Raw genomic sequence first — 115,343 nt, 5'->3', positions numbered from 1 at the left:
ATCTCCTGGTCGCGTCGAGCGCCCATGCGTCAGGCTCCTCGATGCCGTGGGAACAGCCACTCGAAAAGATCCTGCAGTCTGTCGAGGGACCGGTCTCCAAGATCATTGCCGTCATCATCATCATCGTCACCGGCCTGACGCTGGCCTTCGGCGACAGTTCGGGCGGCTTCAGGCGGCTCATCCAGATCGTTTTTGGCCTTTCGATCGCCTTTGCGGCGTCGAGTTTCTTCCTGTCGTTCTTCTCGTTCGGCGGCGGAGCGTTGATCTGATGACAACCGCTTTCGAACAACTCGACGCGGTGCCGGGCTGGACGGTGCCCGTCCACCAGGCGCTGACGGAGCAGATCCTGCTCGGCGGCGCGCCGCGCGGAATCGCCATCCTGAATGGCACGCTGGCGGGCGCCGTCGGCCTTGGGCTGCGGCTGTGGCTGGCCGGTCTCCTCATCTGGGCGATCGGACATCTCACGGCAGTATGGGCCGCCAGGCGCGATCCGCTGTTTTTCGAGGTTGGACGCCGGCACCTGCGTCTACCTGGGCATCTGTCGGTTTGAGGGCGCGGTTATGATGAGCCTTGCCGAATACCGCCGGACCGCTGCCCGCCTTGCCGACTACCTGCCTTGGGCAGCACTCGTGGCGCCGGGCGTCGTGCTCAACAAGGATGGAAGTTTTCAGCGCACCGCGCGGTTTCGCGGCCCCGATCTCGACTCCGCCGTCGCGGCAGAGCTGGTTGCGGTGGCGTCGCGCATCAACAATGCCTTTCGTCGCCTCGGCTCGGGCTGGAGCATCTTCATCGAAGCGCAGCGGCACGAAGCCGCCTCCTATCCCGAGAGCCAGTTCCCCAATGCGGCTTCCGGCCTGCTCGATGCCGAGCGCAAAGCCGACTTCGACGAGGCGGGGGTTCATTTCGTATCGAGCTACTTTCTCACATTCCTGTCCCTGCCGCCGCCCGAAGACACCACGCGCGCCGAGGGTTGGCTCTATGAGGGTCGCGACCAGTCGGGCGCGGATCCGGGCGAGATCGTGCGCGCCTTTGTCGACCGGACAGAGCGCGTGCTGTCCCTGCTCGACGGGTTCATGCCGGAATGCCACTGGCTCGATGATGGCGAAACGCTGACCTACCTGCATTCGACGATCTCGACCAAACGCCATAAGGTGCGCGTCCCCGAGACGCCGGTCTATCTCGATGCGCTGCTGGCCGACGAGCCGCTCGCCGGCGGGCTCGAACCGCGGCTTGGCGACAAGCATCTTCGCGTGCTCTCGATTGTCGGCTTCCCGACCGCCACGACGCCCGGCCTGCTTGATGACCTCAATCGGCTGGCCTTCCCCTACCGCTGGTCGACCCGCGCCATCCTGCTCGACAAGGTCGACGCAGTCCGCCTGTTGACCAGGATACGGCGGCAATGGTTTGCCAAGCGCAAGAGCATCGCCGCGATCCTCAAGGAGGTGATGACCAACGAAGCTTCAGCCCTCCTCGACACCGACGCCGCCAATAAGGCGGCCGACGCCGACACCGCGTTGCAGGAGCTCGGCGCCGACATGGCGGGTATGGCCTATGTCACCGCGACCGTCGCCATATGGGATTGTGACCCGCGCGTCGCCGACGAGAAATTGCGGCTTGTCGAGAAGGTCATCCAGGGCCGCGACTTCACGGCGATTGCTGAGACCGTCAATGCCGTCGACGCCTGGCTCGGTTCCTTGCCCGGACACGCCTACGCCAATGTCCGCCAGCCTCCCATCTCAACGCTCAATCTCGCCCACATGATGCCCCTGTCCGCCGTGTGGGCGGGGCCGGAACGGGACGAGCATCTGGTCAGTCCTCCCTTGCTTTACGGCAAGACCGAAGGCTCGACCCCGTTCCGGTTGGTCCTTCATGTCGGCGATGTCGGTCATACGCTCGTCGTCGGCCCCACTGGCGCCGGCAAGTCGGTGCTGCTCGCGCTGATGGCGCTGCAGTTCTGCCGCTACCGCAACGCTCAGATCTTCGCCTTCGACTTCGGCGGCTCTATCCGCGCCGCGGCGCTCGCCATGGGCGGCGACTGGCACGATCTCGGAGGGCGCCTCACCGAAGGCATGGACGCCTCCGTTTCGCTGCAGCCGCTCGCCCGGGTTCATGACACATACGAGCGCGCCTGGGCGGCTGACTGGATCGTCGCGATCCTGACGCGCGACGGCGTCCCAATCACCCCGGACGCAAAGGAGCATATCTGGGCGGCGCTGACGTCGCTTGCCTCGGCTCCCGTCGAGGAGCGCACCATCACCGGGCTCAGCGTGCTTTTGCAGGCCAATGACCTGAAGCAGGCATTGCGCCCGTACTGTGTCGGAGGCGCGCACGGCCGATTGCTCGACGCCGAGGCCGAACACCTCGGCCAGGCATCCGTGCAGGCTTTCGAGATCGAAGGGCTGGTGGGCACACAAGCCGCGCCGGCTGTCCTGTCCTATCTGTTTCATCGCGTCAGTGACCGGCTCGATGGGCGTCCAACGCTGCTCATCATCGACGAAGGCTGGCTTGCCCTCGATGACGAGGGGTTTGCTGGACAGTTGCGCGAGTGGCTGAAGACGCTGCGCAAGAAGAACGCCAGCGTCGTCTTCGCCACCCAGTCACTTGCCGATATCGACAATTCGACTGTTGCGCCGGCAATCATCGAAAGCTGTCCAACCCGGCTGCTGTTGCCCAACGAACGCGCGGTTGAGCCGCAAATTACCGCCATCTATCGCCGCTTCGGCCTGAACGACCGCCAGATCGAAATCCTGGCACGAGCGACACCCAAGCGCGATTACTACTGCCAGTCCCGTCGCGGCAACCGTCTCTTCGAACTCGGCCTGTCCGAGGTCGGCCTCGCGCTCTGCGCCGCGTCCTCGAAGAGCGATCAGGCCCTGATCGGCAGCATCATCGCCGAGCATGGCCGCCACGGCTTCCTGGCGGCCTGGCTGCGTGCCCGCGACGTCGGCTGGGCCGCCGATCTCATTCCCAACCTCACCCTTCCCGAACCTGAAAAGGATCCTCAACCATGACTGTTCGTCAAAGCCGCCCGCGCGCCCTTTTTCTGGTCGCGGGGATGCTCGCCGCGCCGCTCGCGATCTCGCCGATGATGACGGCGCCAGCGCATGCCTTCATCGTGTTTGATCCATCGAACTATTCCCAGAATGTTCTGACGGCCGCGCGTTCGCTGCAGCAGATCACAAACCAGATCACCTCGCTTCAGAACCAGGCCCAGATGCTGATCAACCAGGCGCGCAACCTGGCGAGCCTGCCTTTGTCCTCGCTCCAGCAACTGCAACAGTCGGTGCAACGCACGCAACAGCTTCTCGGGCAAGCGCAGAACATCGCCTTCGACGTCGAGCAGGTCGACAAGGCCTTTCAGCAGCAATACGGCGGCGTCTCGCTCTCCGCGTCCGACCGAGAGCTCGTCACGGAGGCGCGCTCGCGCTGGCAAAACACGGTAGGCGGCCTTCAGGACGCCATGCGCGTCCAGGCGGGCGTCGTCGGAAACATCGAGACCGGCCGCGCGCAGATGTCGGCGCTGGTCGGTGCCAGCCAATCGGCGACCGGAGCGCTGCAGGCGACGCAAGCTGGCAATCAGCTTCTTGCGCTCCAGGGCCAGCAGCTCGCGGACCTGACCGCTGTGGTCGCCGCCAACGGCCGCGCCCAGGCTCTGGCTGAGGCCGAACGTGCTGCCGCGGTCGATCAGGGCCGCGAGCAACGCCGCCGCTTCCTGGCGCCAGGCTCTGGCTACCAGGCCGGCTCGGTCCAGATGTTCAACCGCGGAGGTCGATGACGATGGACGGCAAAACCCTCGCTCGCGCGGTGGGTGTCATCTTTGTTGCGGCCGCAATCGCGGCGGCCGCGCTCGGTATGAGCCGGAAGGAGAACAAGCCGGCGGGCGAGGGCGCGCATACAACCGCAGGCTTGATGCCGAACCCGCTTCGCGATGGCCTGCGCCGCTGCCAGGCCCTTGGCGAGGCTGCTCTGCGTGACGATGGATGTGCGCAACTGTGGACCGAGCAGCGCGATCGCTTCCTCGGTCTCAAAGAGCCATCTGGGCGTCCGATAGGCGAGCCGGACGCTTCGCAGTCGCCAGGTGCTGCCACGCGCGGGGGCCAATAGACATGGGCAATACGGGTGTCATCGACCAATTCCTGTCCACCTTCACCCGCTACATCGACAGCGGCTTTGGCCTGCTCGGCGGCGAGGTCGCTTTCGTCGCGACCACGCTGATCGTCATCGACATCACGCTTGCCGCGCTCTTCTGGAGCTGGGGCGCTGACGACGACATCCTTGCTCGGCTTATCAAGAAGACGCTCTTTGTCGGTGTCTTCGCCTACCTAATCTCCAACTGGAACGGTCTCGCTCAAATCGTGTTCGAGAGTTTCTCCGGTCTTGGTCTCAAGGCGAGTGGAACCGGTTTTTCGGCACAGGACCTGCTGCACCCCGGCAAGGTGGCGCAAACCGGCCTCGATGCGGGGCGACCATTGCTTGAGGCGATCTCCGGTTTGATGGGCTACGTCTCCTTCTTTGAAAACTTCATCCAGATCGCTTGCCTGCTCTTTGCCTGGGCGCTCGTCCTGCTCGCCTTCTTCATCCTGGCGGTGCAGCTCTTTGTGACGCTGATCGAGTTCAAGCTGGCGACGCTGGCCGGCTTTGTGCTGATCCCCTTCGGGCTCTTCGGCAAGACGGCCTTCATGGCCGAACGGGTGCTCGGCAACGTCATCTCGTCCGGCATCAAGGTTCTGGTGCTTGCCGTCGTCATCGGCATAGGATCGACGCTCTTCGGCGAATTCACCCAAGGCTTCGGCGGCGAGAGCCCCACCATCGACCAGGCCATGGCGATCGTGCTCGCGGCGCTATCGCTGCTTGGCCTCGGCATCTTCGGTCCCGGCATCGCCAACGGCCTCGTCGCTGGTGGACCGCAGCTTGGCGCCGGTGCGGCCGTCGGCACTGGCCTTGCCGCGGGCGGCATGGCGGTTGCGGGCTATGGCGTAGCCGGCATGGCGGCGCGAGGTGTCACAGCGGCCGCCTCGGGCGCGATGTCAACCGCGCGTGGCGCCACGTCACTCGCTGGCGGCGCCTCGGCCGCTTATAGGCATGGCGCTGCCGGCCAGGCTGGCGCGGCAGGCATCGCCTCGGGCTTGGGCGGCATTGCGCGCGCTGGCGCTTCGGCGGCAGCCTCGCCCCTCAAGCGCGCCGCCGCAAACACCGGTCAATCGCTGAAGTCCAGCTTCGCCTCCAGCGCCAGTTCGGCCGCTGAAATCGCCGGTGGTTCGATCGGAGGTGCTGCGGTGTCAACCGCGGCTCCTCCCTCCGGCGCGGGCAATCCGTCCGGCACTCAAGGACAGCCGGAATGGGCCAGACGTCTGCAGCGCTCTCAGCGCCTCGCTCACGGCGCCCAGACCGCCGCCCACGCGGTACGCGCCGGCGACAGCCATGGCGGCGGAGCTTCGATCTCTTTTTCTGAAGGCAAATGACGAAATGAACATCTTCAGGCGACCCGCCGTCCACTACGGCAAGACCCCTCGACCGGAAACCCCCTATCAAAAGGCGCAGCAGATCTGGGACGAGCGCATCGGCTCTGCCCGCGTGCAGGCACGCAACTGGCGCGCCATGGCTTTCGGGTCGCTCATCCTGTCGGCAGGCCTCGCAACATCACTGGTCTGGCAATTGGGCCGCGGTACCGTCGTGCCCTGGATCGTGCAGGTCGATACTTTAGGCCAGGCGCAAGCGATCGCGCCCGCGATCGCCGACTATAAGCCGACCGATCCTCAAATAGAGTGGCATCTCGCCCGCTTTGTCGAACAGGTGCGCTCCATCCCCGCAGATCCGATCATTCTGCGCCAAGACTGGCTGCGCGCCTATGATTGGACCACCGACCAGGGCGCAGCGGCGCTCAACGACTATGCTCGCGCCAGCGACCCTTTCTCCAGGGTCGGCAAGCAGCAGGTCGCGGTCGAGATTTCTTCGGTTATCCGGGCCTCGCCGGGCTCCTTTCGTGTCGCCTGGATCGAGCGCCACTATGAAAACGGCCAGCTTTCCAGCGCCGAGCGCTGGACAGCAATCCTGACAATCGTGACGCAGATGCCGAACGACGCCGAACGCCTTCGCGCGAACCCCCTCGGAATCTACGTCAACGCCATCAACTGGTCGCGGGAGATGAGCCAATGAGCCCGACATCGCGGCTTGCTGCCGGCACGATTTTCTCAAGATACTTGCTGTCGGCCATGCTGGTCTCGGGGACGACGCTGCTGGCGAGCTGCGCAACGCCTTTGAAGAAGCCGCCGCAGATCAGCTATGATACCTATGTTCCGCCCTTGCCGCCGGCGCCCGCCGCCGCGATTGACCAAAGGCCGAAACCCCTCCGCGTTCCATCCGGCTGGGCTCCCGCGCACGGCGGCGCCATCGGCGAAACGCCGGCCGCGCGTGTCGAGAACGCAAACGCTGCGGCGCGTGTGGAGCCGCGCCGGGACGGTTACTACAATGCCATTCAGATCTACCCGTGGAGCGAAGGAGCGCTTTATCAGGTCTACGCCGCGCCTGGCCAGATAACGGATATCGCACTCGAGCCGGGCGAGAGCCTGACCGGCGACGGTCCGATCGCCGCCGGTGATACCGCGCGCTGGATCATCGGCGACACCGAAAGCGGGTCCGGCATGGCCCGGCGCGTCCACGTCCTGGTGAAACCCTCCCGGGCGGACATCACAACCAACCTCATCATCGCCACGGACCGGCGCAGCTATATGCTTGAGTTGCGTGCAGGCGCGAAGCCATACATGCCCGCCGTTGCGTGGTCCTATCCGGCTGTGAAAGTGGGGCCCCTACAGACCGTCGCCACGACGCCGGTCATACCGGACGTTACAATGCGCAACTATCGCTACGGCTTTACAGGAGACAGCCCACCATGGAAGCCGGTTAGTGTCTACGACGACGGCCGAAGGGTCTATGTCGAGTTTCCGCGCGGCATCGTGCAAGGCGAGATGCCACCCATTTTCGTCATCGGTCCGGACGGCGAGGCTGAAATCACCAACAGCCGCGTCTATCAAAACGTCCTGATCGTCGACCGTCTTTTTGGTGCGGCCGAACTGCGTCTTGGCGCCGGCAAGCGGCAGCAGACGGTAAGGATCGTCCGCACCGACGGAGGAAGAACCGATGGGTTTTGGCGCAGGCTAGGCGACAGCGCCGCGTCGAAGGTGCCGAACTCGACGCAGAGGGGAGCGATCCAGCCATGAGCGAGAAGGATATGGCCGTCGAACCCATGCGCCTTCGCGCCGACCCGCCGCGCGTGACACGTCTGTCGCGCAAGATGCTCGCAGGCATCGGCTTCGTAGCCTCGCTCGCTATCGGGGGCGCGCTGATTTACGCTTTGCGGGACGCGAATACGATCAAGCAGGGCGAAGAGCTCTACCCCACCTCCAATCGGCCGTCCGCTGACGGACTGGCACGCCTGCCGCGCGACTATTCCGGCCCGATTCTTGGGCCGCCGCTGCCTGGTGATCTCGGCCGGCCGATCCTCGATGCCCAAAACAAGGGACAGGCCGTCGTGCCTCCCTCGATCGCAAGCCTGGCGATCGACGAAGCCGAGCAACGCCGGCGGGCTGAGGAGGAGGCCGCGAGAACCTCGCGCGTCTTCTTCCAGACAGGGCAAGGAGACGCCAGGACCGCCGAAGCGTCCCCCCCTGCCGTTAACGACCTTGCCAGTCGGGTCGGTCAGCCGACTGCACCGGATCGCCAGCTCTCCTTCCTGTCCGCCGCCGCAGACCGGCGTACCGTGGCCCCGGATCACGTCACGCCTCCCGCGTCACCTTACGTGCTTCAGGCCGGTGCCGTGATCCCGGCCGCGCTCATTACGGGTATCCGGTCGGACCTGCCCGGCCAGATCAGCGCTCAAGTAACCGAAAACGTCTATGACAGTCCCACCGGCCGCTCGCTGCTCATCCCGCAAGGCACTCGCATTATCGGGCAGTATGATAACGGAATTGGCTCGGGGCAGCGTCGCGTGCTGCTGGTCTGGAACAGGCTGATCTTTCCCAACGGACGCTCCATCGTTTTGGACCGGCAGCCTGGCACGGATGCTCAGGGCTATGCCGGCCTGGAGGACGAAGTCGACTATCACTGGGGCGAGTTGTTCAAGGCCGCAGCGTTGTCGACCGTTCTGAGCGTCGGCGCGCAGGCCGGTTCTTCCGACCAGGACAGCGATATCGTGCGTGCTCTGCGCAGCGGCGCTTCTGACAGCGTCAGCCAGGTAGGCGAACAGGTCGTTCAGCGGCAGTTCGCTATCGCCCCGACGCTCACGATCCGACCTGGGTTTCCTGTCCGCGTCCTCGTTACCCGAGATCTTGCGCTCGAACCATATGGAAGTTGACATGACCAAGTTGAAGCTCGCCACGATCGCCGACGACAAACCGGTGAAGATCACGGTGGAGCTGTCAGCGACCCTGCCGCCAACCTCACTTTGCCGTGTTCCGAGACGGTCGAATACTCGCCCCCTGAGGTCGATGGTGAGCGACACCGTTTCCTATCAGACGATTGCCGGCGTAAACCGGATCGCAAAGAGTTCGACGGCTCGCGCCACCTCCAGGGACACAGCGCGCAAGGGCCTGGGTTGCCTACCGGATAGCCGCTGGACGTCGCCTGTTACAATGTCGACGCCGAGGGCTTGCAAATACGCATGAAGGCTTCGGCCGGAAATACCGGCACGGTGGCGGCGGATAAGGTCACGATCGGTTGGTCATTAGAATTGGGCTTGCTCTCGATACAGGGGACAGCAATGATCATCGTTTACTCCGCTGGGCCATCGAAGGCTTAAAAGCCGACTGTCCATGCCGTCGGCAGGAGATTGTCATGAAGAAGCTTACTTCTCGTGAGGATACATCCGACATCCTGTCAAACAAGGGCAAGCTACTGCCCGATCTTGAGGCGCTCTACAAAGACATTCACGCTCATCCGGAACTGTCGATGCAGGAGACACGAACAGCGGGCATTGCCGCTGACAGGCTCAATGACGCCGGTTACGAGGTAACCGCCGGGGTGGGCAAAACAGGTGTCGTGGGACTGCTCCGCAACGGCAAGGGGCCGACGGTGATGCTGCGTGCCGACATGGACGCGCTTCCAATCGCCGAGAACACCGGCCTTGCCTATTCCAGCAAGGTCACGGCCACGGACCCGGAAGGGAAAACGGTCCCGGTAGGGCATATGTGCGGTCACGACATGCACGTCGCATGGCTGGTCGGTGCGGCGACACTGTTTTCGAAGACGCGCAAAGACTGGAAGCGTACATTGATGGCCGTCTTCCAGCCCGGTGAAGAAACCGCCCAAGGTGCCCAGGCCATGATCGATGACGGCCTGCTGGAACGCTTCCCCACGCCTGATGTCGTGCTTGGCCAGTATGTCATGGTCGGTCCGTCGGGCACTGTTGCCGGCAGCGCGGGACCAATCACCTCCGCGGCGGACAAGAAGAAATAGCTACATGAAAGATGCCCTACTTAAGATATTCGACCAGAACGACAAAGAGAGGCGCCTCGAGGTGCATTTCAGACAGGCGCAGTGGGCCGGAAGCGGACTGTCCGGTACTGGGGGTAAAAGAACGGGTCCGCGTAACTGACAAACTCGGGGGGATATCTTCGCATACACCTTTGTCGAAGGGGATACCTCCCGGAGCGAAAGGCCCTGCCGGCCGAGACCAGCGGAGCGAATGTGGGGTGATGAGTAAATGTGGATCGCGAGTGGATTGCCCGCGCTAGGTGACCTTATTTTCAGCCGCCCATCATCTTGGCCATCGCGCAGAAATCCAAGTGCGACTTGTTGATCGTGGTATCGCCGCAGTCTTTCAACACAGCCTACTGTTCATCGGGTTTCATGGACTGCCTATAACGAGCATTGGCCGCTTCTGGCGCAGGTGGGTTGACAAAAAGCAGCCAGTCAAACAGTTTCCAATTTGAGGGACCAACGCGGGGATACATTGTGAAGAAGACATACCAAAAGCCGGTGCTGACCAAACGTGAACGTCTGTCGTCGATTACCGCTCAGAGCACCCCCATTTCAGGGCCGGTCCTCACCTGATTGCCTCTCTCCTAAGGTGATCGCATAAAGCCCGCCGGCCAGAGCCAGCGGGCTTTTCATTTGAGATTTGTCCGTTTCGTGGTGGCGGGTGGCCAATTGTTACCAACCGCGGCAACTATTGCGGAGACTAACCCGTTCCCGCATCTAAACTCGGCCCAGAACGCGGCCCCCGGGCTTCTTCGGCGATCACCAAAAGCGCCTCCAATGTGACTGCGATTCCGGACATCAGCGCGGAAATATCAGTGTTCCCGCCGGGCAACGCTAGTTCATTCGCCCTGCTTTGCATGCTCGCGCTCAGTTCCTTGAGTTTCATGCGCAGGTCGTCGTCCATGTTTACACTCCCGTTTCGGCCCTCAGAGGAACGCGCTGATGGAGAACCAGTTCCGGTGATTTGTGGTCGTGTGAGCTATTCAAACCCGCGTATTCCAGCAGCGAGGCTTGAGCCTGAAACAGGTCAACCAAGTGAGCGGAGGACGCCCAGACGCATAGTCCGTAGGCCGTCGCGAAGGAGATCAAAAGGGCGCTGGCGATAGGTAGACGGTGCATGGCTAGGCTGGTCCTCTTTTTTGCAGACCCGTGCACAACCACCTGCAACCCGATCGGTTCGCAATAAGAAACTTACCTTGTTAGCGTGGTTAAAGAACCGTTTCGACGACATAGACGCGTGTCTGATCGGACAGAAAGTCAAAGCCGAGACGACGCCCTGAGGAAGACCAGAGGCGTCATCAGGCTTAACGGACCAACGCAGCGATCATGTGGTGAAGTGACGTAATGAAATCCATTACGACGATGGCAGCGGCGAGAATTGTCATAATTTTTGCTGTTCATGACAGGTCTCTCTGATTGTTGACCCGCTGGAAGGCTCTCCCTTCTCGATTTCGCTGATGGCGCTCATGCGCAGGCATTGCAGTCGATGCGGTCTTCATAAGGTTCATAGTTTTCTCCACCTATGAGCGGAGATAAGCCTACGGACAGTTGGCGACACCAACCACCAGATACCTTGCCCCGGCTTTTCAGCCCTGATGTCGGCCCGCGTGTCCAAAAGCTTTCGCTGGATCCTGAGAAGAACCCGGCGGGGCAAGGCTGCGACTTTGAACGGGAAGCGAATGCGCCGAGTCTCTACTCGCCTGCCCACTCTGTGCGCCACACGCGATCGATACCTTGCACAAGCACCTCATAACCATGTGAGGCGGCTGCTTTCGCAGCCTTGATAGCGGCCAACACAGCATCGCTGTTGGAGTTCTACGGGGATTCCTTCCCGTCGTAGCGGACGTTCCAGCCATCACCTTCCTTGAAGACGTAATACCTCGCAGTCGCCATACGCGGCGCTCCCCCCGATTGCTTCAACCCGAGAGGAAAATTAGCAAGGTCTAATTTCGATGCAACCATCATTCCCAACGATGACGGCCAGGAGCTCGTTCGAACATCAGATGGCCCGTGACGCTTTTCATCCGGGGCAGGCAAGCAACGTGCGCGGAACAAATTTCGCGCATTCAAGTTAGTAGGGGTTGGTTACGGGGGACTCCGCGATGCTTCTTGCCTTGGACGACGCGAGATCGACGGCCGTGTTGGCCGGCAGAGGAACAGATGCGGAAATCTTCGGCGTGATTGATCTCACCAGTAAAACAGAAACCCGGATCGGCGTCATCAGCTTGGGGCGCGCCATCCAGTTCGTCGCCAACGCGTCCGTGCTTGGCTACGACGTTCGCGGTGCAATGGTCCTGTACGGAGAACCTAAAACGCCAAGCTTGAGGGTATGGGACTGCGAACATCTATGGACGCAATTTGGTGGCGCTCTGCTCCAGCCTACCGAGCGTTCTACAGATCTCGGCTGATTGAGTTGCCCTAGGATAACATTTTGGCATAACGAGCAAAAGAAATGGCGCTACAAACGGACACCATGCCGGTATGGACGGGTGGCCGGCTATCTTATTCTGGGAACATAGCCGTTAGATCGAAACCTCGAACCTGTGAATCCTCTCAGCTGGAAAACGCAATGGAAAGCATGTTGGGTAACTGTTGATTCAACCATTGCTGGTATTATGTTGAGGTAGGGTGGCGGCCCCGACGGTGCGGCAGGGGTGCTGGGTTGTCGGAGCCGCCCGCGCAGTCAGGTTGGATTTGGCGGCGCTGTTCCAAAGTAGGACAGCGCGGTCAATGAACCGTTAAAATCTTCCGGAACTAATTAAGCGTATGCTAATTGAATCGCGGTTTGCGAGGGCTGTGCATGCGTTTGAAGTTCGTGGCGCCCTTGATTCCCAACCTTGTTGAGAAGCCTCCGGACGGCGAAGGTTGGATTCACGAAGTCAAGTTCGACGGCTATCGATCGCAACTCGTTATCGATGACGACGGCACGCGCATCTACACGCGCAAGCGCCGCTCGTCACCATGTCCTATAGCTATCTGGATTGGGGTGAGCGACTTACGGATTTGTAAGGAGATCCATCCGGCGCGGCCTTGCCGGGCGAAGCCTTCTTATTGACGGCCCGCTGCCTGGGGGTTCGCGGGCAGCGGGCCTTTAGTTTCGGCGGGTGGAGGCCCGCCGGGCAGCAAATGTGCCGTTCGCTGCCGATGGTTATGGTCAGCTGGCGCCCCCTGACTGAGCTACTTACCGATTCGTAAGGGCGTGCCGCCCATGGAAGTCGCCGTCCTACTGCCGAGCCTTTGTTTGAACAGAGCTGAAAATCTGTTTGGAAGGTCGGGCGCCATTGATGACTTCGACGCCAGAACACAAAACCAAGCAGGGTTCAGCTCATATATGCAGCCGAAAAACAAAGTGATTTCTTGCCGCCCCAAATCGTCCAGAATCGAGGCGTTGGTCAGCTAGATCGAACACGACGGAGAGGTCGATGAGATTGTCGGTACTTGCTGTGGCGAGCGCGATTTTGTCGCTGACATTTAGTGCTCAGGCAGCGCCGCTGCCGATTGGCGCGCCGGTACACGATGGCCTGATGCAGCAGGCGCGAGTGACGTGTGCATACCTAACCCGGGACGGCTACTGCGTCCGACCGCACAGAGTGCACAAACATAGGGGATATCGGCACCGCTACCACCACCACTATCGGCGGATCTATGAGCCGCCGTACTACGGGCGCTACTATCGCCCCCGGCCGATCATCCGGGTCATTCCTAACTATCCACCGTTTTATGATGATGGCTGGGTCTATTGAGAAGGGCGGCGCAAACGTCGCGCCGTCGGGGAGCGTCGCCTCCCGGCAGCCAGCCTCACCTTTGCCCAGGTCGCCAAAACAAACCCAGCGTCGAACGCTGGTTGGAGTATTTCATGAACATTCGAATTCTTATCGCCGCAGGTGCCCTTGCGTTGGCCAGCCCACTCGCGGCACCGGCAAACGCGCAAGAGACGTTCGATTGCACCGATGGCTGCTCGGGCCATCAGGCTGGGTATGATTGGGCGCAAAGGAACGACATCACCGACGAAAGCGATTGCGACGGGAATAGCCGGTCCTTCAACGAGGGCTGCCAAGCGTACGTCGATGAGCAATCAACCGAACCAGTTCAGCGCTATCAACCCAACGACGGAAACGACGACGAAGATAGCGGCGAATGAACAGACACAACGAAAAACCCGCCGGCCCTTCGGATCCGTTGATCCAGGCGCACCGGCCGAACAGATGAAGGAGCCTGCCGGCTAGGACCGTGTGGTGAACCAATGGAGCCCCAAACCCAACTCACTTGCTGACCTTAGAAAATTGAAGGGCTTGGGAGTTAAGGTGATGACAATTTACCTGGTTGAAGAAATGCGCGAGTCGTTACCAAGTCTCAGACAATCGATGCGCCTTCACCACGAGCAGCTGCCTCGAAGTCCACTGGTCGAACGATCACCTCAGGACCTTGGCTAAAAGAATGGGTCCGCGTCACTGACGAATTTCGGGGGAATATCTTCGCATTCACCTTTGTCGGGGGGATACCTCCCGGAGAGAAGGGCCCCGCCGGCCGAAGCCAGCGGAGCGAATGTGGGGTGATGAGTAAATGTGGGTCGCGAAAGGGATTGCCCGCGCGACGTGAACTTATTTTCAGCCGCCCATCATCTTGGCCATCGCGCAGAAATCCGAGTGCGACTTGTTTATCGTGGTATCGCCGCAGTCTTTCAACACAGCTTTCTGTTCATCGGGTTTCATGGACATCCATGCGGTCTTGAAATCCGCTTCCGACCTCAACGTTTTCATGCCGGCATCGGTGAAGAACGGGGACATCTTTGCCGGATCGTCGAGTGCGGAGGTGTTGCCAGCGAGTGCTGAACCCGTCATCAATGCGAGCGCCACTGCGCCCAGGTGAGCATCTTGATATTCATCTAAATTTCCTCCTTCGGTCATTCAACACGAGTGACCTGAAAGGGGAACGTCCACTTCGGAACTGTGTTTACTGCAAGCGATGACAAAGCTATCAGACCTTTGCCGCCGCAGCTTGGCACACCGAAAATCCATTGCGTAGGATCCAAGGCGCGCGCTCAAAGCAGAACCCCGCCTGGGTCGGTGAACGCAGCAGGACGCATCAGAAGCGGGCACTCGGCTGATTGTCAGAGGTCGACTTTTGCGTTGTCGCCAACCTCTGGCTTGGCGCCAGTGACTGCCGCGAACACCATCTTTGCCGTGGCGACGACCAACCCCGGGCTATCCCACAGTTCGCCTTCGTCCGGTTTGACGGTTATCAGACGGATTTCGGGATCGTCCGCGTTCTCCCACCAGGCGCCGTCGGTCTTCTCCCACAGCTCGGTGATTTTCTGCCTGTCGTTTGTCACCGCAGCGGACCCGGAAATGGTGACGTACTTATAATGACTGCTGTCGCTCCAGGCCAAAGTGACTTTCGGGTATTTCGACAGCTGCTTGTTCTTTGCACCGTCATTGTTGACGAGGAAATAGATCGCGTTCTCATCACGTTGCACACGCGCAGAAAGCGGCCGAGCGCGATTGTACTCGCCGTCCCATGTCACGAACATGCAGATGTCGATTTGTTTGGCGAGCTCCCAGACCCGGTCCGTCGCCTCGGTGGGGGTGAGGTCTGTCTCCTGCTCTCGACGCTTGGTCATACGGTATCCTCCGCTGATTGGTGTGTTCGTACAACTCGCGTTGGGTCGCGACGTTCCCGTGGAAGTTCGCAGTCCGTCAGTAGACGGGCTGTCGAAATCAACTTGCCTGGCGTTTGGGATCGGTTTGCGCGTGATGAAGCGCCACAACGCCTGAGCGCTGATGCGACGCGTGCAGAGATCATTGAAACCTTTTGTATCCTGCGCCGTTGTCGGCCGAATGTCCCAAGCGAAATCCACTCCGAAACCAGTCAGCAATGCCAAAGCACCGGGCGCCGCTAAGCCGCGTCTGGAGAAAGTTGCGGTTGAGGTCGTGTCAGAGGCGGTGGACGAAGCTTCGCCACCACCGGAAATCGTCGAGCCCGATCCGGAGTTCACACCCCAGCAGGTCGAGGAAGCGCGCAAGAAGTATTTGCTCAAGCGTTTCTGGATCAGCGCGCGCGGATATTGGAGCCGCAACGGCGACCGGCTCGCTTGGCCGTGCACGATTGGGCTCTTGGCTCTGATCTGTATCAATGTCGGATTCCAGTACGGTATCAATGTCTGGAATCGCTCGATTTTCGATGCCATCGAGAGCCGCGACGCCCACACCGTCTATTTTCTCAGCGTGGTCTTCCTGCCGCTCGTCGCCGGAAACGCCGGCCTCGTCGTTGCGCAAGTCTTTCTTCGTATGACGATGCAGCGTCGCTGGCGCTCCTGGCTCACCACGTCGGTCATCGGCCGCTGGCTGGCCAACGGCCGCTATTATCAGCTGAACCTCGTCAGCGGCGATCATCAGAACCCTGAAGCTCGCATCGCCGAGGATTTGCGAATCGCCACGGAGTCGCCCGTCGATTTCGTCGCCGGGGTCACTTCCGCATTTCTGGCGGCCTCAACCTTTATCGTCGTGCTCTGGACGATCGGCGGTGCACTCACCCTGCCGATTGGCGGGTCGAGCGTCACGATCCCCGGCTTCCTCGTCATCACCGCGGTGATCTATGCCGCCATCACCTCCACCTCGATGGTGTTTATCGGCCGCCACTTCGTTGAGCTCTCGGAGAAGAAAAATCAGAGGGAAGCCGAATTCCGCTACACACTGACGCGCGTGCGTGAAAACGGCGAGAGCATTGCATTGCTCGGCGGCGAGGAAGAGGAGCGCAGCGGTATCGACAACACCTTTGGCCATGTCCTGAAACAATGGGCGTTGCTGACCGGCCAGCACATGCGCACCGCCTTGGTATCGCAGGGTTCGAGCCTTTTCGCGCCGGTCGTGCCGGTCCTGCTCTGCGCGCCGAAATTCCTTGAGGGCAGCATGACGCTTGGACAGGTCATGCAGGCGGCCTCGGCCTTCGCCATCGTGCAGGGCGCATTCGGGTGGCTTGTCGACAACTACCCGCGCCTCGCCGACTGGAACGCCTCCGCGCGCCGCATCGCCTCGCTGATGATGTCGCTCGACGGGCTCGAGCGTGCGGAGCAGAGCGATGCCCTTGGACGTATCAACCGCGGCGAAACCGACGGCTGCGCAATGCTGAGCCTGAAAGATCTCTCCGTGTCGCTCGACGACGGCACCGCAGTGGTCGAGGAGACCGAGGTCGCGATCGCGGCTGGCGAACGCGTGCTGGTGTCAGGCGAATCGGGGTCAGGCAAGAGCACCTTGGTGCGGGCGATCGCGGGCCTGTGGCCGTGGGGTGGCGGCAGCGTGAATTTCCATCCCGACAAGCGGATGTTCATGTTGCCGCAACGGCCTTACGTCCCCTCCGGCACGCTTCGCCGTGCCGCGGCCTATCCCGGCGCTGCCGACAACTGGACGCTGAAAGAGATCAGGGCCGCACTCGACAAGGTGGGACTAGGTCATCTGAACGACAGGATCGAGGAGGAAGCGCCCTGGGACCAGACGCTGTCTGGTGGGGAAAAGCAGCGGCTCGCATTCGCGCGACTTCTTTTGCACGCGCCAGATATTGTCGTGCTGGATGAAGCGACGGCGGCGTTGGACGAGAAGAGCCAGGATAAGATGATGGAGACCATCATCCACGAATTGCCTGATGTCACCATCATCAGCGTTGCGCATCGAGTCGAACTGGAGGCCTACCACAGCCGCAAGATCACCCTGGAGCGGCGCAAGGGGCGCGCAAAGCTTGTTAGCGATATCGATCTGATCCCGCGCAAGGGCGGGCGCAAGTTGCTTGCAAGCCTTCTTCGGCGCCGGCGTTCCAAGTAAGCCAACGCTAACGAGCCCGACGAAAGGGAGTTCGTGGCGGGTTCGTCTAGCGTAGCAGGCCTTCGTCGTCGAACGCATCCCAGCCCTTCAAATCTGGCGGGGGTCGATTGTCATCTCGCTTGCTCCTGGGACTACGAGCCTTGGCGCTACCCTTGCCAGCTCGAGTCAACGCGGCCTTGCCGGCATCGCGCCGTCTGTTGTCTGCAATTTCCCGCGCGTCGTCCTCCCGCCAGGCGCTTGGCAGGTCTCGGTGAAGGACGTCCTCGATGTGCTTCGGGTGGAAAACATGAAAGGTCACGGCCTTCGACCGCCGCGCATCTTAACCGTCCGCTTGCCGATGCTCTGCAGCCCCCCGTCTTTGAGCCACTTGTGACGTTCGCGTGCAGAAATCGTCAGAATATCCTCAACCTCGCGCGGCAGGACTGGGTGCACGTCAACGGTTTCAAGCATCTTGGCGATGTTGTCCGAGGCCGCTTCGAACTCTTCCGCATCGTCTTCGTGCGTCCGCAGTGCGATGCGTCCAGTGTCGGCCTTGACGTATTTCCTCACCGCCCACGGCAGGCGGGCGCGCACTTCACGCTCGATCCGTTTCGTGCGAACCGCGGAGCCAAGCGTCGCGGAGGGCGACAACGGCCACTCGGCAATCAATGACAGTGGAGCGCTCATGCCTCGTCCGGAACTGCGATCTTGACGAGGGAACATTGCCCAGCGATGCCAATCAGAATCACCCGCCAGTTGCTCAACATGTCGAGTTCTCGTGATGGACGAACCGGACAACCCTGTGGATATAAGATGGTAGACATCTACAGACTTTCCAGCACCCCCGCGTCTCGCGCGGGGCGCGGATACGAATTTCGGTTGGGGGCGTTCCCGCTCGGCGTCGAGGTCGCAGAATGCAGATGCACCTGACACGGTCCAACAATCACTTCTCGGGCGTGTTGCGGATCTCTTCATTGCGGACGAAATAGTCGCTGGCCGCCGCCATGACCGCCAGAAAGGCGGCGCCATATCGCGCGAAGCCGAAGGCCTCCGCAGCCGCAATTTTTGCGCCGCGCTTATGCACATTGACAAATTCAGCCGCCACGTCCCGAACTTCAGCTGCGGTCTTGCCGAACAGCGCGCGCTCATTGACTGTTGGCCGGAATGCCCGGCCGATGAGATGACCAACCAACAGCCCTCCCGCCGAGCCCGTTATCATCTTGGCTCGATCGAGATTCGTCACGGCGCGACGCTTGTCAGCAGGATACCGGCTTGAGCTTGCATCGGCGTGCCCGCCGCTGGTCGATAGCGCCGCGTTCGCTTCGACACTTCCCGCAGGAAGATTGGCGTCAGCACTCCTTCTTCCCGCATCGAAAACGGCAACGGCGCCGAGGGCTACGGCCGCCGCCGTGCCGCCATTCTCTTTGACCGCATCGGAGACGCCACCCAACACTGCGGCAACCTTCCGTTTGGCGTAGTGCGTAGAGACATCCACAAAATGCCTGGGTTGCAGCCGGCGGGTTACCTCGCTTACCGGGCCGAACAGCGCCTGCCGTTCAGCGCGGCTCTGCACCAGAATATCCCGGATCTCACTGCTGGGTTGAGCCATAACGTATCCCCTGCTTCAAGGCTGCGAGGTCTGTCCGCACCTGATTGACGGTCTCGACGGGCGTGATGGTCCACCCAATCAGCGCGCGCTTGGCGAGATAAAGGGACACCAAACCGGCCCCGATCAAAACAAGGCCGACAATTAGACAGGCGAACAACGGGCCAACCCCGAAATGGATCATCGCAAGGATGAGGAACTGGACCAGAGCGAACGCCGCCAAAACGAAAAACATGGCGGCTGCCATGCCGCATGCGCCGGACGACACGAGTGAGGTGGACTTCACTCGCATTTCCGCCTTTAGCAGGCGCAGATCGAGGCGCATCAACGAAGCAAATTGGCTTGCCGCGTCGCCTAGCACGCTCCCGAAGGGCCGGTGATCCATTTCATCGTCCATGCGAATGATCCTTTCTCAGGACCGGTCGGAGCTTCGCATCATCCGCGTCAGGACCACGCCAGCTAGGATTCCGACGCCAAAAAAGGCGGCAGGCTGACGCTGCGCGAATTTCGTGACGGAATCGAGCAACTCGCCGACGTTGCGGTCCCTGATATCGGTCGAGATACGCTCGACACCTTCAGCAGCACTGCGCACCATGCTTGCTACCTGCGGTGATTGCTTTTCGATGCCGTCTGCCGCGTCCTTCACGGAATGGGCGATGTTGGCAATGGCGTCGGCGCCCGCGGTCTTGTTGGACTCGACAGCCTCCTTGAAGGCGCCCGCGGCATCCGAGGCGACAGACCCGGCATAATCCTTGGCGTCGCTCGACACAGTGGCGGCGGCATTCTTCAGATGCGCCGCGGTCTCGGCCGCACTCGTCTTCAACTTGCCGAGAGCTTCCTTGCTGGTCGCGGCACGTTCACTGTCTGGGTTGCCCCGCCAGCCATTCTCGTTGGCGGTACCTGATTGCGAAAAGTCGTCTGTGGTTGGCGTGTTCACGATATTTCACTCCTGTTGCTAGGAGTTGAACTTCCCCACCATCAAGCGGTTCCGGCAGCCAACAAAAATCCTTCACTTGGTCGCATCCTCAGCGTGTGCGCACCGAATGCGCCCTGCATGCGCTTGCCGTCTCAAACTCCAAGGGAGGTAGCAATCCGCAGGGATAAGCATCGGCACATCCTGGCAGGCTCCGCTATAGTGATGACGCCATCTTCGCGGGCGTTCAGAGTGAACGGCAGATCAAACGTGACGGCACACCTGGAGCGGACGGTTCCGCTCTCGGTCCATTTCGGTCATTCGGGAGCGTGGCGGCAGATGACTGTTTCTGGGGCATTCTTGATTCTTTTGAGATTAAGAAAAAACTGCGCGAAAAGTAATCGAAATCGATTGACGGTTATCCGCGATGCGAAGCCTTTTGCTGCAAATGTAGTCCAGCGAACCACGTCAGCCGAACATGGAGGGGAGCCTCGCTTCCTCGACAAACTAAGCTGCCTTGCCGGTCGCCACCCTGTGCGCAATATTCTAGGGTGAGAGGGAATAGCATGCGGGAACTGCCGCGCGACATCGAAGCCGACGTCGTCTTGGCTATTGGCCACGTCCTCGACGATCATGCAAGGATGGCATCGGTCTCGGTAGGTCATGTCGTCGGCCACATACGCAAGACGAATAACACCTCGCTTGACGACGAGGCGATCGAACAACTCGTGGTGGAGATGGCTGGATCGCGAGGACTTTCCGTCATGCTGGATCGTCGACCATCCCACGCGGATCGCGACATATCGAAAAGCTGAGCGCCGCGACTCAAGACGGCGCGACACCCCTCGGTGCTGGCCATGGCCGTGCTTTTCTTATCCGAACGGAACGCTAAGCAGTTTCGAACGCTTAGTCTCTCGAAAGGGACACTTATGATGGCTGAGAGACCGAAGGCATTCGATCCGAAAGCCGAGTTTGTGCGTAAGGTCGCGCAGGAGACAGGTATTTCCGAGGGACAGGTGCGGGAATTGATTTCGATGGTCGGCTACGACCATTCCTCCCTGGTGCGCGAAGCCCGAATACTCAAGCAAAGCGAGCAATAAAACGCAAATTGCTCGGGGTCATCTTTTCAGTCGGGCAGATGCGCGAAGACCGATTGGGGTCGCCAGTCTTGCGGCGGCGGCTGAAAAGCTGCTTGGAACAAAATCAGAATTGCCACGTTTTGGACACTTGCGGGAGGATGTGTCGCTCTTCCGCGAGGGGCTTTTTTATCAGACATGGATCCATTGGGGGTGGCGCTGTGACCGTGCAGGCAGTCAAAAAGCAGTTGGACCGTCGAAGCATTTTGAACTCTCTAAAGGCCTTCCGGCGCGGTGACTTCTCCGTGCGCATCGACAACGTCTATGAAGGTCTCGATTCTGAGATCGCGGAAACCTTCAATGAGATTGTCGAACTGAACGATCAGGTGACGCGTGAATTCGAGCGGCTCAGCAGAGTCGTCGGTAAGGATGGGCGGATCGGCGAACGCGGCCGCGTCCGAAACGCCACTGGCAGCTGGGAATCCAGCGTGCGGTCCGTCAATGATCTGATCGAAGACATGGTTCAGCCGACAGCCGAAGTCGCCCGCGTCATCGGCGCCGTCGCCAAGGGCGACCTTTCGCAAACGATGATGGTCGAAATTGACGGCCGACCACTGCGTGGCGAATTTCTGCGCATCGGCAAGATCGTCAACACCATGGTTGGCCAGCTGGCGTCGTTTGCCTCCGAGGTGACGCGTGTGGCGCGCGAAGTGGGCACCGAAGGCAAGCTCGGCGGCCAGGCGCGCGTCAAAGGCGTTGCTGGAACGTGGAAGGATCTGACCGACAACGTCAACGCCATGGCGACCAATCTAACCGGTCAGGTTCGCAACATCGCGGAGGTGACAACGGCTGTCGCGTCTGGCGATCTCTCGAAGAAGATCACCGTCGACGTGAAGGGCGAGATCCTCGAACTGAAAAACACCATCAACACAATGGTCGACCAGCTCAATTCCTTCGCTTCGGAAGTGACGCGCGTGGCGCGCGAGGTCGGTACCGAGGGCAAACTCGGCGGCCAGGCGCGCGTCGAAGGCGTCGGCGGCACATGGAAGGACCTGACCGACAACGTCAATTCCATGGCCGAGAATTTGACGGGGCAGGTGCGCAATATCGCCGAGGTGACAACGGCCGTCGCCTTGGGGGACCTTTCGAAGAAGATCACGGTCGACGTGAAGGGCGAGATTCTCGAACTGAAGTCGACAATCAACACGATGGTCGACCAACTGAATTCCTTTGCCGGTGAAGTGACGCGCGTTGCGCGCGAGGTTGGAACTGAAGGCAAGCTTGGCGGCCAGGCGCAGGTGCGCGGTGTTGCGGGCACGTGGAAGGACCTCACCGACAACGTCAACTCGATGGCCGAAAACCTCACTGGACAGGTGCGGAACATTGCCGAGGTGACGACGGCGGTCGCCTCTGGCGACCTGTCGAAGAAGATCACGGTGGCGGTGAAGGGTGAAATCTTGGAGTTGAAGGACACCATCAACACGATGGTCGATCAGCTCAACTCTTTTGCCTCCGAGGTCACGCGCGTGGCGCGTGAAGTTGGAACCGAGGGCAAGCTCGGCGGCCAGGCCGAGGTGAGGGGCGTCGGCGGCACGTGGAAAGATTTGACCGACAACGTCAATCTGATGGCTGCCAATCTGACCGGTCAGGTGCGCAACATCGCCGAGGTGACGACGGCCGTGGCACGCGGCGACCTATCCAAAAAGATCACGGTCGACGTCAAGGGCGAGATCTTGGAGCTCAAGGACACCGTCAACACGATGGTCGATCAGCTGAACTCCTTCGCGTCGGAGGTCACGCGCGTGGCTCGCGAGGTCGGTTCTGAAGGCAAACTCGGCGGCCAGGCTCATGTCGAAGGCGTCGGCGGCACCTGGAAGGATCTGACCGACAACGTCAACGCCATGGCCGGCAATCTGACCGTGCAGTTGCGCGACGTGTCCAAGGTCGCGACCGCCATCGCCACCGGTGACCTGACGCAGAAGATCACGGTCGATGCCCTGGGCGAGATCCTGCAGATCAAGGATGTCATCAATACGATGGTGGATCAGCTCAATTCCTTTGCGTCGGAAGTGACGCGCGTGGCGCGTGAAGTCGGCTCCGACGGCAAGCTCGGTGGCCAGGCCCAGGTGCGCGGTGTCGCCGGCACTTGGAAAGACTTGACCGATAACGTCAACGCAATGGCCGCCAATTTGACGGGCCAGGTCCGCAACATCGCCGAAGTGACCACAGCTGTCGCGCTCGGTGATCTGTCGAAGAAGATCACCGTCGACGTCCGCGGAGAAATTCTCGAGCTCAAGGACACCATCAACACGATGGTGGACCAGCTCAATTCCTTCGCGTCCGAAGTGACACGTGTGGCGCGCGAGGTCGGCACAGAAGGCAAGCTTGGCGGTCAGGCGCAGGTGCGTGGCGTCGCCGGCACATGGAAGGATTTGACCGACAATGTGAACTCGATGGCCGAGAACCTCACCGGCCAGGTGCGAAATATCGCCGAAGTCACAACCGCGGTGGCACGCGGTGATCTCTCGAAAAAGATCACGGTCGACGTAAAAGGCGAAATCCTGGAACTCAAGTCGACCATCAACACCATGGTGGACCAGCTCAACTCCTTTGCCGGCGAGGTGACCCGTGTGGCGCGTGAGGTCGGCACCGAGGGCAAGCTCGGCGGCCAGGCGCGTGTCGAAGGCGTGGCCGGAACTTGGAAAGACCTGACTGACAACGTCAACCTCATGGCGACAAATCTGACCAATCAGGTGCGTGGCATTGCCGATGTCGTGACCGCTGTCGCGCAAGGTAACCTCAAGCGCAAGCTGACTGTCGACGCCAAGGGCGAGATTGCCTCCCTGGCCGACACGATCAACGGTATGATCGAGACGCTGGCAACCTTTGCCGACCAGGTGACGAACGTCGCCCGTGAGGTGGGCATCGAGGGTAAGCTTGGCGGACAGGCCCGCGTGCCAGGTGCGGCAGGCCTTTGGCGCGATCTTACCGATAACGTCAATCAGCTCGCCGCCAATCTGACGACCCAGGTGCGCGCCATCGCCGAAGTCTCGACGGCGGTCACCAAGGGCGATCTGACCCGCTCGATCAGCGTCGAAGCGTCGGGCGAGGTCGCAGCGCTCAAAGACAACATCAACGAAATGATTCGCAATCTGAAGGATCAGACGCTGAAGAATGCCGAGCAGGACTGGTTGAAGACCAATCTCGCGCGGTTTTCGCGCATGCTGCAGGGCGAGCGCGACCTTGCTACGGTTTCGCGGCTGATCATGTCCGAGCTCGCTCCTCTCGTAAACGCGCAATATGGTGTCTTCTACGTCACCAACCGCGACGAGGAGGAGTCCTATCTCGAGTTGGCGGCGTCCTATGGTGCCGAAAGCAAGGCCGCCATCAAACAGCGTCTCGATCTGCGCGAAGGCCTGGTCGGACAAAGCGCCGCCGACAAGCGCGCCATCATGCTGGACAACGTCCCGCCGGAATTCCTGCGCGTCACCTCGGGCCTTGGCAGCGCGTCGCCGGCCAACGTCATCATCCTCCCCGCGCTGTTTGAGGATGAAGTGAAAGCCGTCATCGAACTTGCCTCGTTCGGGGAGTTTCGCGACACCCACCAGTCGTTCCTCAACCAGCTCATGGAGTCCGTCGGCATCGTTCTCAACACGATTGCGGCGACGATGCGCACCGAGGGCCTGCTCAAGCAGTCGCAACTGCTGACCTCCGAACTGCAGGCGCGCCAGACCGAACTGACCAAGAAGCAGGAAGAGTTGCACGCGACCAACGAGGAGCTGCAGGAAAAGGCGCAGCTGCTCGAAAACGAAAAGAAACAGGTCGAGAACAAGAACCTCGAAATCGAGATGGCACGGCGCGCGTTGGAGGAGAAAGCCGAGCAGTTGGCACTGACCTCAAAGTACAAGTCAGAATTCCTGGCCAATATGAGCCACGAACTGCGTACGCCACTCAATTCGCTGCTCATTCTGTCAAACCTGCTTGCGACCAACCAGCAAGGCAATCTCAACGAGAAACAGGTTGAGTTTGCGCGCACGATCAACTCCGCAGGCACGGATCTCCTCAGCCTTATCAACGACATCCTCGATCTGTCGAAGATAGAGTCAGGCACCGTCTCCATCGACATCAATGATATGCCGGTGACGCATCTGCGCCAGCATATGGAGCGTACGTTCCGTCAGTTGGCAGCCGATAAGGGCCTTGGCTTCACCATCAAGGTGGACCCGGCTCTGCCGGAAACTGTCCGCACGGACGAGAAGCGCCTGCAGCAGATTGTCCTGAACCTGCTTTCGAACGCATTCAAATTTACCTCGGAGGGCGAGGTCAGCCTGAACTTCCGAGTTGAAAAGGCCGGCCGGCGCAACGGCTCGGCGCATCCCGCGAAGGCCTTGGCGATCGCCGTGACCGACACCGGAATTGGCATTCCAGAAGACAAGCAAAAGCTGATTTTCGAGGCCTTCCAGCAGGCTGATGGCACCACCAGCCGCAAATATGGTGGCACCGGCCTCGGCCTCTCTATCAGCCGGGAGATCGCGCGCTTGCTTGGCGGTGAACTGCGGGTTGAAAGCACACCAGGTAAGGGCTCGACATTTACCTTGGTTATCCCGTTCAACGGTCCGCGCGTTGCGACCGTGCAATCGGCCTTGCCGACGACAACGGATGCAATCGTCGCGCAGGCATCAGTTGGCAGTCCGCCATCGGCGGAGTTGATCGACGATCGCGATTCCATTTCTCCAACCGATCGGGTTGTGCTCATCGTTGAGGACGACCCGACTTTCGGTGGACTGCTACTCGGCCTCGCCCGCTCCGCCGGGCTGAAAGGCGTCTTGTCGAACGCTGGGGCGGGCACACTGGCATTGGCGCGCAAACTCGTTCCAGACGCCATCACGCTGGATTTGGGGCTATCCGACATCGATGGCTGGGTACTTTTCGATCTGTTGCGGCATGACCAGAAAACGAGAGGCATTCCGATTCACGTCATCTCGGGGGCCGAGGATACCGATGGACTTGCCCGCAACGGCGCATCCAGCATTTCGACAAAGCCTGTTTCTTCAGATGAATTGATGCAGGTGTTTCAGGACATCCATTCCAAGAAACTCCGTATCCAGCGCCGCGTTCTGGTCGCCGATTCCGATCCGGAACGCAGGCTTTCTCTCGTTGAAGCGATCCGCGATGGTGTCACCTCGGTCACGGCGGTGGGCCGCATCGCGGCAAATGCCGATGACATCGGCATGACATCCTATGATGCTGTTGTGCTCGGCTTAGGACGCTCCGCCAAGGACAACAGTCAGGCACTGGATGAGATCAGCGGTCAATTCGGTGAATCCTTGCCGCAGCTTTTGTTCTTTGCCCCTCATCCGGATGCGCTCGACCAGGTCTTGGCACTGAACCCGGCTTTCGCGAACGCGCCACGCGCGGAAAACTTCGCGCAGTTGGCGCTCCACATTTCGGCAACGCTGCCTGGTGAAGGCCGCGACGAACGCGAAGTCGCGACCGAACAAAGCGGTAAGTCCGACCTAAGCGGTGCCAAGGTTCTCATCGTGGACGACGACATCCGCAACATCTACTCACTCACCAGCGTCTTGGAGACCTATGACATTCAGGTTTTGCATGCAGAACGCGGGCGCGACGGGATTGCCCTCCTGGAACAGAGCCCGGATGTTGATGCGGCCTTGATCGATATCATGATGCCGGAAATGGACGGCTACGAGACGATGCGGCGAATTCGCGCCACGCCGACGATCGCTCACATCCCATTGATTTCGGTCACTGCCAAGGCAATGAAGGGAGATCGTCAGAAATGTCTGGACGCTGGCGCCTCTGACTACATCGCCAAACCGGTGGATCTCGATCTTCTGCTGGCATTGCTTCGTGTTTGGATCGGACGCTCTCGATCCCGCGTCGACACGCCAGACATGCTCATGGCCGTAAACTGACGGCCGGCCGATGCAAAAGCTCGCCAGAAGTAAAATGACGAAACCTGAAATCGTGCGGTTGGCCGAGGAGCCGGCGCGAAGCCGTATCCTCGCCGTGGACGATGATGAACGCAATTTGCTGGCGATCACCGAAGTGCTTGCCGCGACCGGTGATGTCATATGCGCCCAGTCCGGCGAGGAGGCCTTGCGTCACTTGTTGAAGGAGGACTTCGCCGTCATCCTACTCGATGTCCTCATGCCAGGTCTGGACGGGTATGAAACGGCTACCCTCATCCGACAGAGGGATCAATCCAAACGCACGCCGATCATCTTCCTGACGGCCATAAACAAGGAAGACGCTCATATGCTGCGCGGCTATGACGCCGGTGCGGTCGACTTTGTCTTCAAGCCTTTCGATCCGGTCATGCTGCGTTCGAAGGTTGCCGTGTTTGTTGAGCTTCACGAAAAAACACGTGAAATCCAGCGAAAAGCTGCGGTCGAACAAGGGCTGCTTGCCCAGGCGCTGCAGGCGCAGAACGAAAAGCTTCACGCTGAGCGGGCCCTTCGCAACTCGGAGGAACGGCAGGACGCCATCTTGCATTCCCTGCCAGTCTGCTTTCATGCGCGCTCAGCCGAGCCGCCCTTCGCAGCGCGCTTTGTCACCGACGGGGTTGAACGTCTGACCGGATTCACGCCCATGACGCTCACGTCGGATCCATCTTTTGGCCTTAGCCGGGTTCATCCCGAGGATCTTGGCAGATTGAAGCAGGCCTTATTGGCAGCAAAAACGACCGGCTCCTACTCCTGCGAATTCCGTTGGCAGTGCGCCAATGGCGAGTATCGCATCTTTCTCGACCAAGGTGTGATGTCGAATGGCTCGGATGGTCGCGAGCCAGAAATCCTGGGCACTTTGCTTGATGTCACCGAGCGACGAGGGCTTGAGGATCAACTGCTGCAGTCGCAGCGACTTGACGCGATCGGCAAGCTGACCGGTGGCTTGGCCCATGATTTCAACAATCTGCTCGCCGCAATCTTGAGTGGGCTGGGCTTGCTTGAACGCCGTGCGACGTTGGATGATCAGGCCCGCCAGGTTCTTGAGCTGATGCGGCGTTCGGCCAAGCAAGGCGCCGATCTCGTCACTCGAATGCTTGCCTTTTCGCGTCGTCAGACGCTAAAGCCAGAGTCCGTGCGTCTTAGTGCGCTTGGCGACACTATGAACGGGTTGGTCGCGCCGGTCCTAGGGGGCCTGATCCGCTTTGATTGGCAGATCGACGATGCGGTATGGCTAGTGCATGTCGATGCCGGGCAGCTTGAGCTTGCGCTGATGAATCTTGTTTTCAACGCACGCGATGCCATGCCATCCGGTGGAACGATCGGCGTGCATGCGCAAAATCGAACCATCGATACGACGTCTGAGGATCTGGCACCCGGCGAATATGTGGTTGTCACCGTGAAGGATACCGGCTCGGGGATCCCATCCGACATTCTGGCGAAGGTCATCGAACCTTTCTTCACGACTAAGCCGGTTGGAAAGGGAACGGGCCTGGGTCTCAGCACCGTTTATGGTTTCATGAAGCAGTCGGGCGGCTCGCTGCGGATAGAAAGTTCCCTTGGCCGCGGAACTGCAATGGAACTTTGGTTGCCACGTTCGTCTGAGCATCCATCCAGCGATGAGGCTGGGTCGAACAAGGAGGAAATCGTCACTTATGCGGGGAAAGAATACCCATCGATTCTTCTGATTGACGACAGCAGTGTGCTGCGGCAGCTGACGGCTGAATCACTTCGGCAGCGGGGCTTTTCGGTGACGTGCGCGGCCGGCGGCGCCGAGGCGCTGGCCACCATTGAGCGGGCGCCACATGATTTCGATGTAATTGTCACTGATTTTGCAATGCCCCTTGTATCCGGCGTCGAGGTCATTCGTTTCGCTCGGAACCTCCGCTCGGATTGGCCCGCGGTCATAGTGACGGGTTATGCCGACGCCGGTGCGATTGCTGATCGGCCGTCGGACGTTCCGCTGTTAAACAAGCCATTTCGCGAAATGGATCTCATCGAGGGCATCTTTCGCGCAATCGCCCAGGCAGGTTCCAAGGCAACGAAGGCAGGCTAGAGCAACCAAATCCGCCATCGACGCGGCCGATTCCATAGCAGCCCTTGGCAAGCCGGAAGGGAATATCTGACCCACATTGTGGCATTACGGGCGGTGGCTTCGTTCGGCTCCGGCAGGTCATCTGATTGGATTTTCGCGCAGCGGCACCGCCGGCCAGCATCTGAAGGGGAGTAGTGAATTTGCAACGCTAGCGGGATTGAGACCGGGCCATCCTCACGACGTTCGAATAAGCGCGGAAACGACGGCCGAGATGGAACATTAGTCGTTCCTGAATGTTCATTTCAGCGTGGGGATCGTATGGCAGGCAAGACAGCTTGGTCTGCTTATTGTTTAGGAGACGGATCGATGCACAGCATAATCTACATCGTCGGGCTTGTCGTGGTTGTTCTCGCAGTTCTGAGCTTTTTCGGCCTCAGGCGGTAATCGGCCAAGCCAATATTCGTGTGCGGCGCCAAGGAGAATTGAAACCCACCGCTGCGACACTTCGTTATCGACCTTTGGCTGGCGTGCCTCCGCAGGCCTCGCCAAAGCCAAACAGCTACCTCTGAGTCCACCGGCCATCCAGATTGCTCCGGGACGGTTCAAAGAATGTTGTTGGAAGAGGTCATCTTTCGTCGATGCCATCAACGTGCCGCGTGAACCATCGGTGGCTCACGCGGCTCCAGGAAAATCAATACCCTTCGGGACACCGCGCAACATAGACGCGCCCTTGGCGATCTCGGTAACGGCACTGGCCAGCCTCGCTGGCGTGCCCGATTACCGCGCCGGCGATGGCACCCGCGGCACCACCAACGATCGCGCCTTGCACCGGGTTCCCAGCCACGGCCGCGCCGATTGCCGCCCCACCCAATCCGCCGACTGCGGCACCCTGTTCCGTGCGTGAGCATGCAACAAGTGGAACGAGAAGGCTCAATACGAGCAGTGTTTTCTTCATGAGTTTTCTCCAGCAGCCCAAAATTGAGCCGGAGGCTAAATGCGCCGTTTGCATTTTCGATCCATCATGTCTCTAATTTAGATGATGCTAAGATGTGTTGTGGGGTATGACGTGCAAAGCCCACATCGTGGACCTCAGTTCGCTTGAAGCTTCGCCCCGCGCGTCGGCAGGTAGGGAACTCCCCTCTTGGTATACTGTTCGGGGAGGAGGGCTCTCGGAATGTGCGGGACAACATGATCGTCCACCCGCTTGCCCGCAGTGGCGATGACAAAGCCGCCCCTCACCTCGATCAGTCGATGGCTAGAAGGGCCTCAGCGCGGAAATGGCCAGGACGATAACGCAGAATGAGACCGCGATGGCGATGCTCCACGCGATGAGCCTCCTTTTCGCGCGCCGCTGTCTGTCGCCAAATGGGTTGTCCGCCATGGTTGACGAAACATCCCGTCGGAACAAATGTTCCGCAACTAATTTAGCAAGGGCTGATTGTCACTCGTCCTGCAAATGATCGCGACGCGTCAGGAGGATCGATGCCTTCGGAGCGGCCTATCGGCAAGGCGACCCGCGACGAGGTTTCTAGCGGCTATGGCCCGCCGGGGACGGCCCTCGATATCTTTCTCAATGGTGGCAAAATGTCGGTCGGCGTCATTGGTGAAAAGTTGATGAAGGCCAGTCGTCGCTCTCTCCCCCTCTCCTTGAGCTGAATTGGCGAACTCACCGTTTTCTCAGGTGCCGTTCGAAAATCGCTAACTTATGTTCGTAGCCGATTCGCACCTGCGTCTTACACCCATCGCATTTGAGCAGGCCGGACATTGAAACTCTATCGCCACGTCACGCAATTCATTGGAGAGGGCCATTGATATCCTCTGGCCGACGACAATTCTTCAAGTCGGCGATTATCAACAAGCAGAACGGACAAAGGTTCACTGGTCGGGACCTATGCTCATGAGAAACCGGTCCTTGGTCGCGGCACGTTCAACTTGTGAGCGCGCTGAAGGAACATTAGCTGTCTCTAAAGGTTTGTTCGTGCGGCAGGGCGGGCTCCCCTGCTGAAGATCGGTAACCGATCGGCCCGCGCTCCCCACCGCCAGGGGCGCGCGGGCTTTCCTTCCACATGGCCGGCGCTCAGCTCGATCGCGCGCTACGAAGACCAAGAAAAGACGAGCACGGCCCCTCGGTGCGAATGTATGAAAGCTCCGTTGCTTGCTTTGACGGATCGAAAAACTCCGTGGCGCATTAAACTTCGGCTAATGGTTGAACCAGGAAAGAACCAATGAAGAGCACGTTGCTCGTTTTGAGCCGGCTCATTCCACTCGCTGCAACCTCCCGCACCGAACAGGGTGCAGCCGTCGGGCGGCTTGGGTGGCGCAGCCATAGGCGCGGCAGACTGTTGGCCTTCTGCTTTGGCGTTGTGACCTTTGCAGCGATTAATTTCGAACTTACGACTGCGGTCTCTGCCGCGCCTGTGGAAGCGGCGACGATCGCCGATCACTTCTCATCCGTGAAGTCCATGTCTGGGGACTTTGTCCAGTCTGGCCCAAGAGCGGAGAAGACCAGCGGCAGATTTTTCCTCCAGCGTCCGGGCAAGCTGCGGTTCGACTACGGAGGCCGATCAGGGATCGGCTTAATTGCAGATGGAAAATCCGTCGTAATCTATAACAAAAAGCTCAAGACATCGCGCCTCTATTCCCTCTCGAAAATACCGCTTAAGCTGCTGCTCGAAGACCAGGTCGAGTTCTCTGGCAGTCGCCTCAAAAGCATCAAAGACGATGGTGCCCAAATCATCATTAAGCTGGGTGACAAGTCGGTTTTCGGAAATTCGAACATCACTATGGTGTTTGCCAAGACATCGTTAGATCTACGCAGATGGAGCCTCACCGACGAGAGGGGGCAAAGCACCACGGTCACTATTTTCAATGTGAAGCAGGGCGTCCGCGCTCCCCCGGGCACCTTCACTATCGATTATGCGGCAAACCGTGAGCTCAACACCACAACGAAATAATTGTCGCGATCCGACAGAGGTGCTGGAATATGGAGCGTCGTACAGTCGTTCATATCGCCACACCGTGACCAGTCCCGGGCGATCCGATCCTACATAAGGGCCCGCTCGGGGCTGTCCGATATTACCCAGAGGTAAGTCGAGTTCAAGTTTGTGGAACACCTCAAGGCCGCACGCCGGCCTGAAGCTTGATAGCCCAACAGGCCTAATTGCGAACTGGGTAGTGTACGGATAAACCAATCAGGGCGGGGAGGAACCCGAAAGCCCCACCGCAACGGCCGGTGCGGCGTCTGTCGCCCCTACGCCCACCCCGCACCGGCCGTTCCCCAACGGTAAGGTCATAGGCGGTCGAAATCGGCAAGGCCGAGACGTCTTCGCTGGCCCTCGACATACGCCAGAGCGAACGACTCTAGTTCAAATGAGCGGGTTAGTTCTTCGTCGCCATCGACCACGCGGACGAACCATTCTCCGCAGGCTTCGAGCACTTCAACGCAGGGATTGACCTTGCTGCCAGGCGTCACGCTATCCACCGCAGTCTCCTGAGAAAGCAACGGTGAATGTCGGGCATTGTATGGCTCTGAAACTTGCTGTCGCAATTAAAAAGACATACCCGCCAACCCTCGCCAGCGTCATCGCCGGGGGCGTAGGGGACTTCAGTCGCAGTTGCGCGGTTGCTAATATGCCCATAGTTTTTAGGCGATGCGGGGAACGCCTAGTTGCTCTCAACTGTATTGCGAGAAATGCTCATTTGCGAATGCGGTCGCACCGGGTATTTGAAACTACGGGAAGACGAACAGCCTCTCAGTGGCCCTTGGGAATCTTACAGCTTGGAGGGGTTCAACGGCGGTAGCCTGACGATCACCAGTTTCGGGAACATTCCAGGCGACAAGTTGGTCTATCTCCGTCCCTTGTGTCCTCAATGCAGCCAGTGGGGCAAGGTGAAGTATGCCAGCCGGAGCTGAGGCCGCAAGAAAGGCCTACGTTTTCGGCGTATTCGAGAAACCGCACTGGCGCGCCATCCTAACCACCAAGTACAGATCCGAAGCAGAGGCGCTTTGAGCGCGCAATGATCCAGGACAGCGTAAAGGCGCGGGTCGAGGAGATCTCGCCGAGGCCGAAGAATCAGGGCGTTCAGAATAGACCAAGACGAGTGGTGCATGGCAGCTGAAGCCCAAGGATTAGCAACCTCTGCCCGTGGGTAAATCGGCTTGAGCGCGAACGGGAGAAGGAGGAGGCGCCGCTGCGCGTCGACTTGCCGGCGGAGGAACGCGCTATTGACCGCTCTTGCGCGCATCGGAAGGCGCCCGAGTGGGCCAGACGATGCGCTTAAATATGCGGTGACCGATCCTTCCGTCCCATAATGGATCAATAGCCGCTGGCCCAACAATTGGACTGTCAGCAATGCCGGCTGTTGGGGCCGTGGGGCGCGCCTCGCCGCTTCACAAAATTGAGCGGCGAGGTTTTTCAAGAGGCTTGCAGGTACAACCTGACACCCTGCATGGGCGAACGGCGGATTGTTCGCGCCCGTTGGAGAAACAATCGAAAATTGCCTGCGCCAGTTGGGAGTTCTGGAGATCGGAATTGCCATTGGCGCCGTCTCCGGCGCCTAAATATTCGCTTGCGCTAATATAAAAGTGACGTAACGTCACTCCCGAGCATCTTGGGGATGCGCAACCGTGGGGAAGTACGATGAGACTGGTTATAGTTTGCGCGGTACTCGTGATCGCTGCGACTGGTGTCGCCGTTGCCAAGGACAAGAAGGTGGCGGTCAGCGACGCTACTGCCCTATGCTCTACCAAACATTCGAGCAAGAAGCCGAGGCCAGAGCTGGACTGCAACTTGACCGGAACAGCCAAATTGCCGGACGAAACAAAGCCGGACAAGCCGCGCCTCGGATACGACACCAACCCGTGGATTGTAACTGGCCTTTAGGGCCGGTTGACCTAGCTACCTGCTTGTTGATGCGTCCGGGAGGGTGGTGCCTTCCATCCTCTAGAGGGATCGGGCGTCCGATCGGCCCGCGCCCGCTACATGTTACCAGGCCCGGCGCTCACAATCGAGCAGCCAGGCCCAGGCGCCTCGATCAGTACCCGCCGTTTTCCATAACAACATGATGATGGCGATGGTGCTTCCTCGTCACGATGACGACGTCCGGGCGGTGGTGATGCCGGCGGCCGTGGTCGTAAAAGTCGCCATGCCGCCGATGATGGCGCCGGTTGCCATCCTCGTTGATGACGACCGCGGCCCCGTTGTCCTGCCAATGGCGATGGTGATGGCGATGCTGGTTCGTGGTCAGGACGATCGCATCGGCCGAGGCAATCGAAGGCACGGCAAAGCATAGCGCCAAAGCGCCCAGGATAATTGTTGATTTCACGGTGAGTACTCCAGAAGTAAGATTCAGATGCCCTTCGCCCCATCAACATGCCAACCGGGCTTTTGTTCCAGCGCTTGCAATGAAAGGCCAGGGGACCCATCGACGAGCCTTGTATCGAAGGCCCAGACCGCTTGCGGTAGTGTCAAGGTGTGAACGGTACCAAATGGCGAATATCACGCTTGGCTAAAGTAACGGAACGTCCAACGGACATTTGCGGAACCAAAGTGGTAACGTCAGACCTTCGTCGTTATTGCCCAAGACTTTAGGCCCGACGCCACCGTGTGCCCACGGGTGCTGCAAGGTGCGACCTCTATCACCTTGGCCGGTGCGTCCAGCCCTTCCATGGCCTTGTGTGGCGCCATGGTGGCGGCTGCTCTCTTGGCAGCGTTTGGCGTCACGGGCGACTGCATAGGCCGGAAGATGCGCCTTGTGGCGACGATGGCCTAGCGCTGGGTTGATCATGCTTTCGTCGGGCTCGTTGTCGCTGAAGTCTCTAAGAAGCATCTTGGCGTGTTCTGCCCAATGCTCTTCAGCCAGGTTTGTCTCGCGAACCAACTTCCTGAAAGCCTCGCGGACGATGTCGAAGGCGAATGCCGAAATGTGTCTGCCTGCATGGTCATGCGCCATTGACTGCTCGATTTCATACCAATTTGTAAGGCAGGCCCTCACGGCTGGATGGCCTACAATGGCGGCTCGGTTCCTATTGCCCCTAGAGCCTCCGAGCCGGCCGTCCGCAAACTCAGGTGCCATCGACCACACGGACGAACCATTCTCCGCAGGCTTAGATCACTTCAACGCGAGGATTGACCTTGCTGTCATGCGTAAGGCTGTCCAGTCCTGCCGAAGATCGGGCCTCCGATCGGCCCGCGCACCTCTGGCCGAGAAGCGCGGGCTTTCAATATTCCCGAAAGGGCAGAGATGGCCGCCACGAGCTACATCGTCAGCGTCTTCGACAAGCACCGCTGGCGTACCATCCTGACGACAGTGGACAAGGGCGAAGCCGAGGCGCTCAAGCAGTCGACGATCCACGACCCGATATGCCCGTGCGTCGGCCGACGCAGTTCGGGCTATCGTCGCATGGGAGCCACAATGCCACCTGCGTGGCGAGATCTGTGGCAAGCTTCTTCGCAGGAGTTCTGGGAGGACAATCATGCCAATTCGGCGAAAGGCAACTGAGGCCGGTATCTTTGATCCAGCCGAAATGGCTCTGCTGGGTCGGGTGTTCGAGCAGCTGAAGCTCGAACATCAATCGTCCGATGAGCGTGACGCAATCGGCAGGCATTGTCGATGAGGATGAGCTGGTCTCTCTATCCAGGCAACCGCTGGGTCGTTAGAGAAACAGGGCGGAACTCAAACCTAGTGGTCGAGCCCCATGAGCGCGCGGAAGCAATCCGGGATCAGTGGATCGCTAACAGCGTCCCCAAGACGATGAAAGCCGATGTCATCCTGGTCGATGAACTCACGCACAAGCTAATCGCGGACGCCAAGGCCCTCGGGATCAGGCGGGGTGAAATCGATGAAGAGGTGGATAGCCCTTACCGTACGATCCTCGACGCCATCGAGCACCCTGCTTGATTTCCCAAGTGACCCGACGCGGTTCGCATCAATTGGTCGCTGCTGTCAGGGCGCATTCCTGAGTCCGCTGCCGCGGCATTCAGGGCAGATGGCCGTCGACCCTTCACAGTCTTGGCGATGGACTGCCTGTGGGCAGCATGTGCCGTTCGAGGTCAGCCATTTCTTGCAATTGAAGACCTTGCCAGCACCGAGACATCGCCGACACTGGAACTTCCTAAAATCTGACAAATCCTACCTGCCGTCGCTTGAGCACGGCAGTAACGTGCTTGCCGAATTTTGGTTTCAGCTACTTCAGGCTCTGACCGGTGAACACGCTATTTGCGGCCCTCGGGGCCATTGTAAGGTCCAGGACCGGTGCGGTTCGATGCATGCGACTTTCGATCGGTTGGTCTGGAACATTAGGGACATCCAAGGGTTGGTGATGGCGGCAGGCGATGCTCCCTCGCGTTACCTGCCGAAGATCGGGACAGAAACCTTGATCGGCCCGCGCTCTTCACGAGAGGCGCGGGCTTTCCCAATTTATTGAAAGAGACCGCGTATGTCCCAGACCATCCAACCGCCCATATTGCCGGAGGCAAGTCCGGATCGAATGGTCAACTGCGAAGTCGCCCTGGAAACGGCATTCGCAGCCTTGGTAACCGAATCGGAGGCCCAGGGATGGACAGCGCGGGAGACCGCCGAAACCCTGCTCAAAATTGCAAGGGAACATATCCAGCTTCTGGAAGCCGGTGTCGAGGCTGAGAGCTAAGGCGAGGCCGCCACACGAGGCAATTGTTCTGCCTCGTTTTATTCCGCGGATTCATTGTTGGTGAATGGTGAAGCGCTCGGGAGGCACCGCAAGGTCCAGCCCGGCGGTGTTGGCTGCTTCTGGTACTCGGCGATTGCGGCCGTGCATTGTTCGCGCTTATCGAACGTGCTTGGCAACACCGCCATGCCGCCTCTGCGGACCGGCGATTACCAGATACCAGATCAGCGCTGCTGAAAGCCATGGGCATTTCCTCATTTCAACCGCCATAGATGCGGGCGGCCCGATCACCTTAGGCCAATGACCGGAATGAGCTAATTGTCATTGGCAAAAAGAGCGGCGATTAGGTCGCCGCAGTCAGTGAGGCCGTGATAGTCCTCCATCACGGTTGCGACCTTTGAAAGCCCTTTTCTCACTTCGTGTGAGCTAAGCGCGCCAGCGGTTCAAGTAGGTTCTACCCGTCTGGACCTTCCCGAAAGGAATAACTGGCTGAGGTTTCGAACACGGACTGCGAAGGCTGCCATGCCCGACATTCGACGGAGATTCTTGGGTGCTCGATGCGAATGATATTAAACGAATTTGCAGCCCTGCGAACCCGTGATGAAACCGCGGTTCCTGCTTGAATAAGCAATGCCGCATAGCCGTCGATAACGTAACGCCTGGCGCTCAAATCGGCGCGGTGAAGATGCTGGTGGCCAGACAATGTGATGTCGACACCGCTGCGCGAGAAGACATCCATTGCCAGATCCACGCGGCCTACGATGCCATCGTCGCTTTCCAGTCCAGCCCTTCAAAAGGATGATGCGTAACCACTATTATTTCCGGGCGGGCTCTTTTTGCCTGTGGTCGCCAGCAGCGGGCCTGCTACTTTTTTCGAGAAAACTCGAGGATCGTCGCAACGGTTTCGGGTTCTAGAGGCTCGTGCCCTGGCTCTTCATGCCAGAAGACTTGGCGAAGGTCGCGCTGATCGACCTTCTGGCCGCAGTTCGGGCAGTTGTAGAAATGGCCCTCTTCGCGGATGAGGTCGCCGCCGTGCAGCCTACCGGGAATGAGCGGCCCAAGGTCTGATAGCTTCGTCATGGCCGATCGAACCTCGCGTCTCAATAAAAGTTCCGGAACCATTTTAGCACATGCTAATTAAATCGCAGCTTTGCGAGTCCGTGCATGCGTCTGAAGTTCATAGCCCCGTTGATGCCGACGCTGGTCGAGACGCCGCCAGCGGGCGACTGGTGGATTCACGAGGTGAAATTCGACGGCTACCGATCGCAAATGATCATCGACGAGGACGGCACGCGCATCTACACCCGCAACGGCCATGACTGGACGTCGAAATATCGCGACCTGGTGAAAGAGGCCGCCAGCCTCGGCGCCGAAAGCGCCATCGTCGACGGCGAGATCATCGTGCTCAACGAAGCCGGCGTGTCCGACTTCGGCGAACTCCGCAAGGCCATCTCCAGCCGCCAGCACGACCTCTATTTCGTCGCGTTCGATCTCCTGCACCTTAACGGCCACGACTTGCGCGACATGCCGTTGGACGACCGCCGCGAGATCCTGGCCGCAATGGTCCCGGGCGGGCAGCGCATCCAGTTTAGTGAGGCCCTGCCGGGCAACGGCGCGGCGGTTTTTCACCTGGTCGAACAAGCCGGGCTTGAAGGCGTCGTTTCGAAGCGGAAGGACAGCAGATATCGTTCTGGACCATCGACCAACTGGCTGAAGGCGAAATGCTACTCGGTCTACGAATACGATCTGCTCGGCATCGAGCGTGAACCCGGCAAGCCGGCCTTTGCCTTGATGGCCGACCGGACGACCGGCCGCTATGTCGGTTCCGCCTTCATCAATTCGAGCCAGGCAATCCGCGAACGGCTCTGGAAGCGTGTCCAGGAGCACGCCGGCCCGGCGCCCAAAGGCATGAAGCGGCCGGCGACACAGTGGGTGAAACCCGGCATCATCGGCCGCGTGAAGCACTTGCGTGGCGAAGAAGATCTGCGCCACGCTTCGCTGCAGGATTTCCGGGAGGAAGACGATGGCCGTGGCTAGAAGGTCACGTGCCGGGTAGCACCCGTGACCTATCCTCCGGCATAGCGCCGCTTGGCGTGGCGCTGGACTTCACCTCTCGTCGGCTTTTCAAGATAGCGCCCGAAGATCTTTAGCTTCTCTTCATAGCCAATGCGCACCCTATCCTTGCAGCCTTCGCAATTGAAAACCCCGATCGTTCGGAGCCAAGACCCTGGCTTCACGATAGGATGCGAACAGACCGGGCATGCAAATTCCACCAGAACGTCGCGCAGTTCATCGGACAAAGGCATTTCGTCATTGCTCCTCAATCCGATGCCCGCCAGCTCCGATGAGTTGGCGGGCATCGATCTGATCGGCGATGAAGGCACTTACTCGGCGATCGATGTCCTAACCACGCACGGTCATTCGGGTTGCAGGCCTCAGACCTTTGCGCACAGCAGCCCGACCAAAGTCGTAAGACGAGGAGCTTTCAGCGGATTGGGCGTCCAGCGGGACACCGCAGTGGTGACGCCGGCCAGACAAGAGCGAAAGGCCATGATCAGCGAAGTGGAGAAGCGGGCGGCCTGAATTGACCCGCCTGCCTCTCGGCATGATCGGAATTCTGCCCCCGGCTATAACTATTTGTAAGGTTTGCGTCATGTGATCGGATGAAGATCGATCGGGACGAGTGAATTTTATTGGCAAGCCCAGAATGGAGGTTGTTGTGATGGGCGGGTCTCGAGGTGATGTGTTGACCGAGCGGTCATTCGAGGGGAGCGCTTATAGCGATTACCGATCGAGCCATCAGACCCAAGGCTACGGCACCGATTACACCAAAACCTTCTGTTCCGGCTACTATGCTGCCTTGTGGTTGCGTATCGAACGCCCCCTTGTGGAAGGCATTCTCAGGCCTCTTGGCGGGCCGGATCGCAGCTGCCTCGACTTCGCGTGCGGCACGGGGCGCGTCACAACTGTTGCAGGCCCATTGTTCGGTGAGGTCTTTGGCGTCGACGTCTCTCAATCCATGCTTGCTTGCGCGCGGGTTCCGAGCAACGTCAAGCTGGTGAAAGCCGATCTGACGGTTGCCCCCCTTTCCAGAAGATTCGACGTGGTTACAGCTTTTCGATTCTTCTTGAACGCTGAAGAGCCTCTTAGGCGGGACGCGCTCTCGGCCATTCATGAGCATTTGAACGACGGCGGGTTGCTGGTTTCGAACATCCACATGAACGCAACCTCGCCGGCGGGGCTGGTCTGTCGCTTTCTCAACCGAATTCGGGGGCGCGTCGTGCGCAGTACGTTGAGCATCCACGCATATCGCCAGATGCTTGTTTCCAACGGGTTTGTCGTCGAACGGGTCATCGGCTATGGGTTTTTGCCGCGGCCCGGCTGGCTGCTACCAGGACTTTGCGAAATGTTGATCGGGCCTGTTGAGACGATATGCAGGCGAGCTGGTGTCCCAGCACGCTTTGCTCAGAATTTCTTAGTGGTCGCCAGAAAGCGACAGTGAAGCAGGCCAAGAAGATCATCGGAATCGACTGATGGGACCGAAGACCGCTCGCGAGCTTAACGCTCGATGAGCACGCGCGGCATCGACTTCCTCGACCAATGGATCGCCAACAACGTCCCCGAAACGGCGAAGGCGGACGTCATCTCGGTCGACGAACTCACGCACAAGCTTATCGCCGACGCCAAGGCGATTGGCATCAAGCGGGGCGAGATCGACGAGGAGGTGGACAGCCTCTATCGAACGATCCTCGACGCGATTGTGCATTACGACCCTGGCCTGCCCGAATAGCCCTTGCCATCCGGATCGAGGCGAGGAATATAATCCTCTTGTTGCGGCGATTCCCTCATATGGAATTCGCTACCATGGCAAGATCGAAACCCTCCAAGCAGTTATCGCAGGCTGAAATCGAGCGCTTCCTGGTGGCAGCGGAAGCGCTGCACAAGAGCATCGTGAAGCCGTTCATATCGCCACACTGCGACCACTACCGGGCAACGCGTGTCTTGCACGAAACGCTGTTGAAAGCGGTGCGGGAAGTGACCGGTAAGGAAGTCGAGTTCATCCGCTGGTTCGGTGGCGGTTCGGCCTAGCGTTTAGCGCCACCCGCTTGAAATCGCTGCCGCATTGCGCAATTGTCGCGCTGCCCAAGGCAATGAGTACCCAATGAAGCGTATAGCGAAAAAGGCTCGCCCTTTCGTGCCGATCGAAATTCATGTCGGCACTGTCGCGGATGAGAACGGCGCTCTTGGCATCCTCTCGATACATACAACTGCAGGCTTGTTGGATATCGCGCTAGACCGAGAGGCCGCGGCATACGGTGCTAACCCCCAAGGACAAGCAGAAGGCGCTCGATACGGCCAAGGAGATCGGCGACAAGGTGCGGGTCGAGGAGATCACTCCGAAGCCGAAGAAGCGTTGGAACATTACGCGACGCAAAAAGTTAGTGAGGCGGCAGAGGTTCCAACGCCTCAGCAAGTCCCGCGATCCCTAGGGACGCCCGCCGCTGCCGTGAATGGAGCGGCGGGTTCTACACCGCCACACCATCGGCGCCCGCGTTGTGATGGACGGATTAGCGCAAACGCGCTATTTCCGCTTTGTCTTCGGCCCCGTCGCCTTCTTCGCGGCAGGCCTGGTGCCTTCGCCGGCCGGTCGCCCTTGGGCTGATGCTTGTGGGTCACAACCGTCTTGAGTTGCCCCTTGATCTTGGCGTTCTTTTTCCCGCACCGAGGCAACGCGAAATCCGCATTCAGGGCAAAAGCTCCGTCCTTCGAAAGCCCCAACGCCCTGATAAGCAGGTCGCGGCCAAACGCCGAAGAAGGTGAACGCACTGCCGCTTGTGCGCCGACAATCCTGGCAATGGCAAGTCCAACGCGCAGGGGTGCGCCTTTCACCAAAAAGCGAACCGCACCGCAAACGCAGCCACCGCTGCGCACCTCATCGATGCTCATTGCAGAGCTCGCTTTGGGGGATCACGGTTCTCGTCGGGATTGGGGAGAGGAATTTCGTCCGGCAGAAGATCCGGGTCAGGCTCTCGCACGTCGGGAGTCCAGGTCGGGGCATCTACCGGCGGTTCTTCATTTGGCTCTGGTTTGGGCGGCATGATTATTCTCCCGGTCGGTTGGTCGGACGAGGTGTTTTGCCGGCCACCGGCCGCGCATCGATTTGTCGGCAGTGAAGGGTTCTGCCCGAGGGGTAGGTGACGCTTGATCCTCGTCGTTGCCGTCCAGGCCTTTACGCTCCATCTTGGCACCAGCTCTCTCCGGTTCCCTGACAATAGCCGCGCCGAGGTTCTTGATCTTGGCCATTTCCGTGTCTCCTTTGCTGGCCAACGACCGGCCGTAGGGAATGTTCCATCTGGAGCGGAACTAGCGCTGCCGGGTGCGGTTATCGTTGATCACACGGAGGACCAAGACATGTCTGACAACGAAAACCATCGCGAAACCGGGGCGACAAAATATCCGGCAAAGACCGGCGCCGACCCTTCGGATGCGTTCTCTCAGGACGCGGCCGGAAACAAGAAGCCCAAGAATGGCGTTGGACTGACGCGCCCCGTCAATGAGGTGGACGACAAGACTCACCAGTCAGACGGGCAGAACCCATCCGACCAGGTAAGGAGTTCCAGGCCATGAACGTCGCCAATCTTCAGCTTGAAGGTCTGATGATGGCGGTCGCGTCGATCAACAATTTGCTGGTCCACAAAGGCCTGCTTTCAGTCGACGACATCGACATCGCGTTGCGGAAGTCCGAAGCCAATTTCACGGGCGATGAGCGCACCTACGAAGACATGCCGCCGGCCAATCGCGACGCCATCTGCTTTCCAATCCGTCTTCTGCAGATCGCGAACAATTCCCAAGGCGAATCCGACATTCTACCGTTTTCGGAACTCGCGAAGATGGTTGGACAAACGAAAGAGCCCTACAACGATCAAAGGTAACGGCAGCGATGGCTCGATCCGAGCGGCGGCTTACATTTCGCTGTTTTGAATAATTCCCGCTTCGCCATCCTGGATAGGCGTGCGCGGCACCGTTGACGTCTTGAGCCGAACGCCTGGTCCGCCATGGATCGTCTCGCCATCACTTAGAAAGGCAACCCCCGCCAGCTCGAGCGCGGATCGCATAGCAACCAGCATGTCGCCGGCCGGAACGCGCTTGCTCTTCTCGAAGTCCCGAACGGTTCCCTCACTGACTTGCGCTTTGGCGCCGAGCCTGGCTTGTGACCAGTCCACCAGAGCCCGCGCCGCCCGACATTGCTCGACAGTCAATTGGGTCATAAACTTCTTCTCCTCGCACGACTCTGTGCGCGTTGGCCTAGGCGCTCTTGCGCTTTGGAGAGCTCTTATTGGGCGTCGCTAATCCTTCCTGCGTGAGGCTCTTCTTGAGCACCTCGGCCAGGTTGATGACGTTCTCCTGCGGCTTGGGCGCCGCCTTTGGGGGCGCCTTGCCCCTGCGCTTCGCGTCGATCATGGCAATCAGCGCATCTTCGTAGGTGTCCTCGAATTTCGAGGGATCGAAAGTGGTCACCTTTTTGTCGATGAGCATGCCGGCGATCTCAAGCAATTCGGGATCGTATTTCGCCTTGGTCATGCTATCGAAGACACTGTCCTCGGAGACCATCTCGTTGTGGTTTCGAAGTTCGGTCATCACCATGCCCTTGCCATATGGCTCGATAACAACTTCCCGGCCGCGCTGATAGAGCACGATGCAGGACCGCGCTGCGACGCCCTTGTTCCTCATGGCATCGCGGATCACGCCGTAAGCCTCGACGGCCGCGCCGTCGGCTGGAATGGGGTAGTAGGGCTTCTCTAGATAGCGGGTGTCGATCTCGCTGATCGCCACAAACTCACCAACCTCCATATTCGAGGTGAGCTTGAGCGCCTTGATGTCGTCGGGCTCGATCTGAAGGAATTCATCCTTCTCCACCTCGAAACCCTTGACCTGGTCTTCCGTTTCGACCGGTTCCCCGGTCTTCTCATCGGCATACATGCTTTTGACCGGCAGGCCGTCCTTGCGGTTCAAAATCTTGAAGTGGATCTTCGAGGCTTCGCTGGTGGCGCCCACAATCTTGACGCCACAGGCAACCGAGCCGACCTTCAAAAGACCTTTCCAGACAGGGCGCGGCGCGACCATATCGTTCATCCTGTTTCAGAGCCAACGAGTTTCCTTTCAGATCGTTCCTTCTGCCGAGATTTTGCGGAAGCGACGAACCCAAAAAGAACGTTAGAGCCAATTGGATTGCGGATTTCCACGCTGTTGCCGCGGCGATCCTTAAACGCGCGTTGTCTCTGACAACGCAGGAGACACCGATGCCCGCCTCAACGAGGACCAACAAATCCAACGCAAAGGAAAAACAGCAACGCATACAGCGACAAGTCGACTCGGACGACCCGGGCCAAACCGAAATCGAAACCGGCTGGCGCCATGCAGGCAGGCGCGCGAAGATAGGTTTCGGTGGGCTAAAGGCCCTATCATCGGTCCAGCACGAGCAAGCAGGGCGCCCACCGTGAGGAAGGTGATCGCTGATAGCATTGCGTGTCCGCTCGGGAAGCTCGCGGTGAACACTTGCGTGAACGTGAGGAATGTCGGGCCTGGACCGATCAAAGCTCTTCTTGAGGATAGTGCTGAGCAGTTCGCCGCCGACCACCGAAACAGCCATCAAGATCGCGAGTGCCCGCTTATGGATGAGAAGGAGATAGCCCACCACTGCCAACAGCACGAATCCAAGAAACACCACGCTGCCGACGGGTGTCACATCTCGGGCGGCTTCGTGAAGCCACGGCGGTCCAATCGGATTGGCCGGATCGGCTGCGCTACGCAAAGCCGACAGGATGGCAAGATCGAAAGCGGTGGTATCGCCGTCTTCCGTCCATCAAACGTTTTAAGCCGCTGGAACCAAAATGCTCACGGGCGGTTTAACCGTGCTGGTACAAATGTCCCGCGGTACATTTCCACCCGATTGGCGTGCTCGACACACGAAGTCAAAGCAAGAAGCCGCTTGTAGGGAAAATATCATGAAATTGGCTAGGATCGCAGCGCCTTTGGCGTTGTTCTGCGCACTCGGTGTCGGGCAAGCATTCGCTGTCTGCAACATTTCCGATGCAAAGCTCGAAGAGGCCGTCCTCAAGAGCCCTGAGTTGCGCAAGCCGGAAAACAGATACCTCGTTCGTGACCTGCGTACCCTCAGGGATGCCGCGTTCGTTTTGTGGACATACGGTCTGCACGACGATTGCGAGCGGGTGCTCGCCAATATCCGTCAATTGATTACCGCGCCATCTATGGCGAAGCTGGGGGGCAACGATGAGGACCTAGCCGATGAACAGTTGGCCGCCGGCGAACCACAGCAGCATCAAGGCGGCGAAGTCCGGGGCAATCGCGATGCCCCGGACGCACGTCCTCTCATCAATCTTGACGACCTTGGACCCGGCCTGCGCGTCGACGAGATTGTCGGCTCCGAGGTTCGCAGTTCTGATGACAAGATCGTTGGCGAAGTCCGAAATGTCGTGATCGGCACCAAGGACCGGTGGGATTACGCGGTCGTTGCCTCTGGCGGGTTCTTCATAGCAGGCAAGGACAGCATCGTCGTCCCCCTCCGCTATCTGCAGGTCAACGAGGAACGGAACAGCTTCTACCTGCGCATCTCCAGCGCCGACGTCAAAGCCGTTCCGTTGATGCCGGACCAAGAATATCTGTGGCTTGCGGATGAAGCATGGCGGGCGAAGAACGATGCGATCTTCCAGAAGCTGATTCCGGCAAGTCCGCAAGGCAAGACCGACGCCAAGTAAATGATCGAGCCAAGCCGGAGCGCGGTTGGCTCGCTGATAGTCGATCCGCTCCAATGGCACCTCGGCGGCTCGCTTGTTGCCGCAGCGTGCCCGGGCATAGCCTAAGGTGCAATGCTTCAGGGTGTCGTGGTCTGCGGTCGGGCCTATGGCGGCGGCTGGTGGGACTGGCTGACGCCGTTCACCATTCTTGCGGCATCGCTGTTGCCATCGGTGCCCTCAAGTACCCGGAGGTGACGCTTGAAGTCACGACTGAGGATCGGCCTGTCGACATGATCGAGGAAGGCTACGATCTGGTAATCCGGGTCAATCCAGATCCCGACGAAAGCCTGGTCGGACGGGCGTTTCTCCGCGACCGTCTGGTTGTTGTGGCGAGCCCCGACCTTCCCCGCACGACCCGTGAGCGTGCCGCTCCTGGCGTTGCGCGCGGGGCGGGCGAACTGCGCTGGTGAATTGGGGGGATATTGATGGCTCCGAAATCTCACTATGGACGCTCTACCCATCGCGGCGGCTGCTCAGCGCGCGCGTGTCGGCGTTCTTGGGCTTTTTGAAACAGGCCTTCCCGAATGGCACGCCGGACGAACTGGCCGCGTATATTGGCAGGTGGGGACCGAAGCCGCTTTCGATGCACTGTTGTCAACAGCATCCCAGGTTCCGCCGCAGTCTTTCCATAGGAGCGGACGGTGCGGCGAACTAGAACGCTAAAAGAACCCGGATTCGTCACCCGTTTGACAAACTGCCGTCAGGCAACCGAGTAGCCGCTTTATCAGCGGCCCAACAAAAATGCCGGACTACCGATCGGCCCTTGCCCTTGCCTCAATGTTAAATGACATCAGGCTCGGCCTTTCTCTGTAAACGTCCATGCATGGCGACGTGCGTGATGGGTTGGTGAGCCGGGGCAGGGCGCTCCTGAAGCCGAATGCCCTTTGCCCAGAGCCGCAGCGCCTCCCAATGGATGCCGGCGGTCACCTTGAGTGTCAGCAGAGGATACGAGATGAATGCGCGCAGCAGACTGGCATCGCTCAGCGCCCGCCGCTTGCCCGAGAAGCTTGCGACCATCAGCGGCCCTTGGTCATCGCTGGCAGTGATGTGTATCGCGACGTTTTCGCCGGGGAGGCCGATGCGAAAGCGATAGTTCAATCCCATGGCCATGAAGGGCGAAACGTAGAAGCGCTTGTCGCAATATTGCCTGACAGTCTCGTCGTGCCCGTCGCCGACAGGAATCAGGTAGCTGTGGCGTTGCCCAAAGGTGTTGTTGACTTCATAGAGGATCGCGACGAGGGCGCCCTGCCGGTTATGGCAGAAATAGATGCTGAGCGGATTGAAAGCGTAGCCGAGCATGCGCGGCATGGAGAGCAGTCGGATTGGCCCCGCATCCGTCTCGATCCCTGCCCTCTCAAGCATATCTTCGACACAGGCTTTCAGCGATCCGCCCGAGCCATCGCCGTGATCCGCGTCAGCGAAGCCGAACAGATTAAACCGGTTGTGTGACAACAGGCGAAGCCGCTTGCTCATCGCATCGATCTCGTCGAGGTCGAGCAGAAGGAAGAACATGCGGTAGGAAAGGCGGTGCCGCCGCGGCTTCAGCCGTTGGTGCATTACTTTGCCAGCGTAGAGCGCTGATTTCAGCTCCGGCATCACGCCGCCTCGAGGTTGCGCCGCGCCACGGCGTCGATAATGTGAATGCGCGCCGACTCATTCGCGACGCTCCAGGGCCGGCGTACACCGCCAAGCGCCTCAGCCACCGCAAGCCCGGCCTGCAGGCCGTCCTCGTGGAAGCCGGCGCCGAAATAGGAGCCGCAGAACCAGGTTCTTCGACTGCCCTGCAGCGACCACAGCCTTTGCTGCGCGCGCATCGCTGCGGCGTCGAAAGCCGGATGTTCGTAGGTCTCGCGATGCAGCACCGTATTGGCCGCCGGCTCCACGACAGGATTGAGGGTGACAAAGAGCTGCTGGTCATCAGGCAACGATTGAAGCCTGTTCATCCAGTACGAAACGGAGAGCTTTCGGGCTTCACCCTGGCCCTGTGTCAAATAGTTCCAACTCGACCAGGCTCGCTTGCGCCGCGGCATCAGGCGCGCATCTGCATGCAGCACCGCCTCGTTGCGGCTGTAGCCAAAACTGCCGAGCAGCCGCGTCTCGTCGTGGCTCGGATCGTCAAGCATGCGCAGCGCCTGGTCGGCATGGGTGGCGATAACGACGTGATCGAAGCGGTGCTCTACGCCTTCGCAGTCGGTAAGCCAAGCCGCGCCCCCGCGCCTGGAGATCAAGCGCACGCCGCGCCCGGCATATGAACGGCCGGCGACGCTCCTCGCCAGTTGCTCGACATATTTGCGGCTGCCGCCATCGACTGTGCGCCAGGTTGGCCGGCCTGCCAGGTTCAGTAGGCCATGGTTTTGGCAGAACCGGATGAAGGCGGTCGCTGGATAGTTGCCGACATCAAGCGCCGGCGTCGACCATATGGCTGCCGCCATCGGGTAGAGATGATCCTCGCGGAACGCGACACCGTAGCCCTTGGCATCGAGATATTCGGCCAAGCTGATCTCGCCGATACGCGCGATATCGTGGGGGGCCTCACGATAGAAGCGCAGCAATTCCTTCAGCATTTGCCAAAAACGCAGCCTGCCGACATTAGACGGTTGTGCGAGCAGCCCGCCCAATCCGGTTCCCGAATATTCAAATCGTCCGCCGTCGAGCGAGACGGCAAATGACATGTCCGACGCCTTGGTGCGTACGCCGAGATGCGAAAACAGCGCCGTCAGGTTGGGATAGGTGACTTCGTTGTAGACGATGAAACCGGTGTCGACCTGTGTGCCGCCGGCATTGACGGTATTGCTGTGGCCGCCGAGCCGCCGGTCCGCCTCGAACAGCGAAACCCTGTGGCGCGTTGAAAGCAGCCATGCTGCGGACAGGCCGGAGATACCGCTGCCGACGATGGCGATGTCCATCGGCTTGTCCGCCTCTAAATAGCCGCCGTTCGTCATTCACGCCCTCCGATTTGCTATGGAAGGGACTGACGTCCTCCCCTAGGTTCAATTTCTACGCAGCGGTGCGGGCTGTGGATCACCGTCTGCGGCAATCGCTGCGCGGCTAGTGATCCGAAAGGGATTGCCGCGCGTAACAGGGCGTATGAATGCATCAGGACATCATTTCATTGCCGACAAAGCCTTTCTTGCTTTCGATCTCGCGGAGAGCGGATTGGCAGTGACCATGCGCGAAGACGAAGAGAGCCTGTCGGCGCCGGAAGCGGTCCGTTTGATGACGGCGGTCGCGGCGAACCGCGATCGAGCGGCCTTCGCGGGGCTGTTCGGCTTCTATGCGCCGCGGCTGAAGGCTTTTCTGAAGCGATCGGGGATGACGCCGTCCGCTGCGGAGGACGTCGCGCAAGAAACCATGCTGCTGGTCTGGAAAAAGGCATCGTATTTCGATCCCGCGCGTGCCGGGGTGTCGACCTGGATCTTCACCATCGCCCGCAACGCGCGCATCGACCGGCTTCGCCGCGAAAGCCGGTCGGCGGTCATTGCCGAAGCCTTTGATCCGTCCGATCAGCCTGATGCGCCGGTTTCGGGCGAGCAGGCGATCATCGCGGTGGAGCGCGAGGAGCGGGTGCGGGAGGCGCTCGATCTTCTGCCGCGGGAACAGGCCGATATCCTGAAAATGTCATTCTTTGGCGAGGTAGCGCAATCCGAGATCGCCGACGCGGTCGGCATCCCCCTCGGCACCGTCAAATCACGCGTGCGGCTGGCCCTGGGCCGGCTGCGCCAAATCCTGGACGACCTCAAATGATCAACCATCATCCGAGTGATGAGACGCTCTTCCGTTATGCCAACGGCTCGCTCGAATCCGGGCCGCGCATCGTCGTGGCCGTCCATGTCGGCGCCTGCACGGCTTGCGCCGAGCGCATAGTCAGTTTCGAGGCGCTGGGCGGCTCCCTTCTGCACGATATCGAGCCGGAAGACATGGAAGCTGGGGCCCTCGCTCAGGCGATGGCGATGATCGATGTCGACGAGGCCGCTCGCGGCAAGGCCGCGCCGGCCAAAAGGCTCCCGCGCGCCGATGTTGGCATCCGCCTGCCTGAGGTGCTTGATGACTGTGGCATCGGGCCATGGCGCTGGATCGGCCCGGGCGTGCGCTGGAGCCGCGTGACACTGCCCGACGACGACAGCGCCAACGTCATGCTGCTCAAGGTCGTGGCCGGCCGCAAGCTGCCGGAGCACACGCATGCGGGCTATGAATACACCCACATACTGAAAGGGTCGTTCTCGGACGCGCGCGGGCGCTATGGTCCGGGCGATCTCGACGAGGCCGATGACGACGTTCAGCATCAGCCGATCGTCGACAAGGACGGCGAATGCATCTGCATTGCCGCGCTCGAAGGCCAGATGAAGCTGAGCGGCTTCTTCGGCAGGCTGATCCAGCCTCTGTTCGGCGGCTGAGCTCCGGTGATGAGTGTCGTCTCGGCTATCGTTCTTGCGGCGGTCGCTCTTTGTGCCACCATGGCGGTGGCGTGGCTGGTCGCGACACGGACCGGCAGGTCCGGATGGATCGATGCGATCTGGTCTTTCGCCGTGGGCATCTTCGGTGCCTTCTTGGCCCTCGTCCCATTTGTTGAAGGCGACAACGATCATAGGCAATGGCTGGTCGCCCTTTTGGCGCTGGTCTGGTCGCTGCGGCTTGGCGTTCACATAGGTGGGAGGACGGTCGGCGACAGCCGCGACGATCCGCGCTATGACCAGCTGAAGCAGCAATGGGGCGCCAGTTCCTCAAGCCGGCTGTTCTGGTTCCTTCAGGTTCAGGCGGCCGCGGCTTTCCTGCTTGCAATGTCGATCATGGCTGCCGCCCACAAGCCGGCTCCGGCGCTGGGGCTTGGCGACTGGGTCGGCGTTGCGCTCTGGATGGTGGCGATTGGCGGCGAGGCACTGGCGGACAGGCAACTGAATGCTTTTCGAGGCGATCCTGCCAACAAGGGCAAGGTCTGCGATGTCGGCCTGTGGGGCCTGTCCAGGCATCCCAATTACTTCTTCGAATGGCTGGGCTGGCTGGCATACGTGGCGATCGCGATCAGCTTCCCGTCGGCCTATCCGTGGGGTTTCGCCGCACTTGCCGGCCCCCTACTGATGTACTGGCTGCTGGTCCATGTCTCCGGCATCCCGCCATTGGAGGCGCACATGCTGCGTTCGCGTGGCGAACAGTTCAGCCGTTACCAGGGACGCGTAAACGCTTTCTGGCCGGGCGTGCCGATTGCGGCAACAACCCGGGAAGGGACATGACAGTGAGCCTGATCTCATCCGCAATCCGTGCCGTCGAAAGCACACCGATTCCCGATACCGCGACACGCTTTGGTATCGGCATCCTGGTAGGAAGAACGCGCCGGACGCTGGCCAAGGCGGGGTCAGTCGATGAGAAGCAGTTTGCTTGTGCCATGGCGGGCTATTCGATCGCCGAGCACGCGCAGGCCGCAAATGAGCAGCATTATGAGCTTCCGCCCGAATTCTTCGGGCTGACGCTCGGTCCCAACCGGAAATATTCCTGCTGTCTCTATCCCAAGGGCAACGAGAGCTTGGCCGAAGCCGAGATCGCGGCGCTAGAGCAGACTGTCGAGCATGCCGGCCTCGGCGATGGCCAATCCATTCTCGAGCTTGGCTGCGGCTGGGGTTCGCTGACGCTGTACATGGCTAAGCGTTTTCCGGCCGCCCGCATCGTGGCGATGTCGAATTCGACGCCGCAGCGCCTCCATATCGAAGCGGAAGCGTTGGCGCGCGGGCTGCGCAATGTCGAGGTCATCACCGCCGACATGAACGGCTTCGAGCCGCGAGAGCGCTTCGACCGCATCGTGTCGGTCGAGATGTTCGAGCATATGTCCAACTGGCGCGACCTGCTTGCCCGCATCCGAAGCTGGCTGGAGCCCGAAGGCAGGCTATTCGTCCATGTCTTCAGCCACCGCCACAGTCCCTACCGTTTCGATCATCGCGACGACGCCGACTGGATCGCACGGCATTTCTTCACCGGCGGCATCATGCCGAGCCATGGGCTGATCGGTCATTTCCAGGACTGTTTCGCCATCGAACGCGACTGGCGTTGGAACGGCATGCACTATGCGCGCACCGCGCGGCAATGGTTGGCGCGTTTCGACGACAATTTCGAGCGCATCGGCGAGATTCTGACCGATGTCTATGGGCAGGAAGCGGCGCTTTGGCGCCGGCGCTGGCGAGTGTTCTATCTCGCGACCGAGGGCCTGTTCGGTCACGGCCAGGGCAGGGAGTGGGGCGTCAGCCACTATTTGCTGCGACCGGCCTGGTAACGTGGAAGGACTTGCACAGCTATGGCGCCGGGTCGCCGCTTACGCGGCGCATGACGACCCCCTGACCAGCGCGGCCAACTGGATTGCGCTGGTGGTTGCCTGGAACCAGCCGTTCTACCCGCTGTACCTTTGGGCCGCGGTCGGAGCCGACAAGATTGCACCGTCGTTTCTCACATTCATATCAACGCCGATATTTGTGGCTGTTCCGGCTGTCGCCAAACGGCATGCGCTGGCCGCCCGCATCCTGCTGTCGCTGACAGGCATCGCCAACGGCATCGTGAGCACCAAGGCGTTTGGCGTTGGTTCGGGCGTGGAGATTTTCCTGGTTCCGTGCGCACTGATCGGCGCTGCGTTGTTCAGACCGTCGGAGCGGGCGTTCGGACTCGTTATTGTCGCGCTCAGCGCTGTCGCCTATTCGATCCCGCTGCGCTTTTTCGGTGAGCCGCTGGCCAGCTACTCCGCCGCCGACAACAGTGCCATGGTTGGCCTAAATGCCTTGAGCGCCGCGACGCTGATCGTCTTCATCGGCTTGCTGTTGTCCGGTGCGATGCCAGCCGCGGAACAGCGTGGCGATCAGGCGCCCCGCAGGAAATAGCGGGTCAGCAGTAAGCCCACGGTGGCGGCAACCGCGCTGAGCAGCGAACCCCAGCAGATATCCGCCACGGTGATGACCGTCGCCCAGCCGCGGATCGTGGCCTGGTTGGTCAGATCGTAGGTCGCGTAGGTGAAAAAACCATAGAGCGCGCCATTCAGCGCGGCCGTTGTCCATTTGCCGCTCGAAAAAGCCGGAGACGTTGCGAAGATTACGAGACCCACAACATAGATCAGGTAGAAGGCCGCAGCAGGAACAGGGTTGAATATGTCAACCAGTATGTCCCCGACATAGCGGCGGTAAAGGCGCTGCGACATCGTCGTGAGCCACAGCGCGTCAATCGCCAGGAAAGCGATCAGAGTGGTTGTGTAAGCGACGGCATACCGCATCATGAAACCTTCCCGTTATTGTTTGATCCTCTGGCTCAATCCTTTAAGGACTGATAGACGATCAATGCCCTTTCTCGTGCCGCACCGTGGTCTACGATCGGATTGGGGTAGGTCTTGCCGAGCACGATGCCTTTGTCCTTCAGCACGGCAGCGGGAGAGTCCCATGGCCGATGAATATAGCGGTCGGGCAATGCAGAGATTTCCGGGACGTGCTGACGAACGTAGTCGCCCTGAGGGTCGAACTTTTCGCCCTGCAGCACTGGGTTGAAGATGCGAAAATAGGGGGCGGCATCAGCTCCGGATCCGGCCACCCACTGCCAGCTGGCCGGGTTGTTGGCGGCGTCCGCGTCGACCAGAGTGTCCCAAAACCACTTTTCTCCGTGACGCCAGTCGATCATGAGGTCCTTGATGAGAAAGGAAGCCGCGATCATTCGCACGCGGTTGTGCATCCAGCCCGTTTGCCACAATTCGCGCATGCCGGCATCCACGATTGGATACCCTGTCAGGCCGCGCTGCCATGTCCGAAGCGCCCGCATGTCGTCCCGCCACGACATTGCGTCAAACTCCGGCCGGAAGTTGCGCGCTGAAAGATCAGGATTATGAAACAGCAGATGATATGAAAATTCCCGCCAGCCGATCTCCGAACGAAACTTCGAAGTTCCCGAGCTTTTCGATCTGCGCAACGCGGCGAATATCTGGAATGGCGTGATCTCGCCGAAGGTCAGATGCGGGGAAAGTCGCGATGTTGACGGCTGGCCAGGATAGTCACGTTGGCGTTCATAATTGGCCAGGTCGTGCTCAATGAATTGACGAAGCCTGGCCTGGGCGCCTTCTTCGCCAGGTCTCCAAGTTTCGCGCAAGCCATACGCCCAATCGGGTTTGCTAGGCAGCAAGTCAAGCTCCATCAGGCGCAAGCCGCCAAGCTCACCCCTCCAACCATCAATCGATCCGGGGGGATCGATCGGATCGCGAACATGGACCTCGTCCGCCATCGCCTTCCAAAATGGCGTATAGACTTTGTAGAAGCCTCCGGACCCAGTCTTGAGGAGCGAAGGTTCATGCAGGAGCGCGCCATCGAAGCTGAGTGCCGTGAGCCCCTTTTCGCGCAGGGCGGCTTTCATCCTGGCATCGACCCCCGCCTCCGAGGGGTCGTAACGCCTGTTCCAGAACACGCAATTCGCGCCGCTGGCGTCGATCGCCCTGGCGACGGCGTTTTCGGTGCGTCCATGCGCCAGAAATAGATTCACTCCAGCCTTGCGAAGCAGATCGCCAAGGGCCGCGAGCGAGTGATGGAGCCACCAGCGGCTGGCCGGTCCCATGGCCCTTAGACCTTTGGTTGTCTCGTCCAGGATATAGAGCGCCACGACGGGAGCGCCGCGATCGGCTGCCGCCGCCAGCGCGGCGTTGTCACCAATGCGCAGGTCGCGCCGAAACAACACGATGGTGGGAGCTTGGGCTTGTCGGCTCATTCCGTCTCGCAGATCATTTTGCCGGGGTCCAGCGCACGTTCTTGCAAATCAAGCCTGCGCCTATGCAGCCCCGCGTGGTGAGACCCCCCTTCCTCACCGTCAACGTCATTGAATAGGTACGGTCTCGCTTGGGGTCGTAAGCCTTTCCGGCCAGCGTGCCTTGTGACGCCGGTCTCAGCGTCATGATCAGCTTGTCGCCGGCCTGTTCACCCTTGCTGGTGTCGCCGATCCACAGATTGGTCGCGCACAATTGCTGTCCACAAGGCGCGATTGAGACCTTGGCGTTGCCGTCGTCTCGCATCCATATGCCGCGGCTGTCCGAGAATGCGTCGGCTTGTGCCACCGACCCGAGAAACACGGCACAAAGGAATGCGATTGTCCCTTGCATCGCCCCAATCTCCACTAACTGGCTAGATCTGTTGATTCTACGCTGCTCGGGGACGTTTGGATCACCGGTCCCGATCGGCGGCGCCAGGGACCAAGGGCCGCCAGGGTCCTCTTTCCGGAACGGTGGAAATGTGAGGGGTTAGAAAGCAATGTTGAAATGTCGATTTCTAGAACCGTCGGCGGAAGCCTCGTTTGAACGCAACCTCGCCGATGGGCTGGCCTACCGCTTTCTCAACCGATTTCAGGGGCGAGTGGTTCGCAGTACGTTGAGCATTCACGCATATCGCCAAATGCTCGTTGGGTTTGTTGTGGAACGGGCCATCGGTTATGGGTTTTTGCCGCGACCCGGGTGGCTGCTGCCAAGGCTTTGCGAAATGTTGGTCGTACCTGTTGAGACGATATGCAGTAGAGCTGGCGTCCCAGCACGCTTTGCTCAGAATTTCTTGGTGGTCGAGAGAAAAAGATAGTGAAGCGCGCCAGGAAAGGCATCGAATCGACTAACGGAACGAAGACCGCTTGCGAGCTTAATGCTCAATGATCGCGCGAAATCAACGTCCTGGAACAATCGCTGGCCAACAACGTCCTGAGACGACGATGGCCGACGTCATCTCGGTCGACGAACTCACGCGCAAACTCATTGCCGACGCAAAGGCCCTTGGCATTAAGCGGAGCGAGAAGAGGTCAACAGCCTCTATCGGACGATCCTCGACGCGATTGTCATTACGACCCCAGCCTGACCGAATAGCCCTTGCCACCAAGTACGATCCGAGGAATATAATCCTCTCATTTCGGCGACACTCCAACGGAGATCGCCAATGTGGGACCGGCGCGGCCGAGCCAACCTTCAAAAAGCCTTTCCAGACAGCACGCGGCGCGACCGTTTCATTCATCCTGTTTCCGGTCAGGGCAAACGACAGTGCATGTAAATCGTTCCGTCGACCGGGCTGAGATCCTCAGCTGGTGCGTACTATGAAGGATCGTCGAGAATCGTCCTCACCTTTTCGGCGAGATCTTCAAGGCTGAAAGGCTTCGGTAAAAGCTGCGTTCCAGGATCGAGGATGCCGTTGTGAACGATGGCGTTGCGCGTGTAGCCCGTGGTGTAGAGGATCTTGAGCTTGGGGTTGTCCTTGCGCAAGATATCCGCCAACTGGCGTCCAGACATTTCCGGCATAACGACGTCGGTGAATAGCAGGGACAGTTGCTGCCCGGCTTCAATCATCTTGATCGCTTCGTTAGGACCAATGGCTTCGACGACCGTATAGCCAAGTTCGCGCAACGCTTCGGCTGAGACGGCGCGGACGCGATCCTCGTCTTCAACCACCATGACGATTTCGCTTGGCAGGCCGCCATCTATCGACCTTGGTTTGAGCTCGGGAGTATCCTGGTTGGTGCTGCCATAATGCCGTGGCAGATAGATCTTGATCGTCGTGCCGACGCCGGGCTCGGAGTATATTCTGACGTTGCCGCCCGATTGCCGGACAAAACCGTAAACCTGGCTGAGGCCAAGTCCGGTCCCCTTGCCAACGCCCTTGGTCGTGTAAAAGGGATCGAAGGCCTTGGCGAGAACATCCGGGGTCATGCCCGTGCCGGTATCGGTCACGGCGATTAGCACGAATTGTCCGGCCGCAATGGCGGACTCACGAGCGTATCGCTCATCGACATAGGCGTTCGACGTCTCAATGGTCAGCTTGCCGCCGTTGGGCATGGCGTCACGTGCGTTGACCGACAGGTTGAGCAAGGCGCTTTCCAGCTGACTGGGATCGGCCTTGACCTGCCAGAGGCCGGCACCGAAAGCCGTCTCCACCTTGATCGTCTCGCCGAGCGTGCGCATCAAGAGATCGGTCATCCCGCCGACCAGGCGGTTCGCGTTGATGGGCTCCGGCTTGAGCGGTTGCTGTCGCGAAAAGGCCAAGAGCCGCTGGGTAAGGGCGGCGGCACGGTGAGCCCCATCCATGGCGCCTTCGACAAATCGGCCGACGTCTGTCTCACCCTTGGTCAATTTGCGCTGAAGCAGATTGAGTCCACCGATAATGACCGCAAGCATGTTGTTGAAGTCGTGCGCAATCCCCCCCGTCAACTGGCCGACTGCCTCCATTTTTTGAACCTGCCGCAGCTGTTCCTCTGTCTTAGAACGTTCCGCCACTTCGTCGATGACGCGTTGTTCCAGCGTAGCGTTGAGTGTCTGCAGTGCGGCCTCTGCGCGCCGCCTTTCAGCCAATTCGCGTTCGCTTGACTGGAAGAGGCGGGCATTGTCGATGGCCGTTGCTGCATGGCCGGCGATGCCGAGGAGAGCACTCTCATGTTCAGGACGAAACTTGCCGGTTTCCGCGTGACCGAAGAACAAACCGCCCAGAACTTCGCCGGAGTTCGACACGACTGGCACCGCCAGATAGGAGCGAACCGGGAGATGGCCTTCCGGCATGCCCTTGCGCGGCGCGTTCTTGCCGTACCGTGGATCCTTGAGAATGTCGTCCGATCGAACGACGCCTGTCCCAAGGAAGGTCGGTTCGAACACCGCCGTCGCGCGTGGCATGGGGTAATTTTGGAAGGCCGAACGTGGAGCACCTGACAGGGCGTAGAGCATGTAGCTGCCGCCCTGGTCGTCGAGCACGTTGTAGAAGAAAGCTCCAAACTGCGCTCCGGAAAGTTCTACGCCGGCATCGGTGGTGATTTGCACGATTTTGTCGAGATCGAGTTCGGCAGCGACCGCCGCTCCGGTATCGTTCATGATCTTGAGGTGTCGCTCGGCCTTCTTGCGATCGGAAATGTCGATCACAGTGCCGATAAATCTAATGGCCTTGCTGGCTTCGAAAATGGCATGCCCGCTTGCCGCCACCCAACGCTCGATACCGTCCTCCAGGCCAATGGTTCGGTACTCGATGTTAAATCCCTCCAGACTGTCTGGAGCGATTGCCCGCCTGACCGCCTCATCTGCCCGGATGCGGTCGTCTGGATGGAGGCCGGCGATGAAGGAGCCCTCATACGAGACCTCATCGGCCGACGTAATGCCGAACAATGCGCGACATTGTGCGTCCCACCGCAAATGGTCAGCGACCGGGTCGTAGTCCCAGATGCCGATTGCAGCCGCTTGGGTAGCCAGGCTCAGGCGCTCCGCGGTCTCGGCAGCGCCCTGATCCGACCTGACCCGTTCTATATGCGCCCACGACCGCTCGGTTACTTCGGTGAGAAGTGCAAGCTCATTCTGCGTCCAGACCCGTGGCGCGCTGTCGTGGATCGCCATCAGCGCAGTCAGGCGCCCCTCTTTGACCAGAGGCATGCAGATGGTGGCAGCGATTCCAATATTCTGGAACGTTGCGGCTTCTTCTGGGGCAAGCTCGGCGCGATTGTCATTGATGATCAGCGGCAAACCCTGATGGAGCCGGAGAACGGCAAGTTCGCCAAAGTCCCGGAGACTGTAGTAGCCAACGATGCTGGAAGAGCCTTGTCGGTGCCAATCTCCGCGAATCGTAAAGTGGTCCTGGTCAGGCTCCATGTCGGCATAGGCACAGATTGCGACGCCGAGATGCTCGCCAAGCATTCTGGTCGTGATCTCAAGCACTGCGTCCGCGTCAGTACTTCTCGATGTTTCTTTCCCCAGTCCGTCGAGGAAGCGCAAGCGACCTTCATTCTGGCTCAACTCCGCTTGCGCGCGCCGCCGTTCGACTGCGGTGCGCGTTCGCTCCGCCATCTCGCGAACGAATTCGATCTCTTCCTCCGACCAGGATCGGGGTCTGTTGTGATTGAGGTAGAGCAGGGCCACAAAGCCACCGCGCTCGGTGACCGGCATGTTGATCAGCGACTGGGCGCTGATCGCCTTCAAAGCCTCTGGATTCCGGCTTGTCCGTGGATCTTTGTCCGCGTCCTCAAGGACCACAGTGATGCCACGCTTGAGATCATCGATATACGTGCCGTAGTCGCGAAAATGCAGCACCCCGGCCAAGCTCTTGATCCCGGGGGCATTCCAGTCGCGTTCGATGGAGATGGTCTCGTTCGCGAGATCGATCGTTCCATATCCCGCCCGGCTTACATCCAGTTCCCGTCCAATGATTTCGGCCGCCGCATAAGCCAGCTCGTCGGGGTCTTCGACCAGGCGCACAACGTCGCCAAGTTCGGCGAGGGCAGCGCTCCTCTTCCTCGCACGAAACGTTTCTGTGACGTCAAACCCTTCGCAGAATATTCCTGTGATGATGTTCCCGCCATCGTAGAGCGGTGCGTAGATGAACGTCAGATAGCGCGTCTCCTCCGGACTATCCGCCGAGCGGCGAAATCGCACAGGAACGCCCTGCGCTTCAAAAGTCGTGCCGCTTTTGAAGACGTCGTCCAGCCGCTCAAAAAAACCTTGTCCATCCATACTGGGAACGGCATCCCGAATGGGCTTCGAGAGCCAATCGCCGCTGTTGAAAACCTGGCGATGGGCGTCATTCACGAATTCAACGACATGGTCGCGGCCGCACATGATAATGATGAAGCCTGGTGCTTGTTCGAACAGATGGATATGACGTTCAGCAGCGAGGCGTTCGCGCTTTTCGGCCCGGAAGCGATCCGTGGTTTCCGTGCAGACGCCAAACAGGCCGCCGGTCGTCCCAGTCTCCGGCTGTGTGACCGGGTTGTAGGAGAAGGCGAAATGGGTCTCTTCCGGCGCGCCGTGCTTGTCGATCCGGATCTCAATGTCGTCCATATGGACTGACTGGCCCTGGTAAACCAGATCAAACATCGGGCCGATCGTCTCCCATGCCTCTGCCCAGACCTGTTGGCTGGGCAGGCCGAGAGCGGTCGGGTGCTTGCGGCCAAGGATAGGGATGAAGGCATCGTTGTAGAGCCAGATGCGGTCCTGGCCCCAGACGACGAACATAGGTTGCGCAGAGCCTAGAATGAGATCGACGAGTGTCTTCAGCTCTGTGGGCCATGAAGACACCGGCCCAATAGATGTAGCGCTCCAGCCAAACGAGCCGATACGCTCAGCCATTTCTCCGGCGCTGCGAAACGCGGCGCTCGCCCTGTCCTTGCTGGATGGTCCCAAGATATCCCCCGAAATATCGAACCGGACAAAACGGCGGAACTCGGTTTTGGTTGCACGGCAAGGGGCAGGGCAGCGGGCGCTGCATGAAAGCGGACGCGGTATCGACATCGCTGTTCAATTTTCGTTGAACAGCGATGTCTCCGGTGACCCAGCAGACAACGAAAGCCGCCCGCAACCGGGACCGAACATCCAAGATTACGCAAAAGCAAAGCGGGCATAGGACCCAAAGTAGACATCTATCCAGGCGCGCTGACAGGACCCGAACACGCATCCTCGCTGACAGTGCGTGTTCGTTCGATAGTCAGTCTGCGGTTTTGCCCAACGTGTCCGCTACCACAGCACCTCGCTTGCCCATGGGCAGGGGAGGGCCTGTGGTCGAGTCCACGGCTGTCTGATGCTCCATCTCGGCATTGATGGCTGCGCCAGCAATGAGAATGATGACGGAAATCCATGTCCACATCATCAAACCGACAACAGCCCCTAGCGACCCGTAGGTGGCGTTGTAGTTGGCGAAATGCTGCAGATAGAACGAGAACAGCCAAGATGCTGCGATCCATGCCACCGTCGCAATCAATGCTCCCCAACTCAGCCAGCGCCACTTGGCGCGCTCGCGGCTCGGTCCGAAGCGATAGAGCAAGGAAATTCCGGTCAGCATCGCACCGACAAGGATCGGCCACCGAGATACAGCGACAAGGGTTTCCGTCCACGCATCAAGATAGAAATAGCCCAAAAGTGCTGGAACGACGCCCACCGTGAGCAACAGCACGATGCCAATCAGCAGCGCTCCAACCGTGAACAGGATCGACATGAGGTTGAGCGTGACGAAGCTACGTTTTTCGCGTTCCTCATAGGCAATGTTCATGGCATCAAACAGTGCCTTCATACCACTGTTGGAACTCCAAAGTGCGATACCAAGCCCGACGAAAAAACCTATGCCGAGCGCCCCTGGTTTCTGCTTGGCCAAAGCTTGCAACTGGCCGCGAATGAGGTCCAACCCACCCGATGGCAGCAATCCGCCGAGATAGGCGACATGGTCGGCAACCGAAACCGGGTCGGCGACAAAGCCGTAGATCGAAATGAACGCGGCCAGCGCTGGAAACAGTGCCAACAACAGGTAGAAAGTGGCACCGGCGGCGACGAGCAGAACCCGGTCCTTGTTGAATTCCTCCCACAAGCGCCAGAAAATATCTTTCCATCCAAGCGCTGATATTTGGGACGGCCAAGCCGCGTCGCGGCCGCGGTCCCCGCCCTCCGACCGCAGAGCGGCCTTACTCTCTTCCGTAGTGGATGCCGCGCGACTGGCCGCTTCTCCATCGATCAACGAGGCCTCTTTGCCGGTTGGCTGCGGGCTTCGTCTGGCTTTCGAAGTCACTCGTTTAACCTCACTGTGTCGACCACGACTCCAGCGTGTGCGCCAGTGCATTCCTTCTCTTGACCCGTTGTTGTTGGGTTGCTGCCGATCGCTTCCACCAATTCGCCTCCTATGCCCGGGCCCGAGTCCTCTCAACGCCGTGAACGGCATAGCTGTTCCCGCTAACCCAACGCGCCGTCAAGCGGCAACGCATGCAGCCTGATAAGTCGCGTGCAACATCGGCTATCCGTTCGCTGATTTCTTCTTGGCCGCCGCTGGATTTTGACCGGTCGCTGCCGACGTCTTTGCGTCTTTGGAATGAGCCGCGATCGCCGGGCCGGCGCCGGTTGCCTTGCGCATGTCTCCACTCGTTTTTTTGTCGGCTGGCGCCTTGCGATCCAGGCCTGAGAACAACTTGCCGAAAAAGCCCATGTCATACTCCTGTTGCGCCGCTGAGATGCCGATGCGCTGATTGTGTGGATGAGCCCTGGCAACCAAGGCTCACCCAAAGGCGATAAACCTTGCTACGCCGCTTCTGCGGCGACGTTGACCGCCGACTCCGCGATCTCGGTAAGGGCGACGTCCGTCTTCTTCTCTTCGGCGAGCGTGAGGTCCAACAGCTGGACCGCCGCAGTCAATCCGAGTTCCGACGCCCAGGTGCGCAGGGTGCCGTAGCGAGAAATCTCATAGTGTTCGACTGCCTGCGCAGCGGCAAGGAGACCAGCATCCAGGGCAGGGCTGCCCTTGTACTCCTCGATAATCTCAGCGCCTTCCTCGGTAATACCCATGATGGCAGCGCAGGTCTTGGCCTGGGGCTTCATACCGAGAATCTCGAAGATTTCTTCGAGCCTCGCCACATGCTCCTGCGTTTCGCCGTGATGCTTTTCGAACGCCGCCTTCAGCTCGGGGCTCTGCGCGGCCTTAGCCATCTTCGGCAATGTCGAGAGGATTTTTTTCTCGGCGAAATAGATGTCCTTGAGCGTATCTCGGAACAGTTCGCCTAGACCCTTGGTCGTGGCCGGTTTTGTGGTCGCCATCTGGCTATCTCCTGGTTTGTTTGGCTTCTCAAATCAAGGCGCAGAGGCAACTTCGCGCTTGCTGAGTGGTTCCGCCCCAAGGAAAAAAAGCAAGTGCCGGATATTCGATGCGGTTAGGCAACCGACGCCTCGCTGGGCCATTTAGGGTGCCGGGCCAGGACAGAAGCGAGTGATGTTCGAGTATCCAATGCGCAATGCGGGCATTCTCAAACTGGGCGACGTTCCGTTGCTCTGGCGCCTTCAGCAAGCACCCTGCCTGCCGATGCCTCGGCCAAGGAACGCGAGGCACACGCCGCAACGCTGGTGACGTTGTTCAAGACACATCGGAACTTTGCTGGTGTTCATCCTGCAAGCGAAAGGTAGGTCATTGAGGATCTGGCTGCTGTTATGGCACCGGGCAACCGGTGCGCCGCAGCTTTGCAGCCTGCCTGATTGCCGCGAAGAGCCTTCCCTCATGGGAACCCTTAGCCTCCTCGCAGATTGGTGACACACCCAACCCATGAGGAGATGCAACGATGGACCACACCAATCATGTAAGGCTTGCCAGCAGTGAACTGACTCCAGAGATTCTTGACGGCGCGACCATCTATGGCGCTGACAACGAAAAGGTCGGCACCGTTTCTCATCAGCACGGCAGCCAGATTGTCATTGACGTAGGTGGCTTTCTCGGCATCGGCGCCAAGCCGGTGGCGGTTTCGGCCAACCAACTCGATTTCATGCGCGATGAAGAAGGTGATGTTCATGCCGTTACCACCTGGACCAAGGACCAGCTCGAAGACATGCCAGAGCACCAAGATTGAGATTGGCGGCCGGCATCGTCCGGCCCCTCTGCCAACAGAAAAAGCCGGGAGTCTGCATTGGAAATCGTTCGTACCCAAGTCTTGAATGCCACCGCACCGAACGGCCAAGCGATATTGCGCGTGCTGTTCTGTGGCCAGGGCAATGAATGCGTTACCGTGGACATGGCCAACGTCGAGGGGGACGAGGAAATCGTGCTGGTCCGCGCGAAGGCTATCCTTGTCCAAACCGCCACCTTTGGTCTTGCCTCGAACGACTACGACGGCACCAGCAACGGCAACTTTGACGAAGTTTCGGTGACGTCGGTTAAGGAAGCGGCGGGCGATGTGTATGTTTTCGACTATCGCGACGGCGAAACCAGTCGGAGGATTCCTCCGTCCCACATGCCGAGCTTTGACGCCGCGCGCGCCGAAGCAATTCGCTGTGCGGTCGATCTCTTGGTCGATCTGGAGCCCGGAACAGATGATTTGTCTGGTTGGCTTGTGCGGGTCTCCGACGAACAGGGCGAACTGCTCTACACGGTGGATGTACAGGAGGCTGAGGCGGCTCGTCAGGCCAGCCAATAGCAAAGCGAGCCATTGCGTCCTTCGATGGACCACAGGCACGTGATTGTGGGACACGGAGCGTATCGATCCCCCTCTGGCAAAACGAGCCGGAGACTTGGTCGGATAGCTTCACAATAAGCCTGCCGCCCTTGCCTCGGTGGCGGGTTTTTTGCTTGTCTCGGAACCTCGAAGCCTGCGGCAGGTTGAGCATGATGCAGCGTACCTTCCTGAGCGGCGCTGCCTGGTCCAGGTTTGCAACTTGATCGGTTTGGGTCTGACAGAGATCCGGACCCTTCTTCTGTTTTGGTTCCCCTTGGGCGCGCGCGCGGCGGCCAGGCCGCTCTAACCAGCAATCTTCCATTCATTTTGCCAACGGGCACGCACCGCCATCATTAGCATATCTCCACTTGCCATGCCGGTTTGGAACAGCCTTATCAGCTCGGCGGCAATCTCCTGTGCATCAGCTGTGTCGGGAAGAACGCAGAATTCAGCGCAAAGTGAGTCGAAGGCGAGCCTTAGGGTCTCAAGGTCGTTCGGGTAAAACGCCTCGTTTTGTGAGCGAATTGGTTGGTCAAGCATCAGGCGCCTCCATTACGGGCGAGAGTGCGATCGTCGCTCCCAAGCAGCGGAGCCCACAAATTGGCCGCCGACTGCCCAGCTATGGGACAGTTCGCCAAGCGTGTCATTTCACTTTGACGTACCCGAACGATTAAATTACCCGCTTGGGCGCTGGCCCTTTGGGAACTTGCCCGGTGAATTTGTTGGATTCCGCGGGTTCCTTGGCTGAAGGATAAACCGCGATCACTGCCTACAAAGTCACGTCGGTTCCTCGACGCTGAAAAGGCGTTTCGCGGATCATCGTGCACTTCGAGGGTGAGCGCACTTTCGATCGGTCGGTCTGGAACATTAGTGGCTTCCAAAGGTTGGTGATTGCGGCAGGCAATGCTCCCTCGCGTCACCTGCCGAAGATCGGGCGAGACACCTTGATCGGCCCGCGCTCTTCACGAGAGGCGCGGGCTTTCCTTTTTTATTGAAGAGATCGCGCATGTCCCAGACCATTCAACCGCCCATATTGCCGGAGGCAAGTCCGGATCGAATGGTCAACTGCGAAGTCGCCTTGGAAACGGCATTCGCAGCCTTGGTAACCGAATCGGAGGCCCAGGGATGGACAGCGCGGGAGACCGCCGAAACTCTGCTCAAAATCGCGAGCGAACATATCAAGCTTCTGGCAGCCGATGTCGAGACTAAGAGCTGAGGCGAGGTCGCCTCAGAGGAGCCGATTGCTCTGCATCGCACTACTCAGCGGATCCATTGTTGGTGAATGGGGAGGCGCTCGGGATGCACTGCAGGGTCCAGCCCGGCGGTGTTGGCTGCTTCTGGTATTCGACGATTGCGGCCGTGCATTGTTCGCGCTTGTCGAAAGTGCTTGGCAACACCACCATTCCGCCCTGCGGGCCGGCGATTACCAGATACCAGATCAGCGCTGCCGTCGAAGTCATGGCGTTTCCTTGTTCCAACCCGACGCCTTAGACGCGGGCGGCTGGTTCACCTTAGGCCAATGGCCGGGAATGAACTAATCGTCATTGAGAAAAGAGGCGGCGATCAGGTCGTCGCCGTCGATGAGGCCTTGATAGTCCGCCATCACCGTTGCGACTTTTCGAAAGGCCTTCATGTCGCCTCCGGTAATTTTCGCGTTTGCGAACTTGGTCCGGAGGTTTTCAACGCGCGTTTCCAAGGCATCGGATTTGCGAGATCTTGCATTTGCGATCTTCCGTTTCTGTTGAAAACCCGCCGCCGGGAGAGGCGACGGGCTTTGGCTGGCAAGGCTGGTCAGTCGTAGACTTTGACGATCTTGTGGGTGCTCGGATCGACCAGAACCGTCCGGTTGTCGATCACGACATAGCGGTATTTGACGTTGGGAACTTCGCGAAGTTCGACGGTGTCGGGCAGCGCCGTGCCGATGTTGAGTTCCACTCCGGGAACCTTCACCGACGCAAGCGGCTGCTTCTTCACATATTCACGAATAACCGTTTCCTGCTCCGGCTGAATAATGATGTCCTCGGCCGTCGCGATGCCGACGCCTGCGAGCAGAAGAAATGCCGCAGCTGCGGCAGAGACATGCAATTTCATAATCGTACTCCTCGTGAGATTGGCCCCGATCGACGATGTCGAAGCCCAACTGCCAACTTGGCGTGGATGCAATCGTTCCTTTGGATGGACTTCGGTCGGGGGCGAAGTTGGACCAAAGTCCGGTCGAATTCCGCAATGGTCTTGCCGGCCGCGCAGCTTGGAACGGTCACCTGTGGCAGAAGTTGTCAGCCACGGAAACGGAGAACGATTTATGGACAGGAGTGTTGGTCAAGCGCGTTGGTTGTTAGCGCCAGTTTTCGTCCTGGCCATATCTCTGCTCGTGATTGGAATATCCCTTGGCTGAACTTGGACAGCCCACATCTCAAAATCAGTGCAGCTGCGTTGCCAACGGTTTGCTCGCTGCGGCGAGCGAACCGCTTATTAACTTGAATTTAGCCAGCGACGGGTGATTGAATGTTCAACGACAAACAGACTCGCTTCATAGAGGCCGGTTTCCTCCTGGCTGTACCCATTTGCGTCGGTCTCACCGCGCTGATAGCCGTATTCGCGCTGGCCAAGATATGACGGTGTCGTTGTATCCAAGGCGGCGTTCGGCGCGAGATCGAGCCCCCGGCAGCGCAATTATGGGAACGCTAGAATGAACCGCATCCTTTTTGTGGCAGCGGACTTCCTTTCCCGGCCGCCGGGCTTCTACGTCATGATGGTCGCGATGGTGTTGTGCACCGCGTTGGTGCCGTTCGGACTGACCAATGCGGTCACCTATGCCCTTTCGGTGGCCGCCATTGTGATCACCGGTGTTGTCCTGATACAGGGCTATCGCGATACGGCCGCCATCCACGCCAAACTCGATGAGATCGTCGTTTCGCTTAGGGAGACCAGAAACGACGTTGTCGGCCTGGAGCATGCCGAGCCAGAGGAGATCCGCGAAAAGATTGCGATGCTTGAACAAGAAGCAGCGCAACGAAATGGGCGAGCCACCTGATTATCATACGGGCTAGCTGTTCGTGAGCTCTCAGCAGGCTCAAGACCCTCGTGCAACCAGATCAGCGCTCGCGGGTTCTTGGCCTAATGAAACGGCGCCTCGTTCTCCTCCCAAACTGGTCAATCCATGGACATCTCGATCACGCAAACATCGGCCGATAAAATCAAAGCAGGTAAGAGCGGCCTGCTGCTGATTTCAGACAATTACGATGCGTTCGCCGCGCGTGTTTTGGCGGCAAGGGGCGCGGCTCACACTCTCGATCTCATGTATTATCTCTGGCATGACGACCACACGGGGCGCTTGCTTTTGCACGAAGTTGTCCGCGCGGCCCAGCGAGGCGTGCGGGTCAGAATGCTGCTCGACGACGTCAATCCGCGCAAGAGCGATGCTGCCTATTTGGCCCTGAGCAACCATCCAAACATCGAACTCAAATTGTTCAACCCGAGCGGCATCAGAGCGCGGGGCCTCATGCGCGGCGCGGAAGTCCTCTTGCGGCTTTTTGCATTGACAAGGCGGATGCACAACAAGGCGTGGATTGCCGACGACAACATCGCCATTGTCGGTGGGCGCAATGTCGGCGATGCGTATTTTGACGCGGCGGAGACGAATTTCCGTGACCTCGACATGCTGCTTCTCGGTCCCGCCGTCCAGCAAACCGCACAGATCTTCCAAACTTTCTGGGTATGCCAGGACGCGAAGCCAATAGCTGAACTCGGTGCAGCCGCTCCAGGCTCGCATGCCCCTTATTTCGAGGGAAGCGAGGAGAAAACCGAGTCGACGCTTCTGAGCGGGATCAGGGACAAGGGCTCCATCGCCGAGTTCATAGCGGCGAGCAGCAACGTACATTGGGTCGAGCGCGTACGCGTGATCTCCGACCCTCCGGAAAAGGTCCGAGGCTGGAGACCGCGCGGTTGGCTGATGAAGGAGTTGCTCCCAATCATTCAATCGGCGCGCAAGCGTGTGGAAATCGTGTCCCCGTATTTTATCCCCGGCAAGAAGGGATCAAAAATCCTCGGCGACCTCGTCGACGACGGGGTGCAGGTCGCTGTGTTGACCAACTCCTTGGCCGCGACCGATGTCGCCGCGGTCCACGGGGCATACGCCAACTATCGCAAGCGCTTGCTGAGAATGGGCGTGCAGCTTTTCGAGCTCCAACCCTTTAGCCGGCAGCCCAAGATTTCCGTATTTGGATCCAAGGGTGCCAGCCTGCACACCAAAGCGTTCAGCGTCGACAACAGGATTGGTTTCGTCGGATCTTTTAACTTCGATCCGCGGTCCGTATCCCTGAATTCGGAAATGGGAGTGCTTTTTGAAGACGAGAATCTGGTCGCGGAACTGCGGCATAGGTTCAAATCGGAGATAGCGCCGGAAGCGAGCTACCGGCTCGAATTGAAGAACGAGGTTCTTCGCTGGCATGGCAGCGATGAAGGCAGACTGCAAACCTATACTCGCGAACCCGAGGCAGCATGGTTCCGCCGCATACTGGCCGCCCTGGTCAGGCACCTCCCCATCGAATCTCAGCTTTAGCCGTACGTCGGCGGATTCTGGAAATGTAGACGCTCTCTCCCAACGCAATTCAAGCGGGTTCCCATCCGCCTGAACCTTGCCGAAAGGAATAACTGGCTGAGGTTTCGAACCCGGACTGCAAAGACTGCCATGCCCGACATTCGATAGAGATCCTCGGGTGGTCGATGCGAATGATGTTAAACGAATTTGCAGCTTGTCGAACCCGCGAAGAAACCGCCGTCCCCGCTTGAACAAGCAGTGCCGCATAGCCGTCGATGAGGTAGCGCCGTGCGCTCGAACCAGCGCGGTGAAGATGCTGGTGCCCAGACAATATGACGTCTACGCCGTTGCGCGAGAAGGCATCCATTGCCAGATCGGCGCGGCCCACGATGCCGTCGTCGTTTTCCAGGTCTAGCCCTTCGAAAGGATGATGCGTGACCACTATCCGGGTAACGTCATCGGACATATGTGCGAATTTTTCCGTCGCCGCCTCGAGTTGACGGACGTTGATCCTGCCGTCCTTGATTGTCAGGGATCGTGCTGTGTTGATCCCAACCACAGCGACTTCGCTATCGGCGTAGAACGGGTCCGTGTCCGCCTCGATGTAGCGCCTGTAACGCGACAGGGGCGTCACCGCACGCGCGAAGACATTCCATAGCGGCACGTCGTGATTGCCTGGCACTACGATGCGGGGGCCAGGGAGGGAATCGAGAAAGGCGCGCGCCTGCAGGAATTCGTCTTTCCGAGCGCGCTGCGTAAGATCCCCCGACACGACGAGCAGATCAGAGTCGACTGCAAGAACCTCTGCCGTGATCGCGTCCACAAGCTGGCTCTGTGTCTTTCCGAAGTGCAAATCCGAAAGATGGACCAGGGTTCTCACTGAAGTTCTCCGCTTTCAGCTACGGTCGCCGGTTCTGGTCATTTTGGCAGGTGCAAGGACCTGCAAGGCCGCCGGTCGAATCTGAAAGTTCAGGGGCGTGTCGATACTGACGGCTTCGCCGTCCAGAGAAACCAGCATGGCGTGGCGATGCGATGTGATTTGGAGTGAACTAGCCCGATAGATTTCAAGATCTCGTGTGGAGTCGATCATGCCAAACGCGATTTTGAACGGAAGCAATGCCAGTCCAAACCAGGACTGCTGCTTGACGACGTAAACGCACAGCTCTTTTGACGACAGGCTGCGGCGGCGGCCAAGATCAGCGATGTCGTAGAAATTGTTGCCAACAAACACACAGGGCGTCCGCAGTCTTTCGCGGGTGCCCTGAGCAGCGACGTGGACAGCCTGCCACGAGGCGGATCTCAACGTTCTCATGAGAGCGGGTCCGATGGCGGCGAGCTTGCCGAACCCGCGGCGCCGCTGCTCGGCTGAACGCTTTGCAACAAAGAAGGGATAGATCCCAATCGATGAGTTGTTAAGAAAGACGCGGCCGTTGACCTCGGCGACATCGACTGCGAGAGGCTTACCTGTCGCGATTGTATCGATCGCCGCTGTGAGGTCGAGCGGCACACCCAAATCCCGGGCAAAGTGGTTTAATGTGCCGAGCGGAAGAACACCGAGCAACAGATCAGTCCCCACCAACGCCGAGGCCGCGCTGCTGAGGGTGCCGTCGCCACCGCCCACGACCAATATTGATCCACGACCGGACCTCGACTTGTTTTCGCTAACAAAGCGCCGAGCTAGCTCTCCAACCTCTCGTCCGTCCACCAATCGCACATCCGCCTCAATGCCACGTTCGGCGAACCCATCCCGTACGGCTCTCTCTATGTCGCCCTTGCGTGCCGCAGCGCCGGCATTTTTGTTGATGAGGGTCAGAACCTTCAAGTTTCCGGCCCCCGTTTGGGCCTTTCCTGGAACCATAACGCGACTGTCCAACACAGGATCGCCCAGCCAGAACCAATGCACCACCCGGCCAAGACATCCGTGGGATAGTGGACCGCGAGATAGACCCGGCTTATCCCAACGGCCACCGTCAGAAACACGGCGATCGACATGAAATACGCTTTGAGACGCAGCTCCTGATTTGCGTGTGAAAGGAGTGCGCCCACGGTCAGGAACGCGATAGCCGAAAGCATTGCATGTCCACTCGGGAAGCTTGCCGTGAATACTCGCGTGACATGAGGGATCTCCGGCCTGGGCCGGTTGAAGCTCAGCTTTAGGATTGTGCCGAGCAGTTCGCCGCCAACCACCGCCACCGCCATCCAGATGGCGAGAGCCCGCTTGTGGATGAGAAGAAGATAGACAACTCCTGCCAGCAACACGAAGCTAAGAAACACCACGCTGCCGACTGAGGTCACATCCCTGGCTGCTTCCTGAAGCCATGGCGGACCTATCGGAGAAGCCGGATCGGCCGCGCGAAGAGCCGACATAATGGCAAGGTCAAACTTGGTTGTGTCGCCCTCCAGGACTTCCTCGGCGAGCACCCCGAAGCCGAGAACGAGGCATGCGACGAGTATCCCCGCAATGAGCCTGTTCTTGACTTGCGCGGAAGCACTGCTGTTCGGCGATGGCCCTACAGAACTCCCTAGGGGCCGGCGCTCGATATCTGGGACTGGTTCGCTCAAGCGCCGGGACCTCATTGGTGAGGCACAACGGCCTCGCGAGTACGAGGTTCCCACGGCCATCGCCGCGCTGAGACCGTAAGAATCTTCAGCCGCGCTGCGCGACAGCCCCGCGGGGGATGGCCGTCACCCTCTCTTTTCCAAGAGGGAACCATTGAAAATGCTATCCGTTAAGGGGGGCACGACAGGCATGCGGGGACAACGTGGATCAAGACGACGCTTCACCAATATCATCTGGCGTGGAAGGCCTCGACTATGTCCTGCGAGGCGGATACGCAAAATTCCGTTCACATCTTGTAGAGGGCAGGCCTGGTTCAGGTAAGACCACACTTGGTCTGCAGTTTCTGATTAAAGGTGCGGCTGATGGCGAGAAATGCCTCTATATAACGCTGTCCGAGAGCAAGCGTGAACTGCACTCGGTAGCGGAACGGCATGGATTTTCTCTTGACGGGATCGAAATCCTCGAGCTGGTACCACCGGAGTTGAGCCTCGACCCATCGCAGTTACAGACTCTGGTTCATTCGTCCGATCTGGAGCTCGGTGAGACCGTGCAGTCGGCGCTCGCCGAGATCGAGCGCATGAAGCCAGATCGCGTGGTGTTCGATTCCCTGTCGGAAATTCGCCTCTTGTCGCAGGGCTCGTTACGCTATCGGCGGCAGGTCCTGGCTTTGAAAAGCTTCTTCCTGCTCAACAATGCGACCGTGCTTCTGCTTGACGATCTCACCGCTGAACATGACGATCTAAACCTGCATTCGATCAGTCATGGCGTCATCCGGATGGAACAGCTTTCGCCGATCTATGGCGGAGAGCGCCGGCGGCTGCGCATCATCAAAATGCGCGGCGTTCAAATTCGCGGCGGCTTCCACGACTTCGTCATTCGACCGGGCGGCGTGATGGTGTTTCCGCGCTTGGTTGCCTCCGAACACGAGATGGCCGAGCATGGAACGCCGGCAATCGGTAATGGATCTGTCGACACGCTTGTGGGTGGCGGGCTGGACCGCGGCACCAGCACTCTCCTGATTGGACCTTCTGGTGTCGGCAAGTCGACCATCGCATGCAGCTATTGCCATGCGGCTCTCAAGCGCGGCGAACATGTGCTGGTGCTTTTGTTTGATGAAACCAAGCGGATTTTCCTGGCGCGCGCGTCTGGCCTCGGCATGGATCTGGGGCCATTCGCCGACAATGGAAGCTTGCTGCTGGAACAGGTGGATCCTGCAGAATTGTCGCCTGGTGAATTGTCGTCGCGCATCCAGTCTGCTGTGGAGCGCTCGAATGCAAGGATCGTCGTCATCGACAGCCTGACTGGGTATCTCAATGCCATGTCGGAGGAGCAGCATCTTGTGCTGCAGATGCACGAGATCCTGACATATCTCAATCAAAAGGGCGTTGTGACGATCCTGCTGTTGGCCAATCATGGGCTGATCGGGCAAATGTCAGCCTCCGTCGACATGACTTATCTCTGCGATTCCGTAATGCTCCTGCGCTTCTTCGAAAGTGGCGGCCGTCTGAGACGGGCTATTTCCGTGGTCAAGAAACGCGTCGGGCCGCATGAGGACACCATTCGCGAATTCAAGATAAGCGCAACCGGCCTGGCCGTCGGTGAACCATTGGAGGAATTCCGGGGGATACTAACTGGCGTGCCAACCTACGAGGGTAAGCAAGGCAACCTGCTGCAAGACAAGGCATCATGATGCCTTCAGACCGCAGCGTGCTCGTATTGGCACCAGTCGGGCGCGACGCGAAGGTCGCGTCGGCAATCCTCACGGAAAACGGCATCAAGTCCCACATCTGCTCCACGCTCGACGAAGCAGTTCCGCTGTTGGACCAAGCCCAGTGCTTTTTGGTTACCGAAGAAGCCTTGATCAGCTCTGATCGAAATCAGTTTGCATCCTGGCTCAATCATCAACCGGCGTGGTCCGATTTTCCGATCGTGTTGCTGACGATGCGGGGAACGGAGATCGACAAACGCCTCGCCTTTCTGGACCGCTATCTGATCGTTCTCGAGAGACCATTCCTGGCGTCGAGCCTGGCAAATTCTGTGCGCTCGGCCCTGCGTGCCCGCGCCCGTCAGCTTGAGGTCAAGTCATACATTGAACAGAAGCAAGAGGTCGCGGACCGGCAGAAACTGCTGATCAGGGAGCTGCATCATCGCGTCAAAAATACGCTGGCGAATGTCCGAGCGATGATGGGTGCGACCGCCAAATCAAGTGGCAGCGTGGATGATTTCGTGCGCGATTTCTCCGCCAGAATAGTCTCTCTCGCCGACACGCACTCGATGCTCACCGATGACTATTGGCAGATGGCTTCGTTGCACAAGTTGCTGGAATCGGAACTGCGCCACTACGATACGACCGACAAGTCGCGTGTGACGCTCGAAGGGCCGAACGTCGCGCTGGTCGCCGATATCGCGATCCCGATCGGGATGGCCTTTCATGAACTCGCGTCCAACTCATCGAAATACGGGGCGTTGTCCCGCCCCACCGGGCGTCTCGAAGTCCGGTGGTCGGTGAGCAAGTCGCAAGACGAGCGAATGCTCAATCTGGATTGGCTTGAAAAGGGCGGGCCGAAGGTTGAGCAGCCAAGACGCCGCGGTTTCGGTACGACGTTGCTGGAGAAAGTCGTCGCTGTGCAGTGCCAAGCCGAGGTCGAGTTGAACTATCATCCTGATGGTCTGCGGTTCGCAATGGCCTTGCCACTACGCGACACGAGGCTGGTCCCGGCCTACTGACCTCTGCAATGGTGGCCTATCTGCTCCATCACTGATACTGATGATCTTTCGTTACAGCGTAGGCGTAAAATGACATCGGATACAGGCAAGCCCGAGGCAGTGGAGCAGCTGCTCGATACGCCCGACCTCGCCACCGCGCTGGAGAGCGAACAATTCAAGAAATTCCTCGATCAGGTGCCTATTGCGATCGCTGTTTCAGACCTGGTGGAAACGGAGCGCGTCGTCTACGCCAACCCTGAATTCGAAAAACTCTCTGGCCTGAAGGCTGCCAGTCTGGCACGGAAAAAGTGGACGGCGCTTGCCGGGACCGGAATCCGTGAGCAGAAGGACAAGGCGCTGGCCGAGTGCGTTGTCAATGAAACTGATTTCGTGGGTACTTTCCGCCTGGAGCGCGGCGTCGACGGACCAGCAGTCGTCGACGCCTACTCAAATTTGATAGTGGACGACGACGGAAGAACGTGTTTCCGACTGGTTGCCTTGGTGGACGTATCCTTTCACGGTGAAGACGCGCCCTCAGTCGAGGAGCGTGTTCGCGAAAAGGATACCTTGCTGCGGGAGCTGCAGCATCGGGTAAAAAACAATCTCCAAATGATCACCGCACTCATCCGGCTGGAGACCCGCAATGCGGCGGAGCCCGACCAGAAACGGTTCGAGAGGTTGGCAGGGCGCGTCGATGCTCTTGCGATACTCTACCAGGCGCTGTCGAACGACGAGCAGAACGATGAGGTCGATCTTGGCATCTATCTCAGTCAGATAGCATCCGCGGTAATGGCTTCGCATGCGGTCGAAGGCATCCGCCTGGACATGAAGGTTGATACCTATCCGGTGTCGATCAACGTTGCGATGCCGACTGGGTTGGTTGTGAATGAACTGCTGACCAATGCGCTCAAACACGGCTTCAAGGGACGAGAAGGCGGCACGATAACGCTTCACAGCGTGGTCGATGGCGACGGATGCCGTATCACTATCGCCGATGACGGAGTTGGTTTGCCGGCGGGCGAGACATGGCCGAAGCCCGGCAAGCTCGGTGCTCTCATCGCGCGCTCCTTGACCGAGAACGCCAAAGCGCAATTCGAAGTCAAATCCAGCGCCACTGAAGGGACCAGGGTCACCATCGTTTTCAAGCGATCGGCGGTGGCGAGCTGACAATGTTCTATGCTGCGGTTTGAGTGGCCTGGTCCAGGGCCTGATATCTTCTAGCGATTGAATACTTAGCAATGTCCGCAAGCGGTCGTCAGCGGAGTGGCAGCTTTCCGGCAAGTTCGTTCCAGAACCGAACCATTTGCTCCCGGCCAAACGCATAGTGGTTGTATGGGCCTCACATCTGTCGACAGGACCTAGCTAAGGTTCGAGCCGAGGTGACTGGGAGACGACTGTTTGGTTGGCTGAAAAGGTCGTTTTGTTGGTTCTGCACGACAGCGTTTCTTCTGGCTGCGAGGTCACCACCATTGCATTTGCTAGGGGGATCCTACGCAATGGATTTTCGGTGTGCCAGTCGATAGCGCGCTGCCTTGGCGCGATTGCCGCAACCATCCATCGAACACCAGCGCCGCGGTTTCGAGCGACTGTCATCGATGAAGAAGCCGCCACAATGGTCGGCCTCGCATCGCCGGATGTCGTTTCCCGGAGAAAACAGCACCAACAGGGCGGCCGCAGCCGCGGACCGGCGCAAGGGCAGGTGAATGGCCTCATTGGCGGAATCGGGACTATTCCTTCGTAAAGTTGCCAGTCCGCTCGCGGCCCCATTGCAGTCATTCCGGAACGAGGTTCCGAACGGCTGCGCGAATCTCGACGTCGCTCACCAGCCGAACCGCAACAAGCGACACGGGAATGTGCTACATATTGTGATACCTATTGTGATACAAATCGAGAGTTGCGGACAGAAAAAGTAAATAAAAACAATATTTTATGTTGCAGACCGATCCCAGCCAACTGAATCACGAGAAGGTCTTCACGTCTATTGCGCTGGTGAGCATAGACGAAAATCCGCTGGATCGTGGCGATGTGGTGAGAAGAATCTATGAAGTACGTGCTTTAGCCCGCAATCGTTTGACACGCTCGCGCACTTCGGCGAGGCGTTCCTCCTTCGCCTGAAGATCCCGCATCGCCCGTTCCAGGTAATCATAAAGCGGAAGCCAAGCCTCGCCTTGGTCACCGCGGGCAACGATGATCTCTGCAACACGGTCAAGTGCCCGCCCGATCCGGTCCACCGTAACCGGACGAGTGGTGGCTGAGTGCCCCCTCATGACATCCCTCTCTTGTAGACTTGCGAACTTGAATTTTGCGTGACGGTACTTTTCAGTTTCTGGCGGCGAGGACATATCGGCACCTGAAGTCGACCGAAAAGCGCGATTGACTCCGATTGATGCTGAAACCTCAAAATATTTTTGGCGGCGAATTTCCCTTTAAAATCAAAAGCGTAACTTTTTGACGGACCATGCGTCGGTTTTCGGCGCGGCAAAAAAGAAAAAGCCCAGCTAGATCAATGACCTAGCTGGGCCAAAAACAATTGAGTGGGAGTGACGGGGACCACGGCGATAGCGTAAGTTCGGCACATTGCGCCGTCGCTAATGTGCCTAAGCCAATGACCCGTTGCCGGCCTCGATCGCCTTTCCGCAATCTGATGGGCACCGAAACGTGGCTGTGCGTGTATGTAAAGCGTCCTCTGAGCTGTGTAGAGCCTTGGCGTACAATGGCGTGCAAAAGGCGGGGTTGGACAAGCGACGAACGGTTGCCGAAGGGCGATAGGCGAAGCCAGGAGAGACGAGGCTGTCGGTGTTGTCAGGTATGTCGTTACCGCTGGCGCTCGTGGCTGCATGCGACGGGTCGGCGAGGGCTTGGCGGCATCGGCGACCGAGATGGCGTCCTTCCCGATGCCGATGACTCTCGCTGGCTACAGGCGGCGCCATGACGCGCGGGACACGTCGGTGGCGTAGGATGGCAGCGCGGCAGAGACGCGCGCTGGTGAGCTGCCGGCTAGGATCTGCTATCCAGCGGCTCGACATTCTTGGAAGGCGTTGCGAAATACCGGCCCGTAGGCCGCATCCAGGCGCGCCTCATCGTTCGTGATGACAGATGCTGTGATGGCCGCGAACTTGTAGCTGCGCTCGATCTCCGCGAAAATCGGATTTAGAGGGTGGGGATGATTTGCTATGAGCCGAGCAGACGTATGGTCAAAGGCGCCGGTGCATGCCGCCACTTCGCTTACTGCCGTCTCTACCACCTTCGAACTCGCTTCACGCCCAAAGTCGTGGCAGTTGCTTTGCAGATGCCTTTTGAACTCCATAAAGGCGATAAGCCTCATCGATTCGAAACGATAGCCATTGCGAAAGCCTGGATGCGCCTGCTCTAGGGCCATGATGGCCACCATCCACGATAGTTTGGCTGATTGTAGTCCCAAGTTGTCAGCCGCTAGAATGATCGTGTCGTTCAGATCCAAGAGGGTCGTTCCCTCGTGTACAAGCTTGAACGCAGCTTCAATGACAGCATATGCTGCTGTAAAAGCCTTTTCGGGTTGGATGGGCTTGGATACCCACATCCTGCTTCGCGAGGGCGAAGTGCGCCGCCTGGCTAGAAACAGCAACGCGCTGAAAATCAGCACAACTGCGATCCACGGCGTCACGGCGTATAATCGCCCGGTTCGTTGTACACATGCCATAACGACAAAACGACGCCCGCCGCTTCGCTAATGCCGGAGGGCCGTGGTATTTGGCCCTGGTCATCCTTCATACCGGAATCCTCACCGACGACGCGCTATACTACTGGCGCCACAATCACCTGTGAAAGCTCTAGAGCTTAGGACTGAAGTCGGATGTTTAATGCGCAAAGGTCCAGGGGGCCGTGCCGGATTCGGGCTGTCAACACACCGGCCGGGTAGTGCCAAGGTGTGAACGGTACCAAATGGCTAATATCACGATTAGCTAAAGTAATGGAACGTCCAACGGACATTTGCGGAACTAAAGTGGTAACGTCAGACCTTCGCCGTTAGCAGCCAAGACTTTAGTCCTGACCTCACCGTCTGCCCCCCGGCGCTGCAACTGCCGGAGTGACCTCAATCACGTTGGCCGGTGCGTCCAGTCCTTCCCCAACCTTGTGTAGCGCCATGGTGGCGGCTGCTAGGTGATCTTCGGGTTGCCATTCTCTTGGCAGTGTCTGGCGTCACGAGCGACTTCATACGACGCCGGGGCGAACGACTCTATTTCGAATGCTCGGGTTAGTTCTTCATCGCCATCGACCACACGACGAACCATTCTCCCGCTTCGACCACTTCAACGCAAGGATTGACCTTGCTGTCGTGCATGACGCTATCCATCGCAAACTCCTCAGAAAGCAATGGTGAAACGTCGATTTTGTATCGCTCAGCCGAGGCCGTTCTCAATATCATGTGTGTGCGGAACATTAGCGATCTCTAAAGGTTGATCCGTGCGGCAGGTAGGTGCCCTCCATCGTCCTGCCGAGGCGCTCGAGCAGGCGATGATTCAGGACGCGTAAAGGTGCGGGTCGAGGAGATCACGCCGAAGCAGAAGAAGCGATGAAAGTGAGATAAATTTCTAGTGAAACACCTGCGTGGCGAGATCTGCGGCACGCCTCTTTGCAGGATTCCTCGGAGGACAATCATGCCAATTCGGCGAAAGGCAACTGAGGCCGGTATCTTTAAGCCAGCCGAAATGGCTCTGCTGGGTCGGGTGTTCGAGCAGCTGAAGCTCGAACATCAATCACCCGATGAGCGTGACGCAATCGCCTCCAGAATCATAGGCAACTACATGGCAGGCATTGTCGATGAGGATGAGCTGGTTTCGCTATCCAGGCAACCGCTGGGCCGTTAGAGGTCAGCCATTCTCGCAATTGAAGACCTTGTCAGCACCGAGACATCGCCGACACTGGAACTTCCTAAATTCTGACAAATCCTACCTGCCGTGGCGTTAGACCGGCAGTAACGTGCTTGCCGAATCTTAGTTTCTGCTACTTCAGGCTCTGACCGGTGAACACGCGATTTGTGGTCCTCGGGGCGATTGTAAGGTCCTAGACCGGATGCCGTTCGATGCATGCGACTTTCGATCGTTTGGTCTGGAACATTGGTGACTTCGAAGGGTGGGTGATTGCGGTTCCAGATTGGGGGGGCGGACCTTTAATTCCCCTGTTAAACGAGCATATGGCTCATGTCGCAGCCAGTCGGTCAGCGGATTTCCAACGGTCCTCCAGCCTTCTTGGCGCCGCTTCACTCTAACAGCCACAGCAGCACTAGTTGGATCCGCCCGCAGCCCCCAGTTCGTCGGCGGCTTCACTGATGCCGTGCGCGGCCGCGCGCTCGAGCCAAAGGCGAGCGGTAACCGGGTCGCGCTCCCCGCCGAGGCCTTTCAAGAGATAACGTCCAAGCATGAATTGGGCATGGCTATGCCCACGTCCGGCAGCGGCAGCGTACCATTTTTGCGCCTTTGTCTGGTCGACCGGCAGGCCGTGGCCGGCTCCGTACAGCGCGCCAATCGCAAACATCGCCCCGGCGTGACCGTTGGCGGCGGCCTGTTCAAACAGCTGCATTGCAGCCTCGGGCTCGGGCGTGCCGCCGCGCCCATTGAGTAGCATCTCGGCGAGCGCCACGCGTGCGTCGAGCACGCCGGCGTCGGCCGCCCGCGCAAACCATACGCGGGCCTGAGTTGGGTCGGCCGCCACGCCGCGTCCATCCTGGAGGAGGCGGGCATACATATATTGCGCCTCGGCGACGCCTTCGGCCGCGCGCCGCAGCCAGTGTGCCGCTTGCCCCTCGTCCTGGCGAACACCGACGCCCTTGGCGAAGCAGAGCCCAAGGTTGAATGCCGCGATGAGGTCGCCCGATGATGCGGCCGCCTCGAACCATCCGGCAACGCTTGCACCGTCGTCCGGCTCGCCGGCCCCTCCGAGGATAAGATTGGCGAGGTCGGTCTGTGCCTGCTGATTGCCGCCATTTGCGGAAGAGCGCAGCCAGCGTGCTCCTTCCTCGACATCCTCAGCCACACCATTTCCCGTCAAATAGAGCGAGGCCAAAGCGCGGGCGGCGGCTTGGTGGCCCGCTTCGGCTGCCCGCCGATACCAGTTCGCGGCTTCTGCAAAATCGGGCCGCTGTGTCTTCACATAGCGATCGCCCAGGAGATAGGCTGCCTCGATATTGCCGGCCAAGGCGGCACGCCGCATCCATGCCTCCCCGGCAGCGACATCCTGGCCGACGAGTGCACCGTCGATCAGTGCCAATCCCAACCGGAACTGGGCAGAGGGCAGGCCCTTCTCTGCAGCAGCCTGATACAGTTGAGCGGCTGCTGCCTTGTCGCATGCGACGCCGAGCCCGTGCTCGGTGAGGACCGCAAGAAGATAGGTCGCGGTCGGCAGGCCGGCGTCGGCTGCCCGCCTTACCTCTTCCGCAATCCGAACTCTGTTTTCGCGTTTGCCGCGGCGGGCGAGCGACAGGGCAAGGCCGAGACATCCTTCGGCGCAGCCGGCGGAAGCCGACTTCTCGTACCAGCGGTGTGCCGCATCGGCATCGCGCATCGATGTGGGGCCGCTGGTAAGGATATAACCGAGGATCGCCTGTCCCGTGGCCGAGCCTGCCTCGGCCGCCTTGGTGGCAAAGTCGAAAGCGGCAGCGAAGTCTGGTTTTCCCGGGGAATCAGGTTTGAACAAGTGCTCCGAGGGTCCCTTGCCGTCGGCTTCCGCCGTCACCAGCCCGGTGACGTAGAGAGCGGCGAGGAGCGCCTGCGCATCCGCACTCCCGTGGTTGGCCGCCCGCAGCAGCCATCGCGCGCCTTCCATGCGGCTCGGTGGCACACCGGCGCCTTCCAGATAGCAACGCGCGACCCGGTACTCGGCGTCGACGATCCCCGCGCGTGCCGCTTTCGCCATAAGCGGAAAGGCTTCAGCGGCCTTGCCGCTGTCAGCAAGCTGGATCGCCCGACGCAACACCGCCGCCGGGAAGGCCAGACCAGTCAGCCGATCCAGGATTGTCATCGATCCGAGCCTTTTATCCCTCCGGTACTCTATGGCTCCCGCATCGCCTCCTGGCCGATTGGGAGCATCACACCGAGAATGTACTTGAGTATCGTGCGCCGGCCGACCTTGACGTCGGCGGTCACCGGCATGCCGGGGCTGACGGCGAAACCGGCGGGCACGCCGTGGAGGGCGACCTGGTCGATGGAGATCCGCGTGCGATAGAAGGGCTCGGCGTCGGAAGGCAGCATGGCCAGGGAACTGTTCGGATCGCGCGCTTGCTCCTGTGCCGAGAAGGAATCTGGGCTGAGTGCCCGCACAGTTCCATGGGCGAGGCCGTATTGCGAATAGGGGAAGGTGTCGAACTTGATGATCACCTGGTCGCCGACATGCACAAAGCCGCTGCTCCTGCCAACGATGTTTGTCTCGATCTCGAGCGGCGCGTCGGCCGGCACCAGCGTGATAAAGCGCTCCCCTGACTGCATGACCGAGCCGACGGAGACTTTTGCCACCGATTGAACGATGGCGTCTGATTGGCTCTTCAACTCGACCAACTGGTTTCGAAGCTTTGCCTTGTTGAGAAGTTCGCGGGCGTCCGAGATCCGCGAACTCGCCTCCGACAGGCTCTGCGAGACTTCAGCGCGCCAGCCCTGAATGTAGCCGTCGCGCTCGGCGGCCACCGCTGCCTGTTGGCGTTTGGCGGCTTCCGCGGTCTGTTCGGCATTGCCCAGCGCGCGAGACATTTCCGCCCGGTTGTCCTCGGCCAGGAGCGTGTTGAGGCGGCTCCCTACCTGCCTTGCCTCGAGCTGCCTGCGCATCTGCTCGATCGAGTCGGCGACCGTGAGCCGCTGGCGGTAGCCGTCGGCATCCGATTGCGATCGCGAAATCACCGAGCTGAGTTCGTCACGCTGGCGTTCGAAATTCTCCACCTTGGCGTCGTAGACCGCCTTGCGTTGCTCGAATATCGACACCTGCAGGGTCCAACTCGGGTCGAGGCCGTTGTAGGTGAACGTCTGGCCGCTGGCCTCGGCCTTCAACCGCGCCACCTCCGCTTCAAGCGTCGAGACCTGCATGGCCAGTGCCGCTTGGTCGGCTGAGGTAAAGGTCGCATCGAGGCGGGCAAGCAATTGGCCTGCCTGGACGCGCTGTCCTTCCCGCACCTCGATCGAGCGGACAATCGCTGTCTCCAGCGGTTGCACGACGATGTTGGGGGATTGCGATACAACCAGCCCTCTGGTCGTTACGACCTGATCGACCGGTATCAGCCCCGCCAGGGCGATCAGCGCGATGACCAGGCTGGAGACGATCCAGACGATGCCGCGAGCCGCCCGCGGAATAGGCGCATTGGCGACAGCCGTCGACGGCCACTGGAACTCGAGTATGGCCGGCGTCGTCGGATCCCTCGTTTCCATCCGGTGCCATCGAGCGGGAAGGGCGGTGAGAGAGGTGCTGCTCATGGGTTACCCGACCTGATGCGAATATGAGGCGCGCGACATGATCAAACCAACCGCGGCGGGACGGCGACCGGGCGGCCGTGGCGGCCGTCGAGGTGCCGGTTCTGCTGCGACCACAATTGGCGATAGAGCGCGCATCGTTCGAGCAGGGTCGCATGCGGCGCGACGTCGAGGACCTTGCCCTGATCCATGACCAGTATGTTGTCACACTCGGTCAGCGAGGAGAGCCGGTGCGAAACGATGATCATCGTGCGCCCGCTGGCGATGCGCATGAGGTTGGCGCTGACAACCGCCTCGCTCTCCGGGTCGAGTGCGCTGGTCGCTTCGTCGAGGATGAGGATGGTCGGATCGTGGATGAGCGCGCGCGCGATCGCCAGCCGCTGCTTTTGACCGCCCGACAAATTGGGCGAACCTTCCTCGATGTAGGTGTCGTAGCCATTCGGCATCCGCTCGATGAATTCCTGAGCGCCGGCGAGATGCGCTGCGCGCATGGCGTCGGAGAGCGTCAGGCCTGGGCGCCCGGCGATGATGTTGTCGCGGATCGATCCGCGGAACAGAAAGTTGTCCTGCAGCACCACACCAAGCCCTTGGCGCAGATGACGCAGGTTGATTTCCTTGAGGTCGACGCCATCAAGCTTGAGGAAACCACTGTAGTCGCGGTTGATCCCTTGCAGGAGGCGGGCGATTGTCGATTTTCCCGACCCGCTGCGCCCAACAATGCCAAACATGCTGCCGGCGGGAATGTGGAAGCTGACCCGGTCGAGCGCCGGTGTCTTGGTGGCGATATAGCTGAAGGTCAGGTCGCTGAACACGACCTCGCCGACCAGCCTGGGTCTCAGGCCCGTGGAATTCGAACTGCTCTCCAGCGGCCGGTTGAGAACCGACGCTGCCTCGCCGATCGCCGCACCGACCTCCTCGTAGTCTTCAACCAGTCGCGCCAGGCCAACCAGCGGCTGCGCCACGCGCTGGGCGATCATCATGAAGGCGAACAAGCCGCCGACCATGTAGCCGGTGCGGTCGTTCATCGCGAGATAGGCGCCGATCAGCATGGTGCCGAGCACCATCACACGTTCGATCGGCGTGACCAGGGTCTGCGGCCAGCTTGCCAGCTGTCCGAAGGCAAGGCGCGCCTTTCCGGATTCCGCCACCCGCTCGTCCCAGAGCGCCTTGCGCTGCGGCTCGAGACCGAGCGCCTTCACCGTCTTGATGCCGACGACAGTTTCGCCCAGCGCCGCCGACTTCCAGGTCTCGGCGTCGACCACCCGCTGGTATCTGCGGCGCAGCGGCTTGAGGAAGGCGAGAATGATCAGCATGATCACCACCGCGCAGGCCAGCACGATCCAGGCGAGGGCGGCGTTGATGTAGAACATGACTGGCACCAGCACGCACAGCGTGATCATATCCAGGAATGTGCTGAGGAGTTTTCCGGTCAAGAACTCGCGAATGCGATAGACTTGGGCGAGATGATACATCGTCTCGCCGGCCGGATGACGCTCGAAATAGTCGAGCGGCAGGCGTAACAGCCGGCTGAAGACGTGCAGCTGCAGCTTGGTGTCCAGACGAGCGCCGACGACATTGATGATCAGCCGCCGGGCATGGCCAAGCAGTGTCTCGTAGGCAAAAACCACGGCGATCACCGCGGACAAGAGCACCAGCGTCGAGATGCTGTTGAACTGCAGCACCTTGTTGACCACCGTCATGACGATGAGCGGCGGCAGGATGGTAAGGACGCTCAGCGTGAACGAGGCGATGGTGATATCGCGCAGGGCATGGCTTTCGAGCCGCACCAGTTCGGCGAGCCAGCGAAGGGTGAAGGGCGCGTCCGCCGCGACATAGGATCGTGTGGCGCGCAGCAGCAGTGCCTCGCCCGTCCACACCTGCGACAGCCGCAGCTCGTCGATGGCGACTGCTTCGCCATCGTCGGGTGCATCCGCACTTTTCAGGAAGACGATGTTTCGCTCGGCGCTCGCCCCGGTGAGGAGAGCCGCGCCGCCATCGTTGAACAACAGGACGACCGGGCCGGCGTCCTGGAAGCGCAGAAGGTGGGACCAGCGGATGCGCACGGCGCGTGACCACATGCCGGCGTCCTGCGCCCACTGCGACAGATCGGCGGCGGCCGGAACCGCGCTCGCGGCCCTGAATTCGTTCGGGTCGAGCTCGACACCGTGATAGCGGGCGGCGCGCAGCATCGCCTTGAGACGTGGCCCGATCTTGTCGAATTCGGCCGGACCGCCAGGGATCCGCGCCATAGCACTCTCGCCGCCCGCCGCGTCGCCTTGCGCGGAACCGGCGGGGATCGGGACCGCTTGGATTTCGGCGTTCACGGGGATGTTCACCATGGACGTGTCTTCCAGCAGGCGAGCGAACTCGACAATGCCCGGGCCGAACTGCCTCTGCCGAGGGTTTCGATCATGCCCCATTGTACTCCGAATTGATCGGCCGCGCGACTCTCATGCCAATCCGCGTCCCGGGATGTTTAACGCGCGAACCTCGCTCTCCCGCGACGTTCGCGCGTTTCCCTTCGGTGGTCTCTCGCCAGGATTCTTGCTCACTCATGCGGCTTCAGAAGATCCTTCAAAGTCGTCTTGGCGGTGTGGTCCGTACTGGCATAGCCGGTACCGTGCTTGGTCGCATCCAAGGTCTGGTCCGTACTCGCGCCGGACGGCTGGTTCTGTTGGTGACCAAATCCCTTGATCGTATTGAGGATATTCAGGAGATCGGTCGTCACCGAACCGGCCGCCAGGCCGATCAGGTGGTGTAGCGACGGTAGGCCGCCGCTGCCATTGCCGGTCGAGCCCGACTGCAGGAATTGCCCGGTGTCCTTCAAGCCGAGCGAGTCGGACGTGACTTTGGTGGTCGTCTGGGTCGTCGTTGCCAGGGTTGTGGTCGACGGAGCGATCGAGTCGTTGTGACCGCTCGAGGGTCCAGTCGGACCGGTTGGGCCGGTCGGACCCGTGGCGCCCTTCGGCCCAGTGTCGCCCTTCGGTCCGGTCGAGCCGGTTGAGCCCGTGGCGCCAGTGGCACCCGTGGCACCCTTGGGTCCGGTGTCGCCCTTCGGTCCGGTCGAGCCGGTTGAGCCCGTGGCGCCAGTGGCACCTGTGGCGCCCTTGGGTCCGGTGTCGCCCTTCGGTCCGGTCGAGCCGGTTGAGCCCGTGGCGCCGGTTGCACCCGTGGCACCCTTGGGTCCGGTATCGCCCTTCGGTCCGGTCGAGCCAGTCGAGCCGGTTGCGCCGGTGGCACCGGTCGCGCCCTTAGGTCCGGTATCGCCCTTCGGTCCGGTCGAGCCGGTCGAGCCCGTGGCGCCGGTTGCACCCGTGGCGCCCTTGGGTCCGGTATCGCCCTTCGGTCCGGTCGAGCCAGTCGAGCCCGTGGCGCCGGTTGCACCCGTGGCACCTGTCGCGCCCTTGGGTCCAGTATCGCCCTTCGGTCCGGTCGAGCCAGTTGAGCCTGTGGCACCAGTCGCACCTGTCGCGCCCTTGGGCCCGGTGTCGCCCTTCGGTCCGGTGGAGCCAGTTGAGCCCGTGGCGCCAGTGGCACCTGTCGCGCCCTTCGGTCCGGTTTCACCCTTAGGTCCGGTCGAACCTGTGGCACCGGTCGCGCCAGTAGCTCCAGTACCACCGGTCGCACCAGTTGCGCCGGTTGCCCCGGTCGAGCCCGTTGCCCCGGTTGCACCAGTTGAGCCCGTAGCTCCGGAACTACCGGTCGCACCAGTTGCGCCGGTCGAGCCCGTGGCTCCGGTTGCGCCGGTCGGGCCGGCTGCACCAGTCGAACCTGTAGCGCCGGAACTACCGGTCGCACCAGTTGCGCCGGTCGAACCTGTGGCTCCGGTATCGCCAGTTGCTCCAGTCGAACCAGTTGCTCCGGTTGAACCCGTGGCGCCGGTATCACCGGTCGCGCCGGTTGCTCCGGTCGAACCGGTGGCACCGGTATCGCCGGCCGCGCCTGTGGCACCCGTTGCTCCGGTCGAGCCCGTCGCTCCAGTATCGCCGGTCGCACCCGTGGCTCCGGTTGCTCCGGTCGAGCCGGTGGCACCGGTATCGCCCGTCGCACCTGTGGCACCGGTTGCTCCAGTCGAACCCGTGGCGCCGGTGTCGCCGGTCGCGCCAGTCGCACCGGTTGCTCCAGTCGAACCCGTGGCGCCGGTATCACCAGTCGCACCAGTGGCTCCTGTAGCTCCGGTCGAGCCCGTGGCGCCGGTATCACCGGTCGCGCCTATGGCACCGGTTGCACCCGTCGAACCGGTGGCACCCGTATCGCCGGTCGCTCCAGTCGAGCCCGTGGCTCCGGTATCGCCGGTCGCACCTGTGGCTCCGGTCGCGCCAGTGGCTCCGGTTGCGCCGGTCGAGCCTGTGGCGCCGGTATCACCGGTCGCGCCAGTCGCGCCGGTCGCTCCCGTCGAGCCAGTAGCGCCCGTATCGCCAGTTGCACCTGTTGCGCCAGTCGAACCTGTTGCCCCGGTATCGCCGGTCGCGCCTGTGGCACCGGTTGCTCCGGTCGAGCCGGTGGCTCCGGTATCGCCGGTCGCGCCTGTGGCTCCGGTTGCGCCGGTCGAACCCGTGGCACCGGTATCGCCGGTTGCACCTGTGGCGCCGGTTGCTCCGGTCGAGCCTGTGGCACCCGTATCGCCAGTCGCACCGGTGGCGCCGGTCGCTCCCGTCGAGCCCGTGGCACCGGTATCGCCAGTTGCACCGGTCGCGCCAGTAGCTCCTGTCGAGCCCGTGGCGCCGGTATCGCCGGTCGCACCGGTTGCTCCGGTAGCACCAGTCGAGCCTGTGGCGCCCGTATCGCCAGTCGCACCTGTGGCTCCGGTTGCTCCAGTCGAGCCCGTGGCACCGGTATCGCCGGTTGCACCTGTGGCGCCGGTTGCTCCGGTCGAACCTGTTGCGCCGGTATCGCCGGTCGCGCCGGTTGCTCCGGTTGCTCCAGTCGAGCCTGTGGCACCCGTATCGCCGGTCGCGCCTGTGGCGCCGGTTGCTCCCGTCGAGCCCGTGGCACCCGTATCGCCAGTCGCGCCTGTGGCGCCGGTCGAACCCGTGGCCCCCGTATCGCCGGTCGCACCTGTGGCTCCGGTTGCTCCGGTCGAGCCGGTGGCACCCGTATCGCCGGTCGCACCCGTGGCGCCGGTCGCTCCGGTCGAGCCGGTGGCACCCGTATCGCCGGTCGCACCTGTGGCGCCGGTTGCTCCGGTCGAGCCGGTGGCACCCGTATCGCCGGTCGCGCCTGTGGTACCGGTTGCTCCAGTCGAGCCTGTGGCTCCGGTATCGCCGGTCGCACCCGTGGCGCCGGTTGCTCCAGTCGAGCCTGTGGCGCCGGTGGCGCCAGTCGAACCCGTGGCACCTGTATCGCCGGTCGCGCCTGTGGCACCGGTTGCTCCGGTCGAACCTGTGGCGCCCGTATCACCAGTTGCGCCTGTGGCGCCGGTAGCTCCGGTCGAACCCGTTGCACCCGTATCGCCGGTCGCGCCTGTGGCTCCGGTTGCGCCGGTCGAACCTGTTGCACCGGTATCGCCGGTGGCACCCGTGGCGCCGGTTGCACCGGTCGAACCCGTGGCACCCGTATCGCCGGTGGCACCCGTGGCGCCGGTTGCTCCGGTCGAACCTGTGGCTCCGGTATCGCCGGTTGCACCCGTGGCACCGGTAGCTCCGGTCGAGCCGGTGGCACCGGTCGAGCCTGTGGCGCCTGTATCGCCAGTCGCACCAGTGGCACCGGTAGCTCCGGTTGAACCCGTGGCTCCGGTATCGCCGGTCGCGCCTGTGGCACCGGTTGCGCCGGTCGAGCCGGTGGCGCCAGTATCGCCGGTCGCACCTGTGGCGCCGGTTGCACCAGTCGAACCCGTGGCGCCGGTATCGCCGGTCGCACCTGTGGCACCAGTTGCGCCAGTCGAGCCCGTGGCACCCGTATCGCCGGTCGCGCCTGTGGCACCGGTTGCTCCAGTCGAGCCCGTAGCGCCGGTATCGCCGGTCGCACCTGTGGCTCCAGTGGCTCCAGTCGAGCCCGTGGCGCCTGTATCGCCAGTTGCACCTGTGGCGCCGGTATCGCCGGTGGCGCCTGTGGCACCGGTTGCTCCGGTCGAGCCTGTCGCTCCGGTATCGCCGGTCGCGCCAGTGGCGCCAGTTGCGCCGGTCGAACCCGTTGCACCCGTATCGCCGGTCGCGCCTGTGGCTCCGGTTGCTCCGGTCGAACCCGTTGCACCCGTATCGCCGGTCGCGCCTGTGGCTCCGGTTGCTCCGGTCGAACCCGTTGCGCCGGTATCGCCGGTCGCGCCTGTGGCGCCGGTTGCTCCGGTAGAACCTGTCGCTCCGGTATCGCCGGTTGAGCCTGTGGCTCCGGTTGCTCCGGTCGAGCCGGTGGCACCCGTATCACCGGTCGCGCCTGTGGCTCCGGTTGCTCCGGTCGAGCCTGTGGCGCCTGTATCGCCGGTGGCACCTGTGGCACCGGTTGCGCCAGTCGAGCCTGTGGCGCCCGTATCGCCGGTCGCGCCTGTGGCGCCGGTTGCTCCCGTCGAGCCCGTGGCACCCGTATCGCCAGTCGCGCCTGTGGCGCCGGTCGAACCCGTGGCGCCGGTATCACCAGTCGCACCTGTGGCTCCGGTTGCTCCCGTCGAGCCTGTGGCGCCCGTATCGCCGGTTGCGCCCGTGGCTCCGGTCGCGCCGGTCGAGCCTGTGGCGCCCGTATCGCCGGTCGCACCTGTGGCTCCGGTTGCTCCAGTCGAGCCTGTGGCTCCGGTATCGCCGGTCGCACCCGTGGCGCCTGTATCGCCGGTCGCGCCTGTGGCTCCGGTTGCTCCGGTCGAACCCGTGGCGCCCGTATCGCCAGTCGAACCTGTCGCTCCGGTATCGCCAGTTGCGCCGGTGGCACCGGTTGCTCCAGTCGAGCCTGTGGCGCCTGTATCGCCGGTCGCGCCTGTGGCGCCCGTTGCTCCGGTCGAGCCTGTGGCGCCGGTGGCGCCAGTCGAACCCGTGGCACCGGTTGCTCCAGTCGAGCCTGTGGCGCCTGTATCGCCGGTCGCACCTGTGGCTCCGGTTGCGCCGGTCGAACCCGTGGCACCCGTATCGCCGGTCGCGCCAGTGGCTCCAGTTGCTCCAGTCGAGCCGGTAGCGCCGGTGTCGCCGGTGGCACCCGTGGCTCCAGTTGCTCCAGTCGAGCCCGTGGCACCCGTATCGCCGGTCGCACCCGTGGCTCCAGTTGCTCCAGTCGAGCCCGTGGCACCCGTATCACCGGTTGCGCCAGTGGCACCAGTCGCGCCAGTCGAACCCGTGGCGCCCGTATCGCCGGTCGCACCTGTGGCGCCGGTTGCTCCAGTCGAGCCCGTGGCACCGGTATCGCCAGTTGCACCGGTGGCACCGGTTGCTCCAGTCGAACCCGTGGCGCCGGTATCGCCGGTCGCGCCTGTGGCGCCGGTTGCTCCGGTCGAACCCGTGGCGCCTGTATCACCAGTTGCGCCTGTGGCTCCGGTTGAGCCTGTGGCGCCGGTATCGCCGGTCGCACCAGTCGAACCGGTGGCGCCTGTGGCTCCGGTTGAGCCTGTGGCGCCGGTATCGCCGGTCGCACCAGTCGAACCGGTGGCGCCAGTCGCTCCAGTTGCGCCTGTATCGCCGGTTGCACCTGTGGCACCGGTTGCTCCAGTCGAGCCTGTTGCGCCCGTATCGCCGGTCGCACCAGTCGAGCCTGTGGCGCCGGTGGCACCGGTTGCTCCAGTCGAACCCGTGGCACCGGTCGCGCCGGTTGCTCCGGTCGAGCCCGTGGCACCCGTATCGCCGGTCGCGCCTGTGGCACCGGTTGCTCCAGTCGAGCCAGTGGCTCCGGTATCGCCGGTCGCACCAGTGGCGCCGGTTGCTCCAGTCGAGCCTGTGGCTCCGGTATCGCCGGTCGCGCCAGTGGCTCCGATTGCTCCAGTCGCACCTGTGGCTCCGGTTGCGCCTGTGGCACCCGTGGCGCCTGTATTACCGGTTGCGCCCGTCGCACCAGTTGCGCCCGTAGCGCCGGTCGAACCCGTGGCGCCGGTCGAACCCGTGGCGCCGGTCGAACCCGTAGCACCTGTCGAACCCGTGGCGCCCGTTGCACCCGTGGCGCCGGTCGAACCCGTGGCGCCTGTTGCACCCGTGGCGCCTGTCGAACCCGTGGCGCCGGTCGAACCCGTAGCGCCTGTCGCACCTGTGGCGCCCGTCGAACCCGTGGCGCCAGTTGCACCCGTGGCGCCGGTCGAACCTGTGGCACCAGTTGAACCCGTAGCGCCGGTTGCACCTGTGGCGCCCGTGGCGCCGGTCGCACCAGTGGCGTTAGCCGCGAGCATACTAGTACTTATTGTTCCAGTTTGTTCAGTGGTGAGGGTCCATATTCCCGTCTGGTTGCCGTTGTTGAAGTCGAAGCTGGCTTTGTAGACACTAATATCGAAATTGCTGCCTGTCGCGTTTCCCGCTGAGGCGTCGCCAACGTCGTAAGTGCCAGTGTTCGAAAGAAATACCGGAACTGTGTAGTTACCCGTCGCCCCGCCAGAAGGAACGTCAAAGCTACCGACAACTGTCAGCGTGCCAGTGCTATTAGTAATTACAACAAAATAGGTGCCGGCGGCCGTGCCGGCAGGCCACGAACCATAGAGATACCATATGCCCGCGCTCGTGACATTTATCGTTGCAGCCAGCACTCCCTCATAGCCGGCGATGCCCGCCGCCGTCAGCGGCGGCCGGACCATGGAGCGAGGAGACTGCGTATCCAATTCCCATCTTCCGCCGAGGCCAGCGGCACCGACGAGGCCGGTCGCCGCCGCTACCGGCGCGCCGGTCGCACGCGACAGCGCGGCGACAAACGCCTGCCCGCGGGCGCCTTCGCCTGTGCTGCAACCCCACAGCAAAAGATCTCCGTCAGGCCCCAGCGCATCACCGATCGCCGCGAGATCGTCCGCGTGACGGTTTATGTTGGCGAGCGAAAGCGCGCCGTTGCTGAAGCTGAGTTCGCCCGAACGGCCATGGACGACAATGTGGATGGCATCCAGGCCTTTGCGACCATGCAAGGCGCGTGCGATCTCTTCCGAAGCGGGTATTGCGCCGCTGAGAAGCACCGGCTGGACGCTCGGCCTTAGCCCTGCAATGAGCGTGGGAATGTCGGCGACAGACGGATCGATGAAGACGATTTCGCAAGCGCTTTTCATCTTGCTGTCCCCCGGCCAGATTGATTGGGGGTGGCGTCGCCTATGTTGTTAAGGGATGCCGTTATCGCCGGATTGAAATCGCCGACGGACCATGTCCCGGCATTTTTGCCTGTCGAACTCCAACTGCCATTGTAGACAGCGATGGTATTCGGACCTGGAGCGCCCGGACCTACAATGTACCGTCCAGCGGGAAGAGCCTCGGAGATCGCAAAAGTCCCGCCGAAATTTGTCGGAACAATAAATTGCCCGATTATATTCAGCGTACCCCCATCATTGAGAACTATGAAATACGTTCCAGCCGCCGTGCCGGCCGCCCACTGCCCAAACACAGTGAGCCGTTCGCCTTGGCCTGTCGACGTCAATGGCACAGCCAGAACTGCTGCGTAGCTCATGATGCCCCCCCGGGTTAGCGGCGGCCGCGCCGCTGCGTCCTTTGTTTGAATGTTCAGTTTCCAGTCGCCGCCAAGCGCCGGCGACCCAACCAGGTCGTTCGCCGCCGCAACCGGCGTTCCCGTCGCGCGCGACAGCGCGTCGATGAAATTCGTTCCGGCCGCACCAGCGCCGGCGTTGCAGCTCCACAAAAGCAGCTCGCCAAATCCGCCCAGCGCCTGGCCGATCGCGGCGAGATCGACCCCGTCGTCGTCGTCGAGCGTCTCGGCCGACCATTCGCCCGCCGCGAAGTTCACGCGGCCAGGCGCGCCGTGGGCGATGACGTGCACCGCGTCGAGGCCGTCGCGGCCTTCGAGCGCCAGCGCCATCTGGCGCGCGGCCGGGCGCCTGGCGTCGAGCTGGATCGCCTCGACCTCCGGCCTCAGGTTTCGCAGGATCGTGCCGAGATCGGATACCGAGGGATCGACGAAAAGGATTTCGGAAGCGCGGGGCCGGGGCGGATCGATCCGTGGATTCGGGCGATCAGTTGCAGCGTCCGGCAGCGGATGACTTTGGCGCCCATCAAACCAGGGGAATGCACCAACGCCCTCACGGGGCACGCGCGATACCATTTGACTCATTGCCACCCACTCCCATCACCCGTGCCGCCGACGTCTCGACGGCAAACTCGCGAGTGAACTCGGAATGGGAAATCGTCTGCCTTCCGCCGAAGGACAGACATAGACACGGCACGTCGTAGCGCGCCCTATGGGCGCAGCTTCTTCATCCGCGAAATTGCCTTGCTACCCAGACCCCTGCCCACTCGCCTTCGCAGACCTGCGGCCACCCGGCCGTACGATCCGCAGGCACCCTCCATACCCATATATTAGTAAACGTGAAAATTAGCGATTTGTAAACTATTAAGTAGGGAATTGGTAAATGGCCAAGAACGAGGCCAGCAGACCTCGGTCAATATTGAGGCGCCGGACTCGCGCGAAATTGTTTTTGAAAATCGAAGACTTGGCGGCTTCCTTTGAGTTGCTGTCAATCCGTGAATGGCCGCCATGGCGGGGGCCGGCCGCGGACCTTGCCGGAACGCCGGCTGGCGGCTGACACGGTCGATGGCCAGGCGCTGCGGCTGCGCGAACCGATAGAAGGGAATGATCGGCGCGCGGACCCCGCTTTCCAGCGAAGCCCGCGCGCCCGTTTTCCAACCTGGACCAGTCACGGTCCAGGTCCATTCGCCGCTCACTCGTGCGGCTTCAAGAGATCCTTCAGGGACGTCTTGACGGTGTGCTCGTTGCTGGCGTAGCCGGCGCCAGGCTTGGTCTGATCCAAGGTGAGATCCGTGCTCGCCCCGGAAGGCTTGTTCTGGTTGTTCCCAGATCCGCCTGATGTCTTGAGGACATTCAGCAGGTCTGTCGTCACAGAAGTCGCCGCAAGGCCGATCAGGTTGCGGACCGACGCATGGCCGCCGGAACCGCCGCCGCCATCAGTCGAGCCGGACTGCAGGAATTGCGCCGTGTCCTTGAGCCCGAGCGTATTGGCCGTGACGTTGGCTTTGTGACCAGGGCCGTTTTCGGCATTGTTATGGTTCCCGGAATTGCCAGGCGCATCCTGATCTCCATTGCCGAAGCCGTTATTGCCATGACCACCAGTACCACCACCCGAACCGGTTCCTCCGGTCGGGCCTGTCGGACCTTGCGAGCCGGTTGCACCAGTCGCACCCGTTGCCCCAGTCGAACCTGTGGCACCAGTCGAGCCGGTTGCACCAGTCGAGCCGGTTGCTCCAGTTGCCCCGGTCGCACCAGTTGCTCCGGTTGCGCCGGTCGCTCCAGTGTCGCCAGTCGCTCCAGTTGCCCCGGTCGCACCAGTTGCTCCGGTATCGCCAGTGGCACCCGTGGCGCCGGTCGCGCCGGTGTCGCCAGTTGCTCCGGTCGCTCCGGTATCGCCAGTGGCACCCGTGGCTCCGGTCGCTCCGGTATCACCGGTGGCACCCGTGGCTCCGGTCGCGCCGGTATCCCCAGTTGCACCCGTCGCACCAGTCGCTCCGGTATCACCAGTGGCACCCGTGGCTCCGGTCGCTCCGGTGTCGCCAGTTGCTCCGGTCGCACCAGTCGCTCCGGTATCGCCAGTGGCACCTGTGGCTCCGGTCGCTCCGGTGTCGCCAGTTGCACCCGTGGCTCCGGTCGCGCCGGTATCGCCAGTTGCTCCGGTCGCACCAGTCGCTCCGGTATCGCCAGTGGCACCCGTGGCTCCGGTTGTGCCGGTGTCGCCAGTTGCTCCGGTCGCACCAGTCGCTCCGGTATCGCCGGTGGCACCCGTGGCTCCGGTCGCGCCGGTGTCGCCAGTTGCTCCGGTCGCACCAGTCGCTCCGGTATCGCCAGTGGCACCCGTGGCTCCGGTTGCGCCGGTGTCGCCAGTTGCCCCGGTCGCACCAGTCGCTCCGGTATCACCGGTGGCACCCGTGGCTCCGGTTGCGCCGGTGTCGCCAGTTGCTCCGGTCGCACCAGTCGCTCCGGTATCACCAGTGGCACCCGTGGCTCCGGTCGCTCCGGTGTCGCCAGTTGCTCCGGTCGCACCAGTCGCTCCGGTATCGCCAGTGGCACCTGTGGCTCCGGTCGCTCCGGTGTCGCCAGTTGCCCCGGTCGCACCAGTCGCTCCGGTATCACCAGTCGCACCCGTAGCGCCGGTCGCTCCGGTGTCGCCAGTTGCTCCGGTCGCACCAGTCGCTCCGGTATCACCAGTTGCACCCGTGGCGCCGGTCGCTCCGGTGTCGCCAGTCGCACCCGTGGCTCCGGTCGCTCCAGTGTCACCCGTTGCGCCAGTCGCTCCGGTCGCGCCGGTATCGCCAGTCGCACCCGTGGCTCCAGTCGCTCCGGTGTCGCCAGTTGCTCCGGTCGCGCCGGTCGCTCCAGTATCACCCGTCGCGCCCGTCGAACCAGTTGCACCAGTCGAGCCTGTCGCTCCGGTCGAGCCAGTTGCACCAGTCGAGCCAGTCGCACCTGTCGAGCCGGTGGCACCGGTCGAGCCCGTTGCTCCAGTCGAACCGGTGGCACCAGTCGAGCCAGTCGCACCTGTCGAGCCCGTTGCTCCGGTCGAGCCTGTCGCACCGGTCGAACCGGTGGCACCAGTCGAGCCCGTTGCTCCGGTCGAACCAGTTGCGCCGGTCGAGCCCGTTGCACCAGTCGAGCCCGTTGCTCCAGTCGAGCCTGTCGCTCCGGTCGAACCTGTTGCTCCGGTCGAGCCGGTTGCGCCGGTCGAGCCCGTTGCGCCGGTCGAGCCCGTTGCGCCGGTCGAACCAGTTGCTCCGGTCGAGCCCGTTGCTCCAGTCGAGCCCGTGGCACCGGTCGAGCCAGTTGCACCAGTCGAGCCTGTCGCACCGGTCGAGCCGGTTGCGCCGGTCGAGCCAGTTGCTCCGGTCGAACCTGTTGCGCCGGTCGAACCGGTGGCGCCGGTCGAGCCTGTTGCACCCGTACCACCCGTGGCACCAGTCGAGCCGGTTGCACCGGTCGAGCCCGTAGCACCTGTGGCTCCGGTCGCGCCCGTCGCTCCGGTCGCACCTGTGGCTCCGGTCGCGCCTGTGGCTCCGGTTGCGCCAGTCGAGCCGGTCGCTCCGGTATCACCCGTTGCACCGGTCGAGCCAGTGGCACCAGTAGAGCCAGTGGCACCGGTAGAGCCGGTGGCACCAGTCGCACCGGTCGAGCCGGTCGCACCTGTTGCACCCGTAGAGCCTGTCGCACCAGTAGAGCCAGTCGCTCCCGTATCGCCGGTCGCGCCTGTGGCTCCGGTTGCGCCAGTCGAGCCGGTCGCTCCGGTATCACCCGTTGCACCGGTCGAGCCAGTGGCACCGGTAGAGCCGGTGGCACCAGTCGCACCGGTCGAGCCGGTCGCACCTGTTGCACCCGTAGAGCCTGTCGCACCAGTAGAGCCAGTCGCTCCCGTATCGCCGGTCGCGCCTGTGGTTCCGGTTGCGCCAGTCGAGCCGGTCGCTCCGGTATCACCCGTTGCACCGGTCGAGCCAGTGGCACCAGTAGAGCCAGTGGCACCGGTAGAGCCGGTGGCACCAGTCGCACCGGTCGCACCGGTCGCGCCTGTTGCACCCGTAGAGCCTGTCGCACCAGTAGAGCCAGTCGCTCCCGTATCGCCGGTCGCACCTGTGGCTCCGGTTGCACCAGTAGAACCGGTTGCTCCGGTATCGCCAGTCGCACCCGTCGACCCGGTTGCACCTGTCGAGCCCGTGGCGCCAGTCGACCCGGTCGCACCAGTGGTGCCGGTTGCACCGGTATCGCCCGTGGCACCGGTTGAGCCAGTCGCTCCGGTTGAGCCGGTCGCTCCGGTAGAGCCGGTGGCACCAGTCGCACCGGTCGAGCCGGTCGCGCCTGTTGCACCCGTAGAGCCTGTCGCACCAGTAGAGCCAGTCGCTCCCGTATCGCCGGTCGCACCTGTGGCTCCGGTTGCACCAGTAGAACCTGTCGCACCGGTCGAGCCGGTTGCTCCGGTATCGCCAGTCGCACCCGTCGACCCGGTTGCACCTGTCGAGCCCGTGGCGCCAGTCGACCCGGTCGCACCAGTGGTGCCGGTTGCACCGGTATCGCCCGTGGCACCGGTTGAGCCAGTCGCTCCGGTTGAGCCGGTCGCTCCGGTAGAGCCGGTGGCACCAGTCGCACCGGTCGAGCCGGTCGCGCCGGTCGAGCCTGTTGCACCGGTCGAACCAGTTGCTCCAGTCGAACCCGTGGCGCCAGTGGAACCGGCGGCGCCGGTATCACCTGTCGCTCCGGTTGCGCCAGTCGCTCCCGTCGAGCCGCTTGCACCCGTAGAACCTGTGGCTCCCGTCGAGCCGCTTGCGCCAGTAGAGCCCGTCGCACCAGTCGCCCCAGTCGCACCTGTGGCGCCAGTCGGTCCCGTCGAACCACTCGCACCCGTAGAGCCTGTGGCGCCGGTCGAGCCGGTTGCACCAGTCGCGCCTGTGGCACCTGTCGCGCCAGTCGGTCCCGTCGAACCACTTGCACCCGTAGAACCTGTGGCTCCGGTCGAGCCGGTTGCACCAGTAGCGCCCGTGGCGCCGGTCGAGCCAGTCGCACCCGATGAGCCACTCGCGCCAGTAGAGCCTGTGGCTCCTGTCGCGCCCGTGGCGCCCGTTGCACCTGTGGCGCCGGTCGCGCCCGTGGGCCCCGCCGGGCCTGTCGCGCCTTGGCTCGTAACGGCTAGGTTACCGCCAATAAATGTGTCACCGTTTTTGCCGTTGTTGCCAACATCGGGGCCGAGCGCGAACGCAGTTCCGCCAGCGTTGTGCAGCAGCGTGCCATAGCTGTTAAATCCGCTGTCATATATTGCGTAGTCATGCAAAGTATCTGGGATAGAAATAGTTATAGAAAAATTTGGGGCAACAGTATTAGCGGAGGTTGGAAGAACGAAGCTTCCGACAACGGTGTTGGTTGTTGTATCGATTATGAAAAATGTATTGATGCTCTTACTGCTTCCAGCTGCGACAGTACCCGTGAGTGTCAAATTGCCCCCTGCAAGGACCCCGGTGTAGGCCGCCACGCCAACCGATGTCATCGGCGGCAAGCCCGAGCCGGCCGTGTTTTCGGGCATCTCCCAAGAGCCACCCAGCTTGGCCGCGCCAATCAGCGACCTCGATGCGCAGACGTTCGCGCCGACGGTCCGTTCGAGCGCCGCCACGAATGTCTCGCCGGCATTGCCGGACGCTGTCTCGCAGCTCCACAGTCGCAATTCGCCGTCAGCGGCAAGCGCCCTGCCGATTGCGGCAAGATCCTCAGCATCTTCCTTCAGTGTGGCGGCCGACCACTCTCCTGCCGTGAAGCTAACCCGGCCGGGTGCGCCATGCGCGATGACGTGGACAGCGTCGAGCCCCTCGTGCCCTGCGAGCGCGGCAGCGATCTGCCGCGCCGCCGGCTTGCGGCCGTCGAGCACGACAGCCCGGACTTCGGCCCTCAGATTGGCGAGAACCGTGTTGAGATCGGAGACTGAAGGATCGACAAAGAGAATTTCAGAGGCACGGGCCATGACTGGCTCCTGTTGGCTTTGAACTCAATCCAAGGGAAAACCGCGCGACGGCTAGGCCGGCGTGCGGTCGCGACAACGACAAGGAGGTTGGGCGGTCATCTTCCTGACGGGCCGACGGCGCCGTCGGGACGGTCGACAGCGGGGCTCTCTACGCGGAGGAAGCTGCAGGCCTGGAAATTCCCGGCATCGTCAAACGTGCCAATCGCAAATGAGCCGGCTGCGGCGGGAACCTTGACGGTGACAGCGACGGCGAGGCTTCGCTTGGCGGCCTTGGGAAGAATGACCTGACCGACGATGGCGCTCTTGGCGGTGTCCAGGATAAAATAAGGCACATTTTCGGTCGTGTCGCCGATGGGCAAGACGCCTCTAACGGCAACTTCCATGACAGCAAACCCTGCTATGTAGCTCATAATACTCTCCCTGGTCAGCGACGAATGCGCCGCGGCGTTTTTCTGTCGTCACGCTCAATTTTCAGTCGCCGCCGATCGGCTGCGCCGGACGAGGTCGTCGGCGGGATCGAGCGGGCGGATGGTCTCTGTCGGGTTGGCGGCGTCGGGTTGGCGGCGTCGTGGCATCGAACGGCGCCGCATCGTGGGGCGGATCAGCGAAGCGTGGACGACCCCGCCGTGAGCCACCCGCAACTGCCATGAAGGGATGGTCGCCGATGTCCAAAGCATCGGTTGCAGCGTCTGGCCGATCGTTTCCAGCGCTTGTCTGCAAATGGATTTGCGCCGTCCGAAACGGGGTGCTGCACCACGGCACCGCCGGTCGGCAGGCGATATGATCCCACCCACTACGCAATCCCTCCAGGCTACGCCGAAGGCTCGGCGTCAGCTCGTCAGAAAACTCCGAGACTCGAAGCCCGTCGTCCTTCAAATGAATGACGTTCAACGACAAGTGATTTGCGACACTCGAGGTCGCCACCGCCGGGTCGGCATCGAGTCCGCAGACGCGGCCGATGGCGAAGCCGGTCTGGTTTGGTCCGGATTCAGGCTTATGGCCGGTTGCGTCCAGAGCGGCGGGGTCTGCCTCGCGCCATATTGGTGCTCACCGAACCGGATATCCGGGCGATCGGCCGCCTGATGGTCTTGCGGCCAGCCGAACCGAGGCTCGACACCCCTCCCGTGCGCACGTGGAAGACTCGACTCAACACCCACTCCCGTCAACGATGGCGCCGATGCCTTGGCGACAATTCTCAAGGGAATGGGAAGCCGTCCGCCTCCAAACCAAGGGGGGACATGGTCGCGACATATAATTAGCGCGCCCGGTGGACGCGCCTTCCGATCCGCGAAACGTCCTTGATAACCCAGACCCTTCTAACTCAACTCCCTGAGAAAGAATTTCGCAGGCCGTCCAATCCGCGAGCGCCCCTTAAGCAACTACTAAATTAACTGAAAGCAGGTAGTGTCGCTGTAGCTATAGCAGCGGCTGGGTGAGAGAATCGTTATGAAAATCATACGCTTAATAAGCCTTCCTGCAACCGCGCCTGCTTCAGGCCGCAGTTGAAGGCCGCCATCTTCCATGCAAACCCATCGGCGATGGCGCTCCCAGACGACGCCGGACGGGTTGGCAATGTGCTAGCGGATGTGGGTGCCTCAACCTTGACGGCAGCCTGCAAATGGCGCCGAAATACACAAGCTAAACCGGTCAACGGGACGGAAGTGGTGGATGCCGGCGGTTGCAGTTCGGGCACGATGCTTTCACGGTAGCGGTTGCCGCCCGCTGGCGCGGGGCTGGCTGCTAACCATGATGGATAAGGTTAAACGCGGTTTCCAGAGGACGACCTGCATGATCCGTGAGAAAGAATGATCGGATCTTTGGGAAGTGCAGGCTGTTCCGGCGACCGGACCGGAAGAGGGTAGGGGCAGCGGGGGAAATGCATGAACGATCGAAGCCCGGCAAATCTGCATCGAAGCGGATCCGGCAAGGCGCGGCGGCACGCAAGCCGTCCCCGTCATCAACAGTCATATCGAGAGCCTAGAGATCACGAATGACGAACGGCAAACGGCTCTGCCTCAACATGATCGTCAAAAACGAGATGGCGAATCTTCAACGCTGTCTCGGAGCGGTTGTCGACCACATCGACTGCTGGGTCATCGGTGATACCGGCTCGACCGACGGGACCCAGGATTTTATCAAATCGTTCTTCGCTGCACGCAACTTGCCGGGCGAGCTGCACGAATTCCCATTCCACAATTTCGAGCAGGCGCGCAACGCAGCGCTCGATCACGCCTATGCCTCGCCACTCGCTTACGACTATCTGCTGTTTGACGACGCCGACATGGAACTGGTGGTCGAGGACGCGGGCTTCCGATCGCGGCTCGACGGCTCCGGCTACCGGCTGCTGCAGCGGGCGGATTCCGGCTTGGCCTATTGGAACACGCGTCTGGTCAGGCGCGACGCCGGCGCGCGCTACCACGGCGTGACCCACGAATATCTCGACGTGCCCGAGGGCGTGCAGGAACTACGCGGCGCCTGGTACAAGGACCACGCCAGCGGATCGAACCGGATCGACAAATTCGAACGTGATGCGAAACTTTTGCTCGAGGCGCTCGAGAAGGATCCGGAAAATCAACGCTACTGGTTTTATCTGGCGCAATCCTATCGCGACGCCGGGCGGACGGCGGAGGCCGCGGTGGCCTACGCCAAACGCGCCGCCATGGGCGGCTGGGACGAGGAGGCGTGGAATGCCCGCCTGCAAGGGGCTCGCTGCCTGCGCAAACTCGGCGACGAGCCTGGCTTCATTGAGCAGGCGCTTGCCGCTTTCAATCAACGACCGCAACGTGCCGAGCCGCTCTATGACCTGGCCCGGTTCTACCGCGACAAGGGGATGAACGACGCCAGCGTACTGTTTTCGGAAGCGGGACTGGCGATCAAGCGACCCGAGCAGGACATCCTGTTTATCGAGGATTACATCTATACAACGGGCCTGATGGAGGAGTTTGCGATCGCGGCAAACTACGCGCGCGATCCCGTGCGCAAGGACCGTGGTTTCGCGGCATGCAACTGGCTGGCGCTGAACCGGACAATCGACGACGGACCGAGGGAGCTGGCGTGGTCCAACCTGTTCTTCTATGTGCAGCCCGCCAAGACAATGATGCCGTCCTTCAGCGCACGCGAGGTTGGCTTCACGGCACCGGACGGCTATCGGCCTCTCAATCCTTCGGTGACGCGATTGGGCAAGCAGATAGTGCTCGCGCAAAGAGCCGTGAACTACACGATGACCGAAAACGGGCTCCAATATCAGACCAAGGACGGCGATGCGATTCGCACGCGGAACTTCCTGCTGCGATTGAGCAATGAACTTGATATCGAGTCGGCGACAGAAATCCTGCCGCCGGTAGACATGCCGGAACCCGTTTACAAAGGCGTGATCGGCTTCGAGGATCTGCGTCTATTTGCTTGCAACGGCGAATTGTGGGGCTCGGCATGTGTCCGCGAATTTACGCCGGAGGCATGGTGCGAGCAGGTGGTCGCGCGCATCGATGAGACCGGCCCCTGCCGGCTGGCTGACTGGCGCGTGCTCCGTCCGGCAGGATCGCGTGTGCACGAGAAGAACTGGATGCCGCAAGTCAAGCCAGCCACGGCGGGGGGGACGGCAGAGACGCTGCAGTTCATCTACCTCTGCGACCCCACCCGGATTGTGGACGAGCAGGGCTCGACTCTCAGCGAAACTTCTCCCGCGATTGCCGCCCAGAGTTTCAGGGGTGGAACCCAGCTGATCGCATTCGCCGGCGGATGGCTCGCCTTGATCCATGAAGTCCAGTGGCGGACCGCGGAGAAGCGGCGTTACTACCTGCACCGGTTCGTCTGGTTCAATGAAGCCAACGCCTTGCGAAAAGCAAGTCGTCCATTCTTCTTCGATAAAAAGGGCGTCGAGTTCGCTGCCGGGCTGGCGTGGCACCCCGACGAAAGGCGTTTGCTGATATCCTACAGCGTCACCGATAGTGAGTCTTGGATCGCCGCCGTCGACGAGGCGGAAGTGAGGTCGCTGCTGGAGGATGTGAATGGCCTGCCATCGGGTGTGGCTGATACAGCGTCGAGGCTGACGCCGGCCGGCGGGCATAGCAGTCCTCCAACGAAAGCAGCGATCAAGGCTGACCGCGCTGAAGACGGTGGGGCCATGGGTGATGCCAGCCAGACGGCGTCGGAAGGCAAGGACCTCGGCGCCAGCGGCATCAGGTCGACAGGCGAAATCTTTCATGAGCTAGCGCCGTTTCTACGCGACGTCGATTCACCGCTGCAACGACGGGAAGGATCGCGCCGGTTCGACGCGCGGATTTCTCGCTTCCTTGGCAGCGACGACACCGCGCTTCCGCAGATCAACTGCTTCTACCAGGTGATGTCCGACAAGGCCGAGCATCGTACCTTGATTGCCGCCACCACGTCGATGCGGGTAGCGGGCCATCCGGTGCGGGTGTGGAGCTACGCACCGGAGAAGCTCGAATTCCTCGTCCCGCACGGGATCGAAATCCGCAATGCCGACGACGTCATGCCGCGGGCCTTGTTCGAGCGGATCGTCGCCGGCTCCGAGATCAGGTATTTCAGCGATATCTTCCGCTACGCCCTGCTCTACGAGCATGGCGGGCTATGGATGGATTCAGACGTCATCCTGCTGCGGCCGTTCCCGTTTCGCGGCGATCATTTCTTCAATCTGCAATGGCGCGGATCGCACAAAGGTCATTTTGTCTGCGGCAACGTCATCTATGCCAAGCCCTACAGCCGCCACCTCAGGGCGCTGTACGAGATGGCGATCTCGCGCTTCCATGACACCAGCGGCAAGGAATTCGGAGACATCGGCCCCAAGCTTCTGTCCGACTACATTGCCTCCGATGCGGGAGCCGCGCTGCGGGAATGGGTGTTCGGCCCGATGTTCTTCAACACCATCGATTGGAATGAGATCGACCGGTTCGAGAAGCCGATAGCGGAATTGGCCGACTATCTGAACGATGAGCGGGTGTTCGGCATCCACCTGTGGACGGCGCGCAACGAGGCCCGGCCGGGCGGCGAAGGGGCGCCGCTGATTTCGCTGCTGATCAGCCCGCTTGACAGCCTCCCAAGCTTCACAAGCCTTGCCGATCGCTTCAACACTGACAAGAACCGGCACACCGGTAACCGTCACTGCTATGCGAGGATCTACGATCGCCTGCTGTCGCCCCGGCGCTTGTCCATGCAGCGGCTGATGGAGATCGGCCTGTGCCGTGGTTTGGCGGAGGGCAACCAGACCGAGACCCCATCCGTGTCGCTTTGGCAAAGCTATTTTCCGTTCTGCCAGGTGATCGGTGTCGACCTGACGGATTTTTCGCAGCTCAACAATGAACGGTTCAAGTCGTTTGTCGGTGACCAATCCAAGCTGGACGATCTGCGCGGCGTCGCTGCAAAGCTAGAACTGGGATCGCTCGACGTGATCATCGACGACGGCAGCCACGCCTCGTTCGACGAGCAGTTGACGCTCCGCGAGTTCTTCCCGTTGCTTGCTGAAGGCGGCTGGTATTTTCTCGAAGACCTCGACTGGCAGCCGCCCGGCGAGGATCTCGGCAAGATCACGCTGACCAAGACCCTGCTGCGCGAAATCAAGGACCACGGCACGGCCCGCTCGGTCGATCCGTTGGGTGTGAGCGCGCTTGCCGATCAGTTCGCCGAGATCCTGTTCTTCGACAGCCATTATGAGTTGAACCGGGCGAAGCTACTGGGTGGCCTGGTGGCTATTCGCAAGGGCGCGTCGGGCATGTCCGCTAGGCCAAGTCTTGCCCCCAGCCCGCAAGCGAGCAGAGCACAGTGAAAGTCGCCGTCTACACCATCGCCTTGAACGAAGCCGCAAACGCCGAGCGCTGGGCCAATTCTGCCGTCGATGCCGACTATCGCATTGTGGCCGACACCGGCAGCACCGACGACACGGTGGAGCGGCTGACCGCTGCAGGCGTTACCGTGCACAGGATAGCGATCCGCCCATGGCGTTTCGACGACGCCCGTAACGCCGCCATGGCACTGATCCCGCCCGACGTCGATGTGTGCTGTACAATGGACATGGACCGGTATCTTGAGCCCGGCTGGCGGGCAAAGCTTGAGGCTGCCTGGACGCCTGAGACGACAGCCCTTTATTGCCAGACCGTCTATAGATCGAGTGTCGATGACCCGACGCCGCTGCGAAACTGGCCAGCAAAAAACTTTCATCATCGCTGGGGATATCGCTTCAGGCGGCCAGTCCACGAAGCCCTGGTCTTTGCTGGAGAAACGGAAGTCGCCGCGAACAGCAGCGACATCGTCATGTTCGAGGTACAGGATCTCGCCAAGCCAACGAGGAGCAGCTACCTGCCGCTGATGGAGGTGGCACACAAGGAAGACCCCGACGACGCGCAGATTTGTTTCTGGCTAGGGCGGGACTTGATGTGGGCCAACCAGCAAAAGCGGGCCGTTCCACTGCTTGAGCGCTACCTTGCGTTGCCGACAAGCAAGTGGGCGGAAGAACGCTCCGAGGCAATGCGTTACATCGCGCGCATGCTGCCTGAGCAGAGATTAACTTGGCTGGACAAGGCCCGGATGGAAGCGCCGCACCGGCGCGAGATTTGGCTCGATCTGGCCGAGGAATTCCACGGCAAGGCCGACTGGTTGAACCTGTTCTGGGCCTGCACCAATGGGATCGAGAAGACGCACCGCACCGGAAGCTATCTGGACGACGCGAACTGCTGGGGCTTTCGATTGTATGATCTCGGTGCGATCGCGGCGTGGCGCCTCGACGTAATGAACCGCGCGGTGCAATGGGGGCAGAAGGCACTCGAACTCGATCCGAGCAACCAGCGGCTAAAAGACAATCTCGCCTTCTTTATCAAAAAAAGTGAGGAACTTAACGGAAAGACTGCAGGCGACCTTCCAATCCGCGAAATTCGACCCAATGGTGTTGTTGTAAAAAATAAAATACGTAACAAGAATATAAAATTCTTAGTTACGAATCCGCACGATGAAATCATGAAATTTCATGATAATGGGTCTTTTTACGAAGAAGAAGAGTTGGAACTGATTTCAAGGCACTGCAATACCGGATATGTATTTTTTGATATCGGAGCAAACGTCGGAAATCACACGATTTTCTTTTCAAAATTTCTTGACGCAAAATTGGTTATACCAATAGAGCCGAATCAGAAGGCCATATCTATATTAAAGGAGAACATACTTCTTAACGAGTGTGGCAATGTAGATACGAAATATCTTGGTATCGCCCTGAGTGACAGGAAATCGCGCCTGCGGCAGTCGACACCGCAGCAGAACAACATGGGACACACCTGCTATTGGGAAGATGCGTCAGGGGAAATTTCTGCAATCGATGGAGATTCCTTACTAATTGACCAATCGGTTGATTTCATCAAAATTGATGTAGAAGAGACAGAGATTAAAATACTATCTGGCCTTGAGAGGATAATCGAAAAAAACAGACCTACTATTTTTGTAGAAGTCTGGATTCATAGACTGCAAGAATTTTCTCAGTGGTGTGAAAGAGCATCCTATCAACTTGTCGACGAATATCAACGATATGATGGCATCAAGAACTACCTGATTAAGCCGATGTCAATCATCGCAGCTGACTCGAAGATTGGTTCTATAGAACATGATTTCAGCAGATTGCTCCAAACGAACTTGGACAGTAGTTCCGATCTCCGTGATTGGCGCGTGCTGGCACAACGCTATTACGATAGCGGCCGGATGTTCGAAGCGGCAGTGACATTTTGCAGATATGCCCGTATGGAGACTTCGCTCGAAGAAAACTGGCATGCGCGATGGCTGATGGCGACCTGCTTGCGTGGGGCCGGTGATGAAGGTGGCTTTGTACGTGGTGCCCTCGAGGCGTTTCGCTCTAGACCTGATCGAGGCGAACCACTCCACGCTTTGGCTCACTACTACCTTGGCAAATCCCGCGGCGATATCGCGGCCAGCTATGCCGAAGCAGGCCTTGTGCTTACCTTGCCTCAAGAAGGCGGTATCGGCATCGAACCGCCAGTCTATTCATCGGGCATCAAGGAGGCCTTTGCCATAGCGGCCTCATATTCTCACGACCCCGCGAAGAAGGAGCGAGGACGTCAAATCTGTAACTGGTTATCGTTGGCCCGCGATGTAGCCGATAACGCGAGAGGATTAGCTAGATACAACTACCGATGGTATGCAGAACCGGCCAATGCGTTGATGCCATCGATGATTTTCCATCCATTGTCTGTGCCGACGCCGGATGGCTATAAAGCCGGAAATGTCTCTATTGCCCGCTCCGGTGAGGGTTACGTTGTATTGGTTCGCTCTGTGAACTACGATTTCCTGGAGAGCGGGTTCTTTGATCGACATGGAGATACTTCTTTTCGACAGAGAACATTGCTGTTTAATCTGGATGATCGCTTTAAAATCAGATCATCTGGGGAAGTATTGCAACCGGTGGATATGCCGCCACCACGGCATTTCGACTCGCTTGGCTTCGAGGATCCACGTCCTCTGATCTGGCACGGCCAGCTTTGGTGCCTTTCGTGCGTGCGGCAACTAAATGAACAAGGGCGTGCGGAAATGGTGCTTGCTCGCATCGACCAACCATCGCCTGGACAGTACGTTTTTGCCGACTGGCGCGTGCTCCCGTCTGGAGCGCAAATACAGTGGGAAAAAAACTGGATGCCGCTGCTTTTCGAGAACGAGTTGCGTTTCATCTATTCGGTTGATCCGACCCGCATAATAAGTGACTCGGGAGAGGTTCTTTTTCACGAACCTGCATCGATTGCGGTAGAGAATTTCCGCGGTGGAACTCAGGCCATTCCCTTTGATGGTGGATGGCTCATGCTGATCCATGAATGGGAGCTCGCAGGGACAAGGCGGAATTACTTTCATCGGTTTATCTGGCTCGCTGCAGACAACCGCCTCGCACGTTTGACGCGCCGCTTCTTTTTTCGAAAGGTGGCCAGCGAGTTCGCCGCCGGACTGGCTTGGGACTTGAAGGGCGACCATTTGGTCATCAGTTTTGGCACCGATGACCGCGACCCGGCGCTTGCCGTTGTCAAGGCAGATGAGGTTCGCGACGCTTTGCTGCGAGTTGAAGATCACAGGGAGGCAAGCGAACAGGCTTGTGAGGAAGGCCGAGCAATGTGGGAAAGAATGAGTCAAGGAGGCTATCAGCCCCTCGACGGATCCACATAGATTGAGCAGACTTCGTGTGCCGGTCCTAGCATCTCGGCGGAAATGGCCGCGGGCCGAGCGGCATGAAAATTGGGCAGATTGGATGAGACGGCGCGAGTTCAACGCGATGGTCGCCGGCGCTGGTGTCGCAAGCTTCGTGCCTACAGCGTTAATGCAGCGGTGCAACACCGAGATGAGACCGCAGGCTATGGCAGCACAGCTTTCTCCCCCACGCCAGCTTTCTCAGGCTCTGCTTTCGGCCCCAATCGAACTCGCAGGCAACTGGGGCCACATGCTGCCACGCGCGGCCGATCAAGTCATCGAGCGCATGCGGCACGCCTGCTTGGACGGCGTGCGCCCCGTCTCGGACCGCCAGCCGACGCGGCTGCGCGTCGACGAGCACCCTTCGGGGTCCCCGGCCGTCTGGTTGCACGCAGACGGCAGCACCATGGCGTGGATCATTGTGGATATTGGCGAACGCGACTGGTCGAAGCTTGCCTACCAGTTCGGACATGAGCTCGGCCATGTCGCGGCCAACAGCTGGCAGGCCGACGCCAAGCCGGCAGCGCCCTGCCAATGGCTCGAGGAAGCGATGGTGGAAGCCTTCTCGCTGCGCGGCCTGGGGCGCCTGGCGAAAAGCTGGAAGGAGTCCCCGCCCTTCGCAGGCGACAACGCTTTCGGCGATGCCATCGCTGAATATCGCGAGAACATCATCCGTAACTATACCGACCTAGCTGACAGCCAAGGGTTCACCCCTGGAGCCGCGGCGTGGTTCGAGGTGCATCGCGGCGAGATCGAAGCCACCGCGCTTGTTCCTTACGGGCAGGCGATGTCCTTGGCCATTCTCGCCGAGTACGAGGCGGCGCCCGACTGCGTCGAGGCATTGGGCGCACTCAATCGCTGGCCCGGCCGCACCGGTCTCCCGATCGCCGAGTATCTGAAGCGATGGGAGGGGAGCTGTGCCGAACTGCAAGCCTCGCCCCGATTGCCGATCCGCCTGCGCGAGCTATTGCGCATCGCGTAGTCAGCCCAAGCCCGCGACCTGTGATCTTTGGAAACCCGCACCGAGCCAGTGGGAGGCAAAACCGCCTTGGCGACCGCGAAATCAGACCCCGGTTTCGCCCCGGCAAAGGGGTCCTAGTCCAGGCTGAACGCAAGGTCGGCTTTCTGACCCAATTTTCGCCAAAGCGGATGCGCACGCGGCCTTCGATCTGGGCGATGGTGACAAGGCGGCTTGCGCTGAGGTAGCGAAACAGCAGTGCGATCGCTGCTTCGTGCCGATAGTCTTTGATCTTGGTGACGTCGACGTGTGAGATGAAGAAGTCGGGAACGGAGCTTCTGAACACGAGTACCTTGAGGGCACTATTGGCCTCGGACTGCTGAATGAGGGAAACCAGGTCGCGCACCAGTGCAGGCCCTAGCAGATTCATGGACGGGGCAGCTATGTCGGCGAAAAGGACGGCGCCTTCCTGGCTTATGTTCAACGTCTCGAAAACTGTCGAGCTCTCGGGCGAGGCCGCTTCTGAGTTGACGGATTGCCGACAGGCCGATCGCCTTCGTGATCGAAGGTGTCGTCCACGGTACGCGTTCGCATCCGCGTGTCTGCAGAGTCTCAAGGGCCCGCAGTGGGAAAGCCGTACGCCCCGCGCTCTGAAAGCGCTTGAATCTGAAGGCGCTCTTCAAGCGGCGGAACAATCGGGCGCATCGTTTCAAGCGACGCTTTCCGTTGAGGCGGCGTGTGGACTGAAGCAACGAATTGGTAGCCGCGCCCTGGGATGTTGATGATGAACCGATTTCCATCTCGTCCGTCGCGCAAAACACGGCGCAATCCGGAGATGTGGACGGTGAGATTGGTGGGCACGACAAAGACATCGGGCCAAACGCGGGCCATCAGTTCCTGCTTGCTGACCAGCTCGCCTGGGCGTTCAAGCAAGGCGATCAGGATGCCCAGCGCGCGACTTCCGAGCGGTACCGGTTTGTCTCCCTCCAACAAAAGAAACTGCCTCGGGAACAGACGAAACGGTCCGAATGCAATTTCGCCTGTCACGCTTGGTTGGGGCCCGGGATCAAGTTGCGTGGGCGCTGTCGGCCTGGACGAGGGCAAGCGGTCAAAGATCATAGTCAATCCTGATGTTCTCATGGTGACCTCGCTTGCGTTAGGGACCCATTTTCTGCCTCAGCATCTACTCCGACGCCGCGAGAAGCGCCCGTTATAGGATGTGATGCTTTGTTAGATCCTGCGAGGCTCACCGTGTGCTGATCAAAAGCTGGAGGAAAAGAGCCAGCTGGGCAAACGGGCAATGACTGCGGCGAGTCGGCCCAACTGCGCGGTCAGATCAAGCTGATCGTCACGCCGATGTTGCCGCGCGTTGCTTTCGAGTACGCGCAGATCTGATGCGCTTCGTTCACCAGAGCCTGGGCGACCGTTCGATCAACACCGGGCAAGCTAATATTGAGCCGAGCACTGATGAAGTAACTGTCGTTTTCCATTTTTAGGTCTACCTCAGCGTCGATAGCGGGAGAGGCCGGCAAGGCAATTTTCTGTTTGCGGGCCACTTGCACGATTGCTGTTTGAAAGCAGGCCGACCAAGCCACAGCAAATAATTGCTCCGGGTTGGTGCCGATGCGAGCCGATCCGGGGGCCGCAAGCCTTATGTCGAGTTGCCCATCGGAGCTGCGTGCGATGCCATTCTCTCGTCCCTGAGAGGTCCGTGTCTTGGCCGTATAGAGCAGCTTTCCCGTGGTGCGCATCTTGCAGTCCTTGGAATCCTCGTCTCGCGAGCGCGGTGGCGCTGAGGGCCATGCTGCGCATGCAAGCAAGTCGCAGCGAAATCGATCACCTGCAGAAGCCGCGGGCACACGCGGGGAGGCTACGGCTTATGCCCGCCCGCCGATACGTCCCGTGCGCCCATAGTCGTCGTAGCCTCACCATCCTGCGCTCTCCTTTGGCTCCGTCTTCCGGACGCCTTGTCAGCGGCTCGCTGCGTTCATGGCGGTATTTTGGTCACTCTCCGCCTAGAGCTACGCCTGCCTTGCGGGGGCCGCCCGTTATGGCTTGTGAGGAGGTGTTAGAAGCTGTCAGCAGCTCTATATTCCCGGACAATGGGAGCTCGGTAGCCGAGGGCGAAACCCTCGACTTGCGTGCACTCTTCTGGCAGGGACGCAGGGCAAGATTTCGGCTAAAATTGTTGTCAGCGAGACAGTTCAGAGGAAGGCATGGCGGCTGTGGAGGACCACACCAAAGACGGTATTTCGTTTGGTGCCTTTACCCTATTTGCAGGTGAGAGGCTGCTCACCAGAGAAGGCGTTCCCGTCAAGCTGGGGGCGCGCGCTCTCGATATCTTGGTCACCCTGACTTCGGCGCCGAACGAAGTCTGCAGCAAAGAAGAGCTGATGTCGCGGGTCTGGCCCGGAGTTACCGTTGAAGAAGGTAGCGTGCGCTTTCATATAGCCAGTCTCCGAAAAGCACTGGGAGACGGAAAGGATGGCGCACGATTCATTGCGACTCTGCCGGGGAGGGGCTACTGCTTTGTCGCCGCGGTTTCGCAAGCCCGTAGTCGACGCAATGACGAGAAGATCGCCGCCTCAAACTTTCCGCACGCTAATATCCCTACCCGCTTGAGCCGAATGCTCGGACGCGACGAGGATGTGCTCAAGTTATCGGTTAGCCTGACCGCATCGCGCTTCGTCACCGTCGTAGGACCTGGTGGCGTCGGCAAGACGACTGTCGCGGTAGCCGTCGCACACCATTTGATGTCCGCTTTCGCTGGTTCCGTTCTCTTCGTCGATCTTGGAGTCGTTACGGATCCTGAACTTGTGCCAACGGCTGTGGCCTCAATATTAGGGTTGTCGGTTCATTCCGACGACGCGATACCGAGTTTGGTGGCCTACCTGCGTGACAAGCGCATCCTTCTGGTTCTCGATACATGCGAGCACCTCATAGAAGCAGTTGCCACGCTGGCGGTAAGCATCGTGGAAGCCGGACTCCAAGTGCATATCATCGCGACAAGCCGAGAGGCGCTTCGAGTTGAAGGCGAGCACGTCTATCGGCTGGATGCCCTTGCATGCCCCCCGGACAGGCCGGGGCTAACTGCCGCAACCGTGCAGAAATTTCCGGCAACGCAACTGTTCATGGAACGGGCTGTCGCAAGCGGCGCGCCTCTGATTGTGAGTGATCTCGAAGCGCCGATAGTCGCAGATATCTGCCGAAAGTTGGACGGCGTGGCACTTGCGATCGAGCTTGCGGCCAGACGTGTTGAATCTTACGGCCTGAAGCAGACCGCTGCGTTGCTCGACGAACGCCTGACGTTGCTATGGCAGGGGTCGCGTAACGCTCCACCGCGTCACAAGACCCTGCACGCGGCTCTCGACTGGAGCTACGGGCTTCTCTCCGAGCCGGAACGCTTGGTCCTTCGCCGCCTCGCGATATTCATCGGATATTTCACCCTCGATGCGGCGCTGGAGGTTGTGACAAGCACAACCGTGGACCGCCCGGCTGTTTTCGAAGCGATTGATAGCCTCGTCGCAAAGTCGATGGTGGCGACCCACCCTCTCGGCGCGATGGTGCGCTACCGGCTGTTGGATACCACCCGCGCATACGCGCTCGACATCGACATTGACGACACCGAGGCAACCGCCTTGTCGGTACGACACGCGACTTACTACCGCCGATGGCTCGAACAGACCGGGATCGAATGGCCGACCCTGTCGGCTGGAGCCGAACGCACGCCCCACTTTGCCGCGCTGAACAACGCCCGTGCGGCATTGGAATGGTGCTTCGGAAAAGGCGGCGACTTGGCCATTGGTGTCGGATTGGCCGCCGCCGCCGCGCCCGTTTTCTTGTCAATGTCACTGCTTCCCGAATGCCATCGCTGGTCGGAACGCGCTATCGCTTGTGTCGCTCCTTCGGCCCGTGGCGGACAACAGGAGATGAGACTTCAGGCGGCCCTTGGGGTCTCACTGATGTTTATGCGCGGCGGGCGCGATGCTGCGCGCGAAGCCTTGGAGAGAGGCTTGGCGATCGCTGAAAACAATGGCGATACGCTTGATCAAATACGCCTGTTGGCCCCACTTCATCTGTTTCACCGACGCAGAGGGAACTTCACGCGTGCTCTCGAATACGCGACGCGTTGTTCTGCTGCCGCGGCGACTGTCAGCGACCCCGTCGCGATGGCACTAGCCCATTCGAATTTAGGGCTCGCGCTTCATCTCGACGGCAGACTTGTCGACGCCCACAGCGAACTCGAGGCGACCCTGGCGGGCGACTATCTTCCCGAGCAGACCACGACGGTCTACCTTGGCGTTGAAGGCAGAATCCTGGCCACCGCCGTTCTCGCCAGAAATCTTTGGCTGCAGGGTTATGCCGCTCTGGCGACTGAATGCGCGCGCGAGGCTGTGGAAGAGGCCCGCAATATCGACCACTCATTATCGCTGGCAATCGCCTTGGTGTGGGCGGCGACGGTGTTCCTTTGGACAGGCGATCTGCAGAGCGCTGAAGCAGATCTAGATGAGCTTATTGCTCTGTCCGAAGCTCATTCCATGGCACCTTATGTCTTGGTTGGAAAAGGCTTCCGAGGCGAATTGGCTATTCGTCGGGGGGACGCGAATGCGGGCATAGAAGCCTTGCAGAGCTCTCGTCAAAAGCTGCACGCGCTCCCTTACGAGCTGGTCACCACCGAACTTAGCCTTGCGCTTGCGAAGGGATTTTCCGTGTCGCACCGCCTCGATGAAGGCCTCAGAACGATTAACGAGACAATCGAACTGATCGAAGCGAGTGGCGACTTTTTGTACATGCCAGAGGCGTTGCGAACGAAAGGTGTGATCCTTTTGTCGATGCCCCGGGACTCGAACGAGGGGGCCGAATCCTGCTTCGCACAGTCGCTGGAATGGAGTCGTCGTCAGGGTGCATTGTCCTGGGAATTGCGGACAACGACGGAACTGGCGAAGCTCGCCCTCTCTCGCGGACAATCGAAAAAGGCGCGCGCTCTGTTGCTGCCAGTCTTTGAGCAGTTTACCGAAGGTTTTGATACAGCCGATCTGAAAGCTGCTGAACAGCTGTTAAGCGCGATCGCCTAGCTGCGGATAGCTACGCACCTTCCGTCAGCTGTTCGACGTTGTCACGCTCATACCTGGCCGTCGCAACGCGCGCGCGTGCTGAGCGGCTCGCCGCCTGCGTCCCCCAGCACCAGCAAGATCCCACCGGTGTCGTGTGTGCCAGGTGACAAGTGGGTTTGGCTGTGCTGCAGCGGAGCTCACGGCGAAGGATGTGATAGAGCTACAGGGGCGCGACCGCCCAGTAAGCGCCCCAGCCGGTCCGCCACCCCACATGCCCTCCTGCCGATCTCTCATGCGCTCTACGTCCGGCCAAGTGCCCGTCAATCATCCGACCGGGCGAAATCTCGGATCTGTATCGAACGATCGGCCGTAAGAATCCCAAATGCGGCAGCTCGCAAAGATTCGCATCTCTTAGCGCCTCTTAACTCGCTTCGACGACAGCAGCAGCGCACTTTGGCCGTGTCACAACGAAGCAGCCGTCGATGTCGGCGGCAATCCTGGATGGGTTGGCACAGGAGGGTCCCATGTCTGCGCGCTTGCCATCACCAACACGGCGGGAAGTCTTGATCACCGCGGCTGCCATAGGAGCCATGAGCATGCTTTCGTCAAAATCCAAAGCGGCTGCGGAGGCCGCCTCAATCCATCCCTTCCAGTTCAGGGCTTCCGATGAGGATCTCGCCGATCTGAAGCGGCGTGTCGCGGCGACGCGCTGGCCGGACAGGGAGACGGTGCCGGACCAGTCGCAGGGCGTGCAGCTCGACATCGCGCGCCAGATCCAGGCGCACTGGGCCAATCATGATTGGCGCAAGGTCGAGGCCAGGATGATGGCGTATCCGCACTTCATCACCGAGATCGATGGGCTCGACATCCACTTCATTCACGTGAAGTCGAAGCATAAAAACGCGCTGCCGATGATCGTGACCCATGGCTGGCCGGGCTCGGTTATCGAGCAGTTGAAGATCATCGAACCGCTCACCGACCCGACCGCGCATGGCGGCACCGAAGCGGATGCATTCGATCTCGTGGTTCCGTCATTGCCCGGCTACGGATTCTCCGGCAAGCCGACGGCACCAGGATGGGAGCCTGTCCGTATCGCCAAGGCGTGGGCAACCCTTATGGAACGCCTCGGCTACAACAAATATGTGGCCCAGGGCGGCGACTGGGGCAATGCGGTTACCGAGAACATGGCGCTACAGGAGCCGCCGGGACTGCTTGGCATCCACACCAATATGGCGGCGACGCTTCCACCTGAAATCTCCAAGGCGCTTGGGACCGGCACGCCGCCGCCAGGGCTCGGTCCCGACGAGAAGCGCGCTTTCGACCAGCTCATCTATTTCAATCAGCATGGGCTCGGCTATGCCATCGAGATGAACCAACGTCCTCAGACGCTCTACGGCATCGTCGACTCGCCCGTCGGCCTCGCCGCCTGGATGCTGGACCACGACGCCGACAGTCACGCCCTGATCGCCCGCTCCTTTAGCGGGAAGCCCGAGGGCATCACGCCGGACGACTTTCTCGACAACGTCACCTTCTACTGGCTGACGAACACCGCGATCTCGTCGGGACGGCTTTACTGGGACAATGCGCGGGTCGCGAAAGGCGGTTTCTTCGACGCGCGTGGCATCAGGATACCGGTCGCGGTGAGCGCTTTCGCCAACGAGATCTACCAGGCGCCGGAGAGCTGGGCGAAGACAGCCTATCCAAAGCTTCTCCATTACGGCCGCTTCCCCATTGGCTGCCATTTCGCCGCCTGGGAGCAGCCCGAAATCTTTGTCGAGGAGATGCGTGCGTCGTTCAAGGCGCTGCGCGCGTCCTGAGGACTGCGACGGAAAAAAGTCTCCATTCTGAGGGCCGCCTCGGCGGTACTCAGATGGTCAGCGTAACAGGACAAGACGATCCCGCACCCCGGCGTGCGGGCCGTTCCATCAGATTCTAACGAGTGACCGAACCATGCTGGAAGTGATCAGCCATCAACGTCGCCATCTTTTGCGTGTTGCAGCTCTGGCTGTCGCTGCCGCCGAGCTTTTTGCGACCAGCGGGGCGCGATCAGGATCAAGCGACACCTCTGCAACGAATGCTGCAAGCGGTTCGCGGGCGAGCAATTCGCTCAAGGTCAAACAGGTCGACGCCGGCGACCTGAATATCGGCTACGCGGAGTTTGGCCCTGCCGAGGGTCCGCCGGTCCTCCTCCTTCATGGATGGCCCTATGACATCCACGCGTTTGCCGAGGTCGCGCCGCGGCTTGAGTCCGCAGGCTATCGCGTCATTGTACCGCATTTGCGCGGCTATGGCACAACGCGGTTTCTGTCCGCCAATGCGCCTCGCAACGGGCAGCAAGCGGCGCTTGCCGTCGACGCCGTCAATCTGATGGACGCACTGAAGATTCGGACGCCGATCATCGCCGGTTTCGATTGGGGCGCGCGCACCGCCAACATCGTCGCGGCGCTTTGGCCAGAGCGTTGCAAGGCGCTTGTATCGGTGAGCGGCTATCTGATCGGCAGCCAGGCGGCCAATCAGATGCCGCTGCCGCCGGCCGCCGAGTTGCAGTGGTGGTACCAGTACTATTTTGCGACCGAGCGCGGCCGCGCCGGCTATGACAAATACCGGCGCGACTTTTCCAAGCTGATCTGGCAGATCGCCTCGCCGAAGTGGCGCTTCGACGATGCCACCTTCGGACGCAGCGCTGCCGCCCTTGAGAATCCCGACCACGTCGACATCGTGATCCACAATTACCGCTGGCGGCTCGGTTTGGCTGAGGGGGAGGCGAAGTACGACGATCTGGAGAAGCGGCTCGCTCAGGCGCCTACGATCGACGTGCCTGCCATTACGCTCGAGGGTGATGCGAACGGTGCTCCGCATCCGGAGCCTTCGGCCTACGCGAAGAAATTCACCGGCCGATACGAGCATCGCACCATCTCTGGCGGCATCGGACACAATCTTCCGCAGGAAGCACCGCTGGTGTTCGCCCAGGCCGTCATCGACGTTGACCATTTGTCATGAAGCAACAAAGGAGCCCGACATGAAACCGCTCATTGCTGGATTGGCCCTGGCTGGTATGGCGTTCGCAACAATGGCGTCCGCGCAATCGGACAAGCCGACCATCGTCCTTGTGCATGGCGCCTTCGCCGACGCATCGAGCTGGAACGGCGTCGTCCC

The 115,343-nt window shown here is 60.5% G+C and carries 96 protein-coding genes and 4 pseudogenes (2 of these 100 cut by a window edge); 55 read left to right on the top strand and 45 right to left on the bottom strand.

The features are described 5' to 3' along the window. The 11 genes in view from JN279_RS32750 to JN279_RS32700 are tightly spaced (at most 52 nt apart) and all read left to right on the top strand, a layout consistent with a single transcriptional unit that may run on beyond the window. Positions 1-269, top strand: partial view of a TrbC/VirB2 family protein gene (locus JN279_RS32750; RefSeq protein WP_202351247.1) — the 3' portion only. The gene continues 58 nt to the left of window position 1, outside the view; only the last 269 of its 327 coding nucleotides appear in the window; its start codon lies off the left edge, out of view; it ends in the stop codon at positions 267-269. After that, positions 269-550 (top strand): VirB3 family type IV secretion system protein, encoded by a 282-nt coding sequence (locus JN279_RS32745; RefSeq protein WP_202351246.1) that lies wholly within the window; start codon positions 269-271, stop codon positions 548-550. The genes JN279_RS32750 and JN279_RS32745 overlap by 1 nt, the downstream gene beginning before the upstream one ends. Positions 551-560: 10 nt before the next feature. After that, complete coding sequence (gene trbE / locus JN279_RS32740; protein ID WP_202351245.1) at positions 561-3,011, top strand: conjugal transfer protein TrbE; 2,451 nt, start codon at positions 561-563, stop codon at positions 3,009-3,011. Beyond that, complete coding sequence (trbJ, locus tag JN279_RS32735) at positions 3,008-3,775, top strand: P-type conjugative transfer protein TrbJ (RefSeq protein WP_202351244.1); 768 nt, start codon at positions 3,008-3,010, stop codon at positions 3,773-3,775. Before trbE ends, trbJ begins: the two co-directional genes overlap by 4 nt. Continuing rightward, on the top strand, positions 3,772-4,104 hold the full coding sequence (gene trbK-alt, locus JN279_RS32730) for a putative entry exclusion protein TrbK-alt (protein ID WP_446720379.1): 333 nt from the start codon (positions 3,772-3,774) through the stop codon (positions 4,102-4,104). Before trbJ ends, trbK-alt begins: the two co-directional genes overlap by 4 nt. A 2-nt stretch (positions 4,105-4,106) precedes the next feature. Continuing rightward, the gene (trbL, locus tag JN279_RS32725) at positions 4,107-5,462 is read left to right on the top strand and encodes a P-type conjugative transfer protein TrbL (RefSeq protein ID WP_202351243.1); all 1,356 of its coding nucleotides are present in this window, start codon (positions 4,107-4,109) and stop codon (positions 5,460-5,462) included. A 4-nt stretch (positions 5,463-5,466) separates the two neighbouring features. Beyond that, positions 5,467-6,156, top strand: a complete 690-nt coding sequence (gene trbF, locus JN279_RS32720) for a conjugal transfer protein TrbF (protein WP_096454740.1) — start codon at positions 5,467-5,469, stop codon at positions 6,154-6,156. After that, the gene (gene trbG / locus JN279_RS32715) at positions 6,153-7,217 is read left to right on the top strand and encodes a P-type conjugative transfer protein TrbG (protein ID WP_244734245.1); all 1,065 of its coding nucleotides are present in this window, start codon (positions 6,153-6,155) and stop codon (positions 7,215-7,217) included. The genes trbF and trbG overlap by 4 nt, the downstream gene beginning before the upstream one ends. Further along, entirely contained in the window at positions 7,214-8,350 is a 1,137-nt protein-coding gene (locus JN279_RS32710) for a TrbI/VirB10 family protein (RefSeq protein WP_202351242.1), read from the top strand. The genes trbG and JN279_RS32710 overlap by 4 nt, the downstream gene beginning before the upstream one ends. Then, positions 8,340-8,660, top strand: a complete 321-nt coding sequence (locus JN279_RS38970; protein ID WP_202351241.1) for a DUF2274 domain-containing protein — start codon at positions 8,340-8,342, stop codon at positions 8,658-8,660. The genes JN279_RS32710 and JN279_RS38970 overlap by 11 nt, the downstream gene beginning before the upstream one ends. 52 nt (positions 8,661-8,712) lie before the next feature. Then, a complete protein-coding gene (locus JN279_RS32700; protein ID WP_244734243.1) occupies positions 8,713-9,450 on the top strand; it encodes a M20/M25/M40 family metallo-hydrolase in 738 nt (245 codons plus the stop codon). A 724-nt stretch (positions 9,451-10,174) separates the two neighbouring features. On the opposite strand, the gene JN279_RS32695 is transcribed toward JN279_RS32700, so the two are convergent. Then, complete coding sequence (locus JN279_RS32695; RefSeq protein ID WP_202351240.1) at positions 10,175-10,378, bottom strand: hypothetical protein; 204 nt, start codon at positions 10,376-10,378, stop codon at positions 10,175-10,177. A 1,198-nt stretch (positions 10,379-11,576) separates the two neighbouring features. On the opposite strand from JN279_RS32695, the gene JN279_RS32690 reads away from it, so the two are divergent. From JN279_RS32690 to JN279_RS32680, 3 genes are all read left to right on the top strand, one after another. After that, positions 11,577-11,882, top strand: coding sequence for a hypothetical protein (locus JN279_RS32690; protein WP_202351239.1), 306 nt, complete (start codon positions 11,577-11,579; stop codon positions 11,880-11,882). A gap of 392 nt (positions 11,883-12,274) precedes the next feature. Then, a complete protein-coding gene (locus tag JN279_RS38420; RefSeq protein WP_244734242.1) occupies positions 12,275-12,529 on the top strand; it encodes a hypothetical protein in 255 nt (84 codons plus the stop codon). An 801-nt stretch (positions 12,530-13,330) separates the two neighbouring features. Continuing rightward, positions 13,331-13,615: a hypothetical protein gene (locus tag JN279_RS32680; protein WP_202351238.1), complete on the top strand. Its 285-nt coding sequence runs from the start codon at positions 13,331-13,333 to the stop codon at positions 13,613-13,615. Between the two features lie 466 nt (positions 13,616-14,081). Here the strand turns inward: JN279_RS32680 and JN279_RS32675 are convergent. After that, positions 14,082-14,359 (bottom strand): annotated as a pseudogene (locus tag JN279_RS32675) (hypothetical protein). A 225-nt stretch (positions 14,360-14,584) separates the two neighbouring features. Then, positions 14,585-15,094, bottom strand: coding sequence for a pyridoxamine 5'-phosphate oxidase family protein (locus tag JN279_RS32670; protein WP_096454750.1), 510 nt, complete (start codon positions 15,092-15,094; stop codon positions 14,585-14,587). Positions 15,095-15,311: 217 nt separating this feature from the next. Between JN279_RS32670 and JN279_RS32665 the strand changes: the two genes are divergently transcribed. Then, positions 15,312-17,288, top strand: a complete 1,977-nt coding sequence (locus JN279_RS32665; protein WP_202353850.1) for an ABC transporter ATP-binding protein/permease — start codon at positions 15,312-15,314, stop codon at positions 17,286-17,288. 294 nt (positions 17,289-17,582) lie between these two features. Here JN279_RS32665 and JN279_RS38865 read toward each other — a convergent pair whose 3' ends face one another. The 4 genes from JN279_RS38865 to JN279_RS32645 all read right to left on the bottom strand — a co-directional run bounded on the left by JN279_RS38865 (position 17,583) and on the right by JN279_RS32645 (position 19,810). Beyond that, the gene (locus JN279_RS38865) at positions 17,583-17,954 is read right to left on the bottom strand and encodes a hypothetical protein (protein ID WP_342216292.1); all 372 of its coding nucleotides are present in this window, start codon (positions 17,952-17,954) and stop codon (positions 17,583-17,585) included. A gap of 256 nt (positions 17,955-18,210) precedes the next feature. Then, a complete protein-coding gene (locus tag JN279_RS32655) occupies positions 18,211-18,876 on the bottom strand; it encodes a hypothetical protein (RefSeq protein ID WP_202351236.1) in 666 nt (221 codons plus the stop codon). Beyond that, a complete protein-coding gene (locus JN279_RS32650; protein WP_096454754.1) occupies positions 18,857-19,270 on the bottom strand; it encodes a phage holin family protein in 414 nt (137 codons plus the stop codon). Before JN279_RS32650 ends, JN279_RS32655 begins: the two co-directional genes overlap by 20 nt. Positions 19,271-19,285: 15 nt before the next feature. Then, entirely contained in the window at positions 19,286-19,810 is a 525-nt protein-coding gene (locus JN279_RS32645; protein ID WP_202351235.1) for a hypothetical protein, read from the bottom strand. 542 nt (positions 19,811-20,352) lie between these two features. Between JN279_RS32645 and JN279_RS32640 the strand changes: the two genes are divergently transcribed. From JN279_RS32640 to JN279_RS32625, 4 genes are all read left to right on the top strand, one after another. Then, positions 20,353-20,601: a hypothetical protein gene (locus JN279_RS32640; RefSeq protein WP_096454758.1), complete on the top strand. Its 249-nt coding sequence runs from the start codon at positions 20,353-20,355 to the stop codon at positions 20,599-20,601. Positions 20,602-20,718: 117 nt separating this feature from the next. Further along, positions 20,719-20,886 (top strand): hypothetical protein, encoded by a 168-nt coding sequence (locus JN279_RS32635; RefSeq protein WP_202351234.1) that lies wholly within the window; start codon positions 20,719-20,721, stop codon positions 20,884-20,886. Positions 20,887-21,089: 203 nt separating this feature from the next. Next, a complete protein-coding gene (locus JN279_RS32630) occupies positions 21,090-26,798 on the top strand; it encodes a HAMP domain-containing protein (protein ID WP_096458729.1) in 5,709 nt (1,902 codons plus the stop codon). 34 nt (positions 26,799-26,832) lie between these two features. Further along, entirely contained in the window at positions 26,833-28,884 is a 2,052-nt protein-coding gene (locus JN279_RS32625) for a response regulator (RefSeq protein ID WP_244734240.1), read from the top strand. Between the two features lie 670 nt (positions 28,885-29,554). On the opposite strand, the gene JN279_RS38415 is transcribed toward JN279_RS32625, so the two are convergent. Continuing rightward, a complete protein-coding gene (locus tag JN279_RS38415) occupies positions 29,555-29,818 on the bottom strand; it encodes a YMGG-like glycine zipper-containing protein (RefSeq protein WP_096454764.1) in 264 nt (87 codons plus the stop codon). 527 nt (positions 29,819-30,345) lie between these two features. On the opposite strand from JN279_RS38415, the gene JN279_RS32615 reads away from it, so the two are divergent. After that, positions 30,346-30,519, top strand: coding sequence for a hypothetical protein (locus JN279_RS32615; RefSeq protein ID WP_202351230.1), 174 nt, complete (start codon positions 30,346-30,348; stop codon positions 30,517-30,519). A 569-nt stretch (positions 30,520-31,088) separates the two neighbouring features. Further along, positions 31,089-31,817, top strand: coding sequence for an outer-membrane lipoprotein carrier protein LolA (locus tag JN279_RS32610; RefSeq protein WP_202351229.1), 729 nt, complete (start codon positions 31,089-31,091; stop codon positions 31,815-31,817). Between the two features lie 335 nt (positions 31,818-32,152). On the opposite strand, the gene JN279_RS32605 is transcribed toward JN279_RS32610, so the two are convergent. Beyond that, positions 32,153-32,344 (bottom strand): hypothetical protein, encoded by a 192-nt coding sequence (locus JN279_RS32605; protein WP_244734238.1) that lies wholly within the window; start codon positions 32,342-32,344, stop codon positions 32,153-32,155. 1,580 nt (positions 32,345-33,924) lie between these two features. On the opposite strand from JN279_RS32605, the gene JN279_RS38860 reads away from it, so the two are divergent. Then, positions 33,925-34,155, top strand: coding sequence for a hypothetical protein (locus JN279_RS38860; RefSeq protein WP_202351227.1), 231 nt, complete (start codon positions 33,925-33,927; stop codon positions 34,153-34,155). Between the two features lie 216 nt (positions 34,156-34,371). Here the strand turns inward: JN279_RS38860 and JN279_RS32595 are convergent, their stop codons facing one another. Beyond that, positions 34,372-34,815 (bottom strand): hypothetical protein, encoded by a 444-nt coding sequence (locus JN279_RS32595; protein WP_202351226.1) that lies wholly within the window; start codon positions 34,813-34,815, stop codon positions 34,372-34,374. A 291-nt stretch (positions 34,816-35,106) separates the two neighbouring features. On the opposite strand from JN279_RS32595, the gene JN279_RS32590 reads away from it, so the two are divergent. The 3 genes from JN279_RS32590 (at position 35,107) to JN279_RS32580 (ending at position 36,511) form a co-directional block, all read left to right on the top strand. Then, positions 35,107-35,364 carry a hypothetical protein gene (locus JN279_RS32590; RefSeq protein WP_096454768.1) on the top strand — a complete coding sequence of 86 codons (258 nt, stop codon included), beginning with the start codon at positions 35,107-35,109 and terminating at the stop codon, positions 35,362-35,364. Between the two features lie 183 nt (positions 35,365-35,547). Beyond that, complete coding sequence (locus tag JN279_RS32585) at positions 35,548-35,763, top strand: DUF768 domain-containing protein (RefSeq protein ID WP_244734822.1); 216 nt, start codon at positions 35,548-35,550, stop codon at positions 35,761-35,763. Positions 35,764-36,301: 538 nt separating this feature from the next. Then, complete coding sequence (locus JN279_RS32580; protein ID WP_096454772.1) at positions 36,302-36,511, top strand: hypothetical protein; 210 nt, start codon at positions 36,302-36,304, stop codon at positions 36,509-36,511. Positions 36,512-36,549: 38 nt separating this feature from the next. Here JN279_RS32580 and JN279_RS38855 read toward each other — a convergent pair. The 3 genes and pseudogenes from JN279_RS38855 to JN279_RS32570 form a co-directional block, all read right to left on the bottom strand. After that, positions 36,550-36,766, bottom strand: a pseudogene (locus JN279_RS38855) (hypothetical protein). Positions 36,767-36,962: 196 nt separating this feature from the next. Continuing rightward, complete coding sequence (locus tag JN279_RS32575; RefSeq protein WP_244734234.1) at positions 36,963-37,247, bottom strand: metallophosphoesterase family protein; 285 nt, start codon at positions 37,245-37,247, stop codon at positions 36,963-36,965. 125 nt (positions 37,248-37,372) lie between these two features. After that, complete coding sequence (locus JN279_RS32570) at positions 37,373-37,630, bottom strand: hypothetical protein (protein WP_244734232.1); 258 nt, start codon at positions 37,628-37,630, stop codon at positions 37,373-37,375. 42 nt (positions 37,631-37,672) lie between these two features. Here JN279_RS32570 and JN279_RS32565 point away from each other — a divergent pair, with 42 nt between their 5' ends. Continuing rightward, on the top strand, positions 37,673-38,545 hold the full coding sequence (locus JN279_RS32565; protein WP_202351225.1) for an ATP-dependent DNA ligase: 873 nt from the start codon (positions 37,673-37,675) through the stop codon (positions 38,543-38,545). Positions 38,546-38,574: 29 nt separating this feature from the next. On the opposite strand, the gene JN279_RS32560 is transcribed toward JN279_RS32565, so the two are convergent. Next, positions 38,575-38,868, bottom strand: coding sequence for a hypothetical protein (locus JN279_RS32560; protein WP_244734230.1), 294 nt, complete (start codon positions 38,866-38,868; stop codon positions 38,575-38,577). Between the two features lie 347 nt (positions 38,869-39,215). On the opposite strand from JN279_RS32560, the gene JN279_RS32555 reads away from it, so the two are divergent. From JN279_RS32555 to JN279_RS32545, 3 genes are all read left to right on the top strand, one after another. Beyond that, positions 39,216-40,010, top strand: coding sequence for a class I SAM-dependent DNA methyltransferase (locus tag JN279_RS32555; protein ID WP_244734229.1), 795 nt, complete (start codon positions 39,216-39,218; stop codon positions 40,008-40,010). Positions 40,011-40,076: 66 nt separating this feature from the next. After that, the gene (locus JN279_RS32550; RefSeq protein ID WP_096454782.1) at positions 40,077-40,298 is read left to right on the top strand and encodes a DUF768 domain-containing protein; all 222 of its coding nucleotides are present in this window, start codon (positions 40,077-40,079) and stop codon (positions 40,296-40,298) included. 74 nt (positions 40,299-40,372) lie between these two features. Beyond that, positions 40,373-40,597: a hypothetical protein gene (locus JN279_RS32545; RefSeq protein ID WP_096458740.1), complete on the top strand. Its 225-nt coding sequence runs from the start codon at positions 40,373-40,375 to the stop codon at positions 40,595-40,597. A 493-nt stretch (positions 40,598-41,090) separates the two neighbouring features. Here JN279_RS32545 and JN279_RS32540 read toward each other — a convergent pair whose 3' ends face one another. Next, on the bottom strand, positions 41,091-41,420 hold the full coding sequence (locus tag JN279_RS32540) for a GFA family protein (RefSeq protein WP_244734228.1): 330 nt from the start codon (positions 41,418-41,420) through the stop codon (positions 41,091-41,093). 161 nt (positions 41,421-41,581) lie between these two features. Further along, positions 41,582-41,812 (bottom strand): hypothetical protein, encoded by a 231-nt coding sequence (locus tag JN279_RS32535; RefSeq protein WP_244734227.1) that lies wholly within the window; start codon positions 41,810-41,812, stop codon positions 41,582-41,584. 108 nt (positions 41,813-41,920) lie between these two features. Here JN279_RS32535 and JN279_RS32530 point away from each other — a divergent pair, with 108 nt between their 5' ends. Together JN279_RS32530 and JN279_RS32525 are read left to right on the top strand one after the other, a co-directional pair. Next, positions 41,921-42,136 carry a hypothetical protein gene (locus JN279_RS32530; RefSeq protein ID WP_202351224.1) on the top strand — a complete coding sequence of 72 codons (216 nt, stop codon included), beginning with the start codon at positions 41,921-41,923 and terminating at the stop codon, positions 42,134-42,136. Continuing rightward, positions 42,133-42,441, top strand: a complete 309-nt coding sequence (locus tag JN279_RS32525) for a hypothetical protein (RefSeq protein WP_096454787.1) — start codon at positions 42,133-42,135, stop codon at positions 42,439-42,441. Before JN279_RS32530 ends, JN279_RS32525 begins: the two co-directional genes overlap by 4 nt. Before the next feature lie 30 nt (positions 42,442-42,471). Here JN279_RS32525 and JN279_RS32520 read toward each other — a convergent pair whose 3' ends face one another. Then, complete coding sequence (locus JN279_RS32520; protein WP_096454789.1) at positions 42,472-42,777, bottom strand: helix-turn-helix domain-containing protein; 306 nt, start codon at positions 42,775-42,777, stop codon at positions 42,472-42,474. Positions 42,778-42,814: 37 nt separating this feature from the next. Then, the gene (gene ku / locus JN279_RS32515; protein WP_096458743.1) at positions 42,815-43,633 is read right to left on the bottom strand and encodes a non-homologous end joining protein Ku; all 819 of its coding nucleotides are present in this window, start codon (positions 43,631-43,633) and stop codon (positions 42,815-42,817) included. Between the two features lie 881 nt (positions 43,634-44,514). Here ku and JN279_RS32510 point away from each other — a divergent pair. The 3 genes and pseudogenes from JN279_RS32510 to JN279_RS32505 form a co-directional block, all read left to right on the top strand. Beyond that, positions 44,515-45,285, top strand: a complete 771-nt coding sequence (locus JN279_RS32510) for a PRC-barrel domain-containing protein (protein WP_096454791.1) — start codon at positions 44,515-44,517, stop codon at positions 45,283-45,285. 63 nt (positions 45,286-45,348) lie between these two features. Beyond that, positions 45,349-45,489 (top strand): annotated as a pseudogene (locus tag JN279_RS38400) (ubiquinol oxidase subunit II); the annotation flags it as partial. 8 nt (positions 45,490-45,497) lie between these two features. Beyond that, a pseudogene (locus JN279_RS32505) lies at positions 45,498-45,979 on the top strand (LysR substrate-binding domain-containing protein); the annotation flags it as partial. A 125-nt stretch (positions 45,980-46,104) separates the two neighbouring features. Here the strand turns inward: JN279_RS32505 and JN279_RS32500 are convergent. Together JN279_RS32500 and JN279_RS32495 are read right to left on the bottom strand one after the other, a co-directional pair. Beyond that, positions 46,105-46,923 (bottom strand): DUF1365 domain-containing protein, encoded by an 819-nt coding sequence (locus JN279_RS32500; protein WP_202351223.1) that lies wholly within the window; start codon positions 46,921-46,923, stop codon positions 46,105-46,107. Next, the gene (locus JN279_RS32495) at positions 46,920-48,266 is read right to left on the bottom strand and encodes an NAD(P)/FAD-dependent oxidoreductase (protein ID WP_202351222.1); all 1,347 of its coding nucleotides are present in this window, start codon (positions 48,264-48,266) and stop codon (positions 46,920-46,922) included. The genes JN279_RS32500 and JN279_RS32495 overlap by 4 nt, the downstream gene beginning before the upstream one ends. A 145-nt stretch (positions 48,267-48,411) precedes the next feature. Between JN279_RS32495 and JN279_RS32490 the strand changes: the two genes are divergently transcribed. The 5 genes from JN279_RS32490 (at position 48,412) to JN279_RS32470 (ending at position 52,178) form a co-directional block, all read left to right on the top strand. Further along, the gene (locus JN279_RS32490; RefSeq protein ID WP_202353847.1) at positions 48,412-49,068 is read left to right on the top strand and encodes a sigma-70 family RNA polymerase sigma factor; all 657 of its coding nucleotides are present in this window, start codon (positions 48,412-48,414) and stop codon (positions 49,066-49,068) included. Next, positions 49,065-49,718 (top strand): ChrR family anti-sigma-E factor, encoded by a 654-nt coding sequence (locus JN279_RS32485; protein WP_202351221.1) that lies wholly within the window; start codon positions 49,065-49,067, stop codon positions 49,716-49,718. Before JN279_RS32490 ends, JN279_RS32485 begins: the two co-directional genes overlap by 4 nt. Positions 49,719-49,727: 9 nt before the next feature. Then, positions 49,728-50,552: a DUF1295 domain-containing protein gene (locus tag JN279_RS32480; RefSeq protein WP_096454798.1), complete on the top strand. Its 825-nt coding sequence runs from the start codon at positions 49,728-49,730 to the stop codon at positions 50,550-50,552. A 2-nt stretch (positions 50,553-50,554) separates the two neighbouring features. Continuing rightward, the gene (locus JN279_RS32475; RefSeq protein ID WP_202353846.1) at positions 50,555-51,583 is read left to right on the top strand and encodes an SAM-dependent methyltransferase; all 1,029 of its coding nucleotides are present in this window, start codon (positions 50,555-50,557) and stop codon (positions 51,581-51,583) included. Positions 51,584-51,674: 91 nt separating this feature from the next. Continuing rightward, positions 51,675-52,178 carry a hypothetical protein gene (locus tag JN279_RS32470; protein ID WP_244734226.1) on the top strand — a complete coding sequence of 168 codons (504 nt, stop codon included), beginning with the start codon at positions 51,675-51,677 and terminating at the stop codon, positions 52,176-52,178. Here the strand turns inward: JN279_RS32470 and JN279_RS32465 are convergent. The 7 genes from JN279_RS32465 to JN279_RS32430 all read right to left on the bottom strand — a co-directional run bounded on the left by JN279_RS32465 (position 52,157) and on the right by JN279_RS32430 (position 61,828). Next, the gene (locus tag JN279_RS32465; RefSeq protein WP_096454802.1) at positions 52,157-52,567 is read right to left on the bottom strand and encodes a DUF2177 family protein; all 411 of its coding nucleotides are present in this window, start codon (positions 52,565-52,567) and stop codon (positions 52,157-52,159) included. The genes JN279_RS32470 and JN279_RS32465 overlap by 22 nt on opposite strands. Positions 52,568-52,599: 32 nt before the next feature. Then, positions 52,600-54,033: a cryptochrome/photolyase family protein gene (locus JN279_RS32460; protein ID WP_202351220.1), complete on the bottom strand. Its 1,434-nt coding sequence runs from the start codon at positions 54,031-54,033 to the stop codon at positions 52,600-52,602. 13 nt (positions 54,034-54,046) lie between these two features. Next, entirely contained in the window at positions 54,047-54,421 is a 375-nt protein-coding gene (locus tag JN279_RS32455; RefSeq protein ID WP_244734225.1) for a DUF2147 domain-containing protein, read from the bottom strand. Positions 54,422-55,387: 966 nt separating this feature from the next. After that, complete coding sequence (locus JN279_RS32445; RefSeq protein WP_202351218.1) at positions 55,388-59,548, bottom strand: GAF domain-containing protein; 4,161 nt, start codon at positions 59,546-59,548, stop codon at positions 55,388-55,390. Between the two features lie 193 nt (positions 59,549-59,741). Further along, entirely contained in the window at positions 59,742-60,812 is a 1,071-nt protein-coding gene (locus tag JN279_RS32440; protein WP_096454809.1) for a YihY/virulence factor BrkB family protein, read from the bottom strand. Positions 60,813-61,034: 222 nt separating this feature from the next. After that, entirely contained in the window at positions 61,035-61,223 is a 189-nt protein-coding gene (locus JN279_RS32435) for a hypothetical protein (protein WP_096454811.1), read from the bottom strand. 92 nt (positions 61,224-61,315) lie between these two features. Continuing rightward, positions 61,316-61,828, bottom strand: coding sequence for a YciE/YciF ferroxidase family protein (locus JN279_RS32430; RefSeq protein ID WP_096454813.1), 513 nt, complete (start codon positions 61,826-61,828; stop codon positions 61,316-61,318). Between the two features lie 515 nt (positions 61,829-62,343). Here JN279_RS32430 and JN279_RS32425 point away from each other — a divergent pair. Both JN279_RS32425 and JN279_RS32420 read left to right on the top strand, forming a co-directional pair. Further along, positions 62,344-62,628: a photosystem reaction center subunit H gene (locus JN279_RS32425; protein ID WP_096454815.1), complete on the top strand. Its 285-nt coding sequence runs from the start codon at positions 62,344-62,346 to the stop codon at positions 62,626-62,628. A gap of 57 nt (positions 62,629-62,685) precedes the next feature. Then, a complete protein-coding gene (locus tag JN279_RS32420; RefSeq protein WP_202351217.1) occupies positions 62,686-63,192 on the top strand; it encodes a DUF6894 family protein in 507 nt (168 codons plus the stop codon). A 321-nt stretch (positions 63,193-63,513) separates the two neighbouring features. On the opposite strand, the gene JN279_RS32415 is transcribed toward JN279_RS32420, so the two are convergent. Next, complete coding sequence (locus JN279_RS32415) at positions 63,514-63,750, bottom strand: hypothetical protein (RefSeq protein WP_096454819.1); 237 nt, start codon at positions 63,748-63,750, stop codon at positions 63,514-63,516. Positions 63,751-64,216: 466 nt separating this feature from the next. On the opposite strand from JN279_RS32415, the gene JN279_RS32410 reads away from it, so the two are divergent. Then, on the top strand, positions 64,217-64,426 hold the full coding sequence (locus tag JN279_RS32410) for a hypothetical protein (RefSeq protein WP_202351216.1): 210 nt from the start codon (positions 64,217-64,219) through the stop codon (positions 64,424-64,426). 40 nt (positions 64,427-64,466) lie between these two features. Here JN279_RS32410 and JN279_RS32405 read toward each other — a convergent pair whose 3' ends face one another. Continuing rightward, positions 64,467-64,670 carry a hypothetical protein gene (locus JN279_RS32405; protein ID WP_096454823.1) on the bottom strand — a complete coding sequence of 68 codons (204 nt, stop codon included), beginning with the start codon at positions 64,668-64,670 and terminating at the stop codon, positions 64,467-64,469. Between the two features lie 331 nt (positions 64,671-65,001). After that, positions 65,002-65,301 carry a DUF1236 domain-containing protein gene (locus tag JN279_RS32395; RefSeq protein ID WP_202351215.1) on the bottom strand — a complete coding sequence of 100 codons (300 nt, stop codon included), beginning with the start codon at positions 65,299-65,301 and terminating at the stop codon, positions 65,002-65,004. Between the two features lie 598 nt (positions 65,302-65,899). Here JN279_RS32395 and JN279_RS32390 point away from each other — a divergent pair. Together JN279_RS32390 and JN279_RS32385 are read left to right on the top strand one after the other, a co-directional pair. Then, entirely contained in the window at positions 65,900-66,244 is a 345-nt protein-coding gene (locus JN279_RS32390; RefSeq protein WP_095198553.1) for a low affinity iron permease family protein, read from the top strand. Positions 66,245-66,370: 126 nt separating this feature from the next. Further along, the gene (locus JN279_RS32385) at positions 66,371-67,771 is read left to right on the top strand and encodes a phospholipase D family protein (protein WP_202351214.1); all 1,401 of its coding nucleotides are present in this window, start codon (positions 66,371-66,373) and stop codon (positions 67,769-67,771) included. Positions 67,772-67,820: 49 nt separating this feature from the next. Here JN279_RS32385 and JN279_RS32380 read toward each other — a convergent pair whose 3' ends face one another. The 3 genes from JN279_RS32380 to JN279_RS32370 are packed head-to-tail and all read right to left on the bottom strand — an operon-like array spanning position 67,821 to position 70,312. Then, a complete protein-coding gene (locus JN279_RS32380) occupies positions 67,821-68,630 on the bottom strand; it encodes a metallophosphoesterase family protein (RefSeq protein WP_202351213.1) in 810 nt (269 codons plus the stop codon). Positions 68,631-68,645: 15 nt separating this feature from the next. Further along, positions 68,646-69,572 carry a diacylglycerol/lipid kinase family protein gene (locus tag JN279_RS32375; protein ID WP_202351212.1) on the bottom strand — a complete coding sequence of 309 codons (927 nt, stop codon included), beginning with the start codon at positions 69,570-69,572 and terminating at the stop codon, positions 68,646-68,648. Then, entirely contained in the window at positions 69,569-70,312 is a 744-nt protein-coding gene (locus JN279_RS32370; protein WP_244734224.1) for a phosphatase PAP2 family protein, read from the bottom strand. The genes JN279_RS32375 and JN279_RS32370 overlap by 4 nt, the downstream gene beginning before the upstream one ends. Positions 70,313-70,512: 200 nt before the next feature. Between JN279_RS32370 and JN279_RS32365 the strand changes: the two genes are divergently transcribed. The 3 genes from JN279_RS32365 to JN279_RS32355 all read left to right on the top strand — a co-directional run bounded on the left by JN279_RS32365 (position 70,513) and on the right by JN279_RS32355 (position 74,183). Next, the gene (locus JN279_RS32365; protein ID WP_096454834.1) at positions 70,513-72,000 is read left to right on the top strand and encodes an ATPase domain-containing protein; all 1,488 of its coding nucleotides are present in this window, start codon (positions 70,513-70,515) and stop codon (positions 71,998-72,000) included. Next, a complete protein-coding gene (locus JN279_RS32360; protein WP_096454836.1) occupies positions 71,997-73,037 on the top strand; it encodes a sensor histidine kinase in 1,041 nt (346 codons plus the stop codon). The genes JN279_RS32365 and JN279_RS32360 overlap by 4 nt, the downstream gene beginning before the upstream one ends. 69 nt (positions 73,038-73,106) lie before the next feature. Next, the gene (locus tag JN279_RS32355; RefSeq protein ID WP_202351211.1) at positions 73,107-74,183 is read left to right on the top strand and encodes a histidine kinase dimerization/phosphoacceptor domain -containing protein; all 1,077 of its coding nucleotides are present in this window, start codon (positions 73,107-73,109) and stop codon (positions 74,181-74,183) included. Positions 74,184-74,505: 322 nt separating this feature from the next. On the opposite strand, the gene JN279_RS32350 is transcribed toward JN279_RS32355, so the two are convergent. The 3 genes from JN279_RS32350 to JN279_RS32340 all read right to left on the bottom strand — a co-directional run bounded on the left by JN279_RS32350 (position 74,506) and on the right by JN279_RS32340 (position 76,659). Continuing rightward, on the bottom strand, positions 74,506-74,676 hold the full coding sequence (locus tag JN279_RS32350) for a CGNR zinc finger domain-containing protein (RefSeq protein WP_244734790.1): 171 nt from the start codon (positions 74,674-74,676) through the stop codon (positions 74,506-74,508). 379 nt (positions 74,677-75,055) lie between these two features. Further along, entirely contained in the window at positions 75,056-75,358 is a 303-nt protein-coding gene (locus tag JN279_RS32345) for a hypothetical protein (RefSeq protein WP_244734223.1), read from the bottom strand. A 665-nt stretch (positions 75,359-76,023) separates the two neighbouring features. After that, entirely contained in the window at positions 76,024-76,659 is a 636-nt protein-coding gene (locus JN279_RS32340; protein ID WP_202351210.1) for a hypothetical protein, read from the bottom strand. 994 nt (positions 76,660-77,653) lie between these two features. Here JN279_RS32340 and JN279_RS32330 point away from each other — a divergent pair. Further along, on the top strand, positions 77,654-77,863 hold the full coding sequence (locus JN279_RS32330) for a hypothetical protein (protein WP_202351209.1): 210 nt from the start codon (positions 77,654-77,656) through the stop codon (positions 77,861-77,863). A gap of 415 nt (positions 77,864-78,278) precedes the next feature. On the opposite strand, the gene JN279_RS32325 is transcribed toward JN279_RS32330, so the two are convergent. The 7 genes from JN279_RS32325 to JN279_RS32295 all read right to left on the bottom strand — a co-directional run bounded on the left by JN279_RS32325 (position 78,279) and on the right by JN279_RS32295 (position 97,402). Further along, complete coding sequence (locus JN279_RS32325; RefSeq protein ID WP_202351208.1) at positions 78,279-80,012, bottom strand: tetratricopeptide repeat protein; 1,734 nt, start codon at positions 80,010-80,012, stop codon at positions 78,279-78,281. Positions 80,013-80,041: 29 nt separating this feature from the next. Further along, positions 80,042-81,448 carry an HlyD family type I secretion periplasmic adaptor subunit gene (locus tag JN279_RS32320; protein WP_096454848.1) on the bottom strand — a complete coding sequence of 469 codons (1,407 nt, stop codon included), beginning with the start codon at positions 81,446-81,448 and terminating at the stop codon, positions 80,042-80,044. Between the two features lie 41 nt (positions 81,449-81,489). Next, a complete protein-coding gene (locus tag JN279_RS32315; protein WP_244734221.1) occupies positions 81,490-83,784 on the bottom strand; it encodes a peptidase domain-containing ABC transporter in 2,295 nt (764 codons plus the stop codon). A 209-nt stretch (positions 83,785-83,993) separates the two neighbouring features. Further along, entirely contained in the window at positions 83,994-90,593 is a 6,600-nt protein-coding gene (locus JN279_RS32310) for a DUF4347 domain-containing protein (protein ID WP_202351207.1), read from the bottom strand. Next, on the bottom strand, positions 90,590-91,594 hold the full coding sequence (locus tag JN279_RS32305; protein ID WP_202351206.1) for a DUF4347 domain-containing protein: 1,005 nt from the start codon (positions 91,592-91,594) through the stop codon (positions 90,590-90,592). The genes JN279_RS32310 and JN279_RS32305 overlap by 4 nt, the downstream gene beginning before the upstream one ends. Positions 91,595-92,210: 616 nt before the next feature. Then, positions 92,211-96,992 carry a DUF4347 domain-containing protein gene (locus JN279_RS32300; protein ID WP_202351205.1) on the bottom strand — a complete coding sequence of 1,594 codons (4,782 nt, stop codon included), beginning with the start codon at positions 96,990-96,992 and terminating at the stop codon, positions 92,211-92,213. Positions 96,993-97,087: 95 nt separating this feature from the next. Beyond that, positions 97,088-97,402 carry a hypothetical protein gene (locus tag JN279_RS32295; RefSeq protein WP_202351204.1) on the bottom strand — a complete coding sequence of 105 codons (315 nt, stop codon included), beginning with the start codon at positions 97,400-97,402 and terminating at the stop codon, positions 97,088-97,090. A gap of 1,580 nt (positions 97,403-98,982) precedes the next feature. On the opposite strand from JN279_RS32295, the gene JN279_RS32290 reads away from it, so the two are divergent. The 3 genes from JN279_RS32290 (at position 98,983) to JN279_RS32280 (ending at position 107,157) form a co-directional block, all read left to right on the top strand. Then, on the top strand, positions 98,983-102,774 hold the full coding sequence (locus JN279_RS32290; protein ID WP_096454858.1) for a glycosyltransferase: 3,792 nt from the start codon (positions 98,983-98,985) through the stop codon (positions 102,772-102,774). Beyond that, on the top strand, positions 102,771-106,154 hold the full coding sequence (locus tag JN279_RS32285; protein ID WP_096454860.1) for an FkbM family methyltransferase: 3,384 nt from the start codon (positions 102,771-102,773) through the stop codon (positions 106,152-106,154). The genes JN279_RS32290 and JN279_RS32285 overlap by 4 nt, the downstream gene beginning before the upstream one ends. A gap of 187 nt (positions 106,155-106,341) precedes the next feature. Beyond that, entirely contained in the window at positions 106,342-107,157 is an 816-nt protein-coding gene (locus JN279_RS32280) for a hypothetical protein (protein ID WP_244734219.1), read from the top strand. 588 nt (positions 107,158-107,745) lie between these two features. On the opposite strand, the gene JN279_RS32275 is transcribed toward JN279_RS32280, so the two are convergent. After that, on the bottom strand, positions 107,746-108,252 hold the full coding sequence (locus tag JN279_RS32275; protein ID WP_202351203.1) for a winged helix-turn-helix domain-containing protein: 507 nt from the start codon (positions 108,250-108,252) through the stop codon (positions 107,746-107,748). Between the two features lie 212 nt (positions 108,253-108,464). After that, on the bottom strand, positions 108,465-108,884 hold the full coding sequence (locus JN279_RS32270; protein ID WP_096454864.1) for an organic hydroperoxide resistance protein: 420 nt from the start codon (positions 108,882-108,884) through the stop codon (positions 108,465-108,467). A 465-nt stretch (positions 108,885-109,349) separates the two neighbouring features. Between JN279_RS32270 and JN279_RS32265 the strand changes: the two genes are divergently transcribed. The 4 genes from JN279_RS32265 to JN279_RS32250 form a co-directional block, all read left to right on the top strand. Continuing rightward, positions 109,350-112,208: an ATP-binding protein gene (locus JN279_RS32265; protein ID WP_096454866.1), complete on the top strand. Its 2,859-nt coding sequence runs from the start codon at positions 109,350-109,352 to the stop codon at positions 112,206-112,208. A gap of 503 nt (positions 112,209-112,711) precedes the next feature. Beyond that, positions 112,712-114,004 (top strand): epoxide hydrolase family protein, encoded by a 1,293-nt coding sequence (locus JN279_RS32260; RefSeq protein WP_202351202.1) that lies wholly within the window; start codon positions 112,712-112,714, stop codon positions 114,002-114,004. Between the two features lie 133 nt (positions 114,005-114,137). Beyond that, positions 114,138-115,187: an alpha/beta fold hydrolase gene (locus tag JN279_RS32255; protein WP_202351201.1), complete on the top strand. Its 1,050-nt coding sequence runs from the start codon at positions 114,138-114,140 to the stop codon at positions 115,185-115,187. Positions 115,188-115,206: 19 nt separating this feature from the next. After that, positions 115,207-115,343, top strand: the start of a protein-coding gene (locus JN279_RS32250) for an alpha/beta fold hydrolase (protein ID WP_202351200.1). Its footprint extends 643 nt past the window's final position; 137 of the gene's 780 nt are visible here — the first part of the coding sequence; it begins with the start codon at positions 115,207-115,209; its stop codon lies off the right edge, out of view.

Origin of the sequence: Mesorhizobium sp. 113-1-2 (assembly GCF_016756475.1) — a bacterium.
In the GTDB taxonomy this organism is placed as follows: domain Bacteria; phylum Pseudomonadota; class Alphaproteobacteria; order Rhizobiales; family Rhizobiaceae; genus Mesorhizobium; species Mesorhizobium loti_C.
This window is presented reverse-complemented; position numbering and strand designations above follow the sequence as displayed.

Bases quoted from the DNA above. Each gene is read 5' to 3' on its own strand.
- JN279_RS32330 (WP_202351209.1), top strand. From the start codon at position 77,654: ATGCCAATTCGGCGAAAGGCAACTGAGGCCGGTATCTTTAAGCCAGCC.
- JN279_RS32615 (WP_202351230.1), top strand. From the start codon at position 30,346: ATGCCTTCGGAGCGGCCTATCGGCAAGGCGACCCGCGACGAGGTTTCT.
- JN279_RS32445 (WP_202351218.1), bottom strand. From the start codon at position 59,548: ATGTCGATACCGCGTCCGCTTTCATGCAGCGCCCGCTGCCCTGCCCCT.
- JN279_RS32595 (WP_202351226.1), bottom strand. From the start codon at position 34,815: ATGGCGCATGACCATGCAGGCAGACACATTTCGGCATTCGCCTTCGAC.
- JN279_RS32710 (WP_202351242.1), top strand. From the start codon at position 7,214: ATGAGCGAGAAGGATATGGCCGTCGAACCCATGCGCCTTCGCGCCGAC.
- JN279_RS32295 (WP_202351204.1), bottom strand. From the start codon at position 97,402: ATGAGCTACATAGCAGGGTTTGCTGTCATGGAAGTTGCCGTTAGAGGC.
- trbF (WP_096454740.1), top strand. From the start codon at position 5,467: ATGAACATCTTCAGGCGACCCGCCGTCCACTACGGCAAGACCCCTCGA.
- JN279_RS32610 (WP_202351229.1), top strand. From the start codon at position 31,089: ATGAAGAGCACGTTGCTCGTTTTGAGCCGGCTCATTCCACTCGCTGCA.
- JN279_RS32260 (WP_202351202.1), top strand. From the start codon at position 112,712: ATGTCTGCGCGCTTGCCATCACCAACACGGCGGGAAGTCTTGATCACC.
- JN279_RS32290 (WP_096454858.1), top strand. From the start codon at position 98,983: ATGACGAACGGCAAACGGCTCTGCCTCAACATGATCGTCAAAAACGAG.
- JN279_RS32695 (WP_202351240.1), bottom strand. From the start codon at position 10,378: ATGGACGACGACCTGCGCATGAAACTCAAGGAACTGAGCGCGAGCATG.
- JN279_RS32490 (WP_202353847.1), top strand. From the start codon at position 48,412: ATGAATGCATCAGGACATCATTTCATTGCCGACAAAGCCTTTCTTGCT.
- JN279_RS32310 (WP_202351207.1), bottom strand. From the start codon at position 90,593: ATGAAAAGCGCTTGCGAAATCGTCTTCATCGATCCGTCTGTCGCCGAC.
- JN279_RS32315 (WP_244734221.1), bottom strand. From the start codon at position 83,784: ATGGTGAACATCCCCGTGAACGCCGAAATCCAAGCGGTCCCGATCCCC.
- JN279_RS32305 (WP_202351206.1), bottom strand. From the start codon at position 91,594: ATGGTATCGCGCGTGCCCCGTGAGGGCGTTGGTGCATTCCCCTGGTTT.
- JN279_RS32435 (WP_096454811.1), bottom strand. From the start codon at position 61,223: ATGGGCTTTTTCGGCAAGTTGTTCTCAGGCCTGGATCGCAAGGCGCCA.
- trbE (WP_202351245.1), top strand. From the start codon at position 561: ATGATGAGCCTTGCCGAATACCGCCGGACCGCTGCCCGCCTTGCCGAC.
- ku (WP_096458743.1), bottom strand. From the start codon at position 43,633: ATGGTCGCGCCGCGCCCTGTCTGGAAAGGTCTTTTGAAGGTCGGCTCG.
- JN279_RS32550 (WP_096454782.1), top strand. From the start codon at position 40,077: ATGAGCACGCGCGGCATCGACTTCCTCGACCAATGGATCGCCAACAAC.
- JN279_RS32655 (WP_202351236.1), bottom strand. From the start codon at position 18,876: ATGGCTCAACCCAGCAGTGAGATCCGGGATATTCTGGTGCAGAGCCGC.
- JN279_RS32395 (WP_202351215.1), bottom strand. From the start codon at position 65,301: ATGAAATTGCATGTCTCTGCCGCAGCTGCGGCATTTCTTCTGCTCGCA.
- JN279_RS32325 (WP_202351208.1), bottom strand. From the start codon at position 80,012: ATGACAATCCTGGATCGGCTGACTGGTCTGGCCTTCCCGGCGGCGGTG.
- trbJ (WP_202351244.1), top strand. From the start codon at position 3,008: ATGACTGTTCGTCAAAGCCGCCCGCGCGCCCTTTTTCTGGTCGCGGGG.
- JN279_RS32460 (WP_202351220.1), bottom strand. From the start codon at position 54,033: ATGAGCCGACAAGCCCAAGCTCCCACCATCGTGTTGTTTCGGCGCGAC.
- JN279_RS32665 (WP_202353850.1), top strand. From the start codon at position 15,312: ATGTCCCAAGCGAAATCCACTCCGAAACCAGTCAGCAATGCCAAAGCA.
- JN279_RS32535 (WP_244734227.1), bottom strand. From the start codon at position 41,812: ATGGCCAAGATCAAGAACCTCGGCGCGGCTATTGTCAGGGAACCGGAG.
- JN279_RS32525 (WP_096454787.1), top strand. From the start codon at position 42,133: ATGAACGTCGCCAATCTTCAGCTTGAAGGTCTGATGATGGCGGTCGCG.
- JN279_RS32565 (WP_202351225.1), top strand. From the start codon at position 37,673: ATGCGTCTGAAGTTCATAGCCCCGTTGATGCCGACGCTGGTCGAGACG.
- trbG (WP_244734245.1), top strand. From the start codon at position 6,153: ATGAGCCCGACATCGCGGCTTGCTGCCGGCACGATTTTCTCAAGATAC.
- trbK-alt (WP_446720379.1), top strand. From the start codon at position 3,772: ATGACGATGGACGGCAAAACCCTCGCTCGCGCGGTGGGTGTCATCTTT.
- JN279_RS32575 (WP_244734234.1), bottom strand. From the start codon at position 37,247: ATGGATGTCTTCTCGCGCAGCGGTGTCGACATCACATTGTCTGGCCAC.
- JN279_RS32580 (WP_096454772.1), top strand. From the start codon at position 36,302: ATGTCCCAGACCATCCAACCGCCCATATTGCCGGAGGCAAGTCCGGAT.
- JN279_RS32545 (WP_096458740.1), top strand. From the start codon at position 40,373: ATGGCAAGATCGAAACCCTCCAAGCAGTTATCGCAGGCTGAAATCGAG.
- JN279_RS32635 (WP_202351234.1), top strand. From the start codon at position 20,719: ATGGCTGAGAGACCGAAGGCATTCGATCCGAAAGCCGAGTTTGTGCGT.
- JN279_RS32255 (WP_202351201.1), top strand. From the start codon at position 114,138: ATGCTGGAAGTGATCAGCCATCAACGTCGCCATCTTTTGCGTGTTGCA.
- JN279_RS32530 (WP_202351224.1), top strand. From the start codon at position 41,921: ATGTCTGACAACGAAAACCATCGCGAAACCGGGGCGACAAAATATCCG.
- JN279_RS32640 (WP_096454758.1), top strand. From the start codon at position 20,353: ATGCGGGAACTGCCGCGCGACATCGAAGCCGACGTCGTCTTGGCTATT.
- JN279_RS32690 (WP_202351239.1), top strand. From the start codon at position 11,577: ATGCTTCTTGCCTTGGACGACGCGAGATCGACGGCCGTGTTGGCCGGC.
- JN279_RS32570 (WP_244734232.1), bottom strand. From the start codon at position 37,630: ATGGTTCCGGAACTTTTATTGAGACGCGAGGTTCGATCGGCCATGACG.
- JN279_RS32275 (WP_202351203.1), bottom strand. From the start codon at position 108,252: ATGATCTTTGACCGCTTGCCCTCGTCCAGGCCGACAGCGCCCACGCAA.
- JN279_RS32465 (WP_096454802.1), bottom strand. From the start codon at position 52,567: ATGATGCGGTATGCCGTCGCTTACACAACCACTCTGATCGCTTTCCTG.
- trbL (WP_202351243.1), top strand. From the start codon at position 4,107: ATGGGCAATACGGGTGTCATCGACCAATTCCTGTCCACCTTCACCCGC.
- JN279_RS32560 (WP_244734230.1), bottom strand. From the start codon at position 38,868: ATGCCCGCCAACTCATCGGAGCTGGCGGGCATCGGATTGAGGAGCAAT.
- JN279_RS32680 (WP_202351238.1), top strand. From the start codon at position 13,331: ATGAACATTCGAATTCTTATCGCCGCAGGTGCCCTTGCGTTGGCCAGC.
- JN279_RS32555 (WP_244734229.1), top strand. From the start codon at position 39,216: ATGGAGGTTGTTGTGATGGGCGGGTCTCGAGGTGATGTGTTGACCGAG.
- JN279_RS32355 (WP_202351211.1), top strand. From the start codon at position 73,107: ATGACATCGGATACAGGCAAGCCCGAGGCAGTGGAGCAGCTGCTCGAT.
- JN279_RS32455 (WP_244734225.1), bottom strand. From the start codon at position 54,421: ATGCAAGGGACAATCGCATTCCTTTGTGCCGTGTTTCTCGGGTCGGTG.
- JN279_RS32590 (WP_096454768.1), top strand. From the start codon at position 35,107: ATGGCCGCCACGAGCTACATCGTCAGCGTCTTCGACAAGCACCGCTGG.
- JN279_RS32410 (WP_202351216.1), top strand. From the start codon at position 64,217: ATGTCCCAGACCATTCAACCGCCCATATTGCCGGAGGCAAGTCCGGAT.
- JN279_RS38420 (WP_244734242.1), top strand. From the start codon at position 12,275: ATGCGTTTGAAGTTCGTGGCGCCCTTGATTCCCAACCTTGTTGAGAAG.
- JN279_RS32320 (WP_096454848.1), bottom strand. From the start codon at position 81,448: ATGAGCAGCACCTCTCTCACCGCCCTTCCCGCTCGATGGCACCGGATG.
- JN279_RS32650 (WP_096454754.1), bottom strand. From the start codon at position 19,270: ATGGACGATGAAATGGATCACCGGCCCTTCGGGAGCGTGCTAGGCGAC.
- JN279_RS32360 (WP_096454836.1), top strand. From the start codon at position 71,997: ATGATGCCTTCAGACCGCAGCGTGCTCGTATTGGCACCAGTCGGGCGC.
- JN279_RS32345 (WP_244734223.1), bottom strand. From the start codon at position 75,358: ATGTCCTCGCCGCCAGAAACTGAAAAGTACCGTCACGCAAAATTCAAG.
- JN279_RS38860 (WP_202351227.1), top strand. From the start codon at position 33,925: ATGATGATGGCGATGGTGCTTCCTCGTCACGATGACGACGTCCGGGCG.
- JN279_RS32265 (WP_096454866.1), top strand. From the start codon at position 109,350: ATGGCGGCTGTGGAGGACCACACCAAAGACGGTATTTCGTTTGGTGCC.
- JN279_RS32745 (WP_202351246.1), top strand. From the start codon at position 269: ATGACAACCGCTTTCGAACAACTCGACGCGGTGCCGGGCTGGACGGTG.
- JN279_RS32495 (WP_202351222.1), bottom strand. From the start codon at position 48,266: ATGACGAACGGCGGCTATTTAGAGGCGGACAAGCCGATGGACATCGCC.
- JN279_RS32670 (WP_096454750.1), bottom strand. From the start codon at position 15,094: ATGACCAAGCGTCGAGAGCAGGAGACAGACCTCACCCCCACCGAGGCG.
- JN279_RS32430 (WP_096454813.1), bottom strand. From the start codon at position 61,828: ATGGCGACCACAAAACCGGCCACGACCAAGGGTCTAGGCGAACTGTTC.
- JN279_RS32385 (WP_202351214.1), top strand. From the start codon at position 66,371: ATGGACATCTCGATCACGCAAACATCGGCCGATAAAATCAAAGCAGGT.
- JN279_RS32480 (WP_096454798.1), top strand. From the start codon at position 49,728: ATGAGTGTCGTCTCGGCTATCGTTCTTGCGGCGGTCGCTCTTTGTGCC.
- JN279_RS38865 (WP_342216292.1), bottom strand. From the start codon at position 17,954: ATGAGCGCTCCACTGTCATTGATTGCCGAGTGGCCGTTGTCGCCCTCC.
- JN279_RS38970 (WP_202351241.1), top strand. From the start codon at position 8,340: ATGGAAGTTGACATGACCAAGTTGAAGCTCGCCACGATCGCCGACGAC.
- JN279_RS32300 (WP_202351205.1), bottom strand. From the start codon at position 96,992: ATGGCCCGTGCCTCTGAAATTCTCTTTGTCGATCCTTCAGTCTCCGAT.
- JN279_RS32485 (WP_202351221.1), top strand. From the start codon at position 49,065: ATGATCAACCATCATCCGAGTGATGAGACGCTCTTCCGTTATGCCAAC.
- JN279_RS32510 (WP_096454791.1), top strand. From the start codon at position 44,515: ATGAAATTGGCTAGGATCGCAGCGCCTTTGGCGTTGTTCTGCGCACTC.
- JN279_RS32625 (WP_244734240.1), top strand. From the start codon at position 26,833: ATGACGAAACCTGAAATCGTGCGGTTGGCCGAGGAGCCGGCGCGAAGC.
- JN279_RS32520 (WP_096454789.1), bottom strand. From the start codon at position 42,777: ATGACCCAATTGACTGTCGAGCAATGTCGGGCGGCGCGGGCTCTGGTG.
- JN279_RS32270 (WP_096454864.1), bottom strand. From the start codon at position 108,884: ATGCGCACCACGGGAAAGCTGCTCTATACGGCCAAGACACGGACCTCT.
- JN279_RS32280 (WP_244734219.1), top strand. From the start codon at position 106,342: ATGGCAGCACAGCTTTCTCCCCCACGCCAGCTTTCTCAGGCTCTGCTT.
- JN279_RS32415 (WP_096454819.1), bottom strand. From the start codon at position 63,750: ATGCTTGACCAACCAATTCGCTCACAAAACGAGGCGTTTTACCCGAAC.
- JN279_RS32425 (WP_096454815.1), top strand. From the start codon at position 62,344: ATGGACCACACCAATCATGTAAGGCTTGCCAGCAGTGAACTGACTCCA.
- JN279_RS38415 (WP_096454764.1), bottom strand. From the start codon at position 29,818: ATGAAGAAAACACTGCTCGTATTGAGCCTTCTCGTTCCACTTGTTGCA.
- JN279_RS32405 (WP_096454823.1), bottom strand. From the start codon at position 64,670: ATGACTTCGACGGCAGCGCTGATCTGGTATCTGGTAATCGCCGGCCCG.
- JN279_RS32390 (WP_095198553.1), top strand. From the start codon at position 65,900: ATGAACCGCATCCTTTTTGTGGCAGCGGACTTCCTTTCCCGGCCGCCG.